This is a genomic window from Shewanella sp. MR-4 (assembly GCF_000014685.1).
In the GTDB taxonomy this organism is placed as follows: domain Bacteria; phylum Pseudomonadota; class Gammaproteobacteria; order Enterobacterales; family Shewanellaceae; genus Shewanella.
In genome coordinates, this window is sequence record NC_008321.1 from 2,141,030 (window position 1) to 2,256,372 (window position 115,343).

General features: G+C 48.7%; 91 protein-coding genes and 1 riboswitch (2 of these 92 running past the window's edge). Of the genes, 52 read left to right on the plus strand and 39 right to left on the minus strand.

The window, feature by feature from the left end:
• A protein-coding gene (locus tag SHEWMR4_RS09520; RefSeq protein ID WP_011622576.1) for an ATP-dependent DNA helicase crosses the window boundary here: on the plus strand, window positions 1-1,252 show its 3' portion. 728 nt of this gene lie to the left of the window's left edge; only the last 1,252 of its 1,980 coding nucleotides appear in the window; its start codon lies off the left edge, out of view; it ends in the stop codon at window positions 1,250-1,252.
• 74 nt (window positions 1,253-1,326) lie between these two features.
• On the opposite strand, the gene SHEWMR4_RS09525 is transcribed toward SHEWMR4_RS09520, so the two are convergent.
• Window positions 1,327-3,276, minus strand: coding sequence for a TonB-dependent receptor domain-containing protein (locus SHEWMR4_RS09525; protein WP_011622577.1), 1,950 nt, complete (start codon window positions 3,274-3,276; stop codon window positions 1,327-1,329).
• A 357-nt stretch (window positions 3,277-3,633) separates the two neighbouring features.
• Window positions 3,634-5,151 carry a methyl-accepting chemotaxis protein gene (locus SHEWMR4_RS09535; protein ID WP_011622578.1) on the minus strand — a complete coding sequence of 506 codons (1,518 nt, stop codon included), beginning with the start codon at window positions 5,149-5,151 and terminating at the stop codon, window positions 3,634-3,636.
• A 470-nt stretch (window positions 5,152-5,621) separates the two neighbouring features.
• Between SHEWMR4_RS09535 and pheS the strand changes: the two genes are divergently transcribed.
• The 4 genes from pheS to lpxM all read left to right on the plus strand — a co-directional run bounded on the left by pheS (window position 5,622) and on the right by lpxM (window position 10,342).
• Window positions 5,622-6,605 (plus strand): phenylalanine--tRNA ligase subunit alpha, encoded by a 984-nt coding sequence (pheS, locus tag SHEWMR4_RS09540; RefSeq protein ID WP_011626306.1) that lies wholly within the window; start codon window positions 5,622-5,624, stop codon window positions 6,603-6,605.
• Between the two features lie 14 nt (window positions 6,606-6,619).
• Window positions 6,620-9,007, plus strand: a complete 2,388-nt coding sequence (gene pheT / locus SHEWMR4_RS09545; protein WP_011622580.1) for a phenylalanine--tRNA ligase subunit beta — start codon at window positions 6,620-6,622, stop codon at window positions 9,005-9,007.
• A gap of 3 nt (window positions 9,008-9,010) precedes the next feature.
• Complete coding sequence (gene ihfA, locus SHEWMR4_RS09550) at window positions 9,011-9,307, plus strand: integration host factor subunit alpha (protein WP_011622581.1); 297 nt, start codon at window positions 9,011-9,013, stop codon at window positions 9,305-9,307.
• A gap of 96 nt (window positions 9,308-9,403) precedes the next feature.
• A complete protein-coding gene (gene lpxM, locus SHEWMR4_RS09555) occupies window positions 9,404-10,342 on the plus strand; it encodes a lauroyl-Kdo(2)-lipid IV(A) myristoyltransferase (protein WP_011622582.1) in 939 nt (312 codons plus the stop codon).
• A gap of 113 nt (window positions 10,343-10,455) precedes the next feature.
• Here lpxM and hypA read toward each other — a convergent pair whose 3' ends face one another.
• From hypA to hyaA, 11 genes are all read right to left on the minus strand, one after another.
• The gene (gene hypA, locus SHEWMR4_RS09560; RefSeq protein WP_011622583.1) at window positions 10,456-10,812 is read right to left on the minus strand and encodes a hydrogenase/urease nickel incorporation protein HypA; all 357 of its coding nucleotides are present in this window, start codon (window positions 10,810-10,812) and stop codon (window positions 10,456-10,458) included.
• On the minus strand, window positions 10,812-11,831 hold the full coding sequence (hypE, locus tag SHEWMR4_RS09565) for a hydrogenase expression/formation protein HypE (protein ID WP_011622584.1): 1,020 nt from the start codon (window positions 11,829-11,831) through the stop codon (window positions 10,812-10,814). The genes hypA and hypE overlap by 1 nt, the downstream gene beginning before the upstream one ends.
• Window positions 11,824-12,963: a hydrogenase formation protein HypD gene (gene hypD, locus SHEWMR4_RS09570; protein WP_011622585.1), complete on the minus strand. Its 1,140-nt coding sequence runs from the start codon at window positions 12,961-12,963 to the stop codon at window positions 11,824-11,826. The genes hypE and hypD overlap by 8 nt, the downstream gene beginning before the upstream one ends.
• Before the next feature lie 59 nt (window positions 12,964-13,022).
• Window positions 13,023-13,268: a HypC/HybG/HupF family hydrogenase formation chaperone gene (locus tag SHEWMR4_RS09575; protein WP_011622586.1), complete on the minus strand. Its 246-nt coding sequence runs from the start codon at window positions 13,266-13,268 to the stop codon at window positions 13,023-13,025.
• Window positions 13,268-14,029, minus strand: a complete 762-nt coding sequence (gene hypB, locus SHEWMR4_RS09580; RefSeq protein ID WP_011622587.1) for a hydrogenase nickel incorporation protein HypB — start codon at window positions 14,027-14,029, stop codon at window positions 13,268-13,270. Before hypB ends, SHEWMR4_RS09575 begins: the two co-directional genes overlap by 1 nt.
• 237 nt (window positions 14,030-14,266) lie before the next feature.
• Complete coding sequence (gene hypF, locus SHEWMR4_RS09585; protein ID WP_011622588.1) at window positions 14,267-16,777, minus strand: carbamoyltransferase HypF; 2,511 nt, start codon at window positions 16,775-16,777, stop codon at window positions 14,267-14,269.
• A 71-nt stretch (window positions 16,778-16,848) separates the two neighbouring features.
• On the minus strand, window positions 16,849-18,699 hold the full coding sequence (locus SHEWMR4_RS09590) for a hypothetical protein (RefSeq protein ID WP_011622589.1): 1,851 nt from the start codon (window positions 18,697-18,699) through the stop codon (window positions 16,849-16,851).
• A complete protein-coding gene (locus SHEWMR4_RS09595; protein WP_011622590.1) occupies window positions 18,680-19,258 on the minus strand; it encodes a HyaD/HybD family hydrogenase maturation endopeptidase in 579 nt (192 codons plus the stop codon). The genes SHEWMR4_RS09590 and SHEWMR4_RS09595 overlap by 20 nt, the downstream gene beginning before the upstream one ends.
• 7 nt (window positions 19,259-19,265) lie before the next feature.
• Window positions 19,266-19,940, minus strand: coding sequence for a Ni/Fe-hydrogenase, b-type cytochrome subunit (gene cybH, locus SHEWMR4_RS09600; RefSeq protein WP_011622591.1), 675 nt, complete (start codon window positions 19,938-19,940; stop codon window positions 19,266-19,268).
• A 21-nt stretch (window positions 19,941-19,961) separates the two neighbouring features.
• Window positions 19,962-21,665, minus strand: coding sequence for a nickel-dependent hydrogenase large subunit (gene hyaB, locus SHEWMR4_RS09605; protein ID WP_011622592.1), 1,704 nt, complete (start codon window positions 21,663-21,665; stop codon window positions 19,962-19,964).
• A gap of 3 nt (window positions 21,666-21,668) precedes the next feature.
• Window positions 21,669-22,805: a nickel-dependent hydrogenase small subunit gene (hyaA, locus tag SHEWMR4_RS09610; RefSeq protein WP_011622593.1), complete on the minus strand. Its 1,137-nt coding sequence runs from the start codon at window positions 22,803-22,805 to the stop codon at window positions 21,669-21,671.
• A gap of 350 nt (window positions 22,806-23,155) precedes the next feature.
• Here hyaA and SHEWMR4_RS09615 point away from each other — a divergent pair, with 350 nt between their 5' ends.
• From SHEWMR4_RS09615 to SHEWMR4_RS09660, 10 genes are all read left to right on the plus strand, one after another.
• Complete coding sequence (locus SHEWMR4_RS09615; protein WP_011622594.1) at window positions 23,156-23,623, plus strand: TlpA disulfide reductase family protein; 468 nt, start codon at window positions 23,156-23,158, stop codon at window positions 23,621-23,623.
• Between the two features lie 3 nt (window positions 23,624-23,626).
• Window positions 23,627-23,848 (plus strand): DUF4266 domain-containing protein, encoded by a 222-nt coding sequence (locus tag SHEWMR4_RS09620; protein WP_011622595.1) that lies wholly within the window; start codon window positions 23,627-23,629, stop codon window positions 23,846-23,848.
• Between the two features lie 92 nt (window positions 23,849-23,940).
• On the plus strand, window positions 23,941-25,287 hold the full coding sequence (locus SHEWMR4_RS09625) for a DUF3570 domain-containing protein (RefSeq protein ID WP_011622596.1): 1,347 nt from the start codon (window positions 23,941-23,943) through the stop codon (window positions 25,285-25,287).
• A 102-nt stretch (window positions 25,288-25,389) separates the two neighbouring features.
• Window positions 25,390-26,292, plus strand: a complete 903-nt coding sequence (locus SHEWMR4_RS09630) for an FAD:protein FMN transferase (protein WP_011622597.1) — start codon at window positions 25,390-25,392, stop codon at window positions 26,290-26,292.
• A 10-nt stretch (window positions 26,293-26,302) separates the two neighbouring features.
• Window positions 26,303-26,962, plus strand: a complete 660-nt coding sequence (locus SHEWMR4_RS09635; protein WP_011622598.1) for a response regulator transcription factor — start codon at window positions 26,303-26,305, stop codon at window positions 26,960-26,962.
• 113 nt (window positions 26,963-27,075) lie between these two features.
• The gene (locus SHEWMR4_RS09640; protein WP_011622599.1) at window positions 27,076-28,476 is read left to right on the plus strand and encodes an ATP-binding protein; all 1,401 of its coding nucleotides are present in this window, start codon (window positions 27,076-27,078) and stop codon (window positions 28,474-28,476) included.
• A 426-nt stretch (window positions 28,477-28,902) separates the two neighbouring features.
• Window positions 28,903-30,540, plus strand: a complete 1,638-nt coding sequence (locus tag SHEWMR4_RS09645; RefSeq protein ID WP_011622600.1) for a glucan biosynthesis protein G — start codon at window positions 28,903-28,905, stop codon at window positions 30,538-30,540.
• 23 nt (window positions 30,541-30,563) lie between these two features.
• Window positions 30,564-32,747, plus strand: coding sequence for a glucans biosynthesis glucosyltransferase MdoH (gene mdoH, locus SHEWMR4_RS09650; RefSeq protein WP_011622601.1), 2,184 nt, complete (start codon window positions 30,564-30,566; stop codon window positions 32,745-32,747).
• A 230-nt stretch (window positions 32,748-32,977) separates the two neighbouring features.
• Complete coding sequence (locus SHEWMR4_RS09655) at window positions 32,978-34,606, plus strand: L,D-transpeptidase family protein (protein WP_011622602.1); 1,629 nt, start codon at window positions 32,978-32,980, stop codon at window positions 34,604-34,606.
• A 123-nt stretch (window positions 34,607-34,729) separates the two neighbouring features.
• On the plus strand, window positions 34,730-35,278 hold the full coding sequence (locus SHEWMR4_RS09660; protein WP_011622603.1) for a DUF882 domain-containing protein: 549 nt from the start codon (window positions 34,730-34,732) through the stop codon (window positions 35,276-35,278).
• Here SHEWMR4_RS09660 and SHEWMR4_RS09665 read toward each other — a convergent pair.
• Complete coding sequence (locus SHEWMR4_RS09665) at window positions 35,229-35,663, minus strand: hypothetical protein (RefSeq protein WP_011622604.1); 435 nt, start codon at window positions 35,661-35,663, stop codon at window positions 35,229-35,231. The genes SHEWMR4_RS09660 and SHEWMR4_RS09665 overlap by 50 nt on opposite strands.
• A 312-nt stretch (window positions 35,664-35,975) precedes the next feature.
• On the opposite strand from SHEWMR4_RS09665, the gene rplY reads away from it, so the two are divergent.
• Window positions 35,976-36,263 carry a 50S ribosomal protein L25 gene (rplY, locus tag SHEWMR4_RS09670; RefSeq protein WP_011622605.1) on the plus strand — a complete coding sequence of 96 codons (288 nt, stop codon included), beginning with the start codon at window positions 35,976-35,978 and terminating at the stop codon, window positions 36,261-36,263.
• 107 nt (window positions 36,264-36,370) lie between these two features.
• On the opposite strand, the gene SHEWMR4_RS09675 is transcribed toward rplY, so the two are convergent.
• On the minus strand, window positions 36,371-40,579 hold the full coding sequence (locus tag SHEWMR4_RS09675; RefSeq protein ID WP_011622606.1) for a translocation/assembly module TamB domain-containing protein: 4,209 nt from the start codon (window positions 40,577-40,579) through the stop codon (window positions 36,371-36,373).
• A complete protein-coding gene (locus SHEWMR4_RS09680) occupies window positions 40,576-42,432 on the minus strand; it encodes an autotransporter assembly complex protein TamA (RefSeq protein ID WP_041408765.1) in 1,857 nt (618 codons plus the stop codon). The genes SHEWMR4_RS09675 and SHEWMR4_RS09680 overlap by 4 nt, the downstream gene beginning before the upstream one ends.
• Before the next feature lie 120 nt (window positions 42,433-42,552).
• Here SHEWMR4_RS09680 and SHEWMR4_RS09685 point away from each other — a divergent pair, with 120 nt between their 5' ends.
• The 13 genes from SHEWMR4_RS09685 (at window position 42,553) to SHEWMR4_RS09745 (ending at window position 57,804) form a co-directional block, all read left to right on the plus strand.
• Window positions 42,553-43,584, plus strand: coding sequence for an isoaspartyl peptidase/L-asparaginase family protein (locus SHEWMR4_RS09685; protein WP_011622608.1), 1,032 nt, complete (start codon window positions 42,553-42,555; stop codon window positions 43,582-43,584).
• Window positions 43,585-43,835: 251 nt separating this feature from the next.
• Complete coding sequence (locus SHEWMR4_RS09690) at window positions 43,836-44,252, plus strand: CBS domain-containing protein (protein ID WP_011622609.1); 417 nt, start codon at window positions 43,836-43,838, stop codon at window positions 44,250-44,252.
• Between the two features lie 128 nt (window positions 44,253-44,380).
• Window positions 44,381-48,262 (plus strand): ATP-dependent RNA helicase HrpA, encoded by a 3,882-nt coding sequence (gene hrpA / locus SHEWMR4_RS09695; protein WP_011622610.1) that lies wholly within the window; start codon window positions 44,381-44,383, stop codon window positions 48,260-48,262.
• A 725-nt stretch (window positions 48,263-48,987) separates the two neighbouring features.
• Window positions 48,988-49,146, plus strand: a complete 159-nt coding sequence (locus tag SHEWMR4_RS09700) for a periplasmic nitrate reductase, NapE protein (protein WP_011622611.1) — start codon at window positions 48,988-48,990, stop codon at window positions 49,144-49,146.
• A 41-nt stretch (window positions 49,147-49,187) separates the two neighbouring features.
• Complete coding sequence (locus SHEWMR4_RS09705) at window positions 49,188-49,445, plus strand: chaperone NapD (RefSeq protein ID WP_011622612.1); 258 nt, start codon at window positions 49,188-49,190, stop codon at window positions 49,443-49,445.
• 2 nt (window positions 49,446-49,447) lie between these two features.
• Window positions 49,448-51,937 (plus strand): nitrate reductase catalytic subunit NapA, encoded by a 2,490-nt coding sequence (gene napA, locus SHEWMR4_RS09710; protein WP_011622613.1) that lies wholly within the window; start codon window positions 49,448-49,450, stop codon window positions 51,935-51,937.
• Between the two features lie 10 nt (window positions 51,938-51,947).
• Window positions 51,948-52,433, plus strand: coding sequence for a nitrate reductase cytochrome c-type subunit (locus SHEWMR4_RS09715; RefSeq protein WP_011622614.1), 486 nt, complete (start codon window positions 51,948-51,950; stop codon window positions 52,431-52,433).
• A gap of 8 nt (window positions 52,434-52,441) precedes the next feature.
• A complete protein-coding gene (locus SHEWMR4_RS09720) occupies window positions 52,442-53,029 on the plus strand; it encodes a cytochrome c3 family protein (protein ID WP_011622615.1) in 588 nt (195 codons plus the stop codon).
• Window positions 53,030-53,579: 550 nt separating this feature from the next.
• Window positions 53,580-54,065, plus strand: coding sequence for a hypothetical protein (locus SHEWMR4_RS09725; RefSeq protein WP_011622616.1), 486 nt, complete (start codon window positions 53,580-53,582; stop codon window positions 54,063-54,065).
• Window positions 54,066-54,156: 91 nt separating this feature from the next.
• The gene (locus SHEWMR4_RS20600) at window positions 54,157-55,926 is read left to right on the plus strand and encodes an AAA family ATPase (protein WP_011622617.1); all 1,770 of its coding nucleotides are present in this window, start codon (window positions 54,157-54,159) and stop codon (window positions 55,924-55,926) included.
• 82 nt (window positions 55,927-56,008) lie between these two features.
• Window positions 56,009-56,542, plus strand: coding sequence for a cysteine hydrolase family protein (locus SHEWMR4_RS09735; RefSeq protein ID WP_011622618.1), 534 nt, complete (start codon window positions 56,009-56,011; stop codon window positions 56,540-56,542).
• 116 nt (window positions 56,543-56,658) lie between these two features.
• Window positions 56,659-57,276 (plus strand): DUF2185 domain-containing protein, encoded by a 618-nt coding sequence (locus SHEWMR4_RS09740; RefSeq protein WP_198134664.1) that lies wholly within the window; start codon window positions 56,659-56,661, stop codon window positions 57,274-57,276.
• Between the two features lie 105 nt (window positions 57,277-57,381).
• Complete coding sequence (locus tag SHEWMR4_RS09745) at window positions 57,382-57,804, plus strand: GNAT family N-acetyltransferase (RefSeq protein WP_011622620.1); 423 nt, start codon at window positions 57,382-57,384, stop codon at window positions 57,802-57,804.
• Between the two features lie 371 nt (window positions 57,805-58,175).
• Here SHEWMR4_RS09745 and SHEWMR4_RS09750 read toward each other — a convergent pair whose 3' ends face one another.
• From SHEWMR4_RS09750 to SHEWMR4_RS09790, 9 genes are all read right to left on the minus strand, one after another.
• Window positions 58,176-58,412 (minus strand): DUF2897 family protein, encoded by a 237-nt coding sequence (locus SHEWMR4_RS09750; RefSeq protein WP_011622621.1) that lies wholly within the window; start codon window positions 58,410-58,412, stop codon window positions 58,176-58,178.
• 28 nt (window positions 58,413-58,440) lie between these two features.
• Window positions 58,441-59,178, minus strand: a complete 738-nt coding sequence (kdsB, locus tag SHEWMR4_RS09755; RefSeq protein WP_011622622.1) for an 8-amino-3,8-dideoxy-manno-octulosonate cytidylyltransferase KdsB — start codon at window positions 59,176-59,178, stop codon at window positions 58,441-58,443.
• A gap of 82 nt (window positions 59,179-59,260) precedes the next feature.
• Window positions 59,261-60,331: a 3-deoxy-alpha-D-manno-octulosonate 8-oxidase KdnB gene (kdnB, locus tag SHEWMR4_RS09760; RefSeq protein ID WP_011622623.1), complete on the minus strand. Its 1,071-nt coding sequence runs from the start codon at window positions 60,329-60,331 to the stop codon at window positions 59,261-59,263.
• Window positions 60,332-60,350: 19 nt separating this feature from the next.
• The gene (gene kdnA, locus SHEWMR4_RS09765; protein ID WP_011622624.1) at window positions 60,351-61,538 is read right to left on the minus strand and encodes an 8-amino-3,8-dideoxy-alpha-D-manno-octulosonate transaminase KdnA; all 1,188 of its coding nucleotides are present in this window, start codon (window positions 61,536-61,538) and stop codon (window positions 60,351-60,353) included.
• A 389-nt stretch (window positions 61,539-61,927) separates the two neighbouring features.
• The gene (can, locus tag SHEWMR4_RS09770) at window positions 61,928-62,533 is read right to left on the minus strand and encodes a carbonate dehydratase (RefSeq protein WP_011622625.1); all 606 of its coding nucleotides are present in this window, start codon (window positions 62,531-62,533) and stop codon (window positions 61,928-61,930) included.
• Window positions 62,534-62,686: 153 nt separating this feature from the next.
• Window positions 62,687-63,517: an alpha/beta fold hydrolase gene (locus tag SHEWMR4_RS09775; RefSeq protein ID WP_011622626.1), complete on the minus strand. Its 831-nt coding sequence runs from the start codon at window positions 63,515-63,517 to the stop codon at window positions 62,687-62,689.
• A gap of 65 nt (window positions 63,518-63,582) precedes the next feature.
• Window positions 63,583-64,395, minus strand: a complete 813-nt coding sequence (locus SHEWMR4_RS09780; RefSeq protein ID WP_011622627.1) for a M15 family metallopeptidase — start codon at window positions 64,393-64,395, stop codon at window positions 63,583-63,585.
• On the minus strand, window positions 64,389-65,534 hold the full coding sequence (dapE, locus tag SHEWMR4_RS09785) for a succinyl-diaminopimelate desuccinylase (RefSeq protein WP_011622628.1): 1,146 nt from the start codon (window positions 65,532-65,534) through the stop codon (window positions 64,389-64,391). Before dapE ends, SHEWMR4_RS09780 begins: the two co-directional genes overlap by 7 nt.
• Window positions 65,531-65,935, minus strand: coding sequence for an ArsC family reductase (locus tag SHEWMR4_RS09790; RefSeq protein WP_011622629.1), 405 nt, complete (start codon window positions 65,933-65,935; stop codon window positions 65,531-65,533). The genes dapE and SHEWMR4_RS09790 overlap by 4 nt, the downstream gene beginning before the upstream one ends.
• 171 nt (window positions 65,936-66,106) lie before the next feature.
• Here SHEWMR4_RS09790 and SHEWMR4_RS20990 point away from each other — a divergent pair, with 171 nt between their 5' ends.
• Window positions 66,107-66,283: a hypothetical protein gene (locus SHEWMR4_RS20990; RefSeq protein ID WP_198134665.1), complete on the plus strand. Its 177-nt coding sequence runs from the start codon at window positions 66,107-66,109 to the stop codon at window positions 66,281-66,283.
• An 85-nt stretch (window positions 66,284-66,368) separates the two neighbouring features.
• On the opposite strand, the gene SHEWMR4_RS09795 is transcribed toward SHEWMR4_RS20990, so the two are convergent.
• Entirely contained in the window at window positions 66,369-69,041 is a 2,673-nt protein-coding gene (locus SHEWMR4_RS09795; protein ID WP_011622630.1) for a TonB-dependent receptor plug domain-containing protein, read from the minus strand.
• A gap of 800 nt (window positions 69,042-69,841) precedes the next feature.
• Here SHEWMR4_RS09795 and SHEWMR4_RS09800 point away from each other — a divergent pair.
• The 7 genes from SHEWMR4_RS09800 (at window position 69,842) to SHEWMR4_RS09830 (ending at window position 80,200) form a co-directional block, all read left to right on the plus strand.
• A complete protein-coding gene (locus SHEWMR4_RS09800; protein ID WP_011622631.1) occupies window positions 69,842-70,747 on the plus strand; it encodes a LysR family transcriptional regulator in 906 nt (301 codons plus the stop codon).
• Window positions 70,748-70,835: 88 nt separating this feature from the next.
• Complete coding sequence (locus SHEWMR4_RS09805) at window positions 70,836-71,945, plus strand: efflux RND transporter periplasmic adaptor subunit (RefSeq protein WP_227499239.1); 1,110 nt, start codon at window positions 70,836-70,838, stop codon at window positions 71,943-71,945.
• Window positions 71,942-75,049: an efflux RND transporter permease subunit gene (locus tag SHEWMR4_RS09810; RefSeq protein WP_011622633.1), complete on the plus strand. Its 3,108-nt coding sequence runs from the start codon at window positions 71,942-71,944 to the stop codon at window positions 75,047-75,049. Before SHEWMR4_RS09805 ends, SHEWMR4_RS09810 begins: the two co-directional genes overlap by 4 nt.
• Before the next feature lie 2 nt (window positions 75,050-75,051).
• Window positions 75,052-76,521: an efflux transporter outer membrane subunit gene (locus SHEWMR4_RS09815; RefSeq protein WP_011622634.1), complete on the plus strand. Its 1,470-nt coding sequence runs from the start codon at window positions 75,052-75,054 to the stop codon at window positions 76,519-76,521.
• Between the two features lie 122 nt (window positions 76,522-76,643).
• The gene (locus SHEWMR4_RS09820) at window positions 76,644-77,924 is read left to right on the plus strand and encodes a paraquat-inducible protein A (protein ID WP_011622635.1); all 1,281 of its coding nucleotides are present in this window, start codon (window positions 76,644-76,646) and stop codon (window positions 77,922-77,924) included.
• A gap of 28 nt (window positions 77,925-77,952) precedes the next feature.
• Complete coding sequence (pqiB, locus tag SHEWMR4_RS09825) at window positions 77,953-79,605, plus strand: intermembrane transport protein PqiB (RefSeq protein ID WP_041408767.1); 1,653 nt, start codon at window positions 77,953-77,955, stop codon at window positions 79,603-79,605.
• Between the two features lies 1 nt (window position 79,606).
• Window positions 79,607-80,200, plus strand: coding sequence for a membrane integrity-associated transporter subunit PqiC (locus tag SHEWMR4_RS09830; protein ID WP_011622637.1), 594 nt, complete (start codon window positions 79,607-79,609; stop codon window positions 80,198-80,200).
• A 156-nt stretch (window positions 80,201-80,356) separates the two neighbouring features.
• On the opposite strand, the gene SHEWMR4_RS09835 is transcribed toward SHEWMR4_RS09830, so the two are convergent.
• Complete coding sequence (locus SHEWMR4_RS09835; RefSeq protein ID WP_011622638.1) at window positions 80,357-81,745, minus strand: SLC13 family permease; 1,389 nt, start codon at window positions 81,743-81,745, stop codon at window positions 80,357-80,359.
• A 79-nt stretch (window positions 81,746-81,824) separates the two neighbouring features.
• Between SHEWMR4_RS09835 and SHEWMR4_RS09840 the strand changes: the two genes are divergently transcribed.
• Window positions 81,825-82,637, plus strand: coding sequence for an AraC family transcriptional regulator (locus SHEWMR4_RS09840; protein ID WP_011622639.1), 813 nt, complete (start codon window positions 81,825-81,827; stop codon window positions 82,635-82,637).
• Between the two features lie 192 nt (window positions 82,638-82,829).
• Here SHEWMR4_RS09840 and SHEWMR4_RS09845 read toward each other — a convergent pair whose 3' ends face one another.
• Together SHEWMR4_RS09845 and SHEWMR4_RS09850 are read right to left on the minus strand one after the other, a co-directional pair.
• On the minus strand, window positions 82,830-85,346 hold the full coding sequence (locus SHEWMR4_RS09845; protein ID WP_011622640.1) for a glucan 1,4-alpha-glucosidase: 2,517 nt from the start codon (window positions 85,344-85,346) through the stop codon (window positions 82,830-82,832).
• A 137-nt stretch (window positions 85,347-85,483) separates the two neighbouring features.
• Window positions 85,484-87,079 carry an MFS transporter gene (locus tag SHEWMR4_RS09850; RefSeq protein ID WP_011622641.1) on the minus strand — a complete coding sequence of 532 codons (1,596 nt, stop codon included), beginning with the start codon at window positions 87,077-87,079 and terminating at the stop codon, window positions 85,484-85,486.
• 744 nt (window positions 87,080-87,823) lie between these two features.
• On the opposite strand from SHEWMR4_RS09850, the gene SHEWMR4_RS09855 reads away from it, so the two are divergent.
• The 3 genes from SHEWMR4_RS09855 (at window position 87,824) to SHEWMR4_RS09865 (ending at window position 90,325) form a co-directional block, all read left to right on the plus strand.
• Window positions 87,824-88,117 carry a YciI family protein gene (locus tag SHEWMR4_RS09855; protein WP_011622642.1) on the plus strand — a complete coding sequence of 98 codons (294 nt, stop codon included), beginning with the start codon at window positions 87,824-87,826 and terminating at the stop codon, window positions 88,115-88,117.
• A gap of 134 nt (window positions 88,118-88,251) precedes the next feature.
• On the plus strand, window positions 88,252-89,130 hold the full coding sequence (locus SHEWMR4_RS09860) for an alpha/beta fold hydrolase (protein WP_011622643.1): 879 nt from the start codon (window positions 88,252-88,254) through the stop codon (window positions 89,128-89,130).
• Between the two features lie 187 nt (window positions 89,131-89,317).
• A complete protein-coding gene (locus SHEWMR4_RS09865; protein ID WP_011622644.1) occupies window positions 89,318-90,325 on the plus strand; it encodes a class I SAM-dependent rRNA methyltransferase in 1,008 nt (335 codons plus the stop codon).
• A gap of 85 nt (window positions 90,326-90,410) precedes the next feature.
• On the opposite strand, the gene SHEWMR4_RS09870 is transcribed toward SHEWMR4_RS09865, so the two are convergent.
• From SHEWMR4_RS09870 to SHEWMR4_RS09880, 3 genes are all read right to left on the minus strand, one after another.
• Entirely contained in the window at window positions 90,411-90,860 is a 450-nt protein-coding gene (locus tag SHEWMR4_RS09870) for a carboxymuconolactone decarboxylase family protein (RefSeq protein WP_011622645.1), read from the minus strand.
• A gap of 36 nt (window positions 90,861-90,896) precedes the next feature.
• Window positions 90,897-91,781, minus strand: coding sequence for a helix-turn-helix domain-containing protein (locus tag SHEWMR4_RS09875; protein WP_011622646.1), 885 nt, complete (start codon window positions 91,779-91,781; stop codon window positions 90,897-90,899).
• Window positions 91,782-92,096: 315 nt separating this feature from the next.
• Entirely contained in the window at window positions 92,097-94,163 is a 2,067-nt protein-coding gene (locus SHEWMR4_RS09880; protein WP_086022269.1) for a glycoside hydrolase family 97 protein, read from the minus strand.
• 315 nt (window positions 94,164-94,478) lie between these two features.
• On the opposite strand from SHEWMR4_RS09880, the gene SHEWMR4_RS09885 reads away from it, so the two are divergent.
• Complete coding sequence (locus SHEWMR4_RS09885; protein ID WP_011622648.1) at window positions 94,479-95,321, plus strand: tRNA (adenine(22)-N(1))-methyltransferase; 843 nt, start codon at window positions 94,479-94,481, stop codon at window positions 95,319-95,321.
• 113 nt (window positions 95,322-95,434) lie between these two features.
• Complete coding sequence (locus SHEWMR4_RS09890) at window positions 95,435-95,965, plus strand: NUDIX hydrolase (protein ID WP_011622649.1); 531 nt, start codon at window positions 95,435-95,437, stop codon at window positions 95,963-95,965.
• 91 nt (window positions 95,966-96,056) lie between these two features.
• Here SHEWMR4_RS09890 and trhA read toward each other — a convergent pair whose 3' ends face one another.
• Window positions 96,057-96,740 (minus strand): PAQR family membrane homeostasis protein TrhA, encoded by a 684-nt coding sequence (trhA, locus tag SHEWMR4_RS09895; protein WP_011622650.1) that lies wholly within the window; start codon window positions 96,738-96,740, stop codon window positions 96,057-96,059.
• A 276-nt stretch (window positions 96,741-97,016) separates the two neighbouring features.
• On the opposite strand from trhA, the gene SHEWMR4_RS09900 reads away from it, so the two are divergent.
• The 9 genes from SHEWMR4_RS09900 to SHEWMR4_RS09940 all read left to right on the plus strand — a co-directional run bounded on the left by SHEWMR4_RS09900 (window position 97,017) and on the right by SHEWMR4_RS09940 (window position 108,068).
• Window positions 97,017-98,135 carry a hypothetical protein gene (locus SHEWMR4_RS09900; RefSeq protein ID WP_011622651.1) on the plus strand — a complete coding sequence of 373 codons (1,119 nt, stop codon included), beginning with the start codon at window positions 97,017-97,019 and terminating at the stop codon, window positions 98,133-98,135.
• 175 nt (window positions 98,136-98,310) lie between these two features.
• A riboswitch (TPP riboswitch) is annotated at window positions 98,311-98,409 on the plus strand.
• A gap of 158 nt (window positions 98,410-98,567) precedes the next feature.
• Window positions 98,568-100,730 (plus strand): phosphomethylpyrimidine synthase ThiC, encoded by a 2,163-nt coding sequence (gene thiC / locus SHEWMR4_RS09905; protein ID WP_011622652.1) that lies wholly within the window; start codon window positions 98,568-98,570, stop codon window positions 100,728-100,730.
• A 2-nt stretch (window positions 100,731-100,732) separates the two neighbouring features.
• Window positions 100,733-102,430 carry a thiamine phosphate synthase gene (gene thiE, locus SHEWMR4_RS09910; RefSeq protein ID WP_011622653.1) on the plus strand — a complete coding sequence of 566 codons (1,698 nt, stop codon included), beginning with the start codon at window positions 100,733-100,735 and terminating at the stop codon, window positions 102,428-102,430.
• A complete protein-coding gene (locus SHEWMR4_RS09915; RefSeq protein ID WP_011622654.1) occupies window positions 102,427-103,446 on the plus strand; it encodes a HesA/MoeB/ThiF family protein in 1,020 nt (339 codons plus the stop codon). The genes thiE and SHEWMR4_RS09915 overlap by 4 nt, the downstream gene beginning before the upstream one ends.
• The gene (gene thiS, locus SHEWMR4_RS09920; protein ID WP_011622655.1) at window positions 103,443-103,646 is read left to right on the plus strand and encodes a sulfur carrier protein ThiS; all 204 of its coding nucleotides are present in this window, start codon (window positions 103,443-103,445) and stop codon (window positions 103,644-103,646) included. The genes SHEWMR4_RS09915 and thiS overlap by 4 nt, the downstream gene beginning before the upstream one ends.
• 1 nt (window position 103,647) lies before the next feature.
• Window positions 103,648-104,412 carry a thiazole synthase gene (locus SHEWMR4_RS09925; RefSeq protein WP_011622656.1) on the plus strand — a complete coding sequence of 255 codons (765 nt, stop codon included), beginning with the start codon at window positions 103,648-103,650 and terminating at the stop codon, window positions 104,410-104,412.
• Window positions 104,409-105,524 carry a 2-iminoacetate synthase ThiH gene (gene thiH, locus SHEWMR4_RS09930; protein ID WP_011622657.1) on the plus strand — a complete coding sequence of 372 codons (1,116 nt, stop codon included), beginning with the start codon at window positions 104,409-104,411 and terminating at the stop codon, window positions 105,522-105,524. The genes SHEWMR4_RS09925 and thiH overlap by 4 nt, the downstream gene beginning before the upstream one ends.
• Before the next feature lie 124 nt (window positions 105,525-105,648).
• Window positions 105,649-105,912: a hypothetical protein gene (locus SHEWMR4_RS09935; RefSeq protein ID WP_011622658.1), complete on the plus strand. Its 264-nt coding sequence runs from the start codon at window positions 105,649-105,651 to the stop codon at window positions 105,910-105,912.
• Window positions 105,913-105,914: 2 nt separating this feature from the next.
• Window positions 105,915-108,068, plus strand: coding sequence for a putative metalloprotease CJM1_0395 family protein (locus tag SHEWMR4_RS09940; protein ID WP_011622659.1), 2,154 nt, complete (start codon window positions 105,915-105,917; stop codon window positions 108,066-108,068).
• 177 nt (window positions 108,069-108,245) lie between these two features.
• Here the strand turns inward: SHEWMR4_RS09940 and SHEWMR4_RS09945 are convergent, their stop codons facing one another.
• The 6 genes from SHEWMR4_RS09945 to SHEWMR4_RS09970 all read right to left on the minus strand — a co-directional run.
• Entirely contained in the window at window positions 108,246-109,148 is a 903-nt protein-coding gene (locus SHEWMR4_RS09945) for a LysR family transcriptional regulator (RefSeq protein WP_011622660.1), read from the minus strand.
• 174 nt (window positions 109,149-109,322) lie between these two features.
• Window positions 109,323-110,522, minus strand: a complete 1,200-nt coding sequence (locus SHEWMR4_RS09950; RefSeq protein ID WP_011622661.1) for a DUF3541 domain-containing protein — start codon at window positions 110,520-110,522, stop codon at window positions 109,323-109,325.
• Window positions 110,449-112,356 carry a M3 family metallopeptidase gene (locus SHEWMR4_RS09955; protein WP_011622662.1) on the minus strand — a complete coding sequence of 636 codons (1,908 nt, stop codon included), beginning with the start codon at window positions 112,354-112,356 and terminating at the stop codon, window positions 110,449-110,451. Before SHEWMR4_RS09955 ends, SHEWMR4_RS09950 begins: the two co-directional genes overlap by 74 nt.
• Entirely contained in the window at window positions 112,331-113,275 is a 945-nt protein-coding gene (locus SHEWMR4_RS09960; RefSeq protein WP_011622663.1) for an alpha-L-glutamate ligase-like protein, read from the minus strand. Before SHEWMR4_RS09960 ends, SHEWMR4_RS09955 begins: the two co-directional genes overlap by 26 nt.
• Complete coding sequence (locus tag SHEWMR4_RS09965) at window positions 113,275-114,783, minus strand: UUP1 family membrane protein (RefSeq protein WP_011622664.1); 1,509 nt, start codon at window positions 114,781-114,783, stop codon at window positions 113,275-113,277. The genes SHEWMR4_RS09960 and SHEWMR4_RS09965 overlap by 1 nt, the downstream gene beginning before the upstream one ends.
• Before the next feature lie 150 nt (window positions 114,784-114,933).
• On the minus strand, window positions 114,934-115,343 hold the 3' end of the coding sequence (locus SHEWMR4_RS09970; protein ID WP_011622665.1) for an ATP-dependent zinc protease. Its footprint extends 415 nt past the window's final position; 410 of the gene's 825 nt are visible here — the last part of the coding sequence; its start codon lies beyond the right edge, outside the window; its stop codon occupies window positions 114,934-114,936.

Consider the following 115,343-nt stretch of genomic DNA (forward strand, 5'->3'; position numbering starts at 1 on the left):
CGATCCCGATGTCGTGATCTTCGATGAGGCGCATTTGTTGCCAGACATCTGCGTCAGTTACTTTGGGCAGCAATCGTCGAGTCGCACCATCGATGATTATCTGCAAAAGTTATTGCAGATTTATCAAACTGAGCTCAGCGATACGGGGCAGATTGCTCAATTCTGTCAGCGCTGTTTAACCAAGTTAAGTGATTGGCATAATGCGTTATTTTCGAGTGGTGAGTCGGACTGGCGGATGCAACTTGGTAATAAATCCATCGCCTTAGCCTCTTGGGATTTATTGGCTGAATTAACCGCACTGCAAAAGCTGCTACTTGTGCACGTGGGACGCAGTGAATTATTGGATGATATTGCAGTAAAGCTGACTGAGCTTAATCATAAACTGAATCAATTTTTTAATTGTGATAACCCGCAGGCGGCGTACAGCGTTGAGTTTGGTAGTCGATTTGTCATGCTGCGAATGTCACCCATCAATATTGCCCGCGAGTGCCAGCAGTTATTTGTGGCCAGTACTAGCTGGATTTTTACCTCGGCGACCTTGCAAGTGAACCGCAGCCTAGGGCATTTTGCACAGGAGCTTGGGATAAGCGATGCCAAGGCACATATCTTAGACAGTCCCTTCGATTATCCGCGTCAGGCGTTATTTTGTGTGCCGAGGCAACTGGGGAATGTGGCGAATCAGCAGCAAGCGCTTAAGCAGTTAGTCGATGTGTGTGTCAAAGCGATTGAGGCGGCGCAGGGGCGAACCTTTATTCTGTTTACCAGCCATAAAATGCTCGAGCAAACCGCGCTGGCATTGCGCACACGAACTCAATATCCGCTATTGGTGCAAGGGCAGGCGGGCAAGCAGAGTCTGCTGACCAAGTTTCGCCAACTAGGGAATGCGGTGTTACTGGGCACGAGCAGTTTTTGGGAAGGGGTGGACGTGCGCGGCAAGTTATTAAGCTGCGTAATTATCGATAAGCTGCCCTTTGTGTCACCCGATGAACCGCTTTACCGTGCCCGCGCCGACAATATCAGCCGTCAGGGCGGCGATCCTTTTACTCAAGTATCATTACCTCAGGCGATTATTGCACTCAAGCAAGGGGTTGGACGTTTGATCCGTGACGAAAAGGACTGCGGCGTACTCATTCTTTGTGATAATCGAATTGTGAATCGCGCCTACGGACAGGCCTTTTTAAACTCCCTGCCGCCGATGTCGCGCACCCGAGATTTAGACCAAGTCCTGCAATTTTTAAGGAAAATCCCTTAATCGCCTATTGATCTAATACGTCACGCTGGCCGAACAACGGATGAAAAAGGCCTGCGGTTGCAGGCCGTTAAGGATTAAAAGCTTGCCGTTACCCCAGCATAGACACTGCGGCTCTTTTGAATGTAATCCAAATCGGTGGCAATTTGATCGCGCTCGGCGTCCGTCAGGTTAGTCACCCCTAGTTTGACTCTAAACATTGGGTTTATTTGATAATTAACACCGATATCTAATGAGCCATAACCATCAGATTTTACTTTAGCTCGCAGATATTGTTCACCCGTGTAGTGGTAGGCGATAAAGGTGGATAATCCCTCCAGCGCTTGCCATTGCAGTTTGAGGTTATAGCTATCTTCGGGTGTTAGGGTAAAAGGCGCACCATTTTGCTTATCCTTGGCATCGGTTTTACTGTAGTTGCCACTCAGGCTTAAGCTGTCGGTTAAGTCGTACCATGCCTGCAATTCCCACCCGGTAATCTTAGCTTCACTAACGTTTTGATAAGTGAGTACCGCGCCAGGGGTTCTGTCCCAGGTTTCGGTGATGATTTTGTTTTCCACATCATTGTGGAAATAGGTGACTGAACCGCCAAAATCGTCCGCTTGATATTGGGTCGATAGCTCGTAGTTCACCGAGGTTTCGGGTTGTAAATCGCCATTACCGGCCACAGAGCAGGCGCCGCGACAGGCTGGGATAATATAATCGGCTTGAGACTGCGACATATTCGGAGCTTTAAAGGCTTTACCCCCACCACCTTTGACTACCCATTCGGAACTGAGCGGATAAACCAGATACAGACGAGGGCTAAATTCGGTGCCATACACATCGTGGTGATCGACACGCCCGCCGAGGGTGAGGCTAAGCTCCCCTAAACTGAACTCGTCCTGCAGATACAGCGCCGCTTGGCTATCGTCTAGCGTGCCATCGCCTAAAATATTGCGGCTGTTCTCAAGTTTGGTCCAACGGTATTCGGCGCCGCCAGTGAGCATATGTTCGCCGAGTAACACTGTGGTTTGCCCATCAAGATTGTGGTTTGTTTGAGTAATATGGCCAATTTGTGCGATCAGCGCCGAATTATCGGTCACTTCGACATTTTCATAATAATAGCGTAAGCGCGTATCGCCCCAATCCCAGCGGCCATTATGGGTAAGGCCTGAACTGATCCGTTCTGCCTGCTGGTTGTTGGTCAGGATAGTGCCGTAGTTATTCCAATCGGATTCACGCTCATCGTTGGCGTAACTGATATCAAATTGCAGATCCTGCTGCGTGTCGATTAACCATTGTAGATTGGCTAAGGCGCTGATTTCATCCCTATCTTCAAGCGCATCTATGGCCGGTTTTAAGTCAGAACGCCATGCATCACGTTTATTGCTATCTACAATCAAGTTCGCCAGCAGTTTGTCTTTAATGAGCGCACCGCTGCTGTAGAAGTTGTATTTAGTGCTATCTCCACCTTCACCACTGGTTGGCGTGTCGTATTGCACGCCAATACTGGTTTGCCAGCTTTCGGTCGGTTGACGTAGGATGACGTTGACTACACCGCCCAAAGCTTCGGAGCCATAGAGGGACGACATGGGGCCACGGACAAGTTCAATACGCTCGATGGCTGACATGGGGATAGACGATAGGTCAAAGTCATTACCGTAGTTGGAGGTTAGCGCCTGACGGGAATTGACGCGGCGACCATTGATTAAGATTAAGGTGTAGTCGGAATCTAGGCCGCGAAGGCTGATTTCGTTACGGCCATAGGGCGTACCTTCACTGATATTCACTCCCTGTAAATAGCGAACGGCGCTGGCGAGATCGTCGATCACTAAAGCTTCAAGCTCACTACGATTGATCACCGAAACCGATGCTGGCGCCGAGAGCTCAGAGTGTTGTGTTTGAGTGGCAGTGATGACCATGCGCTCCATATCGGGCTCATCTTCTGCTTGAGCGAGTGTCGCGGCCGCGCTCAGAGTTAAGACGATGGCGCAGGTGAGGGCGTTACGGGAAAATCGCGGCAGGCGGATATCAGGTTGTGCAGGCATTTCATTCTTCCTTGTAAAATTTTGGCGAATGATAATTATTCTTAAATGTGCCAGCAAGTTGCTCTCGTCGAGAAACGTGTAAAGCTAGTGTAAATATTTATATTAATAACAATAAGATATGGTATCTGATGCGGTTATCTTTTGGGGCGTGATAACAGAAGGACTAGCCAATCACCTATACAAACGACTGGCGCTCCAACCCATGAATTTGTTTGGTATCCAGCGCAATAAGATGGTGTTAGAGAAACTTAAAAAATCAAATACGCAAGCGAGGGAAGAAAGGGGAAAGGACGTTACAGAAGAAATAAAGAAGGGATAAAACTATCCCTTCTTAGCTTAACTCAGACTTTTTAAGGATTAGACTTTTAATCCAACCATCAGTTGGTCAAGTTGTCCTGCTGTTGCCTGCAGTTCATCACAACCCGACACAGATTGGTTCGCCGATTGCTCGACATCGTGGGATTGATTGCGAATTTCCATCAGATTGGTCGCGATTTCGTTAGCCACTGCCGATTGTTCTTCGGCTGATGTTGCGATTAGCACACTCATTTCGAACACGCGGCTGCTGTGATGGGCAATTGACTCGAGATCTTTACCCGTTTGCAGCACATGTTGCTTGCCTTCACTCGCTTGGCTAACGGTGCGCGACATGACTTGCGTCAGGTTGCGGCTACCTTGTTGCAATGACTCGATCATCGATTTGATTTCAACCGTTGCCGCCTGTGTGCGACCGGCAAGGGTTCTCACCTCATCGGCAACCACGGCAAAACCTCGGCCCTGTTCGCCAGCACGTGCCGCTTCAATCGCGGCGTTGAGGGCGAGTAGGTTAGTCTGCTGCGAAATGGCATTAATGGTCGATACCACTTCATCAATTTTACTGGCGTTTTCGTTGAGGATATTCACCGCATCTGAGGCCGCAGAAATCTCATCAGACAGTACATCAATCGCGCTAACTGTGGTTTCAATATCCTTAGAGCCTGCATTCACCTGCTGATTCGCCTCTTGGGTTTCGGCTGAAGATTGCTCGGCGTTACGCGCCACTTCTTTAACCGCGGCGGTCATTTCTTCCATCGCTGTGGCTAAGGAGTCGAGATGCTGACGTTGATTGACCGCAAGGGCTTGTCCTTGCTGCGCCGTGCTTCTAAAAGATGAAACCACTTCACGAATTTTGCTGGTGGATTCAGCGATTTGCTTCACTAGGGTATGTTGACGTTCAACGAGAGTGTCGATGCTGATCGCAAGAATGCTGAACTCATCTTTCACTTCGAAGAAGTTTAATCGGCCAGTCAAATCCCCCGAAGCGGCACGTTTGAGTGCCATGACTGTGGTATAGAGTGCGCCGCCCACAAAGGTGGAAATGTAATAGCTAAAGAGAAAGAGCACGAATAACAGCACCGCCATCACGCTATAAACCAAGAGATTATCGGCAGATAGCAGGGCATCGAGTTGACGCTCGTCGACGGGAATAATGGTTAGCATATTGTGCTCGTTCACCGAGCTTATGGCTCTATTAGGTGAACTGCTGGTATCGATACCGCCACCACTGCGTGCAATGGTTTGCGCGCGGCTGTCGGCCTCTGAAACCGTGACAATCTGTATATTCTGCGAGCCTTGGCTCAACATATTCGGTAGATTTTGGCGTTCTTGCTCGGGTAGTTTGTTATAGATCTGCGCCGCGAGTTGATTGATTTTCTGTGACGAGTCCTGAATGCCGTTCAAATGGCTTTCGAGCAGGGTGTCCCTAAACTGAGTATTTAAAAAGACCGCTAATCCCACAATCATAATCATGGGAACTAGGGCGAGAATTGCAAATTTGGTTTTTAAGGTCATGTGGATAAGATATTGATCTATCCAGCGAAATTTAACTTCTTTCATTAGCGCCTCGATAAATTGGGCTGTGACCAAATGGATATCGGTCGGTTTGCCATAGACTTTATGCTTTTCTGCTTCGTAAGCTGTTGCTTGTATTATTGTTGTCCAATTGCGGCATTTTTGTTTGTTTTGCTGCAATTTTGGCAAGGTACAAACATAAGTTTACAGTTTAGTTACATCGGTCGCTAGTAGTTAGTGTTTGATGAAGCGACTGCTGTAAAAATCAGCAAATGTTTTTCCAAGGCGTCAAACTCAACGGATTTGTTGGGGTAACACATGAATTTGCATGATAAAAACCCCGAATAAACCCTAGTAATATGCTGCTCGCTCGCGTAAAATTTCTCTCCTTTTATTTCGTTATAGCTAGCTAAGCGTCTGGCATTAACGCCCGATAACCTGAGCACCCAAATAGCCTGAAAGTTTGGCGCCCATAGCACTTGTTTATCAAGCGCGACTATGCAGTGGAAGAGAAAATGCAGCAGTTAACTGAGATCGTAGAACAAGCCTTAGTCATTATTGACCAGGCCAGTGATCTAAAAGCACTGGATGATATCCGTGTCGATTACCTGGGTAAGAAGGGTAAGATCACCGACATGATGAAAATGATGGGCAGCTTAAGTCCTGAAGAAAAACCCGCTTTTGGTCAGGCGGTCAATGATGCGAAACAGGCCATTCAACAGAAATTAACTGAACGTATCGACGGCCTGAAAAGTGCCGAGCTGGAGGCCAAATTAATCGCCGAAAAGATTGATGTGACGCTACCAGGCCGCACTATCGATATCGGTGGTTTACACCCAGTGACGCGCACCATTGAACGTATCGAAACCTTTTTTGGGGAATTAGGGTTTTCGGTAAAACAAGGGCCAGAAATCGAAGATGACTTCCATAACTTTGACGCCTTGAATATCTCTGAGCACCACCCAGCGCGTGCCGACCACGATACGTTCTATTTTAATCCTAAGCTGATGCTGCGTACCCAAACCTCGGGCGTGCAGATCCGTACCATGGAAACTGAAAAGCCGCCATTGCGGATTATTTCACCGGGTCGTGTGTATCGTAACGACTACGACCAAACTCACACGCCAATGTTCCACCAAGTGGAAGGTTTGCTGGTGGATGAAAACGTTAACTTCGCCGAATTAAAAGGTGTGTTACACGACTTCCTGCGTAACTTCTTCGAGGAAGATTTGCAGGTGCGTTTCCGTCCTTCTTATTTCCCATTTACTGAACCTTCAGCCGAAGTAGACGTGATGGGTAAAAACGGCAAATGGTTAGAAGTGTTAGGCTGCGGTATGGTGCACCCAAATGTGCTACGTAGCGTGGGCATCGATCCAGAAAAATACTCTGGTTTTGCTTTTGGTATGGGCGTTGAGCGTTTAACTATGCTGCGTTACGGCGTAAACGATCTACGTGCGTTTTTCGAAAACGACCTGCGTTTCCTGAAGCAATTTAAATAACGGAGCTGTATAGCATGAAATTTAGCGAATCTTGGCTTCGTGAGTGGGTCAATCCTGCCGTTAGCCGTGAAGCATTATCCCACCAGATCACTATGGCTGGCCTCGAAGTCGATGGCGTTGATGCCGTGGCTGCCGAGTTCAACGGCGTTGTGATTGGTGAAGTGGTCGAATGTGGCCAGCATCCAGATGCAGATAAACTGCGCGTGACTAAAGTCAGTGTCGGCAGTGGTGAACTTATCGATATCGTCTGCGGCGCACCAAACTGCCGTCAAGGCCTGCGCGTTGCTGTTGCCATGGTTGGGGCTGTACTGCCAGGCGATTTTAAAATTAAAAAGGCTAAGCTGCGTGGTATGCCATCAGAAGGCATGCTGTGTTCTTACAGCGAGCTGGGCATCGACATCGACAGCGATGGCATTATCGAACTGCCATTAGATGCGCCATTAGGCACGGATTTACGTGAGTATCTCCAGCTTGATGATGCTGTGATTGAAGTGGATTTAACCGCTAACCGTGCCGACTGTTTAGGCATGGTGGGTCTGGCCCGTGAAGTCGGCGTGTTAAACCGTGCAGCTGTGACTGAGCCACAATGGCAAGCCGTTACGCCAACGATTGATGCCAAAGTGGCTATCAATGTTAAGGAAACCGCAGCTTGCCCACGCTACTTAGGTCGTGTGGTGAAGAATGTGAACGTGAAAGCGGCTACGCCATTATGGATGCAGGAAAAACTGCGCCGCAGCGGTATCCGTTCTATCGATCCTATCGTCGATATCACTAACTTCGTGTTAGTTGAATTCGGTCAACCTATGCATGCGTTCGATCTTGCCAAACTTACTGGTGACATCCAAGTGCGTTTAGGCAATGGCGAAGAGAAAGTCACCCTGCTCGATGGCAGCGAAGTCACCATTCCAAGCGACACTTTAGTGATTGCCGACGATGCTCGCCCATTAGCGCTTGCTGGCGTATTTGGTGGCGAATATTCGGGTGTGAGTGACAGCACGCAAGACATTCTGCTGGAATGTGCCTTCTTCGCACCGTTAGCGATTATGGGTAAATCACGCCGTTTAGGTCTGCATACTGATTCATCACACCGTTTCGAGCGTGGTGTTGACCCTGAGATGCAGCATAAGGTTATGGACCGTGCGACTCGCTTAGTGCTGGATATTTGCGGCGGGGAAGCGGGCCCTGTGGTTGAAGCCAAATCTGACGCTGACTTACCAAAGCCTGCGCAAATCTTATTGCGTCGCAGCAAGTTAGATAAAATTCTGGGTCACCATGTTCCCGATAGCGACGTGGTTGAAATCCTCGAGCGTTTAGGTTTCGGCGTCGTTGCAGGCGAAGGTAGCTGGCAGGTCACCACCGCCACTTACCGCTTCGATATGGCGATTGAAGAAGACTTAATCGAAGAAGTCGCCCGTATCTACGGTTACAACAACATTCCAAACGTTGCGCCTGTGGCGTCACTGCGGATGTCAGATCATAAAGAAACCGACTTAAGCCTCAAGCGTGTACGTTCGCTGTTAGTGGCCCGTGGTTTCCAAGAAGCTGTGACTTACAGTTTCGTCGATCCTAAGCTGCAAAATCTGGTTCACCCAGGTGAGCAAGCAATGGTGTTACCGAACCCAATTTCCAGCGAAATGTCGGCCATGCGTTTGTCGATGTTCACAGGATTATTGACTGCGGTTGGCTACAACCAAAGTCGTCAACAGGGCCGTGTGAGACTTTTTGAAACTGGCCTTCGCTTTGTTCCTGATATTAATGCAGAATCGGGTGTAAGACAGCAAGCTATGCTCGGTTGCGTCATAACTGGCCTCCAAAATGACGAACATTGGGCTATGGAATCGAAAACTGTTGATTTTTTCGACCTTAAAGGCGATTTAGAAGCAATTATCGGCTTGACAGTTTCCGCATCAGAATTTAGCTTTAGAGTAGCGACGCATTCTGCTCTTCATCCAGGGCAATGTGCTGAAATATTGAGAAATGATCGAGTGATCGGTCATATAGGTGCTATCCATCCTAGTTTGGAGAAGCCTTTTGGACTCAATGGTAAAACCATCGTTTTTGAGTTGGAATTGGATGCTTTATTGCATACCAGTTTACCGCTAGCCCAAGCTGTATCTAAGTTCCCGGCTAATCGTCGTGACATCGCAGTAGTCGTAGATGAAAGTGTATCTGCAGGCGATGTAATGAAATTGATAAGAAAAGTTGGCGAAAATCAGTTGGTTGGCATAAACTTGTTCGATGTATACTTAGGTAAAGGTGTTGAGCCCGGCAAGAAGAGCTTGGCGATAGCACTTACATTACAAGACACTACTCGTACACTTGAGGAAAAAGAGATCGCTGAGACAGTTGAATCAGTTGTTTCTGCCCTGAAGACCGAGTTCAACGCATCGTTGAGGGATTAAAGTATGGCACTTACCAAAGCCGAAATGGCAGAACATCTTTTTGAAACACTAGGTATTAACAAGCGTGTCGCCAAAGAGATGGTTGAGTCGTTCTTTGAAGAAATTCGAGGCGCACTTGAAAGTGGTGAGCAGGTCAAGTTATCTGGCTTTGGCAACTTTGACCTTAGGGATAAGAATCAAAGACCGGGAAGGAACCCAAAAACAGGCGAGGATATCCCGATTTCCGCTCGCCGTGTCGTGACCTTCCGTCCCGGCCAGAAACTGAAAACTCGCGTAGAAGCATCTAACGCGGGCAAGTAATTTCTTTAAGTTTGATAGGAAAGCCACTCCATCGCGAGTGGCTTTCCTATTTTCTTCCTATGCTAATTCAGTCTTTTACTGTCTGAGGTGATTTCTTTGTCAAGACAGCCCAAACATTTTGACCGACGTTTTAAACTGGCGTTATTGCACCCTAAATATTGGGTTACTTGGTTGGCGATCGGCCTATTAGTGATTTTTGGGATCATGCCCGCGTGGCTGCGTGATCCTATCGCCAGAACCTTGGCCAAACTGGTGGCGCCTATTGCGAAAAAGCCGATAGGTATTGCTAGGGCGAACTTAAGGGCGTGTTTCCCTGAAAAATCCGCCGCAGAGATAGAAGCCTTAATTGATGAGAACGTGCAGAACTTCGTCTTAGTGCTGTTATCTCAAGGTGAGCTGTTGGTACGATCTAAGGCGCATTTACGTCACCGCGTGAATCTCATGGGCTTTGAGCATGTACAAGCGGCGCAGGCGTTAGGTCAACCAGTGATTTTCATTATGCCCCATGTGTGGCCCATCGATTATGCAGGGCTGAGGTTAAACCTCGAGCTACCTATGGTTACTATGGCTAAGGCCCATAAAAACGCGTTATTTAACTGGTTTAATAATCGGGTACGTAGCAGCTGCGGTGGTCATGTTTATATGCGAGAGGCGGGAATACGCGCCTTGTTGGCCGAATTGAAGCAGAACAATAGCTTTTTCTACCTGCCCGATGAAGATTTAGGCCCAGAACAGAGCGTGTTTACCCCGTTTTTAGGCACAGTTAAAGCGACATTACCCGTGGTTGGCCGCTTGGCTCAGGCGGGAAATGCCCAAGTGCTGCCGGTGAAAATTGGTTATAACCAAGCTTCACGCCAGTTTGATTTAACTGTGATGCCCGCCATTGCCGCCGAAGACATGGTCGGTAAAGAAAACGAAGCGTTGGCACTGAATAAAGCGGTTGAGCAAGTGATCCTCGCATACCCTGAGCAATATATGTGGTTCTTAAGATTGCTTAAGACCCGCCCCGAAGGGCAAGCTTCGATTTATCAATAGCGACTTTTTGCGAGGAGTCGCGGCTCGCAGACCAATAAAATGGGCTTTAAGTGGAATACTTAAAGCCCATTTTTTATCAAGCGCGAATAATTAAGTAAGAGGCTTACAGCCACTCAACTCTCGTCCTCTTGCTCCATTTCGAGCTGCATCAGCAGCATATCTTCGCCATCTAAAACCCGCGTATGGTAGCTGTGACAAGCAGGACAAACGATAGAGCGCTCAGCAAGCTCAGACTCTTGGTGGCAATCCAAACAGGCAATCACTAAGGGTTGCAGTGTCATCCGCAGTTCAGCATCACGGCAGATCCCATCGAGTTTAAAGGTCTCAAAGGCGGTCTCAAGCAAGGCGGGTTCGACTCCGCTCATCACCCCGAGTTTGATATCGACGCGGGTGATTTTATTGGCACGATTGGCCTTAGCGTGTTGCTCGCATTGCTCAATCAAGGCGCTAACGATGGAATATTCGTGCATTAACAAATCCTTGGCAGCAGTTCACCCTGGGGCAGGTCTAAGTAACGTTTGGTATTCCATGGCGTTCTTAAGATCACTTTTCCTGGAAGTTCGTCGCTGACGGTGCCGATGATGGCCGCCTGCTCGCAATGACCAAAGCGCTGCATGATTTCTAAGGCGCCTAGGGCGATATCGTTAGGGACCGCCAAGATAAAGGTGCCTTCATTGGCTAAATCCATGGCCTCAAAGCCATAGAGTTCGCACAAGCCTTTGACTTCATCGCAAACCGGAATACTGGCTTCATTGACCGTTATCCCGACATTGGCGGCCGCCGCCCATTCGTTTAACACGGCTGAAAGCCCGCCACGGGTCGCATCACGCATCGCATGAATAGGAATATTCGCCGCAATAAGCTGCTCAACCACGGGCCAAAGAGTGGCACAATCGCTTTGCAAAGCTGATTCGAGGGTCAGACCTTCGCGCGCCATCAGAATCGCGGCGCCATGGCAGCCCACATCGCGGGAGACAATGATTGCATCCCCCGGTGCGACATTCGCCGCCGAGATATTCGGACGTAAAATGCGCCCAACGCCTGAGGTATTGATAAACAAGCCATCGGCGCAGCCCTTAGGCACGACTTTGGTATCGCCACAGACGATTCTGGCGCCGCTCTGTTTAAGCTCCTTCGCCATGCTGCGCACAATAGTGGTTAACTGATTGAGCGAAAAGCCTTCTTCGATGATCACGCTGCAACTTAAATACTGTGGCTCGGCGCCCATCATGGCGAGATCATTCACAGTGCCGGCGATCGCCAATTTGCCTATGTCTCCGCCAGCAAAAAACAGTGGTGATACGGTAAAGGAATCTGTGGTAAAGGCGGTCGCGCCCTGCAATTCAAGCTTGGCCGCGTCTTCTTCGCTACGCAGGATCGGGTTATCGAACTCGGCAAAAAACAGTTCACGAATGAGTTTATTCATCTCTTTGCCGCCACCACCGTGGCTGAGTTGAATCGCTTTATCTTTGGTTTGGAAATCAGCCATGATGTGGCTCCTTGCTATCTATGCCTTGATAGCGGTAATACGCATTACACGCGCCTTCGGAGCTAACCATACAGCTACCGAGAGGGGTTTCGGGATTGCAGCCGCGGCCAAAGACTTTACAGTCCTTAGGTTTGGCGAGCCCGCGAAGAATATCGCCGCATTGGCAAGCCTTATGATCGTCTATCTCTTTGACGGGTAATCTGTCCTTAAAGTACTTCTCGGCGTCCCTGTGGGCGTATTCGGGTCTTAACTCTAGTGCCGAGTTGGGTATGGGCCCAAGCCCGCGCCAACGAAATTGCGGCCGAGTCTGGAAAAACTGATCCACCTTGGCCTGAGCGGCAAGATTGCCTTCCTCGGACACAGCCCGGCTGTATTGGATATCTAATAGCGCCGTTCCCGCCACCTTTTGCCGCACGATGCGCAGGATGGATTCCATCACATCGACGGGTTCGAACCCGGATACCACCACAGGCGTACCGTATTGCTCGACCGCGGGGCGATAGATTTTGGCGCCACTGATCACACTGACATGCGCAGGCCCAATAAAGGCATTGACCCTAGCTTTAGGGTCGTGCATCACGGCATCTATCGCGGGTGGAACTAAGACGTGGTTGATATGAAACAACAAATTCGCCAGCTTTTCCTGCTCGGCCAGTTGCAGCAGCACCGCGGTCATTGGGGTCGAGGTTTCAAAGCCAATGGCGAAAAACACCACGGTTTTATCGGGATTGTCGCGGGCGATTTTGAGCGTGTCTAAAGGGTCATAGATAGGGCGAATATCACAGCCCTTGGCCCTGAAACTGGCAAGTGACCCTTGGGAGCCGGGGACGCGGATCATATCCCCTAGGGTCACTAAAATCACATTCTCTTGTTGGGCGAGCACTGCGGCTTGGTCAATTCGTTCCTTGGGCATGACGCACACTGGGCAGCCGGGACCGTGGATAAATTCAATATTTTCCGGCAATAAATCCAGTAAGCCGTATTTCATGATGGTGTGGGTATGGCCGCCACAGACCTCCATGATATTGATAGGCTCTTTGAGTGTGCGGGCGCATTTAGCGATATCCTCCGCAAACGAGGCTATGGTATCGGGGTCGCGAAAGCCTTGATAAAGTTGTTTTAGGTCAAGCATCTTCAGTCCTTGCGCAGTTTTTGGCTGTTATTTGTTATCACTTTTACTGCGGTGATTACTTAATGCGTGGTCTCAGCTTCAAGTTTTGAAACTATCTCTTTATATAATTCAAGGCTTTGTAGTGCATCATTGCGATCAATTTTATTCATCACAAAACCAATATGAATAAGCACATAGTCACCAATGGCTAAAGGCTCAGTCATTAAATGACTGCTCACATCGCGCCTGACACCTAGCGTATCGACGGTGACCGATTGACGCTCGTTATCGATGGCCACCACTTGGGAGGGAATAGACAGGCACATTATTGTGGCTCTCCCGAAGCGTGGTGAAGGTTGTTGTTCAGCCATGCAATGACGGCTCGCATGGAATCGCCATCCTTAATCGAGACTTCCAAAATCTGTGTGTCGGGGTTGAGCTTCTTAAGTTGGGCTTTGGCCTCGTCAACACTGAAATCGAAGTAGGGCAAGAGATCACACTTGGTGATGAGCACCAGATCGGCGCGGCGGAACATGACGGGATATTTCTCAATCTTATCATCGCCTTCGGGAACCGAAAGCAGCACGATATTTTTATGGGTGCCGACATCGTAGCTAGCGGGGCAGACGAGGTTTCCCACGTTTTCGACAAAACAAATATCTAAGCCTTCGAGTGGCAAATGATGTAAAGCGCCGTGCACCATAAAGGCGTCGAGGTGGCAGGCACTGCCAGTTTGAATTTGATGGGCCTGAATGCCTTTGGCAATTAAGCGGTCGGCATCGCGGGAGGTCTCTAAATCCCCTTCAATGACGGCGTAGTTGAGGGCGGTGTACTCTTTTAAGTGTTCGAGCAAGGTGGTTTTGCCACTGCCTGGGCTACTCATTAGATTGAAGGCGGTGATATTGTGCGCCTCAAAATGCGCGCGGTTATGGGCGGCTTCAACATCGTTTTTATCGAGAATTTTATGGATCACCGACAAGGTTTTTTTATCGTTAAGCTGAGGATTGGTGTGCAATTCCTGATGGTGATGCAGATGGCCGTGATCATGGGAATGGCGGGGTAAGGAGCAGCCGCAGTCTTTACACATCTTATATTTCTCCTTGTCCTAGGCAAAATGCCTCTTTGGGCGGTATTAGCCTGACAATATGCTGATGCTATTAAATAGGGTTAATTTGATTACGCTAATGTTAAGTGTGATACAAATCGGCTGTGGATTCTTTGATGTTCGTCAGGTTATTAGGACGTATTGTCCTTAAGGGATGAGATTTTGTTTATTTCGCCAATGGCTAAAGTCGGCTCAAGTCTGATGTGCCATTAATGTGATTTATTCGCACTCAATATTGGCCTTTTGATGTATTCCATACCAAAGCTGCCCGAGGGCGATACCGCCATCGTTGACGGGAATATGTTTGTTGGGCAGCACGGTATTGCCCTGTTGGTGCAGTTTACTGAGGCAATATTCGAGCAAATATTGGTTTTGAAACACGCCGCCGCACAGCACTACGGGCAGAGTTGGGTAGCGCGCGGCATAACAACAAACGGCATCCCCCACACTATGCAAAAAGGCGCGGGCTAACTGCGCTTGCCGAACGCCAGTGAGCGGCGCTTCGGTAATCAGCGTGATTATCTGTTTAAAGAGTTGGCTACTGCGCCAGATATGCGGTTCGTGCATCGAGCTATCACTGGGCTTATCCGAGATTTCCACGGGCAAGTCGAGCATCAGCGTCGGCAGTTGTTTGGCATCGGCCCGTCTTGCTGCCGCTTCAATTAACATACCCGCTTGGCCTTCAAATTGGGTGATGTCGATAAAGCCTAAGGCGTAGGCGAGGGCATCGAACAAGCGTCCCACCGAGGAGCTGTTAATCCCATGGCCGTTTTGCCAGATCCGATGCAGATTGCCTAAGGTGATGGGGCTTAAGGTGGTCAGAATCGGCAACTTAAGGGTTTGCACTTCCTCGAGACTCATCTGCTGAAACAGCAGTGCCAGCAGCAAACGCACTGGCTGCTTAATTGCCTGTTCTCCACCGAGCAAGGGAATAGCCTCGAAATGGGCAAGCCGCTCTGCGCCGTTAAGGGTGGTGAGTAAGACTTCACCGCCCCAGAGGCTGCCATCGTTTCCAAGCCCTGTGCCATCGAAACTAAAGCCTAATACTGGCTCTTGATATTGATTGATGGCCATCACGCTTAATACGTGGGCATGGTGATGCTGCACACTTAAGGTTTGGATTGGGTGCGTGTCTTGGCTTTGTGTATCAAGGCTGTGCTGTTGCTGCGTCTCTGCCCAGCGCGATGGTGCGTAGTCTGGGTGCTTATCGTGGACAATCAGCTCGGGGTTGAAATGATACAGACGGGCGAAGGTCGCCAAAGTGCGCTCGAAGTACTGCTCGGCGCTGACACTAAAGAGATCGCCAATATGCGGGCTTAAAAACACATTCGAGCCAAAACCTAACGCAATGGCATTTTTTTGTTGGGCGCCCACGGCCAGTATGGGGGGCGTTAGCGGGGTGGTTAACGGGAAGCTTAAGGGTGCATATCCCCGCGCTAAACGCAGCACTTGTACCTGTGGCGCACAGCCATTTGGCGGTTGGATAAGTTGCACCACACTGTCATCACAGCCGTTGAGGATGGGCCGGTTGTGATCGACTATGGCATCCACCACATGGCCTAGTTGACTGATAAGCTCATCACAATCGGTGATAATTGGCTCGCCAGAGACATTCGCACTGGTCGCGACCAGTGGGCCGTTAAATTGCCCGAGCAGTAAATGATGCAGCGGTGTGTAGGGCAAAAATATCCCGAGTTTTGGGATATTAGGCGCAATCTCATGGCTCAGATTGTGTTTATCCAGCGCCTGCATCAGCACTATGGGCCGCTCCTGCGAACTTAAGGTTTGCCACTCTACCTGTGTGCCCGTTACATAGCGTTTTGCCACTTCGATGCTCGGCATCATCACCGCCAGTGGCTTAGCTTTTCGTTGCTTGCGTTGCCTTAATTGATTGACGGCTAGGGTGTTGGTTGCATCGCACATTAAGTGGAAGCCACCTAAACCCTTTATCGCAAGAATCTGCCCTTGGGCCAGTTTCTCGGCCGCCGCCGACAATACTGCAAGGCTGTTGCCGTGCGAATGAGGCAAGGCGTCAAGAGCAATAACATCACCTGCAGGCGTTTTTAAACTAAGCTCGGGGCCACACTTAGGGCAACTCACAGGCTGGGCGTGGTATCTACGATTAAGGGGGTCTTGATAAGCCTTGGCGCAGTCGGGGCACATGGCGAAATTTGCCATAGCCGTATGATGGCGATCGTAGGGTAAGGCATTGATAATAGTGTATCTTGGGCCGCAGTTGGTGCAATTGGTAAAGGCATAGCCAAAGTGGCGATCCTGCGGATTATGCATATCGCTTAAGCAATCCTGACAGGTACTCTTGTCGGCCGATACGGCAACCAGGGCGGCTAAATGATGCTCGCCTGAGTCATCACTTTGGCTATCACTTTGAATAATATCGAAGCTAGTCTCTTCAAGGTTTACCGCTAACGGACTCTGGGTAATCTGATCGATACGCGCCAGCGGCGGCGGATTGGTGGTTAACTCACGCACAAAGCTATCTAAGTGTGCGGTGGGGCCTTGCAGCTCAATCATCACGCCATTGGCATTATTTAGCACTGTGCCGGTTAATTTAAGCTCACTCGCCCAGCGGTAAACAAAGGGGCGAAAGCCCACACCTTGCACTATGCCGGTGATATGCAATTGGCGGCGCTCGAGTTGCTCGGTTTGATTGGCGGGTGAGGTGGCTTTTTTCAATCTCGGTATTCTTCGCTTATCTGGCTGCATCTGCATGGAAGATAAAACATTTTATCCTCCATGCGTTAGCGCTATCTGAATATAAGGTTAGCAGTGAGCGGGTGTTGTTAAAGGCTATTTAACTGCCGCTGCTTCACATAGAGCGCGCCTACGGCCAGGTTGTCGCCCTCTAAATCCAGACTGCGATTGACCAATAGCGGGAAGTTTTTCCCGAGCCGCAGGCTAATACGCTTACAGAGGGTTTCGTTGGCTAACTCATTGCCCGCTAACGCAATGTTGTGTACACCGATATTTAAGTCAATGTGTTCAAGCCAATTTGCGAGGTAGTCGGCGAGGGAGTCCTGCATTGCAAAGGCCAGTTGACTCGGATCGCTGTGCCCTGCAACGCGAAAACTCAGCAGAGTGCCTAGGGTTTTACACCAATTCAGGCTGCGGTGGGCCTCGCCTTTGGTGAGGGGATAATCGATGCGCGGCGCATTCGCACCATGGTAACGCATGGCGGCGGCGAGCAGTGCATCACTCAAATAAGCTTGCGATTGGGTTTCTTCCTGCGGATTTAGGCCAATCAATACTGCGGCAATCGCCCACAGACTCTGAAGATTATCGCGTCTGCCGTTAAGTTTTAGGCTCAGCAGCTTTAAGTAATCTTCTGGAAACAAACTCTTAAATTTTTGCGCAACGGCTTTTTGTGGACTGCTGTCGAGGCAATGGAAAATCTCGTAACCATTGTCGGGCAGTTCGGGCAGGGCGAAAAACAGTGAGGTGTCTCCCTTATTGTCGCAGGTAACGATTTGCCCAGTGTGGTGATGGCTTAAGTAAATCACCGCCGCATTTTTAGCCTGCTTATGGGTCGTGAATTTGCCATTGAGCAGGGCTGCAAAAAGGGCGGTATCAGCGATGGTATGGTCTTCCTCATTCGCTGCATATTCAGGTGTATCGGCCTCATTTGGTATGGCCTGCACAGTCAATAAACCTTGGTGTGAACGGGTTTTCTTATGGGCTTGCCATTTGGCCTTAAAGCCTAAAAAGTAGATGTCTTCCCGCAGAGGCTCCGGCGCACTGAATTGCTTAATGGTTTGCGGCGCTGTGCTTTCGGTTGTGTGGCTGCCTAACTGAGCCCAGGCGCCATCGACCCAGGCGAGCGCCGGCCTCTGGTGCGCTCCCTCAAGATACACCCAATCGATACCTTTTTGCCGCAGGATTTCACTCAGCACTAACACCACTCGGCTGTAACCAAAGCAGATATCGTAGAGTGGTGCGGGCAGCTTTTGATTATCTTGGGTAGGTCTGACACACATCAGCGGTTTTTCGATACTGGATAGGGCGAGGACTTGATTATCCTTCAGGCAAAAATGTGCGTTGAGGGTATTGGGATTACAAATAAGCAGTTGCGGTCTGGTCGCTGTTGTATGGGCAAAGGGTGTTAGGCTTAATTGCACGCCTTCGCTGGCTAAATCGAGTGAGCCTTGGCTGATAAGCTGCGCGGCCATCGCCTTGAGATCGGACAGCGTTAACGCCTTTTGGGCGCTGGTTAAGCGCTTTTCTCCGTGGCAGCAAGTGCAGGCTAAATCGATCTGACCAAATTGCGCCGCCTGATTATCACCAAATCGGGGATAACACTGCTGGCAAAAAGCCGCGACCGATTGCACGTTAAGCGCACCCTCAGTGGATGGGACGGTCAATAATGTCCGCTGGCCCTGCGGCGCCTCAATCGCATGAATGCCTGAGTCGACCAGCCAGACTGAAATTAAAAAGTCGGCGGCGATTGCCTCGGCTAATTGTTCTAGCTGCGCTTGTTCGCCTTGGGCCTCAATAAAATAAGTGTGCGAACCAAAATCCTGCTGACTGTCGCAGCCAATGCTGATATTGAGCGCATCGTAATTTAGGTATTGATTACATAAATGCGCATACAAAGGCACCTGACGCGAGCAGGTAAACTCAAATCTGATGTGTTTCATCTTCTATATTTTCACCAGTAGTGACGCCACGTTTGTAAGAATTGGGGATCAGCGAATCGATACTATGTTCGGCAATGCGTGTCGCGGTGAACCCGAGGGAGGCTAAGTGGGTTAACAGGGTTTGTTCCATCAAGGGGACGGCGGCGGCCACCTTAGTGGTCAGTCCCAGTGTCATCGGTTCTAACACGGTAGGGGTGACGCCTAACACAAAGGTTTTGGGTCTGTCGCCCACCATTTCCATCATATTGAGGGTTTGCAGCATTTCGACTTCATGGGCGCTGCCTTGCCAGTCGATTTCCTGCGGGGCTTTATCAAAATCAAAGAAATACACTTCGCCAGCCTCGACACCGTTGGCATTGACGGTATCGACTACGATCAAATAATCGTATTGGCAAATAATCGGAATGAGTCCCTGGGCTAAGGTGCCGCCATCGAGCATCTCTAGCTGGTGGGACTCGTGTGTGAACTGATAATTCTCAGCGATGTAATTGACAAAATGTACGCCGATGCCTTCATCGGCGTACAGGACATTGCCAATACCCAGTAGCAATATCTTCATTGGACTCCTAGTGGTGTGAGTCTGGTTTCGGGTAGTCGTAACCAGAGACAATTGAGTCGACAGAGTTATGTTTGAAGCGTATCCCTGACCAAACCGCCATATAGACGTGGATAACCACAAAGATAACGAAAGCCCAAGTGAAGTAATGGTGCCAAATTCTCACCTGTGCCAGTCCACCCATTTGCGCCGTGATCCAAGCTGCGCTGCTCCAAAGCATGCCACCTAAACCTTCATGGTAGACGTTGGCATACAGCACGAGTCCAGTAATACATATCACAAGTGCCACGAAGGAGATTGCTACGTAGGTCACAAATTGCAGCGGTCCGTAAACACCGGCTTTATGCAAGTGTCCCATCCAAATGTAGGATTTCAGTTGGGTGATCCAGCTCTTAACGCTCATCACATCACGGAATGAGCGTCGCTCGATATCGCTTCGACTGAAAAAATACAGGTAGAAGCGAACCAAGGTGACTGCGGTCAACACAAAACCGCAGATCAGATGGGCAAATCGCACCCAACCTTGTACCAATACATCCGTGCTGTCGGGCGCCACAAGAAACGGCCAAGCGATATAGAATCCGGTGATCACCAGCACTAAAATCGACAGTGCCCGTAGCCAGTGGAAAATCCGTATCGCGGGACTAAAAACCAGTGTCCGAATGCGGGTTTCAGAATGGTTCATGTTGCGTTCCCTCCCTCGTTGTTATTGACCATTGGGGCTGACACGGAACTCGCTCAGTGCTTGACCTTTGAAATCCATCACGTGTACTGAACACGCCATGCAAGGGTCGAATGAGTGAATAATACGTATCACCTCAAGGGGCTTAGTGGGATCTTCCAGTTTCAAACCAATGAGTGAGGCTTCGTAGGGGCCAATCTTGCCATTAGCATCCACAGGGCCTGCGTTCCAGGTGGTGGGCACCACGGCTTGATAGTTCTCAATGACACCGTTTTTGATGCGGATCCAGTGGCTTAACATGCCGCGTGGCGCTTCAATCATGGCGTGACCCACATATTCACGACTTGGGTCGATATGGGGTTTCACATAGGTGGTTTCATCGGATTGAATATTGGTTAACAGGGCATCGAAGGTTTTCAGACCTTCCTGCGCCACGATAACCGTTTGCAGCATCCGCGCCGCGGTGCGGCCTAAAGTGGTGAACAGGGCTTCAACCGGTAGACCCGTGCGAGCCAGCAGCGCATTGACGGCATCGACCACCACTTTGTTGCCACGGGCATAGCTCACCAGCAGGCAGGACAATGGACCCACTTCGACGGGTTCGCCTTGATAGCGGGGCGATTTTACCCAAGAGTATTTGCCATCGCCATCTAAGGTGGGCAGTTTGCCGTAAACTGTATCGCGCTCAACAAAGCCTGTGTAGTTGGGGATAGTTGTGCCATCGTAGGGATGCTGCGGCGCATCGGCGCTATACCAAGCATGGCTGACGTCTTCGGCGATAAGCTCTGGGTTAATATCGCTCACGCCCGCTAAGTCGCCCTTCATGATCACGCCTTGGTCGAACAGATATTCGCCATTGGCAAGCACAAAGTCATTGGTCGCCATGAAGTTTTTAACGTTCACGCCGCCAAGTACGCTGGCTTCACCACCAAAGGCTTCTGCCGCCATGACGATATCCGCTTGATAGGCACGCAGAATAAAGTCGGCCACAATCGCGTGTTTTTGTTTCCACTCCTGCAGGCGCGCAGGGCTTAACATATCGCGCACTGAGGTGACACCGCCGACAACCAATGATTGTGGATGCGGCTGTTTACCCCCGAAAATCGCCAGCATTTCGGCGGCAACTCTTTGTACTTCAAGGGCTTTGAGGTAGTGCGACAGGGCAATCAGGTTTTGCTCTGGGGTAAATTTATAGGTGCCATTGCCCCAGTAAGCGTTAGCGAAGGGGCCGAGTTTGCCGGTTTCGACAAAGCCTTTAACCCGCTCTTGCACCGCTCTTAATTCGCCTTCGCCCGCGGCAATCGGCTTGTCGGTATATTTAAGGGCAACTTGTGCAGCCTTGGCGGGATCGGCGCTTAAGGCAGACACGACATCCACCCAGTCTAAACCGTGTAGATGATAGAAGTGCACTATATGGTCATGCATATAGAGCGAGGTTTGCATCAAGGAGCGCAGGTATTTCGCGTTTAACGGGATTTGAATGCCTAAGGCATTTTCCACCGCTTCAGTACCACAGCGATAGTGGGAATAGGTACAAACACCGCAGATCCGCTGCACGATCAGCCCCACGTCCATTGGTGTGCGGCCCTTGAGGATGACTTCAATACCACGCCACAGGGTAGAGGATGACCATGCTTTGTTGATGACATTATTCTCATCAACTTCGACTTCGATACGTAAATGACCCTCAATACGGGTGATAGGGTCGATAACAACGCGCTTGCTCATGGCTTATTCCTCCAGCGGCTTGGCAAAAATACTGGCAACGGCGTGGGCTCCAATGCCGACGACGGTTGCGCTTAAAATCACCGCACCGACTGTGTCTGCGGTCGCATCCAATCCATGGAGTAGTTGACGGCCAAGGGGTTTTTCAAAGTCGGCCATATCATCCCAGAAGTTAGGTTCTGAGCAGCCCATACAACCGTGGCCCGCTAACACTGGCCAGCTGGTATGGTGGTTAAAGCGCTCTGTGGGGCAGTTGTTATAGGTATAAGGTCCTTTACAACCCACTTTGTAGAGGCAGTAACCTTCCTTCGCACCGTGATCGCCAAACTCTTCAACGAACTCACCGGCATCGAAACGGCCGCGGCGTTCACAGTTATCGTGTACCCGTGCGCCATAAGCCCATTTCGGCCGGTTGAACATATCCAGCGCAGGTAATTTGCCGAACATGATGAAATACATCAGGGTGCCGACGATGTTTTTCTCACTCGGTGGACAGCCACCTAAGTTGATCACAGGCTTGCTCACAACTTCGTGTACCCCTTTTGCCCCAGTCGGGTTGGGGTAGGCGGCTTGCACACCACCGAAGGAAGCGCAGGTGCCGACAGAAATAATCGCCGCAGCACCTTCGGCGGCATGTTTGATAATTTCTAAGCCAGTATGGCCTTTACAGCCAACGGTTAAGAAGCTGCCGTTATTGGCGGTCGGTATCGCGCCTTCAACGGCGAGCAGGTAACGACCCTTGTAGGTCTCTAGGGCGTGCTCGAGATTTTCCTCTGCTTGCCAGCCAGCAGCGGCCATGAGGGTTTCGTGATATTCCAACGAGATATGATCGAAGATCAGCGAATCGAGATTGGGCGTATCGGCGCGCACTAAGGATTCGGAGCAGCCAGTACATTCGGCCATGTGTAACCAGATTAAGGGTACACGGTCGGCGAGTTCGGCAGCTTCGGCGACTAAGTTACTAAAGGGCAGCGGTAGGGCGAGCATACCCGTCACCATGGCGCTCCACTTCATAAAGTCACGGCGGGTAATGCCGTGTTGTTGCAATTTTTCGGTTAATGTTTGCTGTTGACGGGGAGCGAATTGGCGCAGTGCATCTAAGCGCGCCTTTCCCTGTTCATAGAGGGCTGCATGTGTGTCCATGGGTCAACCTTTTTGTTATTTGAATGTAAATTGGTAAGGGTTTACATACTTGACATAACCAGTTTAGGCCTTAGGGGATAGAGAATTCTTGATGCATATCAAGAATTTTCAAGAGATGTGATGAAACTGATTTTGACATTTAATTAACATGATGCAGATCTAATTTCGGTTTTACTAATGGGACAAAATGTCGCACTTTTAACTATTTTTCTATTACAGCTCACTTTGTAATCAATTGATGCGGAAGAGGATAACTACACAGCCTAGCTTAAATTTATTCTTCTACAGTTTAAGAAAACCTTAAGATTCAGTTAATAGATTCAAACGCACTTGTGATGGATGGACCTTGTATGAAAAAACTCTTGTTGTTACTCAGTTTGTTAAGCGCTGGCGCCTATGCTGCACCGTCGCTCGATCACCAAGTCTTCGATGCACAAAATCAAAGCGTTTCCTTGACCGAGTTTAAGGGCAAAGTGGTCTATGTCGATTTTTGGGCGTCCTGGTGTGGGCCGTGCCGTAAGTCTTTCCCGTGGATGAATGCGATGGCACAAAAGTATCGAGAGCAAGGTCTAGCCGTGGTGGCGATTAACCTCGATACCGATAAGGCGCTCGCCGATGAATTTTTAAAGCAGCTTCCTGCCCAGTTTTCGGTACGTTTTAATCCCGAAGGCGATGTGGCTCGAAGCTTCGATTTATTGGGGATGCCCAGCAGTTTTATGTTTAACCGCCAAGGTGAGTTAGTCAAAAGCCATGTGGGCTTTTATCAAGACAAAGCTGCCGACTATGAACAAGAACTCGTGAGTCTGTTGAAGGAGTAAGCTATGGGTAAAATCACGTTAGTCGCCGTGTCGTTGGTGATGTTGGGTGTGAGTGGTTGTTCAAGCCTTGGGGTGGAGCCATGGGAGAAAGGGCAACTCGCGCGAGCGGATATGGCCCTTGACAGTGAAAAGTTAGATCAGGCGTTAGACGATCATATCTACTTCAGTAAGGAAGGTAGCAGCGGCGGTCGCGCGTTTGCGGGCGGCGGTTGTGGTTGTAACTAAACATTGCCAGTTCAACAAGTTGTACCTGAGGTTTTAGCCTAAATTGGTTTTTAGGCTAAAAAGGCTTTACTGACATAAAGGTGTTGTCTGCCATGACAAATAATAACAATAAGTTAGACCCAATAGTCCCGCAAACGCAGCAAACTAAAGCACAGACAAAACAGATCGCCAGCGCGTTAGCTTTAGCCAGTTGTGGTTTGTTCGTGTCCAATGGACACGCAACCGAGCTTGCGAAAAATGTCGATGACTGGAAAGTCGATGCCGCACTCATGTATTACGGTGAGCAGGACAGAGTACAAGCGATAGAAGCTATTGGTACGGCGCAGAAAAACTTTGGCGACGACAGTGTGCTGGATTTAAAGCTGGTGGTCGACAGCTTAACCGGCGCCTCGGCCTCCGGTGCGGTCGCCCAAGGCGACAGCCAAACCTTCACCCGTCCTTCCGGTAATGGCCAATATAAGGTAGCGGCCGGTGAAACCCCTCTCGATGATACCTTCCACGATACCCGAGTGCAGGGCAGTGCCAACTGGTCACAGGCGCTCAATTCCGATTGGAAAGTCAATGGCGGCGTCTATGGTTCTAAAGAATTTGACTATATGTCGATGGGTATTAATGCGGGAGTTGAGCGAGGTTTTAACAAGGACAACACTACACTGTTTTTAGGCACGGCCTACAGTTTCGATGTGGTTGACCCCGTTGGTGGCAGACCCGTGGCCTTATCTTCCATGGCCATCCGCGATAATTTTACCAGCGATGAGACTTATCGCAGTGCATTCGATGCCACCCGTCAAAGTGGTAGTGACGATAAACAAACCGTCGACTTGATGCTGGGCATCACTCAAGTATTGAACCAACGCTGGTTATTGCAGGCGAACTATGGCTTATCCAGTGTCAGCGGTTATTTAACCGATCCCTACAAAGTCTTGAGTGTGGTCAATGACAATGGTTTGACTCAAGATACTGTCTATGAAAACCGCCCCGATTCGCGCCTAAAGCACAGTTTTTATGTGATGACTAAAGGGGCACTCGATTCGGGGGTAGTGGATTTCTCTTACCGCTATAACACAGACGATTGGGACTTAACCTCGCACACTTTAGAAACCCATTATCGTTACTACTTTAGCGGCAGTTTCTATGGGCAATTGCATTTACGTTATTACCAACAGTCGGCGGTGAACTTCTATCAGCCGTTCTTGCTTGCTGATACGCCTCTGCCTGAGTTTGCTAGTGCTGATTATCGGATTGGTGACATGAGTGCCTATACGATTGGGGTCAAGTTTGGTCACCGTCTCTCGGGTGGTCATGAAATGACTTATCGCTTGGAATATTACCAACAGGATCCGAAAAACAACGGCACAACAATTCCAGGAGAGCTGCAAAACTACGACTTATTCCCGACACAAAAGGCAATAACGGCGCAGTTTAGTTATTCATTTTAAAGGTAAACTGTGCTACTTAGTACAAACTATCAGCGCAAACAATATGGGTAGCCTTGCTGCCCATATTGAGTTTTGGCTAAGCCATAGCATAAGGATTTTAAGATGCCAGCAGTTTCCCCTAATGCGCCTTATCGACTCCAACGCCGAGATTGGGGTTATTTAGGTGAATTTAGGGCCATGGCGAGCCCCTGTGAGTTATTAATCGCAAGCCACGACGAAAGCATTGCCTACGATATGCTCGATATGGCAGCCCGTGAGGCGCAAAGAATCGAGCAAAAATATAGCCGCTTTATTGAGGGCAATTCTCTGTGGCGGCTTAATCACGCCCAGGGTGAGCGCGTCGGCATTGATGAGGAAACTTGGCAGTTGCTAGCTTTTGCCAAGCAATGCTTTGAGTTAAGTGAAGGGCTATTTGATGTATCTGCTTGCCCTCTAATGCAAGTATGGCGTTTTACGGCCGATGCCAAGATGCCCTCAAAGGCGGATATCGAAGCCGCGCGAGCCTTGGTCGGCTTTGAGCGCATCGAATTTAATTCCCATGAGTTGTTGATGCCCAAAGGCATGCAGCTCGATTTTGGCGGTATCGCCAAAGAATATGCGGTCGATAGGGTCGCCTATGAGCTTGCCGAGTCCTATGCGGGGATTTCGGTACTGGTCAATTTTGGCGGTGATATAGCTTGTCCAGTGGCAAATGTCGTGCCTTGGCAGGTGGGTATTGAAGATCCGCATCAGCTCGACCATGCCGCGAAAGTGCTTGCCATGACCCAAGGCGCTTTAGCGACCAGTGGTGATACACGGCGGTTTATTGAAGTCGAGGGTAAACGCTATGGACATATCGTCGACCCGCGCACTGGCTATCCTGTAAGTGAGGCGCCGCGCTCGGTGACGGTACTTGGGCCAAACTGCGTCACCGCGGGAATGTTAGCCACCATGGCCATGTTACAGGGTGAACAGGCCGAAACTTTTTTAGCCGAGCAATCGGTGCAATTCAGTATTTTTCGATAGGGCATTATCAATGCGTATCATGTTAGTGGAAGACAACGAATTATTAGCCCAAGGGATCTGCCTGAGCCTTGCCAAACTGGGGATGCAGGTCGATCACCTAAGTAGCTATCAGCAAGCATTAGTGGGCATTAAGAATGAAACCTTTAGCGCCATAGTGCTCGATTTAGGTCTACCGGATGGTAATGGTAAAGAGTTGTTAAAAGCCTGGCGTGCAGAGGGTGTCTCGATTCCGACGATAGTGCTGACGGCAAACACAGATTTCGATACAAAACTCGAGTGCCTCGATATTGGCGCCGATGATTATTTAGGTAAACCCTTCGATGTGCGTGAGTTAGCCGCACGGATCCGAGCTATCGTCCGCCGTCAATATGGTCTGGATAATAACAGTTTGAATATCGGTGCATTAAGTATTGATCTCAACACCCGCGAGGTGACGTTTCGCGATCAAAATGTGCCCCTCTCTCGCCGGGAATTTCAACTTCTGCTCGAACTGGCCCAATCCGCTGGCCGAGTGTTAACCCGCAGTCAGTTAGAACAGCTAACCTATGGTTGGGATGAAGTCGGCAGCAACTCGATAGAAGTGCATATCCATCACTTACGTAAAAAAATGGCCAATGAATTGATTAAGACGGTGCGCGGCATTGGCTATACCTTAACCGAAGTCAATTAACCCAAAAATGGGATAACTGATCAGGATTTAAGTGACAAACCCGACGTTTATCGGTATTTAGTAACTGCCTTATAGGCAAGTCTGCTCTTACCATAAACAACGGGGACTACGGGGTGAATCGACTCAAGGTGCTGGATGTGTACTCATTACGTTTGTTATTAACCTTGCTGATGCTTTCGGGGATCTCTGTGTCCGTAGGCATTTCCAGCTGGTTTAGCACCCGAGATTCTAAACATCAAATCGAAGAATTATTCGATGCGCAGATGTTGCAATCTGCGAAAATGCTTGAGCTTTTCTATCACGATGAAGCGGAATTTAAAGCGCCGCAAGAGATACCACAAATTCTCCATGTTCCCGATAGTCAGATCAGTAGTTTTGCTGATAAAGCCGATGCGCTTAAGTTGGCCTATGAGCATAAACTCGCATTCCAGATCTGGAGCGAAGCAGGGCAGGCACTGGTCTTTTCAGACAATATTGGTCGTCAACCCATTACTAAATTTGTTCAGGGTTACAGTAAGAAAGTGTTCGAAGGCGAGCTGTGGCATGTGTTCAGCTTTTTTTCGGTCAAACACAAAGTGTGGATCGTCACCGCCCAGCAGGACGAAGTGCGTCAGGAGCTGGTTTCGCAAATTATGCACAATGCAGTGATAGTGCCACTGATCGTCGTACCCTTAACTTTACTGATTGTGAGTTTACTGTTTTACATTCTTTTTCGGCCGTTAAAGTCCTTCGAGCGTGAGTTAATGACACGTTCGCCTAACGATCTCACGCCGCTGACAATGTCACTGCCTAAGGAACTCGTGCCCGTGCGCCGCGCGCTAAACCAATATATCAGCAGCATTGCACACTTTATTGCTAGGGAGCGCCGCTTCAGTGCCGATGCGGCCCATGAGTTAAAAACCCCGTTATCCGTGATTAAATTACATCAACAGGGTTTAGAAGGTTTAGTGGGCGAGGGTGATGCGGAGCGCATTCACCTTGCGGCCATCGATGCGGGGGTGAAGCATATGAGTCACACCGTTGAGCAGCTTTTATTGCTTGCGCGGGTCGATTCGATCGCCGAATTGAATGTGCAGCCTCATCCGTTACTGTCAATGGTGGAAGATGCGCTGAATCAGCTAATGCCACTGATCACCGACTATGAATGGAATATTGATGTTGACGCAAGTTTAACGCTGAACTGTGACCGTTTTTACCTACTGATAGTGCTGAAAAATATTATCGAAAATGCTTGCAAATATAGCCCAGTTGAAACCAAAATTAGCATCAGTGCGGCCCGAACTGACACTGGAATTGAGATAAAAATAGCCGACCGTGGCCAAGGTATGACTCCCGAGCAAATCGCCAGTGCGACGGAACGTTTTTACCGAGTCAATGAAAACGAAGGCATAGGCGCGGGGTTAGGCTTATCCATCTGTTACCACATTATTGATTTGCACCTAGGCCAATTGACGATAGCGCCCCGTGAAAACGGTGGCTTAGTCGTCACACTCACTTTGCCAGAATCACGATAACTTTAGGTGTAATGCCGGAATGATTAAGGCAGTTAGTATAATTATTTAAGCTAACTGGTTAGCGTATTGGCAGCGATCACCTAAGATTAGTGACTAAGATTAATGAGAGTCGCTAAATTTGCAAAACAGACTGATTTTGTTTCTATTATGCGCACTTAGCAGCACTTTATTAACGCTTGTTACTTTTAAAGATCAAATCGGTATGTTAATTCGAATTTGATATTCTTTATTGGTATAAGTATATTGCTAAATAGTATCGTGCAAAGGGAGTTAACTGCATCTTTATTTATGAGTTTTTTACTCCTTCTGATATCTTTCGCGATATGTAACAGCCTGTGTTTTTTTACCATCAAACAGCGGTAAAAAAATTTCACTGTGCACACAAAAAACGTTGATTTCTTAGTTTATTTTTAGGTTACCTATCCTATGGTTAGCTTGTTGCGTTGCCAATCGTTTAAACCTTCATCTTCACTCATTTGCTCACTGGCGCTTAGCGCAGCATTTGCGCTGTCGAGTTCGGCATTTGCTGAAGAGACAAAGCCTGCTGAAAACAAACCCGCCACACCTGTGGTGAGTCCACCTAAGGCGACGGCCCAGCCGGCGAACAAAAATCAAGTGAGATTTACTAAAACGGGCACCTTTGATGGCGACTCTGTAGTGAAGTTAGCCCGCAAGTTGGCTTCTAAACCCTATGTGGTGTTAAAGGATCCGCTGCCAGCTGGCCTCGCTAAGTTAAGTTACGATGAATACCGCGACATTCGCTTCAATCCTGTTTCGTCCATTTGGCGCGATCAAGGTTTACCGTTCCAAATGCAAATGTTTCACCGTGGTTTCTATTTCCAAGACTTAATCGAAATTGCCATCGTTGAAGCTAACCAAGCGACTCACTTAGCCTACGAGCCTAAGTATTTCACAGCGGGTGAGGTTATCACTCAAGCGTTGCCAAACGACGACATTGGCTATTCAGGTTTTCGCATTCATAACCAGTTAAACACCAATGGTGTTTACGACGAATTGATGGTGTTCCAAGGCGCGAGTTATTTCCGTGCCTTAGGTAAAGGTAACTCCTATGGTTTATCGGCCCGTGGTTTGGCCTTGAAAACCGCCGATCCTGAAGGTGAAGAGTTCCCGATTTTCCGCGCGTTTTGGGTTGAACGTCCATCCTACGACAGTAACCTGATCGTGGTTCACGCACTGCTGGATAGCCCAAGTGTGGCGGGCGCGTACCGATTCTCTGTGCGTCCTGGTGACAACACCCAAATTGACGTCGAAGCGACCTTATTCCCTCGCGTCGAACTCAGCAAAGTGGGTCTGGCGCCAAGCACTAGCATGTTCTTACATTCACTCAATGGCCGCCACGATACCGACGACTTTAGACCCGAAGTCCACGATTCAGATGGTTTGTTGATGTTTAACGGCCGCGGTGAGCACCTATGGCGCCCACTGGCTAACCCGCGTCAATTACAGGTGAGTGCGTTTTCTGACAACTCGCCACAGGGTTTTGGTTTAATTCAACGTGAACGCAATTATGCCTCTTATCAAGATCTCGAAGCCCACTACGAGCGTCGTCCAAGTCTGTGGATTGAACCTGTGGGTAACTGGGGACAAGGCGCGGTCGTTCTGACAGAAATTCCAACAGAATCAGAAATTCATGATAATATCGTGAGCTTCTGGAAGCCGCGTCAGCCGATCCCTGCGGGCAGTGAATATCACTTTGCTTACCGTATGAGCTGGGGCGATGAACCAGTAGCGAAAACCAATTCCGTCGTGGTGAGTCGTACTGCCAGTGGTCGTGCCGACATCGCAAAAGCGACCCCAAGACGTTTGTTTGTCGTGGATTATCATCTGAACGGCGCTATGCCCGATGAATTACCGCTCGCGAAGGTTGAGTCTTCCGGTGGGGTGATTGCAAATGTGGTTATCGCGCGTAATGCGGCTAACAATGGTTATCGCCTCGCGTTTGAGTTGGAGCCAGAAGATAAGGAACTTATCGAATTACGTGCCGAACTCAAGTTCTCAACACCGCGTCAGGTTGAAACCTGGCTCTATCGCTGGACGCTTTAAGGTCCATGACGGAGCAACATAATATGACTGTATCCGAGAATTCGGTTCTTGAGACTGAAGTGCTCGTGGGTGGTAGCGCCATGCCTAATGAAAGGCCTGGCGCAATGGAACCCCAAAGCTTAAGCCAAATGCCTGAAGGATTTCCGCGTCGTAGCACCGTGGCCAATGGTGTGCGCTCGAAAGTATCCCGTCGATTTTTTGTCGTGGGCGGCGCGCTCTTGCTGTCGGCCTTTGCTATCTATGAAATGGGCGCTGTATTCAGCATCGGAGGGATCACCCCCCTCGAATACTTGATGCTAGTGCTGTTTGCGATTAACTTCTGCTGGATTGCATTGGCGTTTTGTAGCGGTATTGCAGGCTTCTTCATGTTGCTGAAAAAGCCTAAACCAAACGAGCTTGAGCAGACTGAGCTACATACCCGCACCGCGATTTTGATGCCAACCTATAACGAGTCGCCTGATCGGGTGTTCTCTGCGGTATCTGTGATGGCGGAAGCCTTGTCCCAAACGGGGCATGGTCATGCGTTCGATTGGTTCATCTTAAGTGATACCACAGATCCTGAAATCGCCCTGTTAGAAGAACAGGCGTTTTTAGTGCTGCGCCAAGAAACCCATAAACATTCTCGCGTGTATTACCGCCGCCGCCGTAAGAATGTGGCGCGTAAAGCGGGTAACGTGGCGGACTTCTGCCGCCGTTGGGGCTCTCGTTACGATCACTTATTGGTGCTCGACGCCGACAGTTTGATGGAGTCATCGACCATCACTGGCTTAGCACAACGTATGCAGGCCGATCCTGACGCCGGACTTATCCAAACCATTCCATCGCTGATCAATGGCACCACCTTAATGGCGCGTCTGCAGCAGTTTGCGGCGCGTATTTATGGTCCTGTGATTGGTACTGGGCTAGGTTGGTGGGTACAAAAAGAAGGTAACTTCTGGGGCCATAACGCCATTATTCGTACCGAAGCCTTTATGGGCGCAGCAGGTCTGCCCAACCTTAAGGGTAAACCACCATTTGGTGGCCATATCCTAAGCCATGACTTCGTCGAAGCGGCGCTGATCCGCCGTGCGGGCTGGAGTGTGGTGATTGCCTATGACTTACCTGGCTCTTATGAAGAATGTCCGCCATCTATTGTCGATTTAGCCGTGCGCGATCGCCGTTGGTGTCAAGGTAACTTACAGCATTCCCGTATCCTGCCAACCAAAGGTTTGCACTGGGTCAGCCGTTTGCACTTAATGACGGGCATTATGGCGTATCTGTCATCGCCATTCTGGTTGTTATTGATTTTGACCGGTTTGATGCTCGCGTTGCAGGCACACTTTATTCGTCCTGAGTATTTTACCGACCAATTCTCGCTGTTCCCGACATGGCCAATCATGGACTCGGATAGGGCATTAAGATTGTTCTATATCACCATGGGCGTGTTGTTTGGACCTAAGATTTTCGGCGTATTATTGCTGCTAAAAGATGGCAATTTTGCCCGCAGTGTCGGTGGTCGCATCAAGGCGATTTTAAGCGTGATATTTGAGGTGATCCTCTCTGCACTAATCGCACCTATCATGATGTTCATCCACTGCGGTGCGGTGATGTCGATTCTGATGGGACGTGACAGTGGTTGGTCTCCACAGCGTCGTGACGATGGCAGCATGCCTTGGTTAACCCTGATCTATCGCCACCGCTGGCATATGCTGGCGGGCGTGATGTTAGGTTATGCGGCGATTTTGGACTCCTTAACATTGCTTGCGTGGATGAGCCCCGCCTTGATTGGTCTGTGGTTAGCCGTGCCGATTTCGGCGTGGACGGGGTCAATCAAAATTGGTGAGTTCTTCAAGCGCATTGGCATTTTGGCCACGCCAGAGGAGCGTAATCCTGCGCCTATCTGTATTCGTGCTCAAGAGGCGCGTGCTGCTTATCAGGCACATATCGAGCAGCCTTGGACATTAGCGCAAGTGTTAAAAGATCCAGCGTTAATGGAACTGCACTTGGCTATGGTTGATAAGCAGCCACTGCGTGCGGCGGGTACACCCATTGAACCGGTTGAAGCCATTGTGCATGTTAAAGTGCATGAGGCGCAGTGCCAACAGAGTGCCTTGGCATTATTTAACCGTCAGGAAATGGCGCTGGTGCTGGCCAATCCGCTGATGCTGCGAAGCTTGCAAAAGCTGCCAGAGCAGTTTGTGCCTGAAGACTTGGTCTCTTTCTGCTAGGTAACACGTTTTTAGGATAACAATTCACCCCGCTTAATGGGCTTAATTGTTGTCAAATAATTGAAATGCCACTGACGTCTGTCAGTGGCATTTTTGTTTTATCCCTTTGCTCGCCTGCATTTCGTCAACGGCTTCAGCTATAGTGAACACAGATTACTGGTGAATTGAGTGTCGATGTTTGCACTTGCGGTAATTTTACGGTCAAGAATCTGCTGTGACAGGGGACGTTTATGATGCCTGTGAGTCGATTAACGCTAAATCCTAATACATCCAACCGCAGCTTTAGTTCACTTAAGCGCTGGCCACTCGGTGCATTGTTGATGGGACTTTCGCTTGCAGTCATAGAATCCTATGCCGCCGAGCCACTGGTAACAGCACCTCTAAGCGTTGAACCACAAACGGTTGAGCTGCCCGCTCCTCCGCCTTCCGCTGAAGTCGCTGACCCAGACACTGCAGTTGAGCTAATTCTAGGGCAAACCTTACTCTTGAGTCTTGCCGATGTTAGCCCTGTTTTTAGCGCCAATTATCAACAGTTGAGCCAGTGGCAGCATAGAGTACTGGATAGCGAAGAGCGGACGAAGCTTCGCCAAATGCAGCTGCAACTGGATAACTATTGGCGGTATCTCGATACCCAAGCTGAATGCATCACGCCGTGCAGATCGGCTGCATTGATGCCAACAGATGCGTATTTTCGCGCTGTGGTTCTCAAGCTGAAGCAATTGATGGCGTTAGCGGAATCCTCTTCGTGGGAGACGCTCATCCTCGAAGATAAATTAAGCCCGGGGCAAGAGAGTCCTCTCATCGCATTAATTGTGCAGCGTCTTTTTCTATTAGGCTTTCTGGCAGATAAGCCAAGTCCAGTTTCCGAGACAGCAGCTGATCCAGAAGCGCTTTCGCCAGACGTAACGACTCACCCTGAATCAAAGGCGTATCCAGCCCAAGGTTCTGCTGACAAGAATCCCATGCTTTATAACGATGAACTCGTTGCCGCAATTAAAGTCTTTCAAACTCAACATGGCTTACAAGCAGATGGGGTGATAGGTAAGCAGACCCTGTATTGGCTTAATCAATCTCCCTATGCTCGGGCGCAGTTACTGGCGAAAAACACCCTTAGGCAGCAGATTTTTACTCGCACCTTACCTGCAAGCTATCTGGTGATAAATGTCCCGGCATTTGAGTTGCAATTCGTCGAAGCGGGGAAGGTTATCCTCAATTCAAAAGTAATAGTGGGCAAAGCATCGCGGCCAACACCGCTGCTAAGTAGTCATATCTCCAGCGTGGTGGTCAATCCACAGTGGCGCGTGCCACGCACCATAGTGCGGCGCGATATCTTGCCCCATATACGCCAAGATGGTCATTACCTGCAGGACCGCGGGTTCGATGTTTACGACTATGACGGCGCGCGAGTCGAACATTCGCCACAGGAGTGGCAAGAGTTGGCGTCCAGCCATTTTCCCTATCGTTTAGTGCAACGCCCCGGGGCGAAAAACGCCTTAGGTCGGTATAAATTTCATTTCGACAACAGTTTTAGTGTGTATTTGCACGGAACTTCTGAGCCAAGTCTCTTTAAAAAGACCGATAGGGCCTTATCATCGGGTTGCATTCGGGTTGAAAAGGTCGAGGAGCTGGCCCGCTGGTTTCAGACTCACTTAGTTAAAGATACGCGCCTTTGGGACAAATTAACGCCTAATACCACTCAATCCCAATGGTTTGCGTTATCAGATACCATGCCTGTCTACACGGTTTATTGGACAGCATGGCTTGATGATGCTGGGCAAATTCAATATCGCAATGATATTTATCACTTAGAAGCTGAGTTTACCCAGGCGGTGCCTGCATCAATTTTTTACATTCTATAACGACCTGAACTTTTAAGAGATTTTGAAATCTGAAATCTTGTGAGCCAGTCAAGGCTTGATCTGAATGGCGATTCAGTATAATTTGCGGTTTTAGTGTCCAAAAAACGAACAAAAGGTGATGATGTGACGTTACTTTGTCCTGCCCGTAGGCAGTTGTTGTTAGGCCTCAGTGGTGTGGCATTGTGTTCTTTAATTCCTTCTAAAGCGTTTGCGAGTCGGTCGACTAAAGGGGTTCGCGATCTCAGCCTCTATAATCGCCACACGGGCGAGCATAACAATGGCAGTTATTGGATTGACGGCCATTACCAGAGCGAAGTGTTGAATGATTTTAGTCATTTACTGCGGGATCATCGCCAGAATGTGGCGGCGCCCATGGATAAACGCTTATTCGATCTGCTTTACACCCTCAAGAGCACCCTCAATACGGAGAATGAGATCCATGTGATTTCAGGCTATCGTTCGCCTAAGACCAACGCCATGTTGGCGGGTAAGAGCAGTGGGGTGGCAAAGAAAAGTTATCACATGCAAGGCATGGCAATGGATATCGCTATCCCAGGAGTGAATCTTAAGACTCTTAGAGATGCGGCGTTATCACTCAAATTGGGTGGTGTGGGTTATTACCCTAAGTCGGGCTTTGTACATGTTGACTGTGGTCCAGTACGCCACTGGTAGTCTTATCGCTTTGCTGCGTGAGCTGCTGATAAAACTGCAGCTCCAACGCTTGAATATCTCGCAAATAATGCTTCAACAATGGCAAAAACTGTTGCCCTAGCTTGTTCATTTCTCTGTGTTGTTGCCAGTCATTCACATGCTGATTGAGGCACTGTGAAAACTTAAATTGTCTCAGTCGTTGGCCTTCAACGACGGATGATTCACAAAGTTGCATTAGCATTAGCAAACTACGGTTTTTTTGTTGAGTGCAGGCGAGCAACTCTAGTAGTTTCAGCTCTATTGTGGTCTGCTGATAGGGGACCGTTTCGATAAGTGAGACGAGTTCACGGGCTAATTGGCATGAAAGGCGATTATCTTGTTGCAATAAATACAGCTCGTGACGCATGTTTGACAAGACTGAAGTGACAAAATTTGCCCGAGCTTAGCAGGCATCGGCTGGTGTAAGTGTGATCAAGATCGCGTGTTTTTTGATTCAGATCAAAGACTTTTCGCATATGTAACAGGTCACAAACAAGTTTTCCAATTCAATAAATACTCTTTGTGATTTATAACGATAGCCTTTGTGTACCATTGAAGTTCGAGAGCTTGGCTGTTCTTGTGCCTGCTGAGTAACTGTGTTAGTATGCGCGCGCTTTATATGAGTCACCATTGGTCGAAAATGGTGACGGTTTTTACTCTAAATTTAAGTGAGAAACACATGTCTTACACTATCCAAGCACAAACCCGCACTGAAATAGGGAAAGGTTCGAGCCGCCGCCTACGTCATGCAGGTAAAGTTCCTGCTGTTATTTATGGCGCAGGCAAAGAGCCAGTTTCTATTGTTTTTGATCACAAAGACATCATCAACATTCAAACTAACGAAGACTTCTACACTTCTGTTGTCACTATCGTTTTAGATGGCAAAGAAGTAGGTGTTCGTGCACAAGCTATGCAACGTCACGCGTTCAAGCCAATGATCGAGCACGTTGACTTCGTTTACGCTTAATCGCGTAATTGAAGCAAAAAAGCGCCTATAGGGCGCTTTTTTTGTGGCTGTTTTTTAGCTTTAAACGCTAAGTCATCCCGCGCAACATGGTTACGCGGGATCCATCATTACTTGATATTGAAGTTGTAGTAGATATCGAGGGATTGGCCTAGGGTGCCGGATACCGTTTCAAGATAGAGTTGCGATAACAGATAGTATCTGACTGTCATCTCATAGCCTGGGTTAAATACCCCGACGCCATATTTCACCATCAGGTTATCACCGATAAAGCCACTGATCGCCACGCGGCCCTCATCGTTAGTATCCAGTTGTACGTTTGAGAAACCGAACTCTTCGATAATCCCAGCGGCTGTGCTGCCAATATTATTGATGGCGCCACCGCCACCAACCTGTGAGCCCAAACCTAGTGCTGCGCCCATCATAAGGGAATTATTCTGTTCGTTATTGCTGCTGTTAAAGCCGCTGCCTTTAATAATGTAAGACAGGATCTCTGCTTGCTCCTTGGCAGGGTTTGAGAATAGGGTGACAACGGGGCGGGCAGGTGTGCCTGTGACACGGACACCCGCGACCAGATCTTCACTCTTAATTTCACGAATAGCTTCGATATTTAAGTTAGGGACGGAAGTTGGTCCTACAAACTGCACTTCACCGGTACGGATTTTCAGGGTTTGTCCCATAAACTTATAGCTGCCTTGTTTGACCTTGATATCACCAAACAACAGTGGCGGACGGAACGCCTGTTGCTGCAGTTTTAAGGTCCCTTGCAGTTTACCTTTAAGGCCCATGCCATCGACTTTTAAGTCGTTACCGACATTAATATTCAGATCCGCGACGATTGCATAGGGGTTAGCCTTGGGCTGAGCCGCCGCGATTGAATCATCGAATACCACATCTTCCGACAGGGCAACGCCGCCTTCGGCGAGCTGGACAATTTTGATATTGCCCGAAGGCACATTGACAACCCCTTTGACTTCAAGCTGTTGGCTGCTAAAGGCGATGGTGAGATCGGGCGAGACATCAAGTAGCGCCAGTGGCGGTTGGATCACGGCTAATTTGTCGCCTTTCACCGCAAGCTCACCACTAAATTGGCCCTGAGGCCAGCGCATATCGCCCGTGACTCGGCCTAAACCATTGCCCATCATCCAACGACCTTTGAGGGAGGCCTGTTGTCCGCCAAGCTCCATCGACATATCAATTTTATTGATGAGGGTCGGGTTTGCAGTCAGTGCAAGTGCGCCTTGGGTCAAGGACACATTGCCTGACACCTCTGGTGTATCCAAAGTGCCGGCAAAGTTTAGTCTGCTGGTCAGCAAGCCTTCGAGTGTGTTGAGCTGTGGGAAAAACTCACCTAAGGGTTGCAGGTTAATTTGTTTGATATTGGCATAACCGGACAAGGCCCGATCAGGCGTCACATTAATAGTGACCTCACTCTGCCAACTGGCGACATCTTCCGATTCAAAGCTAATCGACGAGAGGAGTCGTTTAGCATCTAAGTTAGCTTTAAAATCAAGCTGTTGATAATTAATGGTGACTTCACGGTTTTTAGCTCGTTTAAGCTTGATACTACCGGGATTAAAATTGAAGTCGACATTGGCCGTGGGTTTACGCCCCGCCGCCCAAGCAAAGTTTGCCAACAGTGAAGAACTGCCATCCCATTGCATATTGCTCGGCAACACAGGTACTAACAGTTTACCCAGATTGCCCGCATAACTGAGCTGGGCCTCGCCAGTTTTACCAATGGTTACTTGATTATCGAGGCAAACCTTACTGTTGGGATTCACTAGACAGAAAGGGCTGATATTGCCTTTGAACTTGTTTTGATCCCAGGCGACTAGAATATCCTTATCTATTTCCCAGCGTCCGACAGGGGTTGCCAAGTTGATTTTATTCACCTGTGCCTGCAGCTGGGATTTTTTCATATCGTATTGGCTACTGACGCCAAGTTCTAAGCCCAAGTCCCCAGTGGCACTTAGGGTGAGTTTTTGGTTTTGAATATCGCCCTTACTGCCCAAGGTGACTGTATCTAAACTCTGTGAGCCGAGTTGCAGCGCCTTGGACTTAAGTGACAGGGCAAACTCATGGGCATCCAAAGGTTTGTAATAGGCTTTGAGGGTTGACTCCCTAAGCTTAATATTTTGGTGCACCAGATCGACCAGTTGCGCGGTTAACTCCAGTTGCGGATGTTTTTCATCCCCAGTGACATTAATATCGGCCTGTAATTGGCCACTGGCTTGAGGCAGCCATAAACCGAAATCGGGGACTTGCAGTTTGCCTACAAGGTTCCAAGTTTTGTTGGTTTCGCCTGCTAGGGTTAAGGTAGAGCCGAGTACTTTGGCATTGACCCCTTTTGCACTGATATACAGTTTATCGTTGATGCTGGCATCGGCAGTAATATCAAATGGATACCCCTGCATCGTGCCCGATAATTGGGTGTCCGTTAGGGCCACTTGCCACTGTTTATCTAACAGGCGCCCCGTGGTCTGCAATTGGCCTGAGATTGAGCTGTTTGGCAAGCTGCTCGTTGCACTTGCACTTGCACTTGTAGTTGCTTTTGCATTTGTAGTTGCAGCAGCAGTTGTAGTCGCAGGAGCTGGAGCATTTGCTGTGGTAGGCGCTGGCTTATCGGTATTTGTGCTCGGCGCTGTAGAGTCCTGTGTAGGTGTTGATTCTGGAGTCTGTGCAGTTTCCGGCAGGGTGATTTCCTGTAATTTCAGGTTATCGAGCAAGACCTTGGCTTTCCAGGTGATAGCCTTGGTGTAATCCAATTCACCAGTGACATCAATCGCGCCTAACTCGCCCTTGGCATTAAACTGCTTGATATCCAGTTTCGCATCTTGATGTTGTAGCTCACTGCTAATCGCCAACACTTTATGGAAAGGTGTGGTGAGATTTCCGTTGAGCGTTGCGGCTTGTTTATTGAGCGAACCTTGGCTATCGAGACTAAGATCGCTGACGACGTATTCGGCGTTTTTTAGCGGCCATTGTGCGCGGGCTTTCTCCAGTTTGATTTTGTAGGGCAGGGTGGGATCTTTGAGGGTCAATTGTCCATTGAGACTAAAATCGACATCCCCTTTGGCAAGGGCATGGATCCCGAGCTGTCCGACGCTTTGGCTAAGCTTGAGGCTTAATTGTTGATGGGTCAGTTCAGGCAGTTCTGCAACTTGAGTCATATTGGCCTGAACCTCGAGCGCGAGGGGATAATCTTGCTTGAGGGCGAGTTGGCCCACCACTGAAAGCTCACCATAACTATGGGCGAGCATTAATTTCTCAAGGGTCAGTTGATACTTGGCAAATTGACCTTGGAGCTCAATATGGCTAAACAGATCTTCACGCGGGCCAATCTGTAAACGGCTGTTGTCTAAACTGAGATGCTTTACATCCACCGGGAAAGGCATAAAAACCTGTGGTAAATGGGCAAGTGCCCATTCTTCAGTGGATGCTTGCTTTTCCGCGTTTGAATCCGTTTGTTTATCAGCTTGAGTATTAGCTGGCGTTTGCGCCGTAGATCCCTTATCTGCAATGGGCTTACCAGTTGTCGTTTTAGCGCTTGCTGTCACCGCTACGGTGGTCGTGGTTTCTGCCGTAGTCGTCGTGTCCGCAACCTTAGACTCTGTAGCCGTTGGGCTATCGTCGATAGGAATTAACACAGCCAAGCCTTCACTGCTAAGCTGCTCGACCGTCAGTCCTTCGGCGAACCAAGTGGCGGCGGTCTGAATATGATTTGCCGAAAAGCGCATCTTATCGACCGCGATATTGATGTTATTCAGTTCGGCGCTGTCGAGCTTTATACCAAAGGGCAGAACCAGTTCACTTGGCTCATCATTTTCGGGGGCGACATCGACTTCAGTGGCACCTGAGCTTAAGGCCTCTGTATCGATATTGACATCGATTTGGCTCGCCGTTAAGGCATTCACGCACAGCTGTTTTTGTAGCAGGCAAGTGGGTTGCCACGCCAAATGCAAATCCTTGAGCTCGACCTTAATCCCATCCATCGACCAGCTGGCGTGGGCTAAGGTGAGATCTTTATTTAAGGAGCCCGAGGTGTAGCTGAGCGCCAGATCGGGCACAAACTTATCGGCTAAACCCAAACTTATCCGCGAGCCAATTTCAGTCCCGAGCAGTAATGCAGTTAACACCAAAAGACTCAAGGGGACGTAAACAATAATCCGCGTGCAGAGTTTAAATATTTGCCATAGGCGCAGCTTAAGGGTTTTAGGCTGCACACACGTTGGGTTTTGTTCCAAAGAGGATTGCTCAGGCGTTTGCTTCTCTTGTTGAGCAGGTGCACTAGGCTCATGAATAGGGGACTTGCTCATAGCTCTGTCCCCATGGTTAAGTGAATGCGCCATGAGCGGTCGATGGTGTCTGTCTCTTTCAAACCTACCCCTAAATCTAACTTAATTGGGCCAATCGGCGAGATCCAATGGATACCACCACCCACTGAGACTACAGGCTCAAACTGATTGTTATCAAAGGCGTTACCCGCATCCACAAAGGTGGCAACACGCCAAGTGGGGGTAACGTAATATTGATATTCCAAACTACCGACCATCAAATAACGGCCACCGATAACCTCGCGATTGACTTTGCCATCGGCATCGATGTAATCGAGATAAGGGCCTAGTTCTTGATAGCCATAGCCACGGATGGTTTGATCGCCACCGGCAAAATAGCGCAGCGACGGCGGAATAAAAGCCAGCTCATTTTCATTGGCAAGGTTGGCCGCTAAATCCATACGCGCCACGATTCTGTGGTTATCAAAAAAGGTGTCAATCCACTTAAACTTGGCCTGTAAGCGGGCAAGACGCGTCTCTGAGCCAAGATAGGGATCGGCATAATCTAGACTGTATATTTGCCTAAAACCGGACTTAGGATCGAGGGAGTTATCTCCGCGGGTAGTTTTAGAGAAGTTAATCCCCGCCAGATAGAAAGTGGGGCTGTAATCAATGTCAGACTGGGTATATTCCTCGCGAATTGCATCGAGAGAATAACTCATTAACCATTGATTATCTAAACGTTGTTGCCTGAGTAGCCCGAGTAAATACTTGGTCGATTCCAGTTGGCCCGTATTACGAAAATCACGGTTCTCGGGCTCGTAAATTTGAGTGACCCCATATTTATCCCGCAGCAAGCCTAAACGAACTTTTAGTTGATCGTCTAAGGGATGAGTCAGCGGGATCGTATAAGTCGTTAAAAACTTTGGTCTGTCAGGCGACCATTCCAAACTGGTCTCTTGGGAGTGGCCGTATTTATTAATCTGTGGTGTACGCCAAGTGACGCGCACCCGAGGATCGAAGGTTTTATCGGCGCTTTGACCTATGTCGCCACCGAGGCCTAACTCAATCGAGTGGCTGGCCTTATTGGTTAGCTCCACTTTGACGGGGAGTTGATTATCCTTTGCCTGATCGATCTGCGGTATGACCTTGATATTGGCGAAATAACCGGTATCCAATAACTGGCGGTTAAGGGCACTGACTCGACGGGTCGAGTAGGCCGCATCTTCCTTGAAAGGAATAAGCTTAGTGAGAATATCTGGCTCTAAGGTATGGCCTTCAAAATTGACTTGGCCAAAGTGGTAACGGGCACCTGAATTAAAATGCAGGCTAATTTGCGCCGTGTTTAAATCGCGGTTGATTTTGATTTGCGACTCGGTGAATTCACCATCGAAATACCCCCTCGCCAAGGCAAGCGTCACCAGTTGGGATTTCACATCGGAATACACCCCATGGTTAAGCGCATCCCCAGGCTTGATATTCACCTGTGCAAGCCACTTATCGAAGGCGCGATCGTCAAGCATCTCGCCGGAAAAATTAATATCGACCCATTGGATCTTAACCGGTTCGCCCGCTTTGACCGTGAGCTTTAATTCCCACGGGCCTTTTTCTTTTTCGACTAACTGTTCTTCCACTTCGCCATGGTAATAGCCCATGGACTCGAGGGCGGTGGAGACATTGTCTTCCACGTTAAATAAGAAGGCTCGGCGCTGCACTTCGGAGTCTGGCATAGCACCTAAGTGGGCGAGAATATTACGCTTTAGGGCTTCGTCGACCCCGTTCACTGAAAGCGTTAACAAGTTATCGGCGGCCATCGCCCCCGATGTCACTAAACTCAGGCCAAGTAGCAAATGAAGACGAAAAGATAATGACGTTATTTGCAAGAATCGCTGCACTTTATAATCCCTGTGATGTGCATTCATTGTCGCCAGAATAGTGGTAACAGGCAAGGAGATGATTGAAATTAGTCGTTGAAATGGTTACAAAGGACGTTACTGTTTAAGGGGATGTAAATAATGAAAATAAAATTAGCCACCTTTAGTTTAATTCTCTCGAGTGCACTTTTTATGTCACAAAATACCCAAGCGAATGAAAAACCTTTTGCCATTGCGATCCACGGTGGCGCTGGCACCATTTCTAAGGCCAACCTCACGCCAGAGCTGCGTCAGGCCTATAAAGACAAGCTCAAAGAGGCGATTGATAAAGGTTCAAAAGTGCTCGAGCAGGGCGGTGATAGCTTAGTCGCGGTGCAAACTGCTATCAATGTATTAGAAAACAGCCCGCTGTTTAACGCCGGTGTCGGTTCGGTTTACACCTATGATGGCGGCCATGAATTAGATGCCTCGATTATGGATGGTAAAACCATGAATGCGGGCGCCGTAGCGGGCGTGCGCCATATCGCCAACCCCATCGATTTGGCCTTAGCCGTGATGAATAAGTCTGAGCATGTGATGCTGTCGGGCGCTGGCGCCGAGGAGTTTGCCTTAACCCAAGGTTTTAAACTGGTACCTAATAGCCATTTCGATAGCGATGCCCGTTATCAACAATTACTCGATGCCAGACAAAAACTGCAGGCGGCTGAAAAATCAGATCAAATTGCGGGTATTGAGATGAAAGATCTCGATTATAAATTTGGTACCGTTGGTGCTGTCGCCTTAGATAAAAACGGCAACTTAGCGGCGGGCACTTCCACTGGTGGTATGACGGCCAAGCGTTTTGGTCGCATTGGTGACTCGCCCGTGATTGGGGCGGGCACCTATGCCGAAAACGGCGTTTGCGCTGTGTCGGCCACGGGCCACGGTGAGTTTTTTATTCGCTACCAAGTGGCGGGCGATATCTGCGCTAAGGTCAAGTACCAGCAAAAATCCATTATTCAAGCGGCAGATGAAGTGATTAATCAACGCCTTATTACCGCTGGCGGCTCTGGTGGTGTGATAGCAGTCGACCACAGGGGCAATATTGCCACGCCATTTAATACCGAAGGCATGTACCGCGCTACCCGTAGTAATGGCGAGCCTGCCCAAGTAATGATTTGGCAGGATCAATAAGGATACAGTCTATTGCCTTAGCGCGTGCTTAACATGCGCTAAGGTAATATCTCTAAGCCATCCCGTTCAAAATGGCGTTTGTAGGCCCAGTGTTACCCCTCTAAATCACCGTTTTTATCCGCCCAATTTCCTTCCCGCTAAGTAAATAGATAAGTCCAATCGATATTAATCGCTTACCACTTGCGAGATTTTGACTAGACTCAAAGCGTAAGCCGAGTTGAGTTGGTAAAGGAAAGATTGGGGAGATTGCTATGGATTCAATAAAAATACGCGACCATATGGACCGTCAGCCCGTGCTGCTACGCGCGAATATGTCGCTGGCCACTGCGGTCGAAAAACTGTTAGACAATAACAAGATGGGTGCTGCTGTCGTGGATGATAACGGCAATTTGGTCGGCTTTTTATCCCAGCAGGATTGCTTAGCTGTGATGCTAAAGAGCAGTTATCACTGTGATATGACCTCAGTGGTAAAAGACTGTATGCGCACCGAAGTGCTCTATGTCGGTCCCGACGACAGTATTTTGCAATTAGCAGAGCAAATGCTTGGACCTAAACCTAAGATTTATCCCGTGGTCGAGCAGGGCAAAGTTGTCGGCACCATTAACCGCACGAACGTGCTGCGCGCCATGAATGTGTATATGCAGCAATGTTACTTAGCACCCGCCTAAGCTCTAAGCGCTAAGCCCTTCAAAAGGTGATTAATTTGCCTGTTTTTCATCCTTTTGAGGCCAAATTAGTCGTACCAATACGTCCCGTTCCTTGCTAGGATCGCTGTTTTCGATGCTAGCAATGGAATTTGGTTTTGAACTCTGACAAACATCCGCTATCGAGCGACTTTCTCAAGCAGTGCTTTCAAAGTGATGCCTCGCGGATCCGCCGCCGTTTATTTAAGCTCAATAAAGAAGCCGATTCTGATAAGAAAACCCAAGAGTTAGCCAAACTTGCCGAGCAGGCGCAAGCAGCGTTCGAAAAGGTCGAGCAGCGCCTTAAGGCGCGCCCTAAAATCCAATACCCAGATAATCTGCCCGTTAGCGGCATGCGCGAAGAGATAGCTAAAGCTATCAGTGAAAACCAAGTGGTGATCATCGCGGGTGAAACCGGTTCAGGTAAAACCACTCAGCTCCCGAAAATCTGTTTAGAACTGGGCCTTGGTAGTCGCGGCTTTATTGGTCATACCCAACCGCGGCGTTTAGCGGCGCGCAGCGTGGCGACACGTGTTGCTGAAGAATTACAAAGTCCGCTCGGCGAAGTGGTGGGCTTTAAGGTGCGTTTTGCCGATGCCTTAAAGAGTGAATCCTATATCAAGCTGATGACTGACGGGATTTTACTGGCGGAGCTCACCTCGGACCGCTATTTAGATCAATACGATACAATCATTATCGACGAGGCGCACGAGCGCAGCCTCAACATCGATTTTATCTTGGGTTACCTCAAGCAAATTTTAAAAAAACGCCCCGATCTTAAGATCATTATCACCTCGGCGACTATCGATGTTGAGCGTTTTTCTAAGCATTTCAATAATGCACCTATTATCGAAGTCTCTGGCCGGACTTATCCGGTGGAAACCCGTTATCGCCCGTTGGTGCAAGATACCGAAGCGGATCTCGACCAAATCGAAGGGATTTTTGCGGCCGTTGACGAATTAGTCGCCGAAGGCTTGGGCGATATTCTGATCTTTATGAACGGCGAGCGCGAAATTCGTGATACCGCCGAGCAGCTTAATCGTCGCAATTACCGCGATACCGAGATTTTGCCGCTGTATGCGCGCCTCTCCTACGGCGAGCAGTCCAAGGTATTCAGCAGCCATACTGGGCGTCGCATCGTGCTTGCCACGAACGTGGCGGAAACGTCGCTGACAGTCCCTGGTATTCGTTATGTCATTGACCCAGGGACTGCGCGGATCAGCCGTTACAGTTATCGCACTAAGGTGCAGCGCCTGCCCATCGAGCCCATTTCACAGGCCAGTGCCAATCAGCGTCAAGGTCGCTGCGGTCGTGTTGGCCCGGGTATTTGTATTCGCTTATACGATGAGGCGGATTTTAACAGTCGTCCCGCGTTTACCGATCCCGAAATCCTACGCACAAACTTAGCCTCGGTGATTTTGCAGATGCTCGCCATCGGCCTTGGCGATATTGCGGCGTTCCCCTTTATTGAGCCGCCCGATCCGCGCCATATTCGCGATGGCTTCTTACTGCTTGAGGAATTACAAGCCGTTAAGCAGCAGAAGGGCAATATTGTGTTAACGCCGCTTGGGCGTCAGCTATCACAGATCCCGGTGGATCCGCGTTTAGCGCGTATGGTGGTGGAGAGTCATCAGCAGGGGTGCTTGCAGGAAGTGTTAGTGATTGCCGCGGGTCTGTCGATTCAAGATCCCCGCGAGCGTCCCATGGATAAAAAGCAGGCGTCCGATGAGGCCCATCGCCGTTTTGCCGATCCCCATTCAGATTTTGTCAGTTGGGTGAACCTATGGCAGCACTTAAAAGAGCAGCAAAAGGAATTATCCGCCAGCCAGTTCCGTAAAAAATGCCGCGACGAGTACTTAGCCTACCTGCGTGTGCGTGAATGGCAGGATTTATATACTCAGCTAAAACAAGCGGTTCACGATTTAAAGTGGCGCTTAAACGAGACACCAGCCAACTACGATGCGCTGCACCGTGCGTTGTTATCGGGCCTGCTGAGTCATATCGGCTTTAAGGACAATAACAACGAATACTTAGGCGCGCGCAATCGTAAGTTTTTTGTGTTCCCAGGTTCACCGCTGGCGAAAAAAGGCCCGAAATGGATCATGGCGGCGGAGCTCACCGAAACCTCTAAGCTGTTTGCTCGCTGCTGCGCCAAAATTGAGCCAGAGTGGCTCGAGCCGTTAGCGACGCATCTGATTAAGAAGAATCACCTCGAGCCGCATTTTGAGGCAAAACAGGGCAGTGTGATTGCCTTTGAAAACCAAGTGCTCTACGGTTTGACCGTAGTACATCGCCGCCGCGTGCAATACGGGCCGATTAATCCTGTTGAAGCGCGGGAAATCTTTATCCGTAGCGCGCTTGCCGAAGGGCAATTACAGACCAAAGAAGCCTTCTTTATCGCTAACCAAAAGCTATTAGAGGATGTCGAAGCGCTCGAGCACAAGTCCCGCCGCCGCGATATTTTGGTCGATGAACAAGTGTTGATGGACTTTTACGAGCCGCGCATTCCCGAAGGCATCTATAACGCGCCTAAGTTCTTTAGCTGGTGGAAGGAAGCACGCCGTACTCAACCCGATTTACTCGATTTTAATAAGTCACTATTGATGCAGCGCAGCGCCGATCATATCTCGGCTCTCGATTTCCCCGATACTTGGCACAAGGGCAATATTCGTTTGCAACTGAGTTATCACTTTGATCCTGCGGCGAGTGATGATGGTGTCTCTGTGCATATTCCTGTGGCGCTACTCAATCAAATCGATGATACGGATTTCGATTGGCTGGTGGCAGGGATGCGTGAGGAGAAATGCGTCGCCCTGATTAAGTCTTTGCCTAAGGGACTAAGGCGTAACTTTGTGCCTGCGCCCGATTATGCCCGAGCCTGCGTACAGGCGATGCAGCCCTTTAGCGCCAGTTTACTCGACGCCATGTGCAAACAGCTTTTGCGAATGAGTGGTACGCGCGTCAATCCCGAAGATTTTGATGTCACGCAGATGCCAGCGCATTTGCAGATGAACTTTAAGATTGAGGACGACAAGGGCAAATTAGTGGCACAGGGGCGGGTACTCGATACCTTAAAGGCCGAGTTACAGGGCGTGGTCGCTAAGGCGATTCGTCAAGTGGCGGATAAGGGCATTGAAAAGGAAGCGCTCACCGAGTGGTCCTTTGGCGACTTACCGAAACAATTTGAACAGCGTAAGGGCAACTACCAAGTGCGGGCGTTCCCTGCACTGATTGACAATAAAGACTCGGTTGCCATCAAATTATTTGATGATGAATTTGAGGCGCAGGCAGCGCATCGTCAAGGTCTACGTCGTCTGCTGTTACTCAACATTCCATCGCCGGTAAAACACCTGCAACAGGCGCTGCCCAACAAGGCAAAACTGGCGATGTATTTCAATCCATTTGGCCAAGTGCAAATTCTGATTGATGACATCATTGCCGCAGCGGTGCAGCAATTGCTCGATGAAAAGGCGCTGGATGTGCGCGATGCCGCTCAATTCGAGCAGGCCAAGGATTGGGTGCGCCAAGAGCTGAATCCAACGGCTGAGCAAATCGCCCTAAAAGTGGAGCAGATTTTGACGCTCTATCAAGGCATTAAAAAGCGGACTAAGGGTAAAATTAGCTTAGATATAGCTTTTGCGATGAGTGATATTCAAAGCCAATTAGACCAATTAGTATTCAAGGGATTCGTCGAAGCTTGTGGTTGGAATCGCTTAGCGGATGTGGCGCGTTACTTAAAGGCGATAGAAACCCGTATCGACAAGTTGCCCGTGGATCCGACCCGTGACCGTTTGCATATGCAGAGTATCACTAAAGTGCAGGAGGCTTTAGCGGCGCAGCTTGCCAAGGTGCCACGTTCACAACCCGTGCCTGCGGCACTGATTGAAGCCCGTTGGATGATTGAAGAATACCGGGTGTCTTGCTTTGCACAGGCGCTGGGAACGGCTTATCCGATCTCGGAGAAGCGTATCTTAAACCATATTCTGCTGAGTTAAGCCTGCTGGTGTGGCACTGATTGAATCGATTCAGTGAGTTATGCGTTATATCTCATCAGTAAAATTAAATGCCGAGCCTTATGGTTCGGCATTTTTATTGCGCGGTTTTGCCAAATGACAATTTAGTAGCCGCTTTTAGCCGCGACGCACATGCCCCTACGATGTGTGTCGTGGCAAGAGTTATCACTGGTCACTTACCCTAAAGGAGCAAAGCAGGTGGCGAATAAATTGGCTCTAATGGCTGTGTTAATAACCTCAAATTTCATTGGTTACTTGGCAAATACGGTAGGGGATTTGGCTGTCTCTTGAGTGAGTTAATGCTTTTACGAATATTTTAAGCCGATTTCGCCGAGGATAATCGGTTATCTGCGCCTTCTTTTACTATCCCCTAATACTCCTTAAGGAATATTTTGTTTAAATCTTGTGCTGTTTCCTTGCTTAGCGCCTATCTCTTTTCCATGCTTTAGTAATTGGTTAATAAAAAAACATAACCAATCAATCGTTTTACAATCTAAAAAAACGCTTAAAAACCATGATCTAACTAAATCTATCGCCAAATTGATGATCTGGATCAAGCATCCAAGGGTTTACCGATTTGGAGGTATACAGTTTGTTAACACCTTAACGCTATGATCATTTTGTCGATAAAAGATGCAATAGAAATACCTATAAATCCTGCTTTGGTCCGAGTCATACATTGCAGGAACGAACCTCTTGGAGGACGCATGAGTGCTAACAGCGCAGAAGAAAAATCCTTAGAACTGAAGATCTTTATCTTTTTAACCGTATTTCTCGCCCCCCTCTTATCCGTGTTGTTGGTAAGCGGGTTGGGATTCGCCATATGGTTTAGTCAAATTTTCACCGGCCCACCGGGGGCTGGTTGAGTCAATACAGAATAATAACAACAGAACAAACGGAGTGTCGGATGAGCAAAGAGCTTCATATCACCAGTCTGGTGGTGCAAGTCATGCCACACAAAATGGCAGATGTAAGGCAACACATTATGACGATTGAAAATGCCGAACTCTCTGTCAATAACGAAGTGAAACTCGTCGTCGTACTTGAAGGTGACTCCCAACGTGCCTTGATGGACGGTATCGAACAGATTAATGCCATTCCTGGCGTCTTGTCCGCCACTATGGTTTACCACCAGAGTGAAGAGCTCGAAGAGGGTGAAGAATGAACATGAATAGACGTGACTTTATCAAAGCCAATGCGGTGATTGCAGCAGCGGGCGCCGCAGGGTTAGCACTGCCGGCATCGGCGAGCAACTTAATCACCAGCTCAGAACAAACCAAATTAGAGTGGAACAAAGCGCCTTGCCGTTTCTGTGGTACGGGTTGCTCTGTGATTGTCGCGACCCGTGATGGCAAAGTGGTTGCTACCCATGGCGATGCAAACAGCGAAGTGAACCGCGGCCTCAACTGCATTAAGGGTTACTTCCTGTCGAAAATTATGTACGGCAGCGATCGTTTGACCACGCCAATGCTCAGAATGACCGACGGCAAATACGACAAACACGGTGAGTTTACCCCTATTAGCTGGGACAGCGCCTTCGATATCATGGCGCAGAAATGGAAAGAAACCCTAAAAGCCAAAGGCCCCACTGCAGTTGGGATGTTTGGCTCGGGTCAGTGGACCGTTTGGGAAGGCTATGCCGCCGTTAAATTGATGAAGGCGGGCTTTGGCTCTAACAACATCGACCCGAATGCGCGTCACTGTATGGCGTCTGCCGTTGTGGGCTTTATGCGTACCTTCGGTATCGATGAGCCTATGGGCTGTTACGATGATATGGAAGCGGCCGATGCCTTTGTGCTTTGGGGCTCCAACATGGCCGAAATGCACCCGATCTTATGGACTCGAGTGACTGACCGTCGTTTAAGCGCATCCCATGTGAAGGTGGCTGTACTGTCGACCTTCGAGCATCGCTCCTTCGACCTCGCGGATTTACCGATTGTATTTACGCCACAAACCGACTTAGCCATCCTAAACTTTATCGCCAACTACATTATTCAAAACGATAAAGTGAACTGGGACTTTGTGAAGAAGCACGTTAACTTCCGCCAAGGTACCACGGATATCGGCTATGGTTTACGTCCAACCCATCCGCTGGAGCAGAAAGCCAAAAACGTGAAAACGGCAGGGGATTCGACTCCGATTGATTTCGATACCTTCAAGGCCTTTGTAGCCGAATATACGGTGGAGAAGGTCAGCAAGATGTCGGGTGTGCCTGAGGCTAAATTGATTGAATTGGCCAAACTCTATGCCGATCCTAATACCAAGGTCACCTCGTTCTGGACCATGGGCTTTAACCAACATACCCGCGGCGTGTGGTGTAATAACCTGATTTATAACATCCACTTACTGACAGGTAAGATTTCGACCCCTGGTAACAGCCCGTTCTCGTTAACCGGTCAGCCTTCTGCCTGTGGTACGGCTCGTGAAGTGGGGACTTTCTCCCACCGTTTACCGGCCGATATGGTGGTGACTAACCCAGAGCATAGAAAACACGCCGAAGAAATTTGGAAGATCCCTAGTGGCATTATTCCGCCAAAACCCGGTTATCACGCCGTAGAGCAAAACCGCCGCTTAAAAGATGGCGACTTGAACTGCTATTGGGTGCAAGTGAACAACAATATGCAGGCAGGGCCGAACATCAATGAGGAAGGTTTACCTGGCTATCGTAATCCCGCCAACTTTATTGTGGTGTCTGATGCGTATCCCACTGTCACGACTCAGGCTGCGGACTTAATTTTGCCAACCGCCATGTGGGTTGAGAAAGAGGGCGCCTATGGTAATGCTGAGCGTCGTACTCAATTTTGGCATCAAATGGTGCAAGCGCCTGGCGAATCCCACTCGGATCTGTGGCAGTTGATGGAGTTCTCTAAGCGCTTTACGACCGACGAGGTCTGGTCGAAGGAAGTCTTAGCGGCGAATCCACAATTTAAGGGCAAAACCTTATTTGAAGTGCTGTACCAAAACGGCAATGTCGATAAGTTCCCACTGGCCGATACCGATCCTAAGTATTTGAACAACGAGGCGAAACATTTTGGCTTCTATGTCCAAAAAGGCCTGTTCGAAGAATATGCGACCTTTGGCCGTGGTCATGGCCACGATTTAGCGCCTTTCGAGGCCTACCATGAAGCTCATGGTCTTCGCTGGCCCGTGGTCGATGGTAAAGAAACCAAGTGGCGTTTCCGTGAGGGCAGCGATCCCTACGTCAAGGCTGGCACTGGCTTCGAATTCTACGGTAAACCCGATGGCCGCGCGGTGATTTTCGCCTTGCCTTTCGAGCCACCCGCAGAATCACCAGATGATGAATACGATATGTGGTTATCAACTGGACGTGTGCTTGAGCATTGGCACTCAGGTTCGATGACTCAACGCGTGCCAGAGCTTTATCGTGCCTTCCCCGATGCTGTGTGTTTTATGCACCCAGAGGACGCCAAAAAACGCGGTTTACGCCGTGGGGATGAAGTGCGGGTTATGTCTCGCCGCGGTGAAATCAAAACCCGTGTCGAAACCCGTGGCCGTAACAAGCCGCCTGTGGGCCTAGTATTTGTACCTTGGTTCGATGCCAGTCAGCTCATTAATAAAGTCACCTTGGATGCGACAGATCCGCTGTCGAAACAAACCGACTTTAAGAAATGCGCCGTGAAAATCGTCAAGGTATAAGGAGTACAGGATGAAAACATTCAAATTAGTTTCAGCATTTAGTGCGCTTGCCTTTTCAGCCTTGATGATGACCAGCGTGACTGCGGCGAACATTCCTGAGGATAAGGTTGATACCTTACGTCTGGCGCCAATCAACGTTGAGCCAACTCCACCTGCGATGCAGGCGGTGCTGAACAAAGATATCAAAGAGATGCGTAACTACCCGATGCAACCACCGGTGATCCCGCACAAGATCGATGGCTATCAGCTCGATCTTAAGGTCAATAAGTGTATGTCATGCCATGCCAGACACCGCACCGGGGACTCTCAGGCGCCTATGGTCAGTGTGACTCACTATATGGATAGGGATAACAACTTCTTAGCCGAGCTTTCGCCAAGACGTTACTTCTGCACTCAGTGCCATGTGCCGCAACTGGATGCCAAATTACTGGTCGAGAACGACTTTGTGGATATGGATCATCTGATTAAAGCCAACACAGAGCAGAAAACACACTAGGAGTCAGCATGTTAGAGAAACTTAAAAAGATCTGGAAAGTTCTCAATCGTCCGAGTGTGCACTACAGTTTAGGGTTTTTAACCTTAGGTGGTTTTGTGGCGGGGGTGATCTTCTGGGGGGGCTTTAACACTGCGCTTGAAGCCACCAACAAAGAAGCCTTCTGTATCGGTTGCCACGAAATGGAAAATAACGTCTATCAAGAGTTACAGTCGACTATCCATTTCACAAACCGCAGTGGTGTGCGTGCGACTTGTCCTGACTGCCACGTGCCGCACAACTGGACCGATAAGATTGCCCGTAAGATGCAGGCATCGAAAGAAGTGTGGGGTAAAGTGTTTGGTACCATCAATACCCGCGAAAAGTTTGAAAACAAACGTCGTGAGTTGGCCGAACATGAATGGGAACGGTTAAAGGCAAACGACTCGCTTGAGTGCCGTAACTGCCATAACTTTACCTATATGGACTTTACCAGACAGTCGCCACGCGCCGCCCAAATGCACTCGACATCTTTGGCCAGTGGTGAGAAAACCTGTATCGATTGCCATAAAGGGATTGCTCACCATCTTCCCGATATGGCAGGGGTTGAAGGCTTCTAGACTCGACTCACATTCATCTCCAGCCAAAGGCCAAGTGCTCTCCTCACTTGGCCTTTTTTATGGCGAAGATAAATCCGTATGTGGCATAGGCGGGATTTAGTTCGCTATCGCCTTTTCTGGCTCGTTTCAGCCCCAAAATGAGTTAACAAGTTGTCTGTGGTGCATTCAAAAGCAGATTTTCTAGCCTAAAAATTTTGATGGTTATAACTCAAATGTTGCAACTCTCTGCAATGCCTAAAAGTTGGACAGGTGTTCAGTCATATTGAAATCATAACGATTTGTATCTTAACGCTGTACGCGTTCTTACATTTGACTACAAATAAATGCTATTGAAATCATGCACATATAAAAATTGATTAGATAATAGGTTTGGAAAACGAAAATGTGCGTTTTTCCTGATGGTATATTTAACAGAATGCTGATAAGTTCTTTACATACAGATAGTTAACAGTGCGCGTTTTTACTGGCCCAACGAGATAAACGCGCATGCGCACTAATAGAATGTTAGGCTAATTCGACATATGGCTCAACAAATCAAAGAAATTGAAATATGAATTTTCCCCAAGAGCTACTCGGTACTGTTTGGCATACTACGAGTATTGAGCGTTACAAAATGATTGTTCGCGACGGGTGCATAAAAGCCAACCCAAGTCTTCCTGATAGTGAACGTTGGGGTACGAAATTAGGCGAGGAGCACTTTCCGTTTGTACGTTCACTTGGTGGTGTGAGCGTGTTTGATTTTCGAAATTTTGATGTTAATTCTTACAGTAAAAAGTTTGGGGCAGCTAACTGGGCAACGTTTGTGCCATGCCGAAGCGACTGGCGGAGTGCTGTTTGGGTAGAGATAGATTTTTCAAGTCTTGGTGGCAACTTTATATCAGGGCAGTCCATTCGAGAAATGTGGTACAAAATGGACTCTACGCGTAAGTTTATTACCCAAATTGAAGGCGCTGTTATAGGTGTAATACCAACATCGGCATTCAAGCAGGTATTGTTCTACGACACTCGGAAGTCATCTTTTAGCAGGTTAGCCTAACAAGGCCATTAAACATTGCCCCCTCCAGGGGGCTGGACTCGCAAAACACGCTCGCCGTTTATGGCAGGCGTTAGGCCACAAGGACTATATCGTGAAAATTGAAAGTATATGGATTAAAAACTGGCGTTCCGTAAAAGAAGAAAAACTCAGAGCCCAAGATCTGATGGTTATTATTGGCCAAAATAACCACGGAAAATCGAACCTTTTGTCTTCCGTCTTGTTCTTCTTTGGCGAGGTTAAGCAACAAGATCTAGATTTCTATCATGGCTCCACTGAACTATTTGTGGAAATTGAGTTTGGTGACCTTGATGAATCAGACAAAACTACTTTCAAGAAATATTTAACCTCCGAAGGAAAAATAGTTGTAAGAAAAACCGCCTTTTTAGGCGGCAGTTTTGAATACCGAGGATACATAGAAAATCCATCAGAGGACTGGCTTCAAGAAGCTAATGCTTCTGCTTACACAAATAGAGAGCTTGCTTCCAGCCTTCCATTTCACCCCTATATCCCGGATTCTGGCCGTATTACCAAACAAAATATAATCGATGCCCAAAATGAATATATCCAGACCAACATGGGAAATATTCAATTCTCTTTTGAACTTGAGACAACAAATTTTCTTGGGTTGAAAAGTGTCGCAAAGGGGATATTTGGTGAGGTTTACTTTATACCTGCGGTAAAAGAAGCTTCGGATGATTTTTCTTCTAAAGATTCTAGTGTTTTCGGGAAAATGTATGCCGATGTTGTCGCTTTGATGTCCGAGCATAACAATGAATGGAAGGAAACAAAAGAAAAACTTGGTAAATTATTTTCCACTCTTAACAAAAAAGATCGTGAAGGCAATGAGAATAATGATAGACCCAAGCAATTAACTGACTTTGAAAAAGAGTTAACTGATGAGCTTATTGCGTGGGGTGCAAAAGTAGATATTGAAGTAAGCAACCCTGATATTGAAAGTGTATTTAAAGCAAACACTCAGGTTTGGGTTGATGACGGTGTTAGAACAGATATAAAACGAAAGGGGCACGGTTTACAGCGAGCTCTGACCGTTGCGTTAATACAAGTAGTTGCTAAGAAGGCTTTTGCAGAGGCTGAGTTGGCAGAAGAACAAGGTAATAGAAAAGCATCAAATTCTAGGTATTTTATATTTGAAGAGCCTGAGCTTTATCTGCATCCTCAAGCACAAAGGTCATTATTCGATTCATTCGTTGCTTTGTCTGAGTCAGGGAGTCAAGTTATCCTCTGTACTCACTCAAGCGGTTTAATTGATGTTGAGCGTTATAAGTCTATTTACATAGCAACTAAAAACGATGAGTTAAACGGAACAAAAGTTAAGCAATGCACTGAAGATTTATTTGAAGGAGATTCAAAAAAAGATTTCAATCTTTCCTACTGGATTAATCCTGACCGTGGCGAGTTATTTTTTGCCAGTAAAGTTGTTTTGCTAGAAGGGGCTACTGAAAAAACTGTATTTCCTCTATTGGCTAAGGAACTCGGTGTTTTTAAGTACGAATATACGTTAATCGATTGCGGCTCAAAAGATAATATCCCTCTTTACGTTAAGCTTATGAATAAATTTTCTATCCCATATGTAGCTGTTTATGATCGAGATCATCAAGCCCACAAAGGGGTAGACGCAATTGCATCAGCAGATCGATCAACACAAAAAATTGTCGATGAGATTGATGTCAATATAGGTTCATCGGTGGTGTTAGAGAACGATATAGAAGAAGAACTTGGCTTGCCGAATGGTGGTAGTAGCAAACCTTATGTAGCACTAAGTCACATTACCGCAGAAGGTTTTACAGTCACTCCACAAATGGAACAAAAAATCAGAAAAATTTATGACGCAGAGGCCTAACAAGTTGCTGCACTCGGAAAAATTACTCGCTACGCTCCTAATTTTCCGGTGAGCAAGGCGTTAGCCCTATCAGAGGAAAATAATGAAATCTGCGGTATTAGTTATTGATGTTCAGTCGATTCTGTTCGACCCGGAACCTCAACCATTTGAATCACAAATCGTACTCGCCAAAATTAATGAGGTTACGAAATTGGCGCGTGCTAAGTCTGTCCCAGTTATCTTTATCCAGCACGAGCAGCCTAAATCTGTTATTGAATACGAAAGCGCTGGTTGGGCATTGCAATCGAGCTTAGTTATACAAACTGGTGACTATTTCGTTCGCAAGACAACACCAGACTCGTTCTTGAATACTAATCTTCAAAGTGTTTTGAATGAACTCGATGTAGATAGCTTAATTGTGTGTGGCTACGCCTCTGAGTTTTGCGTTGATACCACCATTCGCAGAGCAGCAGGTTTAGGCTATCCCGTAACTTTGGTTTCGGATGCTCACACAACTCATGATAAGGAGCACGCCAGTGGGGCTCAAATTCGAGAGCACCACAATGCCACGTTACCTAATATTTCGAGTTTTGGTGTCAAAATCGAAGCGGTAGAGGTACGCACCCTTTGGGCATAGGGCTAACAAACAATTTAAGAGTGATTCGCCACGCGTGGCATTTTTACTATGCGTCGGTTTAAGTGATTAGGGTGGTATGCGTGCCTCACACCTTAATTGGGCGTTATGGAGATATCGTGAGTAAAACTTGGTCATTGGAAGATGTTACTATTATCGGTAAGGGGGCTCCATACACTTTTTATTTACCTTCAAGTTCGGTGATCAAGCAACTGAAAGAAGGAAATATTGTAAAGCTAATGTTTAACTGTGGCGTTGAAAATGAGCATGGTTGGACGGCTGAAAGGATGTGGGTAATTATTACTGAAGCTAACAATGGTTGCTATAAAGGTACCTTGGACAATGACCCAAGTTACATACCAGATATTAAATATCAGGATCTAGTTGAGTTTGAAGCTAAGCACATAATGCAAACCGACATAGAAGAAACTGAAGAAGATATTGTCGAAAAGTACCTACCCAGATGTTATGTAACTTCGCAAGTATTAAAAGATGGGTTACCCGTTGGTCAATTGTATCGCGAGCACCCATCAGAAGAGGAAGAGAATTATAGTGGCTGGACTTTATTTTCTGGTTTAGAAACTGAAGAGTACCTAAAAAATGGTGAAAATTGGAATTACGTATCTCTAGGTGCAGTTTTAAACCAATGTGATAGGTTTATTTCATTACTAGATATAGAAGACTATGAGCATGAGTATTCATGGGATAACTCCATATCTGCGTTTATCAAAATATAACAAGCCAAGTTAACGGGACAATTTTAAGCTGGCTCCCGTCGTTTCGCTCCTAACTTTAGCCAGTTTAAAATTTGCCCCTGCTTGGGGCGTTAGGAGACTAGATCGGTGGTTACATTTAGACCTATTAAGGATTTAGCAAAAGCAGCACATTATACTCTGTCGAATATGCAGCCATATTATGCACAATACTCTGTAGATTGGGATGAAGCTCAGATTGAGCAAATGACACAAGAGCTTGTGAACTTTGATATTTTATTTGAAGAAAAGCTTGTTGGTGTCGTTAGATTATCTTTTGACACTGAAGTGTGCTGGTTACGAGATTTGCAAGTGGATCAGAGTTACCAGAATCGTGGGATTGGCTCAATCGCTATTGCTGAGGCAGAACGTCTGGCTAAAGAGCATCGCTCTCACATTTTGAAGCTTAAAGTGTTTAAAAATAGCCCTGCCGTTCATTTGTATAAGAGACAAGGGTTTGGTTTAACAAGTGAAGATGATCGGTTTTACTACATGAGCCGTGCCGTCTCCTAACCATCAAATTTTATCGCCAGCCAAAAGCGCTGGCGGTGACGTCAACCCGCAGGGCGGCTTTCCTCGCTAAATTGGGGCGTTAACCCATAGATATTTTTACCCGAAATTCACTTGATACAGCTGACGTCCTGACACGCTTTGTCCCTTTCCACGCGCTCTTGCTTCGGCTTGTATAAAAGTTCAATACATAAGGCTGTTCTTTTCCTGACGCATTTTAGTGGCGAGTATTATTCTTGATAATTCAATGCTTCATCTTTGCTGTGAAAGATTGGGCGTATACGCCAAGCTAGGTCGAAACGTTATTTCTCTCCCACAAAAAAGGCGCTAATGCGCCTTTTTGATGGATAAGTCAGAGGAGTAAAGCTACTCGCTTAGGGTTTATCTTGCTCAACTTGGGTTGATTTATCGCGATTTTCAATCTCCGTATCCGCAGACTTATCGGCATCGGGTGAGGAATTCGCGCGATTATCGGTCTTTAACTGCTTTTCTTTATCGTGCTGACCAAACTGTGGCAGTTTGAATTTGGCACTGTATTTCAGTGCGGCAAGATTGCTGGCAATCACACCCACCACCAAAATAATAATGATCCACACTTCTAAGCTCGACATGACAACTCCTTATTGAGCAACGCCCTGATTAATCAACGGCTAAACGCTGCTCACACTTACGAATATCTTCTGGCGTGTCAACTTCGATTGAGTCGAAGGCGCTGATGGCGACTTTGATCTTATGGCCATGTTCTAGGGCGCGTAGCTGCTCTAATTTTTCCAGATCTTCGAGACGACCTAAGGGGAGGGCGGCGAAGGCTTGCACGAATCTGCGGGTGTAAGCATACACGCCTAAGTGCTTGTAAACTGGATAATCTTTGGTATCGCGGCCGAAGGGAATACGTGCGCGGGAGAAATACAGCGCGTAGTAGTCGTTATCGAATACCATCTTCACATGCATAGGATCGTCGAGCTCGGCTTTGTTGACAATTTCATAGCCGAGGGTCGCCATTTCAAACTCGCCTGGATGGCGTTCGAAGAGGCTGATCACTTGCTCGATGGAAGTCGGGTCGATTAGGGGTTGGTCGCCTTGAAGGTTGATGACCAGATCGTCATCCTTCAAACCTAATTGGTTAATCGCATCATTGATACGGTCTGTGCCCGATGCCGCATCAGGGCTGGTCATAACTACTTTGCCACCGAAGCCTTCTACGGCGCTTTTGATACGCTCATCATCGGTTGCAACATAAATATTGGTGAGGCCTTTGGCTAACGACGCGCGTTCGTACACGTGTTGGATCATCGGCTTGCCGTTAATCGGGGCTAAGGGCTTGCCCGGGAAGCGGCTTGAACCGTAACGCGCCGGGATTAACAGAGTCACATTCATTAAATTATCCTAATTTATCAAAGATATGCAGTGTAGATAGACAAAAGGGCTCACAACGAGCCCTTGTCATCTGCTTGAGAGCTTAAATGCGACGGAACAGCGCAGTCAACATTTCGTCAGTGACTTTTTCTTCCCATGTTGGGCCGTACACGTTTGCCCATAATGGACCCATGCTCTTAGTCACGGCAACCATTTTCGCGATGGTTTCATCTGGCAGATCTTTACAGATGTTCTTCGGCAGAGTGATGTTGTGCTTCTTCATCATCAGACGGAATTCAGCCACACCTTCTGGATAGAATTCTTCTAACACGTCGAAGGCGATACAGTTACCGATACCATGGTGGTAGCCGAGGATGTAAGACAGACCATAAGATACCGCGTGGCATGCACCCACTTGGCTGTAAGCGATACTCATACCGCCCATAAATGACGCCATCATCAGCTTGTCGTCTTTTTCTGGGTGATCTTCTAAGTACACTTGGCGGCAAAGCTCCATGGCTTTTTCGGCGTATGACTTAGAGAATTCGTTTAAGAAGGTACCCTCTAATGATTCAACGCAGTGGATATAGCAATCCATACCTGTGTAGAACCATTGGTCAGTTTCAACGCCATCGATTAACTCAGAGTCCATGATGATTTGGTCGAACACTGTGTAATCTGAGTTAAGACCCAGTTTACGCACTGGACCACATAATACTGCGGTGCGTGACGCTTCAGCACCCGTACCTGAAATAGTTGGAATACCAATGTGGTGAACCGCTGGGTTTTTGATTAAATCCCAACCTTGATACATGGCAGAGCCGCCTGGGTTGGTCAGCATCAGCGATACCGCTTTTGCGACGTCCATGGTTGAACCGCCACCTAAACCCACAACACTGACTGGCAATTTGCTATTAAAAGCTTGAACCTGCTCAGTTAAGGTGTCGATTTGAATTGTGCTTGGCTCTTCATCAACGTTAACCCAAATCAGTAAGTCTTGGGCTTTTACAGGGATGCGTGCTTCGAGTGGTTTGCCTTGGTGAACGTCATCGACTAAAAATACCACGAAGTCATCGTCGGCCTTACGCTGTGCAGCTAATACTTCGTCCAATTGTGCGAAGGAGCCACGACCGAAGATCATCTTTTCAACTACTTTAAAATTTTTAAAACTCATTGCAAAAACTCCCGTTTAATTATTGGGCAAATGCTTTCTTAATGTTTTCAATACGCTCGGCAATCTGAGCATCGGTCCAAGACAATTTAATGAGCATGGAAATAGTGCGGCTCATAATGGCATCAGATTTCGGCACAGAAATTTGAGTATAGTCAGGTCTGTCGGCGATTAATGTGATTGGCAACGCAGCAGGGGTCTTAAGCTCCTGAATGTGTTTCCAGTTTTTCAGATAATGCCAGTTGTTCACGTACCAGTAGAAGCAACCATCAACGCCATTCTCAGCCAGTTTTTTGCTGATCTCTTGGGTACGTGCTTCTGTTGGTAACATAAAGCTTAAGAAGCCAGCTGAATCACCCTCTGGATCGGGGATTTCGCGGAAGCTGACTTCAGGAATGCTCGCCATGGCTTCTTTAATGACTTTTTTGTTTTTACGTTGAATGTCGATAATGGTATCGAGTTTACGTAACTGGGCTAAACCTAAGGCCGCATTCATTTCAGAGATACGGAAGTTCAGACCCATAATCGGGTGTGACTCGGCGCCACGGTCTTTACCAATATGGTCATGGCCGTGATCGGAGAACATGTGGGCGTGATCGTAGATTTCAGTGTTATTGGTGATCACCGCGCCGCCTTCACCACAGGTGATGGTTTTAACAGAATCGAAAGAGTAACAACCTACATCACCGATAGTACCTAGGGCTTGGCCCTTGTAGCTGCCGCCAATGGCTTGGCAAGCATCTTCTAACAATACGATGTTGTGCTTAGCGCAAACGGCTTTGATTTCGTCCATCTTGGCCATAGAGCCACACATGTGTACTAAGTTCACCGCTTTAGTACGTGGGGTGATCGCCGCTTCAATGCCTTCTGGTGATAGACACAGTGTCTCGTCGATTTCGGCAAAAATTGGCACAGCACCGGCCATGAAAATCGCTTCTACAGAAGCAACAAAGGTAAAAGGTGGCACGATAACTTCGTCGCCAGCACCAATGCCTGCCGCCATTAAGGCTGTTTGCAGCGCAGCAGTACCGCTAGATAAGAGGTGAGCATGCTTAACATTCATTTTCTCGCAGAGCAGTTGCTCCATATCGCGAGTCTTCCAGCGATCATTACGCATATGGTCGAAGTTATAACGGAAGGTAAAGCCGTGCTCCATCACATCGGCGACTTCTTGCTTTTCTTCTGGACCAAATAATTCAAAACCGGGCATGGAAGGTATCTCCTTAGAATTTGTGGCGCATGGTCGCGCTGCAATTAACTGGCGGATTATAACTGGGCTAAAGATCCCTTGCGATGTTTTCTTGATGAAAATAAGCTCATGTTGACGTTTCGAGCTTAGATTTTGCTCACTTAACACTCTGTTTACGCTGTAGGTGTCGGCAAAGGACCGATTTAATCGCATAGGGCAGTTATGGCTGAGTCATCCTGCGGAAATGGTCAGGACTTGAGTTGAGGCAATTATTTTTAACTGGCAAATTCACTCGCGAATTTCGTTTGCTCTAGTCATAGATAGGACAAAGCTGCAAAACAAAAAACCTGCACTAGGCAGGTTTTTGGCGGTTAAACGTAGCGCTTATGGCGCGTTTCACTCAAACTGATTTAAATCTTTTGCGCGCGATCGACAGTCACATCAAGATCGGTTAACAGACCATTATCAATACCGTAAATCCAGCCGTGGATTGCCAGTTCTTGGCCGCGAGCCCAAGCTTCTTGCACGATAGTGCTGCTGGTGACGTTGGCCACTTGCTCAATTACGTTGAGTTCACACAGGCGGTCGAAACGTTTGGCTTCATCCATTTGCATTAATTCATCTTGATGCAGACGGTAAACATCACGTAAATGACCGAGCCAGTTGTCGATAAGCCCTAAGCGTTGATTCCCCATGGCCGCACGTACACCGCCACAGCCGTAGTGGCCTACTACCATAATGTGCTTCACCTTAAGCACATCGATGGCGTATTGCAGTACTGACAGGCAGTTAAGATCGGTGTGGATCACCATGTTGGCAATATTGCGATGAACGAAGACTTCGCCCGGCATTAAATCGATGATTTGGTTAGAAGGTACTCGGCTGTCAGAACAACCAATCCAAAGATATTCAGGGTTCTGCTGTTTCGCCAGTTGCTCAAAAAAGTCAGGGTGCTCTTGGCGAATGCGTCCGGCCCAGCGGCGGTTGTTATCGAATAAGGGTTTAAGTAGTTTCATTTTAACCTATTGTTTTATTGACATATTAAAATGTCTTTATTGCCCTAAGTGATGCAAGCAGCACATTTTTAGCAAGAGTATACCAGTAAATTTACGCTTGCTGGTCTATCCAATGTGCCACGGTTTACTGGCACCTTGTTGATACGTGCGCCGTTACAATACCTTCGCTAAAAACCGAGTTAAATGCTCAGTGACAAACTCGGCTTGCTCTAGGCTGGAAATATGCCCAGCGTTAGGAATATGCACTAATTGACTGCCGTCGATGGCATCGCTCATCAGGTAACTCTCAAGTACGCTACGGGCCTTGTCTTCGACTCCGACCATGACTAAACAGGGCAGAGTCAATTGCTCGGCAAATTCCATGGTATCGCGGCGGCCGAAAATCATCCGGCCAAGTTTTACTATGCTCGGGATAGTCTCTGGCGTTTGCGCGGCCAAGTAGGCTTCAAAACGCTGCACTAATTCGGGATTATTCGCTTTGGCATTGACGGCGAAAAACAGCGGTGAAATGGCGCTGATAAGGGGCGCAGGTATGCTGCCTGCGGCTTCGATCATATCCAACATGCCATAATATTTAGCGCGGGTGATCTCGGGTTCAAACCCAATAAAACTGTCGAGCATCACCATTGCATTGACGCGCGCGGGGGCTTTAAGCACGAGCTCGGCGCCCCACATGGCACCCACGGATAAACCGATAACCGCAAATTGCTCGATATTGAGGCTATCCATCAGAATCAGCATATGCTCGCTGATGTCTAAGAGGCTGTTGCAGCTTTCTGGGACGGCGCCCGATTGGCCGTGCCCCCAGAGCTCAGGCACGATGCAGCGATACTGTTGACTTAAGCTGGTAATTTGCGGCGCCCACATGGCGCTATCCCAGAGGTAACTGTGGCCAAACAACAGCGCAGGGCCTGAACCTATATCGAGGTAACTGAGTCGGCTACCGGCGATGTTGAGTTGTTTTCTGTGTGTAGAAAAATCCATAAAACCTACTTTTTAAGATAAGCGCCGAGTGTAAGGCGCCACCAAGTTGTGTGAACTGCGAAACCTTAAGGCTTTGCAATTCGATGTACATATTCCGCCACAAGCACAGGTAAGCGGGCTAGCACCGCTTCTTTAAGCAACATATCGCTATGCTGGATAACCTGCGCTAAGGCCTGCACCTCAAATTGGGGTAACAGGGTTTGAGACACGGGGAAATAGCTAATATGCCAAGGCTCGGCGCTGACGGCGCTTTTACCGCGCTGAAAAGGAAAATAAAACCCAAAATCCTTGGCGTGCTGGAGTAGCCACTGGTGCAAGTGGGCGCAGGGACCGCCATCAGTGTATTCGGCTTCCACTAAACGCAGGGATTTTACCTCGATTTGCTTGGCATCAAACACATCGATGTCCGTGCCCCAGTGATGACGTGACGCGCCGGGCAGTGCCGACCAGAGCAAAATTAAATCGACTAATTCATCATCGTTCAGTGAACTGATATCCACTGGCTGCTCGTTGATATCCAGCACAACACGTTTACCGCTGGCCTTGGCGTTCCAAATGGCGAGTTGCCTGCCAAAAGGACGATAGGCTGAGCAAATCGCTAGGGCTATTCCATCTGTGGCGGCGCTGTCCGCCATCGCCTTAAAGGCGAGGGCGGTTTGAGCCTCCAGCATGAAGCGTGTTTCGCTCGGGTGATGGGGACTCAGCAATTCGACAAATTGCAGTCTCTGCGCTGACTCTTGGGTTACAGCAGCGGATAAGTCGGTATGTAAGCCTGTGTCTAAACCGCTTGTGACCCCACTCTCTATTCCGCTCTCTATTCCACTTTCTATTCCATAGAGCTGGGCAGTATTGGCTAAGCGTGGCGTGGCGTTTAACACAGTAACTGTTCCAAAATCACTTCGTAGCACAGGGCTAACTGCTCGAGATCGTCGATTTTCACGCACTCGTTCACTTTATGGATAGTGGCGTTCACTGGACCGAGTTCCAACACTTTGGCGCCCGTTGGTGCAATAAAGCGTCCATCAGAGGTGCCGCCCGTGGTTTGCGGATCGGTATCATAGCCAGTGATCTGACGTATAGCATGTCGAGTCGCGTCTAACAGTGGGCCTTCGCCGGTTAAAAATGGCAGGCCGTTGAAGGTCCAGCTGATGTCATAATCCAGTTCGTGGGCGGTTAATAGGGCTTCCACACGCTCGATTAATATCTCGGCGGTCACTTCGGTCGAATAACGGAAGTTAAACATCACCTCTAGGGTGCCTGGGATCACGTTCGATGCGCCCGTGCCGCCATTAATATTGGCGATTTGCATGCTGGTGGGCGGGAAGAATTCGTTGCCATTATCCCAATGGGTTTGGCTTAACTCGGCTAAAAACGGCGCGGCTTTGTGGATTGGGTTATCCGCAAGGTGCGGATAGGCTACATGGCCCTGAATGCCCTTCACGGTTAGGTTGGCGGTCAGGCTGCCACGGCGCCCATTTTTGACCACATCACCGAGTTTTAGGGTCGATGAGGGTTCGCCCACCAGCGCCCAAGTGATTTTTTCATTACGGGCTTCTAGGGTATCGATAACCCGTGTGGTGCCATTGATAAATGGGCCTTCTTCATCGCTAGTGATTAAAAACGCAATCGAGCCGGGATGATTTGGGTGCTTAGCCACAAAACGTTCGGTCGCGACGATCATCGCCGCCAGCGAGCCTTTCATGTCTGCCGCGCCGCGGCCATAGAGGTAACCGTCGATAATGGTTGGCTCAAAAGGCGGGGTATGCCAGCGGCTTAAATCGCCCGCGGGCACTACATCGGTATGGCCGGCAAAACAAAATACTGGGCCTTCATTACCGCGACGCGCCCACATATTGGTGGTGTCTTCAAAGACCATGGGCTCAATATTAAAGCCAATGGCGGCAAGACGTTCGGCCATCAGGGTTTGGCAGCCTTCATCCAGTGGGGTGACCGAAGGACGGGCAATTAATTCTTTAGTCAGTTCGGTAACTGGGTGGCTGTTCGAAGCGTGCGTCATAGGGAAAAGACCTTCTTATATTCGGCTTCGTTAAAGCCCACCAGCACTTGTTCACCCACAACCAGCACAGGGCGCTTGATCAGCGTCGGGTGAGTGAGCATCAGTTGAATGGCTTTGGCTTGGTCGATATTGGCCTTATCTGCATCACTCAAGGCGCGAAAACTGGTACTGCGTTTGTTAAAGACGGTTTCCCATCCTGCAATTTGACACCAATGCTGAAGATCCTTTTCTGCTAATCCATCTTCCCTAAAGTCATGGAAGTTGACCGAAAGTTGATGGGTTTGAATCCATTTACGTGCTTTACGCACTGTATCGCAATTTTTAATACCAAAAAGGGTCAAGATGATGCTCCTATCGAGGGGCGCCGTTGGCACGCATTGATTTTGCTCGCATTGTGGCATTGTGCGTTAGATGCCACAAGGGGGTTATCGTATTGTGTGGTTATCAATTGCAGTCGATACAGCCAATGGCAAAGGATTTTTCAGCGCAAGTGCTTAAGCGTTACTTAAGTATTGGCTTTTAGCCTAAGTATTGAACCTGAGCATTGAGCCTAAATCGACAAGGGGATCGCTATGAATATCAGTGCAAGCAGCCCAATGTTAGCGCATAGCTATGCTGCCAACCGTTCGTCTTCACCCACAGCGTTACCCGCTCAGCCTGCGCCAGCCAAGGTGGAAGAGGTGAGCGAGTCCGCCAAGGAGCGCGCCCGTGAGGCGAGTCAAGGCGAATCGATTGATACCTATGCGTAACTGAGTGTGAAGCCGATAGATAAAAGCCGAGCGACTGCTCGGCTTTGTGTTTTAGGAAGCAATGCTAATCAAAACATGAGGTTGATTAGAAGTTCATCTCTACGGCTAAATAATATTCACGCCCAATAACGTTGTAGTAAGAACGTGGGTAATGTGGCCAAGAGTTTTGGGTTTCATCAATCTCAGGGCCTGCATCGAAGATATTATTAATCCCGCCGGAGAACTTAATCGCATCGGTTAACATATAGCTGGCGGCCCAGTTCACTTCGACATGGCTGTCGATAGTGACGGCATATTTATCCGCTAACCCATTGTTAATGAATGCCTCTTTACGCTGGCCATTCATGCTGTCGGTGTACTTGATCAGCAGGTTGGTAGCGAAGTCATCGTAGTTCCAACCCAGATTTAAGTTACCACGGATTTGCGGGGCAGAGTCGTCACCATCGATCAGATCTAATGGCTCAGAATCTGGGGTTAATTGCTCCTCCCATTTCAGCAAATAGGTGCCTTCCAAGCGGGCGGTGACATCGCCGTAGCCTGAAGTCTCATAGCGATAGCCCACCGAGAAGTCGATACCCGAAGTTTCTTGGGATGACATGTTGATGGCTTGAGTATTCACTTGAATTAACTTGCCGCTTGCATCACGGAAAATCTTATCGGCGAAGGCGTCAGAGTGATCCAAGATATACTGGGCGCTAGGGCTATTGACTAGGTTATCGATTTCAACAATCCAGTAGTCCAAGGTTAAATTGAGATCGTTATAATCCCACACCATGCCGAGGTTATAGTTTTTACCGGTTTCCGCTTCAAGTTCTGGGTTTGCACCGATAGTAATTGGCAGTGAGTCAATCTTCTCACAGGCTGGACCCGTGCCACCCGCGGCCTCACAGGTTGGAGTGTCGATCACTGTGCTATAGGCTGCCGTTGGCTCACCAAATAAGCGCTGCATGTCTGGTGCACGGAAGGTTTCGGCATACAGACCGCGTAACAACAGATTATCAATCGGGCGATACTCGACTGCGACTTGTGGACTGAATTGACCGCCGACATCGGATAAATCGTCATAGTAGTCGTAACGGCCCGCAAGGGTGACGGTGAGGTTTTCGATCACAGGCACGGCGACTTCGGCATAACCTGCGTATTGCTCACGTTCACCTTGAGCGCTACTGCCGCCTTTACCAATCACGCCACCATTGCTGGTGAAGCTATCGGACTTATCGTAGAACCATTCTTTACCGTATTCGACGCCCACGGCATAAGCTACTGTTCCTGCTGGTAATTCAAAGGCTTCGCCACTGATCCCCGCGTTAAAGCTCGATAGGGTGGATTGCCCCTTTTTGCCACCTTGGAAATCCAGCATTGCGGCATCGTCCGGTGAAATCACATCCAGTAGCGAATTGCCGTTTGTGCCTGCGGTGAGGTAATTCCACATGCTTTGGTAAGTGGGCGAACCTGCGGTGGTGGAATCTACCGTTTGGCGCGCAATCGACCATGAGGTGTCGTACTCGATAGTATCCGTGAGGTAACCTTTGCTGCCTAATAAGAAGGAGAAGTTATTGGTCTCAAAATCAGAGGTGCGTGGACCTAACTCTGACATACGGCGAGTGTAGTAATAGTCCCCATCAGCAGCGCCGGCAAAATCTCCGCCGAAGGCGGTATTTTTATCGAACACTTGGGATAAGCCATTGAGCTCATCGACGATAGTGACGTTATCGCCAGACACGTTAAACATAAAATCGTAGCCCACAGTGGCCGATTCAATTTCTGTGTAGGTCGAAGCATGGGTGTAATCGAGGCGCGAATACAGCTGATGATTGTCGTTTAAGTCTTTGGTGAGGTTTATCATGGTGGAGTAGCGCTTTTGCTCAGGCGAAAAGTCGCGCTGTGCGGAGCGATCGAAACCACATTTGCCATTGGACATCATCACATAGCCGCGCGCATCACATTCGGCGGCGCTTAAGCTCTTGAGTAGTTTGCCATTGCTATCCACAAGGTTGGCGCCATAGGAGCTGTAACCAGCATAATAGTTACCCGGGATAATATCTGTGCCCCATTCTGGGCGGTCTGAGGCTTTTAATGCTTGGCGATCTTCATATTCGGCGAAGAAAGTCAGATTCGCTTTATCGCTGCTGACGCCCGTCATAAAGGAGAACTGGTTGTTCTGCAGGCCGCCATCGAAGGTATCTGAGTGGCGATATTTGAAGGTGCTTTGTTCAACGTCTTTTTTCAAGATGATGTTGATTACGCCGCCCATCGCATCGGAACCGTAAATGGCCGAAGCGCCCGTGGTTAAAATTTCAATACGCTCAATCGCCCCTAACGGAATGTTGGCGGTATCGACAAAGCTATCGGTGCCGCCAGCGCCAAAGGGATATTTAGGCACACGTTTACCGTTGATCAGCGTCAGCACACGTCCGGCGCCCACACCACGTAGGTTGACGGCCGATGCCGCAGGGGTAAAGCCGTGCACTTCCTGTTGAGTCATCGACCCACCGGAGTTTTGCGACAGGTTGCCTAACACGTCTTGTACTGAGTTAAAGCCACCTTTTTCGATATCTGCGGCGCTCACCACCACGATAGGGGAGGCATTTTCAAGATCGGTACGTTTAATACGTGAACCCGTGACCTCAATACGCTCCACTTTATCATCGATAACGGCCGCTTCATCGGCGGCAAATACTTGCGGTGTCACCGAGGCGGAGACTAAAGCGAGTAAACTAAAACGAACCGCACGCGCCACGGTTGTTTGCGTAGTCATATTTTCATTCCCTTAACAATGCCATGACGATCAGGAAGGGTTTCATCACGGCTTATCTTTATTTGCAACTGCCCTCCATAGCCGGAAAATTATCATTAACAACTTTAATATCAATAGCTTATTTGTTGCTCGCTTGAGTGTTAAATGTTGCGTTTGTAATCCTTAATTGGCTAATTAAGTGTGAGGGGAAATAAAGGATGGCGGCACGGCATGCGTTATGGCTGAGTTGTATCCGAATGTAGCGAAACAATCTCTTTACAATGTCGGTTTTATGGGTAAACGTTTGAAGTGGAACAAAGTTAAAAAATGTGAACCATATCAATTTAAGATTGAAGTGGTAAATTGAAGATATCTTCTTAAGTGTTTAAAAACACATCATTATTTTTGCTTAAAAAACGTATTTAACATCCCATTTTTAAACGTTGGGCTCATATTTTAACGTTTCAGAATTCTCAGTTCCAAAATAGTGAATATTTAGCAGGATGCGATACGTAGTGCGACAAGTGAATATGAATTGTTCTAAGGCTTGTTGTTGGGATGTTTATATCTTTTGGTGAAGAGTTAACTTGGTATGAACTTGATATGAAATAGGCAATAGATAACCACAGTTATATGCGGTTACGAAATGAGTCTGGGTATTTTTTCGACAAAAAGCATCCGGTTGTGGCTAGACAAAATGTCGATAAATCAATTTGCTATCAGGTATAGTGACCACTAATGACGATGATAATAAACCCATACTGCCACATTGTTGCGAGAGGTCATCGCTGAAGTTACAGGCAGATAATACGAGGTTAAATGTGAGAATTAATGATCTTAGGCTTTTTTTGTTGGTCGTTGAATTAGGCAGTTTTGCCTCCGCGGCCAGTTCGATTGGGATCCCGAGAGCTTCGGTCAGCCGGCGTATCGGTGAGTTAGAGGCGGATCTCGGTACTAAACTGTTTACGCGTACGACACGTCAGTTGTCACTGACCCCCACAGGGGAAAATTACCATCAGCAGTTAATGGAAATTATTCCAAGACTCGAGTCACTCAATGAATGTGTCAAAAATCAACGCAATATGCCAACGGGAACCGTTAAGTTGGGATTAGTGGGTGAAGCCGATGTTTTAACACATAATTTACTGCAGGATTTTTTGAAAAATTATCCCTTAATTACGATAGAAACCCATGTCAGTAATCTGGGGTATCACGATATTTTAAATTATGGTCTGGATGCCTGTATTCATATTGGCAGTATCAAAGACAATTCATTTATCGCCCGGCCTTTAATGCGGGTATCTCGAAAGTTATACGCAAGTCCTGATTATATCGCGACCTATGGTATGCCAACTTCGTTGGAGGATCTTAATCAACATGCACTCATGATCTATCGTAAGCAAAATGGTGAGTTAGAAGACAGTTGGAAATTCAACTTAGGTGAATATCGCGTGAAGAGTCGAGTTATTTCTAACAGCAGTCATTACGTTCGCCATGCCATTTTAAATGGAGCAGGGATCAGTTTATTAGCCGAATTAAGTGTAGTTGAGCACTTGCGATTGGGTAATTTGGTCGAAGTTTTGCCCGAATATGAAGTTTATGTTGATGATGCTTGGTTGGTCTATCCGAGCCGCAAAGGCATGACCCACGCGGCTCGGCTGCTGATCGATAGTTTGATCCAAGAGGCGACCAAGACGCCAAATGTCACATTGTCACAAAATTCGTGACATTGATGTATCTATTTTGATTATTGTTCAAGATATCCAGCTACTTTACTCTTTGCCGCCTTAGTTATCCTCGTAACAGGAAATTGTGGTGAATAGAGTAAAACCAATCAACATTGGAATGGGTTTGTGTTGCGCAAGCATTGCATTAGTGCTCGCTGGCTGTGGCAGCAATGAAGACCAAGCCCTAACAATCTCAAAGCGTCCGTTAGTGCAAGTGATGGAATTACCATCTCCTGTGACAGATAAAAATTACAAGTTTAGCGGCGTCTTGGAGTCGGAAAATCGTGCCGATTTGTCTTTTCGAGTCCAAGGCGTGCTCGCAGAATTACTGGCCGAGGAAGGGACTGAGGTTACCAAGGGACAAGTGATTGCAAGGCTCGATCCCCATGATTTCCAAGTCAGTGTATTGGAGTTAACCGCCAAGCTCGATGAGGCGAAAACAAACCACCAATTGGCGAAAATTGAACTGCAAAGGGTCAAGAGTGCGATTAATGATCGTGCCATTGCCAGTGTGAAATTAGACCGTGCAGTTGCCGCTGAAGCACGTGCTAAAGCAGGGGTTGAGTTAGTCAGTCAGTCGCTTAAAAAAGCGCAGGATGCCCTAGGTTACACCGAGCTGACTGCACCCTATAGCGGCGTGATAGGTAAAACCTATGTTGACCAACACGAACAAGTCAACGTGGGGACAAAAATCCTCACCATTCATCGCCCCGAATTACTCAACGCAGTTGTAGACGTGCCCGAGAGTCAGATCTGGAATCTTAATCTTGGTTCAGTAGGTCAAGTCACCTGGTTTAAGGGAACAGAAGCCGTGCCCGCTGTGGTGGCGAAAATTGCGTCTGTGCCCGATCGTTTTAAGCGCACCTATGAGGTGACATTTAACCTACAACATTCTCCAAAACAGTTAGTCGCGGGTAAGGCGGTGAGTGTGGACCTCGCTCTGCCTTATGCCAGCGATAAGCCGATTTATTGCATTCCAGCAATGGCGGTTGCGAGCCAAGAGACTCAGCTCTATGTGAACCGTGTAACTGCCGAACATGTTAAGGCGGTTCCGGTCGAATCCGTGAGCCAGACAGATGACTCCCTATGTGTGACAGGCAATCTCGCCCCCGGAGAGCAGATAGTGATCGCTGGAGGTGCTTTTGTTGAAGAAGGCCAAGCCGTAACCATTTTGCATGGGGCGTCGGTTAAATCATGAGTCTTTCTACCTTTGCACTGAGGCAAAAAACCTTTGTTATCTTTTTTACTGTGCTGTCGATCATCGCGGGAATTTATTCCTACTTTGATTTGGGCAAGTTGGAAGATCCGTCTTTTACCGTAAAAAGTGCGGTGATTGTGACCCTCTATCCTGGCGCCAATGCTAAGGAGGTGGAGCAGTTAGTGACGGATAAGATTGAAACTAAGCTAGAGGAAATGGAATCCCTCTGGAAGCTAAGGTCGTTATCCCGTCCGGGCAGTTCGATGATCTTTGTCGATCTCAAGGAAAAAGTGAACTCTGAGGCCTTGCCACAGCAGTGGGATTTGATGCGTCGTAAAGTGGAAGACGTCAAATTAGAGCTGCCAGTACAAGCACAGATCAGCATAGTCCAAGATGAATTCTCGGAAGTCTACGGCATGTTGTTCGCCGTCTATGGCGACAATATGGAAATGGCGGAGCTAAAGGATCATGCGCGGGAATTACAACGTCGCATTAAAGCTGTCGATGGGGTGAAAAAAGTCCAGCTGCACGGTATCAATGAGCAGGTGGTGAATATCCGTATTTCAGAGGAGCGTCTGGCGGAGGCAAACCTCACCATGTTGCAGTTGGTTGAGCAATTGCATAGCCAGAATATGCCTATCGTGGCTGGGGATTTCGACCTCGGCATCGAAAACCTGCGTGTGGAACAGGGCGATACCTTTAAAAGCATTGACGATATTCGCAATCTTAGTATTCAAACGGGCTTAAATGGGCTGCAGTCGGCGGTGATCCGTTTAGGGGACATTGCCGATGTATCGATGGAGTATCAAGATCCCGCTACCACGCTTAGTCGCTATAACGGCCAGCAAGCCATCACCTTAGCCGTGAGTCCGGTGAATGGCATTAATGTGGTGAGCATTGGTGATACCTTAAAGAGTGTATTGACCGATTATCAAACCAAACTGCCTGATGGTGCAGGCATTGGGGTGATCGCCTATCAGCCAGAAGAAGTCGAAAAATCAGTCAGTAACTTTATCGTTAACTTGATTGAGAGTGTGGTCATTGTGGTTGTGGTGTTGCTGATCTTTATGGGTTGGCGTAGCGCGGCGATTGTGGGCGTCAGCTTGCTGATAACCATTTTATTCACTCTGGTGTATATGAAACTGACCAGTGTGGATTTGCAACGGGTCTCCCTCGGCTCCTTCGTGTTAGCACTAGGCATGCTGGTGGATAACGCCATTGTGATTGTCGACTTATTCCAAGCCAAGATTAAGCAGGGCATTGAACGTACCCAAGCGGTTATCGACAGCATTAAAGAGATGGCCATGCCACTCCTTGGCGCCACAGTGATCGCTGCCATGGGTACGGCGCCCGTGTTGCTGTCTCAAACGGATTCGGCCGAGTTTTCACTCTCGATAGTGCAAGTGCTTTGTAGTTCGCTGTTGCTCTCATGGATTATTGCCATGGTGATAACACCGCTGATGTGTTGGTACTTCTTAGGCGATTCCAGCAATGCCGAAACTGAAAATGCTAAGCCACCTTCACGTTATGGGCTGATGTATCAGCGAGCGGTGGAGTGGGTCGTGGAAAATCCCAAGAAGACCATACTCTTCACCGTGCCTTTACTGCTGTGCACTTTACTGGTCACGCCATTGTTGAAAGTGAGCTTTATGCCATCGTCCGATCGCCCCATTTTGTTCCTCGATTATTGGCTACCCAATGGTGGGCGCATCGAGCAGACATCGGCGGATATGCGAAAAGTGGAGCGTTGGTTATTAGCACAACCCGAGGTGACGAGTATTTCCAGCTATGTGGGGGAAAGCGCACCGCGGTTCTCGGTCACCGTCGAGCCAGAGCCATTGGATTCGAGCTATGGCCAAATCCTGATCAATATGCGCAATTTTGACGATATCGAAACCTTAATCCAACAGGGCGATGCCTGGCTAGCTAAGGAGTTTCCCTATGCTGAACCTCGATTTAGGGAGCTAAAGCTAGCGACTAAGGATAAATATTCGATTGAAGCGCGCTTTATCGGCCCCGATCCGCAGGTGCTACATGGCTTAGCCGATCAGGCCAAGGACATCATGCGTCAACATCCGAACTTAAAATACGTTCGTGATGACTGGCGTCAAGAGAGCAAAGTCATGACACCGCAGGTGGATATGCACGCCGCCCGTTTAGCCGGTGTGACACGTACCGATATTGCCAATGCCATCAATCGGGTAACCGAAGGCACCAATATTGGCACTATGCGACATGGTGACGACTTGATCCCGATTAAGCTGCGTAGCGCCGATGCTTCATTAGCGCATTTTGAGAATATTCCCGTGCGTTCGTTACTCGGCACACACAGCGTGCCTATGGGGCAGGTGGTGGAGAGTATCGAGATCCAAGGTGAAGAAAGCATGGTGTGGCGTCGTAATCGTTTGCCAGCGATCACCGCTCAAGCGGGTGTGAGTGGCGATACGGCTTCGAATGTGCGCCAGAGTATTGCGGCCGATATCGAGGCCATCCCACTGCCCGAAGGTTATCGACTGGAGTGGGGCGGCGAATATTACGATGAGCAGCGCTCGATTGATGACTTAATGCAACAAAACCCTAAGGCCACGTTGTTGATGGTGGTGATTTTGGTGGCGATGTTTAACGCATTCCGACAACCACTCATCATTATGATTACTCTGCCATTGGCGGCGATAGGTATCGTCTGGAGTTTAGTGTTACTGGACAAACCCTTCGGCTTTATGGCGATTGTCGGCATGATCTGTTTGTCGGGAATGATCATCAAAAATGGCATTGTGTTAATGGATCAGATTGAACTCGAACGACGTAATGGTCGCAGAATCGCCGAGGCTATTAAGGCGGCGACGCTCAACCGCACCATGGCGATTTCGATGGCGGCCCTGACAACGGCTCTCGGGATGATCCCTTTGTTGACCGACAGACTGTTTGACCAAATGGCCGCGACCATTATTGGCGGTTTGACCGCAGCGTCCGTGCTGTCCTTATTTGTGATGCCTGCCTTGTATCGACTCTTTTATCGTCGGGATGAGCGCGAGGAAGAGGCGTTACTCGACGCACAAACGGACAACACACATTCGGTTATTCGCAGCGCCAAAGAGGTCTGATCATGAACAAACATATAGTAGTGGCCTTGACGGCAATGAGTTTGCTGGGGGGATGCAGTATGTCTCCAGATTATGCACCGCCAAAGGTGAAAGTCAGTGAACTGTATTTAAATGCGCCGACCGAGGGCGTGAGCACAGAAGGAGTGGGCTACCAAGCCTGGTGGCACAAGTTTAATGACCCTCAACTCAATGCGCTGGTGGCGAAGGCGCAGCAACAAAATATTAGTCTGCAGATCGCCAGCGAGCGGGTCCGTGCTGCACGGGCCTATCAAGCCGCAGTGTCATCATTAAAAGTGCCAACCATTTCAGTGGGCGCGGGATACCTCGATATGCGTATCAGTGAAAATGATCCGCTGATGGGCGGTGCGGTTGGGGGCATAGGTCTGCCCGATAGTTTGGGCGGTGGCAAGCTTAAGCTAATGAATCGCGATCCTAACAGCACCACAGTGGGCGCAACCATTGCTTGGGAGGCGGATTTATTTGGCCGAATAGCGAGTTTAAGTCAGGCCGCTGAAATCCGCGCCGAACAGGCACAATTGTATCGTGCCAATCTGGCCACCCTAATGACTGCGGAAGTGATAGACAACTATTTACAATACCGTGGCACGCAGGAGCGTATGACAATCGCAAGGCAAAACATCGCGGAGCAAGCTGAAGTGTTGGCCTTGGTGGAATCATTGGAACGTAATGGCTATGGCTCACCACTGGATGTCGCCAATGCTAGGGCTGCGCTTGCCGCCAGTGAGGCCATGTTACCCATGCTAAGTTCGGCCGAGCAGGCACACTTACATCGATTAGCGATTTTATTGGGGGAAAATCTGACCGAGACTTCAGGGCGTTTAAGCGCAGCAGCCTTGCCCGCGATGAAGCAATTCATCCCAACGGGCGTTCCTTCCGAGTTGCTGACACGCCGCTTAGATATTGCGATTGCTGAGCGTGAGATGGCCGCAAAAAATCAAGAACTGGGCGCGGCGATTGCGGCTAAGTATCCGAGCTTTTTCTTGACGGGGGCGCCGGGATTATCGGCCGATCATATCGACGATCTTTTCTCATCGGATTCCCTTACCTGGGCTCTAGGTGCGGGAGTGAGTTGGAATGTGTTCGATGGTGGTCGCACTCAAGCCATGGTGGAGATACAGGAAGCGGGTTTTAAAACCGCAGCGCTTAGCTATCAGCAGGCGGTGAACAATGCCATTAATGAAGTTGAAACAGTGCTAAAGCATTACGGTAATAACCAGCAATATCATCGCTTTATTGCTAAAGCTGAGGCGCAGTCTGAGATTGCTGTGCAAAAAGCAACATCGCTTTATCGTGCTGGGTTAGAAAACCACTTGAGCGTGTTAAATGCGCAGAATGTGAAAAACAATATGCAGGATGCGGAAGTGTTAGCTCGCCTACAAACGGCCTCGAGTGTGGTGTCACTCTACAAGGCCTTGGGTGGCGATTGGACACTGGCAAATGCCATGGATTAAAGGATGAATGAGAAGGCTCTTGCCGTGGGGAGTTCTCCCCACGGCAAGAGCGCTTTATCTGCTTCTCAGTTATGAGTCGCTGAAAATGATCTTTAATCTGAGCCAGTGTTTAAGGAGTTATCGTGTCACAGTGTGGTTCTTCACCCCAGCATGAGGGGATTTTACAGGCCTGTGAGGAATGTGGTTTAGTCACGCCTTACATTGAGCCCAAGCCAGGTTATCGTGCCCATTGTCCAAGATGTCAGCATAGTTTGCAGGCCGCATTAGCCACACCCTTTCAGCCGATTTGGGCCTATGGGATCGCGACCTTAATGATGTTGGGATTGAGTCTGGGGTTCCCTTTCTTATCCTTCAGTGTGCAGGGCTTATCACAACAAGCCAGCTTATGGTCTGCATTGATCAGTATGCATTATGCCAGTAATAATTTGTTGGCCATGCTCATCTTGTTGTGTGTGGTGATTTTGCCGTTGATTTATATCAGTTTTTCAATGTTCATTTATAGGCAAGCCTACTTAGTACAGCAAGGAAAAACCATTGAGCTTAGCTGGCTTAAACGTTGGAGCAAGCGGGTATTTAAATTTGAGTCTTGGCTGATGGCAGATGTGTTCCTCGTCGGGATCTTAGTTGCTATGGTGAAAATCCTGTCACTGGCTGAGGTCGGCTTTGGCCCTTCGTTCTGGGCATTTTGTGTTTATACCTTGTTATTAGTGAAGTTTGTTAGCCTAGTCGATAGCTCTTGGGTATGGGATAAATTAACTCCCAGAGTCGTGACACCCTATGTGAGGGCGGGTGAGTCGCACTTGCAACATAATCATGCAGTGTGTGCTATCTGTGGCCAGTTAAATGCCATCGATACATCTGAATGTGGCCGTTGCTCTGGGCCATTACATAAATACTTACCCGTATCCAGTATGCAGGCCGCATGGGCATTTTTGCTTGCGGCGGTCGTGTTTTATATTCCAGCAAACTTTTATCCCATCATGTACACCACCAGCGTGGGGCAAACGGAGGCATCAACCATTATCAGTGGTGTAGTGCTGTTATGGCATATGGGATCCTATCCTGTGGCTTCGATTATCTTCTTTGCCAGCATAGTGATCCCCACGGCAAAAATCGCCTCTTTGGCTTACTTATTCCACCAAGCAGGCAACCCCCATTCACCTGAGCAAACCATTAAAAATCAACAACTTTACCGAGTGACTGAATTCATTGGTCGTTGGTCTATGATTGATATTTTTGTGGTGGCTTTATTGACTGCATTGGTGCAACTCAATGAATTAATGGCGATTAAACCCGGCCCCGCGGCATTGTCTTTTGCCATGGTCGTGATCTTAACCATGCTGTCAGCCATGAGCTTTGATTCTCGAGTTCTGTGGCGGCAAACCTTCAGCACAAATCGATAGAAGCTACCCATTTAAAATGAGTAATAACATGATAAATAATGAAGATATCCGAGCTAAAGAGTCAAAAGTTCGGCAACTTTCCCCCGTATGGTTTATCCCTCTCATCGCGGCCATGATTGGCTGCTGGATGTTATATAGCTATTTCAGCCAGTTGGGGACAGAAATCCAACTGCATTTAAAGACCGCTGAGGGCATTGAAGTTGGTAAAACCTTTTTAAAATCTCGCAATGTGAATGTGGGAGTGATCGAAACCATTAAATTAAGCGATGACTACAGCGCCATTGTGGCGACCGCACGGATTTCAAATGATGCCAAACGCATGTTAAAGCAAGATGCGCGTTTTTGGGTGGTTAAACCACGGATTGGCATGGGCGGCGTTTCGGGGCTAGATACTCTGCTCTCGGGCGCGTATATCGAACTGGAGCCGGGTAAATCTGACACGCCCCAGTATGAGTTTACCGTGCTGGATAATCCCCCCGTCGCCTCGGTCGATGAGCAGGGAATACGGATCATGCTTAATAGCCCTCAAGCCGGCAAACTCAGTGTGGGCGATCCTGTGCTTTACGAAGGTTTTCGGGTTGGCCGAGTGGAAAACACGGGGTTTAATACCGAGCGTCGTGAGGCGTTTTACCAATTGTTTATTAATAAACCCTACGATGAGTTAGTGCGCGATAACAGCCAGTTCTGGCTGACTTCGGGCATTAATATGCAACTCTCGGCAAAAGGATTAAATCTGCAAGTGGGTTCACTCGAAACCTTGCTTACTGGTGGCGTCAGTTTTGGTTTTCCCGAAGGTCGACTCGCAGGGGCAAAAATTACAGAGGATGGGAGTGAGTTTAGATTGTATGACTCCCAAGAGCTTGCTAGCGAGAGTATGTACGATAAGTATTTAGAGTTTGTGATGTTGTTCGATGAGTCTATTCGCGGATTGCACGACGGGGCGAGTGTGGAGTTCCGTGGTATCACTATCGGCGAGGTGCTGAAATCGCCACTCACGCTACAGCAACTCGATCCCCATTTTGGCCGTTTTAGCCATGGCACCATTCCTGTGCTGGTCAAAATTGATCTGGCACGTGTCTTCGAGCACGCAGAACAGGTTGGGCTGGATAATCTACGCACTGAAATCGAGCGTGAGTTGCAATCGGGCCTGCGGGCGAGTCTGAAAACGGGCAATTTATTGACAGGGGCCTTATTTATCGATTTGGATTTATATTCAGACGCTAAGCCCTATCAAAATGCCAACTTTATGGGATATCCCATTTTTCCGACAAAACGTGCTGGAGTGGCCGAGATCCAAAAACAAGTAGGGCAACTTATCACTAAACTCAATAACTTACCGTTAGAAAAAACCTTTACTGAGGTGAATGCCACATTACAGAATACCGCCAGCGCCCTGTCACAATGGAGCAAGGTTGGTGCCAGCTTGGACCAAGTGCTGCAACAGCAGGAGGTGTTATCGCTGCCCGCCGACATGCAACAAACCTTGCAAACCGTGAGTTCAGTAGCGAAGGGATATGGACCTGAGTCGAGCGTTTATGTCGAACTTCAGACCAGTCTGCAGCAACTGCAAACCTTGATGAAAGAATTAGCGCCCTTGTCGCGCCAGCTGAATCAAAAGCCTAACGCACTTATTTTAGGGGCAGATCTGCCTGCTGACCCAATCCCAGTTAAAGGTAACTAATATGCGTATTTTAGTGTTATTTATTGTATTTTTGATGGCGGGCTGTAGCAGTCAGCCCGCACCTAAAACCTATTTTATTGCCCTGCAACATACAACAGATCCCGGTCTTATAAGTCCTGATATGGGTTCTGGCGGCCTGTGCTCGCTAGCTGTTAATCGGGTGAACTTAGCTGACTACCTCAATACCAATGGTTTGCTCTATCAAACCTCACCACAGGAGTTAGTCGTAGCGAGGCAGCATTTATGGGCGGGCTCTCTGGCCGAGCAAATCCAATTTAGGTTAAACAATTTGCTAAGCCAGCCATGCAGTGTGCCCGCTACCTGGACCTTATCAACAGATGAGCCGACTAAATTAGGCCAACTCGACCTCACAGTGACTGAATTTTATGGCAGCTATACGGGTGAGGCTGTTGTGGGTGGACAGTGGCGCCTGATGGATAAGATGCAGCAAGTGCTGCTTGAACAGCCATTCCAATATCGGATTGCTTTGCCTGAAGAAGGCTATACCGCTCTTGTCAGCAGCATGGATAAAGGCTTGATACAGCTTGCTGATGATATTCGCTTAATGGCGGCGCAGCATACGCCTGCTCAGTAAGCGAAATATTGTGTTGACAGTACTTAGGTGAAGTCACTTCTAAAGGCGACATTAAGCTGAACTTTGGCATGAGCGGCCTAAGTTTGAATTGCTTAACGTCGCCTTCTACTTAACGTCTGTCGTAGGAAAAAACGCTTAGTGCTTCTGAGAGGACACTTAGCTTATCCAGCCTAATAACTGCCACCAGAGGTAATCCAGCGGCATCAGCACTAGTAAGGTGATCAGCGCTAAGGGTAAGGTGACTTTCAGCAGATGGGCGAGGGACTCCTGAGACAGTTGCATCGCCAAAATCAGCGGCGGCGCTTGATAGGGAAAAATCACTGTCGAAAAGCCGATCACTTGGGTCATCAATACCGCAGGGAGATAAAACCCTGTTGCATTCGCCAGGTCGGCAGCCATTGGGGTTAATACCGTAGGTACGCCAGGCACGGTTGCCACTAATCCAGTTAAGGTCGATATCAGGGATAAGGACATAAAGTTGAGGAAAGAGCCACCTTGTGACAGGGGAAGGTATTGACTGAATACTTGGCCGAGTTCGCTGCCAAGCCCCGATTGATTGACTAAAACGCCTAGCCCGAGTGCGGCGGCAACAAAGATAACCGTTGAAAAATCAACCGATTGATTAAAACGCTTTGGCTCAATAATGCCCCATTTCGGCAGCAAAAGGATGATGGCGGTCGTTAGCCCCACCCATGCAGGATTGATCCCATGCCATGAGTCAGTTATCCAAAATAACAGGGTGATGACGAGTAACACCCCGAGCTTAACTTGCTTGACTACATCATACGCTTCGATATCCGTCGCTGCCGCCATCTGGGTTTTATCTATCTTGGCCGGAAACAAATACACCACGAGCGCCACTATGATGGCCGATTTGAGCAGACCTAAAATCGGAAAATGCAGAAACAGATATTCTGCATAGCCAAAATGCACGTTAAACAGATTTTCGCTCGCACCGGCCAAAATCATATTGGGAATATTGGCGGGCAGTACCGCAAGGCTTGGCATATTACAGGCGAGTGCCAGTGCGGTAGCTATGCCTATTCTGCCATTGCTGCCACGGCTAAACCCAAGCTGCTCTGCTAAGGCCATGCCGATGGGCAGCATCACAACCGCGCGCCCCACGGAGGATGGCATCACAAATCCCAGTAACATCGCGCTGATGACGAGTCCCGCAATCATGCGCTGATAACTCATGGTTAACGCGGGGGCGATAAGGGCGGCGAGGCGACGACTCAATCCCGACTCTGAAATGGCGCCGCCAATCACAAAGCCGGAGATAATTAACCACACCGCCGCCGAACCGAATCCCGAGAACAGCGCACTGGGATCGATCAGCTTAAAAATGGTGGCCAAGGCAAAAAAGATCAGCCCCGCCATAAAGGGCGGAATAAAACCTGTGCTCCAAAACAGCAGGGTGATGAGTACGACCGATGCGCTGTAGGAAAAAAGGGCCGGGTGCTGCTTGAGTGGAAACATAGCCAACAAAACGGCGACGAGCATGGCGCTAAAGATCAACCATTTTTTAATACTTAACTTACCCATAGGGGATCACCTTAATATTGCGGGCATTGATATTGCGGCCTAAGATAGCCCAGTTGGTATGGCGTTTTAAGGTGGTAATGTGTCAGATGTTATTTCTAAAGCGACAATGTTGGCACCCAGCCAATTTGCGTTCACGTTAGATGCAAATCGTCCCGTATTGAGTAATGCGCGCAATCTCGAGGCCGAAATGGGCGTTGAACCCCATTCTCACCCTCGGGGGCAGTTACTTTGGGCGGCAAAAGGGATTTTACGGGTACAGAGCGACAATGCGGTTTGGGTGGTGCCATCGACCCATGCCGTGTGGCTCCCCAGTGGTTGCCGACATCAAATTAACTGCGAAACCCATGCTCATCTTCGCAACTTGTATATCGATCCCAGTTATCGCGTTAGAGTGCAGGACACGCAGGTGGTGATGGTTACTATGACGCCGCTAATGCGCGAAATGGTGCTGAAGCTATGTCAAAACACCTCGATGGAGCCCGCAAAGTATTTCCGCTTGGGTTTAAGTGCCATTGACGAGCTAGATACACTCGACAGTGTGAATACCTATCTGAATGCGGGCTCGGATCCGCGTCTTGGCCGAGTGATCCAACTGTTGATCAAAAAACCGCAGGCAGAATATACCTTGGCCGAATTAGCCCAAGGCGCGGGGGCGAGTATCAGAACCATTGAACGACTCTTTAAAGCCGAAACCGGACAGACCTATAGACAATGGCGCCAAAGGTATCGATTACTCAACTCCCTTGAGCGGTTAACCCAAGGGGAGAGCACGACGGGCGTGGCCCATAGTCTGGGGTATTTGAGTGTCAGTAGCTTTAGCGCAGCATTTAAAGCCTTATTTGGTTGCACGCCTCAGGAATACGCCCAAAAAAGCGTGCAAGCCACGCGGTAGCATTACCATCTTAAATCAAATAGCGACAAAGAAAGCTGCCTTGGATAGCGGCAAAGCTAGCTCGTAGAGATTGTTTTTAGAAATAGTTCTTAGAAATAGCCCTAAGAGATAACCCCTTAAGATCGTTCCCAAACAAAGTCCCTCAGTGCTAATCAGCGGCTAAGGGACACATGAGATTGTATTGCGTAGGATTTATTTCAACGCTTCTGGGACGATTGGATAGTTATCCCAGACTCGACCGTCGCTCATTGAACGTACCAGCTTGATATATTCAGCGTGGGTCCAAGCGAGTGGGGTGGCGGAGTTAGTGCCTTGGCCGAGTTGATATTGGTAACGTGTGGCGTTACCCACACCGTCCCACGCTTGCTCGGGGAGCATCAGACCCGCGTTGGCGAAGGTTTCCATCCCTTGCACATAGGTATTGATAAGCTGCTGTTTGGTTTGCTGCGCGTGAGTACCCGTTAGCTCTCCCTTGGCGCTAGCGAGGGCCAATTCAAAATGACCACGCTCGCCGGTGAAGAAGGGCCAGACGCGGCCGCGTTGGTTGTCGCTATTACTGCCTGATTCGGCGTAGTTTGCGCCAGTGAGGGTATCTTCACCGTAGCCATCGTTACCGTAACGCCTAAAGCCGGGAACGTTGCTGCCATCTTTGGCAGTAAAGTTGTATTTGAGGCGTAAATTTTCCTCAAGCTCAGTGTTATCCACCAGCGCTAGGCTTTGATTAATCAGCTTATCGGTTGCGCCACGCACGCCGTAGCGCACCAGTTCTAAAAAGCCGCCATCGAGGATCTGACGTTGATCTAATCCCGCACGACCATTATTCGCGGCGAGTGTCTCGGCGGTGTTTGGCTCACCGTTGGGGCTTAATCGCAGATAATAAGGCGCCTTAATGCCTTGGCTATCGGTAAGCAAACCTTGGGTCGTCACTAAGTGTTTTTCAAGTTGTTGATTAAGCGTTTTAGCGGTTGCGAGATAACGCTGACTGGTATCGCTGTCGTTTACTGCCTTAGCAATATCACTCGCAGCCACTAAACCTGCGATAACTGCGGCCGTGGTGGAGGGCGAATAACCAGCTTGTTCTTCCCAACGTTCTTGCTGGGTTTTCGGTGGCGTAATTTGCGTGTGATTCCAGTCAAGATTCACCTCGCCGCCGCTGACTAAAAAGTCCGCCGCAGCTTTTAGCATCTCTTGATACCAATGGCTCAGTTCCGCTTGGCTGAGTACGCCTGCCTGCCAGAGTTTCCAGCCGAGCATGATCGGCATCGCCGTTTGGTCGAGCTGTACGCCAACCCATTCGATTTGGCCATCCACATGAGTCTTTTGTAAAAACCAACCGGGCGTGCCGCTAAAGCCTGGAGTTTTGTCACTCACTTGCACCTTTTTAAGGTACTCAAAGGCGACTTTAGGCGTTTGCGTATCGCCCATGGCGAGAAATGCCATGGCGCACTGGTAAAAGTCACGGGGCCAAACGGCCTTGTAGCCCGTGCTGGGTGTGACAGCAGGTACGGTATCGCCCCAAGGATTAGAAAGCGACGCGATAAGGGCGCCAGCGTAGGTTTTATCTTCCTGCGCCTTAAGTACCATGGCACTGGTATACAGCAGCTTGCCATTATCTGTGGTGCTTTGCGCCATATCAGGCATCGCGGGTAGCGAGTGTAAATAACTGTGCCAACCAGCGTTGTATTGGCTCAGCACTTTGTCATACCCCGCCGTTAAGCTGGCGTTGGCATTGGCTAAACTGCTCGTTTCATCATGGCCAAAACCAATCGCCAAATTCACATTAAGAGCTTGATTCGCTTGGAGTACGGGATAACTGGCGGTAAAGGCAATGTTGCCTTGAGTAGGATTTTCGGCGTTGCTGGTGGCCTGATACAGCGTATCAAGCTTGCCGTTATCGCCTAAATCGGCCAAACCGTCGGATACACCGACAAAGCCCGTAGTCGCCTGCGTAAAATCGATATCCGATTTAACTGTCATTACGCTGCTGTGGGGATCGGCGGTGCGAGCGATAAGGGCTTGATGATCGATTCTGCCAATATCATTCGCGCCCGCATTATCGATATGGGGGTTAACGTATAAATGCGGTGTGATGCCTGCTTCAAAGGCGGTAAACGTCACGCGCATCATCAGCGTATCGCGGTCGGGATCGGTAAAGATATGTTTTTCTATCTGATACTTACCTTCAACATCGCGATTGATAATCTTATAGGCCAAGGATTGTGGGCGGCCATTGGCATCGGTATCTAAGTATTCAATGCTGCTGATAGTGTTGTCTTTTTCGGTATCGACAAAGCCATTGCCTGTGATCACAAATTGCAACTCTTTGAGCTGAGCGTTGTGAATAAGGCCGTACATGGTCTCGGTTAAAATCCCCTGTGCGACGGAGAACCACACTCGGCTAATGGGATTTTGGATGCTGTCTTGGTATTGCCCTTGAGTATAAGGCTCATAGGAGGTACCGATACCGGTTTTGCCGGAGAACGCCCAGGTTGGGGCTTTGCCGGGGGCGCCGGGGGCAATCTGTGCGTCTGTGGCTTTTGTGACGGTTGGTGTTGATGTGTCTGCATTGGGGGCCGAGGGTGAGCAGCCCGTTAAGCTGGCAACGCCGATTATGCTTGCGGCAATTGCGAGCGCAATCGGCTTACGAGTTAAGTTGCGGCGGTGAGTTAAGCTGCGAGCCTGCTGCGAAGGTACTGTTGTCAATGCCATATTCTTCAAAATCTCCCCAATCAATAGATGGTGCTAATTGCGATTTATTCTTGTTGTAAGCTATGTGGCCATGCGTCTTGGCGTTTAGTTGCCCAAACGCTCAAACGCCAAGGGTGCCGAGTTGTAGGATCTGCGATTTACGCTTGAGTGTGCTGAGTATTCGGTTGCTCAACAAAGAGCACGGCAATCCCGGCGCAGAGCATCAGGACGCCGCCAGTGATAAGGGCATAGATGGGCTGACCATCAAATAATCCATTAAGAATTAAGCCTAAAACACTGGCTGCGAGCAGCTGTGGGATCACGATAAAGAAGTTAAAAATCCCCATATACACGCCCATCTTTTTCGGCGGTAAGGCGCCAGATAACATGGCGTAGGGCACGGAGAGAATCGAGGCCCAGGCGATACCCACGCCAATCATGGGTAGCCATAACAGACTGGGATCTTTGATAAAATAGAAACTGATCAACCCAAAACCGCCGCAGAACATATTAAAGGTGTGGGTCAGTTTGATGCCGATACGTTTAGCAAGCAGTGGGATAAACAGAGCCGCAATGGCCGAAAATCCATTGTAGGAGGCGAACAGTACGCCCACCCAATCGGCGCCATCGTTATAGGCCTTAGATAACACATCGCTGCTGCCAAAATGGTAGGACGTGACCGCTGAAGTGGTGTAAATCCACATCGCAAAGAGCGCGAACCAAGAGAAAAACTGCACTATGGCTAACTGATGCATGGCCTTAGGCATATGGAATAAATCATCGACCACATTAAAGACAATGCCCAGTTGCGCGCGCTGTGAGGGCGAAGATTTGCCTAAACGCAGGGCGCAGTAAAGTTGCAATGGGCCAAAGGCAAAAATCCCTAAGGTTAAAATATACAGCTGCTTATCTAAATCCTGTGTCCACACCGCAAGCGTCAGCAGTGCGCCTACAGCCATCCAAACGATAGCGGCAGATTGATAATTCTTATGGGTGCGTGTGCGGTTTTGTTGCTCATCTATGCCTGCGTCAGCATTGCCATGGAAGGCGGCGAGTTCATCGGGGGAATATTCTTTGGTGGACACAACAGTCCAAGCCACGCTAAGAAACAGCACTGCGCCACCAAAATAGAAGGCATAACGCACCGAATCGGCTATTTCGCCCGCGGGTGCGGTATTGGCGACAGCAAAGAAGTTGCTGAGAATATAGGGTAGGGCCGAGGCCACAACCGCGCCGATGCCGATAAAAAAGCTTTGCATCGCATAGCCTTGGGTGCGCTGCTTAGGAGGTAAATTATCCCCCACAAAGGCACGGAAGGGTTCCATGGCGATATTGATTGAAGCATCCATAATCCACAGCATGCCCGCGGCAATCCACAACGTAGGGGAATGCGGCATCACAAAAATGGCGAGAGTCGTACAAATGGCGCCGATTAAAAAATACGGCCGGCGGCGACCTAAACGCCCCCAAGTGTTATCGCTCAGATAACCAATAATAGGTTGAACCAGCAGACCCGTTAACGGCGCGGCAATCCACAGGATCGGAATATCATCGATAGAGGCGCCAAGGGTTTGGAAAATGCGGCTGACGTTGGCATTTTGCAGCGCAAAGCCGAATTGGATCCCCAAAAAGCCAAAGCACATATTAAAGATTTGCCAGAAATTCAGCTCGGGTTGCACCCTATGCACGGCGCGCTGCGCCACCTTGGGCGAGAAATTCTCTAATGGGGTAACCGTTTGTTGATCCGCGGACATGCAACTTCCCTTCAGTAGCGGGCAGCGGGGCTGCCTTGAGTCATTTATCGTTATAATGTGTGGCCTGTTCAATGGCCTTTGCTCAGTTTTACGCGTGTTGTGCTAGCTTCCCCTATGTGCATCACCGCTTGGCAATGTGGGTGAAAAAATGGCGAATATACCTCTCCCTCAGAAGCATATTCGCCAATAAATTCATTTTCATACTCAATGATGCAAATGCTCAATAGCAGAAAAGAACCTAAGCCTGACAGCTATCCTCAAAGGCAACCACCAGAAACGACCTCACAGTGTTCAACCCCACAAGCAGAGGGTGAAACTAGCGAATTTATAGTAGCCGCAGCGCCAATTGACGCACAACCGCTTACATACGTATTCATCATTCCTTGATAACCCTAGCGAAACAGCCCTGTAACTAATAGTGTGTGGATTTTACGTGAGGCGTGGATGGGTTTAAACCCTCGATTTATCCTGTACTCACATCGATGGGATGAGTTCAGAACCTTGCTCCACGGATAACTCGCGCTGTGATGGGGGGCTATGTATTCAATCGACTCAGAACGGTGGCTAAGTTCATGGCTCATCTTTCAGCTTAATCAACACGCCCTAGGCTATTGATAGCGAAAGCATAATGCATCACTATGTCGCCAGACTTTACTGACTATTGGCGACTTGCCGCCATTGAAGTGTGTGGCAAGAGCAATCGAGTATTCATTCTGGTTTGTTATTACGCCTTTAAGGAACGCTATGTTTGTTATTACTTTAACCTACAAAAAAACGCTGGCCGATGTGGAACTGCATTTAGCGGCCCATATTGCCTATCTCGATGAATATTATGCCAAGGGCACCTTTATCGCCTCTGGCCGTAAGGTTCCCCGCACGGGCGGAGTGATCCTTGCCAAAGCGGATAATCGCGCCGAGCTTGAAGCCATTGTCAAACTCGACCCCTTCTATATCGAAGAGGTGGCCGAATTTGAGGTGGTAGAATTTGTCCCCACTCGAGCCGCTGCTGGTTTAGAGCAGTTGATTGAAGTGATCTAATGGCCTTTAAGTCTGTTATAGAGGCTGATATCGGCAGGCTAGATTTCGTCGCTTTAGCGAAAGGTGCCAAATGCTGAGATTGGGTAATTTCATGCCGCTTAACTAGCACAGCGGGACGCAATAAGTAGGATTTGATGGATCAAATTTGGAAAGAATTACAACAGGTAAAGGTTTATAAGACCTTTTATGGCACTGGCGAAGGTGCGCATTTTTACCATGCTAATGGGTTTCCATTGGGTGTTTATGCGCCCTTATTAGCCAAGTTGCAGCCAGCATTCAGCCTGAGTGCACTCGAGTTAAGACCGACATGGCCCGATATTGGTTTGCCGCCTAAGCGCCGAGATTGGCAGTTATATGCCAATGATTTGATCTCGCACATTGAACGACATTGCAGTGCGCCAATTGTGGGAATAGGCCATTCGATGGGAGCAACCAGTACTATTCTTGCCGCCAGCAAAAGACCCGATTTGTTTAAGGCATTGGTCCTTATTGAACCCGCAATGGTATCGCGCTCTATCGCTTGGTTTGCCAAGTTAATGCCTAAATCACTAATGAATTTTACTGCGCCCGCAAAAAATACCTTAAAAAAGCGCGATATGTGGGAAAGCCGTGAGCATTTTCTTGAATATTGCAAAATGAGTAAGCTATACAAACGCTTTGATGATGAGGCGTTTGCTGCCTTAGCCCAATTCGGGGTTTATCAAAACACTGATGGGCAGTTCGCGTTGAAGTTTCCTAAACAGTGGGAAGCGCATAATTACACTCAACCTCCGAATGTATTATCGATATTGCAGCAGCTAAAGCTTCCCTGCGTCGCCATCCGAGGGAAACCGTCAGTTTTCTTTTCTGAAGCGACTTGGCAGCGCTGGCAACAGCTCGCGCCAGACACAGTGTTTTTAGAAGATAAGCGCTATGGACATCTGCTGCCATTAGAAGATCCCTCAGCCTGCTTAAGCCTTATCCAAAGTGGACTCGCTGAATTGCATCGAAACGGAAGGTATAAATTAGTCTGAGCATGCATTTAGCGGTAACGACTAAAGCTAAAAAGCGAACTAACAATCGCGGCGAGCCAAGAGGCTAAAGGCCATTTTTTCGCACAGGCAGGGTGAATTTATCCGATATTCTGCGGCCTAGTTTGGTATTATGCCGTTTTGCCCTCGAAACCTTACGCAGGTTTCCGCTGTATGAGTCCCGCTTTTTATGTCTATTCAAACGCTGTTATCGACGGCTCTGGCCAAGCGCCATGATTTTTTACTGCAAGCAGAACAAGACCATACCGATTGTTTTCGGGTGTTCCATGGCACAGTCGAAGGCGTCAGTGGCTTGAATGTCGATCGCTACGGCGATAATTGGTTAGTGCAGAGTTTTCACCAAACCTTAACCGCTGCGGAATTAGCTGAAATTGTGGAAGTGCTCACCCAAGAAGTGGCTCTGCCTGTGGTGTATAACGATCGCTCCGCTGGTCATTCCCGCGTGCTCAATACATTAAGCCCTGAGCTGGATGATATTGCCTGTGCGGAGTTGGTGATGCAGGAAAATGGGATCAAATTCACCACTAAGCTGCGCCACGAAGGACAGGATCCGCTGTTATTTCTTGATATGCGTATTGGTCGTGAATATGTGCGGGCACACAGCCAAGATAAAACCGTGCTGAATTTGTTTTCTTATACCTGTGGTATTGGAACCGCAGCAGCCATGGGCGGTGCAGAACGGGTTGTGAATGTTGACTTTTCCTCCTTTGCACTCGCCGCTGGGCGAACCAATGCCGAGTTAAACCAAGTGTCAGAGGTATGTGAATTTGTGCAGAGCGATGCGTTTCCGGCCCTGCGCCAATTAGCAGGTTTAAATGTGGGCGGACGTCGTAATCAAAAATTGCCGAGTTACCCCAAATTGCCGCAAACCCAATTTGATCTGGTGTTCCTCGATCCTCCTCGTTATGCCAAAAGTGCCTTCGGAATTGTCGATTTAGTTAATGATTACCAAGGGTTATTTAAACCCGCGTTATTATCAACCAAGGCCGGTGGCACAATCGTGTGTTGCAATAATGTCGCCAAAGTAGACCGACAAGATTGGTTTGATAGCCTAGTACGCTGCGTTGAAAAACAAGGCCGAGGTGTGACTGAGCACACTTGGCTCGATCCCCATGAGGATTTCCCGTCATTCGATGATAATCATCCACTTAAAATTGTCGCATTGACCTTAAACTAACGACATAGCGATACGAACGACTCAGTGATATCAACAAGCAGGGCACCCGATTCGGAGCCCTGTTTATTTGTCGATTTATCTGCCGCTAAATGGGTTGTAAATGGAAGGCGATCGCGACGCGGTTCCAACCATTAATGGCGATGATTAGGCAGGTGAGATCGACAATTTCTTTCTCAGAATAATGCTCGGTGAGTGCAGCATATTCACTGTCGTGCACCGGCGATTGGGCGACGCGGGTTAAGGTTTCGGTCCAGCGCAGCGCCGCTTGCTCCCGTGCATCAAAGAGACCATCGACTTCGTGCCAAGCGGCCAGTAAATCTAAACGCCGCTGGGTTTCACCATCGTGGCGCGCTTCCTCAGCGTGCATTCGCTGACAAAACGCGCAGCCATTGAGTTGCGATGCCCTCAGTTTGACTAAATGTACCAATAATGGTGAAAACGCCGAGTCAGCGGTCGCTTTATCTAGGCTAATAAGTGCTTTGGCGAGTTCGGGTTGGAGTTGGTAAATCTGTTGGCGTGGAATTCGTTCTGACATAAAGCCTCCTGTAAGTTGAGGCTTCAATCTAAGGGCTTAATCGGGCGTTTTATTGGAGATTTGCGACATCTTGCGTTTTTTATATTGCCCCGGTGTTTGCTGCATTACCCGCAAAAAATGCTGATGTAGATGGGCTTGATCGTAAAATCCACAATCGAAGGCCACCTGCGCTAGGCTAAGGGATGGCGATTGGGTCAATAAGTTGCGGGCGATTTTGACTCGATTCAGCTGCAATAATTGCGCGGGCGATAAACCCGTTTCCTGCTTAAATTTACGTTCAAATTGGCGCCGACTTATGGGGAGTTGCCCGTAAAACGTGTCTAAATTGGCTTGGGTGTGGATGAGTCGAGGCAAGGTTGCGGGAACTAGGCTCATTCGCGTCGATAAGCTTAAGTCTAATTGCTTCGCTCGTTGCAATAGCCAGCATTCCACGAGGGCGATACGCTCGCTAGGCTGTGGTGTGTCGACGAGTTGGTATAAGAGCGCCGTTAAACCAACGATGGGCCACTGGGTCACATCGATAACGTTTGCTGTCGTATCGACGCGAATAGCGGCAAGCTCAAGACCCAATAAATGGAATGCGCCACCGGGCTGAAAACGCACCGTAATTTGTTCGGTACCCGGTGCGAAGCTGTGATAATGCCGCTGCTGTCCCGAGTAAAAATACGCTAAAGGCCTATCGCCAGTGCTGGGTGATGGTAAATAGAAATGCAGGCTTGTGCCGCCGTCAGGATAGAAGCATTGTTCGATTGGCTGTGGTAAATCTTCCGCGACATGCAAGTGAAAATAACGCTGCACCCAAGGGCGCAGTCGGGCAATGGCTTGAAAATGATTAAAGCCTAAGTGGGCAAATTGGGTCTCGAAACGCTTAAAACTGCGCATTTCGAGTTCATTAGCCGTGTATCGCAAGGTCGTCACCATTAAGCATTGGGGGAGTTTAGCTTAAGCTAACTTAATTCAATTTGCATCCGTGTTGAGTGTGACTCAGTAGTGGAGGGCGTGCTCCTGCTCACATGAAATCCGCCAACGGTTGTTAGGCGCTGTAACTAAAACTAAGCAACTCAAGCAAGTAACTTAAACATGTAACGAAGTGGCTCAATAAAAAAATAGTCACCAAGAAGGGCTTCTCGGTGACTATTGTAATGACAACTGTCGCTAGGATTGTGGTTGCAATAGTCACTGTCGTAATAGTGACTATTGCTCGGTTTTTTTAAGCGTTCATGTTAGCGCTTGTCGTTACAGCGCTTTAAAGCGGATTGCTGTGCCGCCACTGCTGGCTAGCTGTAATGTCAGACTATCCTTGGCGCTAACTTCTTTAGTTTCAATTACATAATCATAGGGATTGGTTTTCCAATCGGCTTTAGCACCATCACGGTAGATCTGTGCTTGATAGCGTTTATTTGGGTCGAGGAAATCCAGTTTGACCTTAACCTGACGGGCATTTTCATCGGTCAGCGCGCCTAAGTACCAATCCTGTTGATCCTTGGCCTGACGGGCAAACACCACATAATCACCCACTTCGCCAGCCAGTGCGATACTTTGATACCAGTCTGTTGGTACATCGCGGATAAACTGGAAAGCATCTAGATGTTTTTGGTAATTGCGCGGCAAATCTGCGGCCATTTGGATTGGGCTATAGAGCACCACATACAGGGCGAGCTGCTTCATCAAGGTGGTTTGCACGCGGTTTTCGGCATCTAAGCCCTTGGGGGCTAAGTCAAAAATCCCTGGGGTAAAGTCCATTGGCCCTGCCAGCATGCGGGTAAAGGGCAGCATGGCAGTGTGTTCTGGGTTATTTGGTGGGCTACCCCAGGCATTGTATTCCTGTCCACGTGCGCCTTCGCGGGCAAGCCAGTTCGGATAGGTGCGGCGAAGTCCGGTATCTTTAATCGGCTCATGGCTGTTGATGCTGATATGGTGCTTTGCGGCTTCGGTGACACTATGCAGATATTCACCGACCATAAACTGACCATCGTGCCATTCGTGACGGGTGATGCCATTTTCATCGATGCGTTTGATTTGTCCACCGTCTGCCACGTAACCGGTTTTGACTTGGGTCACGCCATGTTTTTCATACAGGTCGAAGGCATCATCCATTTGATTACGGTAATGGGTCACTGAGCCTGCGGTCTCATGGTGACCAATCAGGCGCACACCTTTTTTCGCGCCGTAGGCGGTAATGGCGGGTAAATCGAAATCATCGTAGGCCTTGGTAAAACTGAATTGATCGCCATTATGGAACCAATCGCCATCCCAACCTTGGTTCCAACCTTCGACCAAGACCCCATCAAACTGGTACTTGGCGGCGAAATCCATATAGCGCTCTGTTTCGCTGGTGGTTGCGCCGTGTGTTGGGCCCGAGCCCCAAGTGTTTTCATTGAGGTGCATTCCCCACCAAATACCGACATATTTGCCCGGTTTAACCCAAGAGACATCCCCCAGTTTATTGGGCTCATTCAGGTTGAGGATAAGGTGAGAATTAAGCAGTCCCGTGGCTTTATCGGCGATTTGAATCGTGCGCCATGGGGTATAAAAGCCCGCTTGGGTTTTAACCCGAATACCATCTGACCAAGGAGTCAGATCGGCCTTGAGCTTGCCATCACGCTGTTGATCGAGGGTCATCGAGGCAAAATCAACTAACGCCGCCTCGTGAATGCTCAAATGGGTGCCATCGACCAGTTTAAAGGTAAAAGGGGTGTGGGCTCGGTCGACCTGATTGAGCGCGCTGGTGCGATACAGATATTCGTAGCGGTTCCATCCCCGAGAAGGGATCCACCAGGCGGTGGCCTTATCACTCTGGCCAATATTAAATTCGGTAAGTTCATCGGTAATGGCAAGCGGCGTATTGGTCGGCAGGGCGTGTTGGGCCGCTAAGTGATAACGAAAGCCGATGCCATCGTCAAAGGCTTTAAACTCGAGGTTTAAGTCGATTTTACCGTCGGTTAATACCACGCTCAGTTGATTGTGTTGATCCTTTATCCACTCTTGTTCACCCCAAGGTTGCTGCCATTTTTCATTGGCACTGGCGGTGTGGCTCGATTTGATGCGAAGACCTTGGCCTAATTCGCCCAATGAGGCAAAGACTAACCCTAAGCGGCTCGGTTCGATAATCGATTTGCCATGAAAATGGACTTGGTATTCGGGACGGCCCGTATCATCACTCAGACTCAAGACGATTTGCTTATCGGGGGAGCTCAGGTTGAGGGTCTGTGCTGCGGCACTGGTGCAGAGCAGGCTGCCAATGCTGAGTGCTAGCAAGCTGGGCGTGAATAGGCTGGCGGCCCAATGGCGGCTATTTCGCATTGGCGAGTTGATGTGGCGTGCGTGGGTAAGAGGATTGCTGAACATTCCCTGATCCTTGTTTTTATAGTGAATATGGGTCAATGCATACTAGTGGCGATGGGTTTTTGCTCGCAATGCTTTGCATACGTATTCACCATAGTGAGCGGGTAGGCGGCTGGCCGAACGCAAGGCGTAAAGAGTAAAGATATGGGTTTTAACTGTTGACTCGGGTAGAATGCGCGGCTTTCTTGGCTTTCTTATTTTGTTTAAGGCGCTTAAGGCGCTTAAGGCGTAAGCCGATATGAGCAGCGATATCAACGCGTTTGGGAGTGAGCGGTGAAAATCAGTCAGCGATTACAGCAGATCAATCAGATGGTGGGGCCGGGGTACGATCATATCTGGGACTGCTGCTGCGATCATGGCTTACTCGGCATGCTGTTACTGCAAAGAAATGCCGCACCTAAGGTGCATTTTGTCGATTGTGTCGCGCCCTTGATGCAGCAACTCAGTCTTGAGTTAGCAAGGTTTTTCCCTCCGTTACCAATCTCAAACGTTCAAAATGCAACTGAGCAAACCACAACTGAGCAAACCACCCATGCCCAGAGTGAATGGCAAGTGCATTGCCTCGATGTGGCGGCCTTGCCACTGGCGCAATACGGCAAGCAAGCCAAACACTTAGTAATTATTGCGGGTGTCGGTGGTGAGTTATTGGTTAAATTGGTGCGCAGTATTGTGGCGAATCAGCAAAGTCAAAGTGATGCTCACAGTGGAAATGATTCGAGTAATCATGACCTTAGTCAAGGCGCCCGCCAGCTCGAATTTATTTTGTGTCCCGTGCATCATCATTACCATGTGCGCAGCGCGTTGGCGGAATTGGGCTTATCCCTTAAAGATGAATATTTACTCGAAGAAAACCAACGTTTCTACGAGATACTGCATTTAACTCAGGCAAATGCCAGCTCAAAGACGAATACCTGCTCAAAAATAACTGAAGCTGTGCCCTTAAGTGCGACGGGCTCAATCATGTGGCAAGGGTTAGATGCGGATAAAACCCGTCAGGCCAAGCGTTATCTTGACCAAACCATAGGTCATTATCAGCGTATTCCTGAGCATCGTATGCCCAACAAACCCCAAATTGTGGCGGCCTATCAGCACATTTTGCAGCAACTGAATTGTTAACCCTATAGGTCAAATGCGCCCATTGAGCGCTACATCCTGGCGTTAAAACGGTTTTGCTCTGTAAATCCATCGAGTTGGTTTATGCTAATAGGCCGTTAATCTTGAGTTTTATTATGCGTTTATTGAAGTCCACCCAAGCTGCCAATCTCAATCTTAAACAGGCGAAGATTTTTTATCGTCAAGCCGCCCGCGCCATAGTGCTGTCGGGGGAAGATATTTTGCTGCTCTATACCCAGAAATATCGGGATTATGGTTTGCCTGGCGGTGGGGTGGATAAGGGCGAGAGCCTCGAAGTTGGACTTATCCGCGAATTGCAAGAAGAAACCGGCGCCATTGCCGCCAGAGTGTTAGCACCCTTTGGCCGTTATGAGGAATATCGTTCCTGGTTTCGTGAGGGGGCAAACGTGATGCATATGGACTCTTACTGCTATCTTTGCGAAATCGATATGAGCCTTGGCGAACGTGGTTTGGGTGAGCCAAGACTCGAAGCCCATGAGATAAAAAACGGGATGCGACCAGAGTGGATCAATATCCATCAAGCGATTGCCCATAATGAAGCGATCCTACGGACGTTTGCCAATAAAGGGCAATCCATCGATAGGGAAACCTTTCTGCTCAAACGAATCGTTGAAGAATTACTGTAGAGAGCCATGCTCGATGGTCTTATTGGCTCAAAAAGCGCAGACATAAAAAAGCCATCTAAGGATGGCTTGTGAAGAAAGGCAGTCTTAGCGGCTAGATCACGGTTAAATAAATACAAAAGAAATGGCTCATCGCTCCCGCCAACACAAATAAATGCCAAATTGCATGGTTGTACGGAATGCGTTTACCGACATAGAAGATCACCCCTAAGGTGTAAAACAACCCACCCAATAGCAGAAGCTTAAATCCTAGCGGTGACATCGCCGCCGTCAAATCGCCAATCACAGTTACACACAGCCATCCCATCGCCAGATAGAGCACGAGACTGAGCTTTTTAAAGCGATGAATAAATAAGGTTTTAAATAGAATGCCACCAATGGCCAAAGACCAAATCGCCGTGAGGATAATGGTCGATAGCTCTCCCTGCAGACTGATTAACATTAGTGGCGTATAAGTGCCCGCAATTAAGCAGTAGATGGCACAATGGTCAGCAATCTTGAGTTTATGTTTCCAGCCTACGTGTGTCACGCTGTGATACAAGGTAGAACTTAAAAACAACAGGATGAGGCTTGCACCATAAATAATAACACCTGTGAGCTGAATGTTGGTGAGGTGGTCGGCGCCTTTAAGGATCATAAACACTAAGCCTACTACGCCCGCGATCACCCCTAGGCCATGACTTATGCTATTGGCTATCTCTTCACTAAGGCTATACCCACTGATATTCAATGGTTTTTCATGACTCATTTGCGGCTCTATCAAACTCTGGCTTGGCATGCTGTTGATCCACTCGATGGCGATAATGACTGAGTCTATCAGTTGGTCAATTGGAAAGCCATAATTAGCTTACACGTGTAAGCTAATTTATTTTAGGGTTTACACTATCAACTGAGACTTAGGCGAACTCTTATCTAGTTGTACAACATTATGGTGCCTGTTTACGACTGATTAATGTCAACGCCTTGGAACTTTGTGCGGTGCGCTTTCTCTAATCCCCCGTAGTAATCATGGATTTGTTAAGTACTTTGTCCATAAAGTACTAAGGGATGGATTTTGCCTGTTCGTTCGACTATTACCCCAGAAGATGATCTCAGTTTTGTTGCGCACAGCCGTGTGACAAACGATGAGACTGTCGCATTTTGTGCTACCTCTTTTAGCGCCCATGCAGAGCCTTTGGGGAGTGCAATAAACCTCAATTTGAATGAGGCTAACCAAAGAGAGAGCGATAGTGCATTCCAACCCCATTCAGGCTTAAGTTGGCGAGAGTGGTCGCATTATTTCAATCTTAAGCTATTACTTTGGGTCATCCTGGGCCATGGCTTACTGCTGTTATTATTAATTTTTTTATGGCGAACCCAGTCGGAGCAGTTAGGGCTGTCGTTTAGCGAATCTTCAGCCAATGCACGAACTGCAACCAAAGCATTAAAGGCATATTTTATTTATGCGCCGCCAACGCAAACCGCTCCTGCTGGTTCGGCTAAAGATCCTTCTGTGGAAGAGCCTGCGGTTTCTAGCGAGCCGATAACTTCACCGCCTAATACGGTAAAGCCGATGCCAAAACCCACTGAGCAGATTACAAAACCTCCTGAAGTCAGTGCCCAATTATCAAAAGTAAAAGCATCAAAAGCACCAGTATCAAGCACATCAGCGCCTAACGCCTCAACTCAGGGCCAAACCCAGCAGAGTGCAAAAGAGGCTGTTAAGCCTCAAAAGGTAGAAACCCAATCAAGCTCGGCACAAGCGGTAAGTACAGAGCCGTCAGCGGCAATTGGGCAAAGCGGCGGGGCGGCTGGTAGCGTGGGATTATTTACTCAGCGCTATTTTGAACGCCAGCGTGAGCAAGCCTTGGATGATTTAGTGTTAGAACAAGCAAATCATTACAGCAAACGGTCGAATTTGTCTGAAATGAGCCCTGAGATGGAGGTACTGATTGTGCCCAATGCAGACGATTTTAGCGGCCCCACCAGTTTGGATTTAGAACTGGATCCCAATCGAATTGTCCGTAAAGGAGATACCTGCTATAGGGTCGTTAAGGTGGGCACCCAAATTAATCCCTATGCCGAGAATTTAGGTTTCCCCTTTGATTGCAGTGGCAAGAAAATGAACCAAGAAATTGATGATGCCATTAAGGCGCAGCTCGATAAAATGATGGTAAAGCGGCCAAAAGGTTAAAAAATAGTGATGATAAATTTTCACTGAAAATAATTGAAAACATGAAAAGCAAAAGGTGTTGAAGTTTAACTTATTTAAATACAAATGGTTATGCATTCTTTGTTTTTGATTGATAATTTATTTTTTATTCTGAAATTACGCTTGTTTGTTCACTGCGCTTCTGCCTATACTTTTGCCCATCTTGTCGGAGTGCCTCTTGGCTGAGACCGTTTATTCGGGATCCGTTGAACCTGATCAGGTTAAAACCTGCGAAGGAAACAAGCATAATAACATCCATTAAATCGTATCAGCGGCCACCTTTTGCCCTGTATTAACCCATCGATTTAGTCGTTATTGAGTCCGTAAACCCGCTTAGGGTTTGCAAGGCTCGGCTTCAACACTCAAGTCTCCAGACAAGCAACCCCATTTTTATTTGTTAAAGTGAGATTGCTTATGTCCAGTTTAGAATCGTCCTCAGAATCGATTGCCGTTAATGCCCAAGGGCAAACGAGCCGCCGTGCGGCGCGCGCCCAGGCGCAAGCCTTTATCGATACCCTTAAACCATTACAACACCCTAATTCGCAAAAGTTATATTTGCAGGGAAGCCGTGAGGATCTCCGTGTAGGGATGCGGCAAATTCTGCAAACCGATACACGGATTGGCGGCACTGCGACCGCGCCCATAGTCGAGAAAAACCCTCCCATTCCTGTGTATGACTGCGCCGGTCCTTATTCCGATCCGGCTGCGCAAATTAACGTGCGCCAAGGCTTAGCCAAACTCAGATTACCTTGGATTATCGAGCGCCAAGATACCGAAGTGCTTGATTGTGCAACCTCAGATTTTACCCAGCAACGCCTCAAGGATGATGGGCTCGATCATCTGCGTTTCGAAGCCGGCTCAAGTGCGATTGTTCGTCCTCGCCGTGCCTTACCGGGTAAACGCGTGAGCCAATTACACTATGCCCGCCAAGGGATTATTACCCCTGAAATGGAATATGTTGCGATTCGAGAAAATATGGCGCTCGCCGAGGTGCAAGATGAAATCTTAAACCGCCGTGGCCAAGGTGAATCCTTCGGCGCTGTGATTGGTAAACCGATTACCCCAGAGTTTGTCCGCGATGAAATTGCCCGTGGCCGCGCGATTATTCCGTTAAATATCAATCATCCAGAAGCCGAGCCTATGATTATTGGTCGTAACTTCTTAGTGAAAGTGAATGCCAATATCGGTAACTCGGCGGTCACGTCCTCCATCGAGGAGGAAGTCGAAAAGCTAGTCTGGTCAACCCGTTGGGGCGCAGACACTGTGATGGACTTGTCCACTGGGCGCTATATCCATGAAACCCGCGAATGGATCATCCGCAACTCGCCAGTGCCTATTGGCACAGTGCCGATTTATCAAGCACTTGAAAAAGTGAATGGGGTTGCAGAACACCTGACCTGGGAAGTATTTCGCGATACCTTGATTGAGCAAGCGGAGCAGGGCGTCGATTACTTCACCATCCACGCGGGCGTGTTATTGCGCTATGTACCCATGACCGCCAAACGGGTGACTGGAATTGTGTCCCGCGGCGGCTCGATTATGGCTAAATGGTGCTTGAGCCACCATCAAGAAAACTTCCTCTATACCCATTTTCGTGAGATTTGCGAGCTGTGCGTGGCCTACGATGTGTCGCTGTCATTAGGCGATGGTATGCGTCCAGGCTCGATTGCCGATGCCAATGATGAGGCGCAGTTTGCCGAGCTTGAGACCTTAGGCGAGTTGGTCAAAATCGCTTGGGAATACGATGTGCAGACCATTATCGAAGGGCCTGGACATATCCCGATGCAACTTATCAAAGAGAATATGGATAAGCAGCTTATTCACTGTGCCGAGGCGCCGTTTTATACTCTAGGTCCACAAATTACTGATATTGCGCCGGGTTACGATCACTTCACCTCTGGGATAGGTGCGGCGATGATCGCATGGTATGGCTGCGCCATGCTCTGCTATGTGACGCCGAAAGAACACTTAGGTTTGCCCAATAAGCAGGACGTCAAACAAGGGCTGATTGCCTACAAGATTGCCGCCCATGCCGCCGATATTGCTAAGGGCCACCCAGGCGCGCAGATCCGCGACAATGCATTATCCAAGGCGCGTTTTGAATTCCGTTGGGAAGACCAATATAACCTGGGACTCGACCCTGATACCGCCCGAGCCTATCACGATGAATCTCTGCCACAGGAGTCGGCCAAGGTTGCGCACTTTTGCTCTATGTGTGGCCCAAAGTTCTGCTCGATGAAGATCACCCAAGATGTGCGCGACTATGCGGCAAGTTTAGCGGCGGGTACGTTGTCAGTGGCTTCGTCAAGCCAAAATGTTGAGAGCGCTGAAGCGCTTGCATCGATAAACCCTGCTCAACAAGGGCAATCAAACACTGAGGCACTCCAGCAAATCAGAGTCAAAACCCAAGATGAATTAGCGGCGGCCATGGCGCAAAAATCGGCCGAGTTTGCGGCTTCCGGCGCCAAACTGTATCTGCCGCTGGGCGATGCTAATACAGCAAATACAGCCAACGAATCGGCCAAGCAGCAGGATGGGACAGAGCTCAGACCGACAGCACAGGTTGCGGAGGTTTGATCATGACCCCTGCTAAAGATATTAGCCAGGTGGCGCCTAAACCTATCGTCTGGACCATTGCGGGTTCAGACAGCGGTGGCGGCGCGGGGATCCAAGCCGACTTAGCCACCATCAAGGATTTGGGCGGCCATGGATGCAGCGTGATCACCACGTTAACGGCCCAAAGTTCGGTGGCGGTGGAGTTAGTTGAGCCTGTGAGTGAGGCAATGTTACTCACACAGCTCTCGACCCTGTTAGCCGATCTACCGCCTCAGGCGATTAAGATTGGTTTACTCGCAAATCAGCAGCAACTGCACTTAGTTGCCGACTGGTTGGCTGGTTTTAAAACCCAATTTCCACTCGTCCCCGTTATTCTCGACCCTGTGATGGTTGCAAGCTGTGGTGATGAGTTAGGTGATAAGAGCACTGCAAGTAAACCTCTGGATTTTACTCCCTTTAAGGGCTTGATTAGCCTGATAACGCCGAATGTGCAGGAGTTGGCAAGGCTAACTGCCGCCACAGACAAACAAGCGTCAGCAATACACACAAAAGCAGAATTCGCCGCTGCGGCAATGCAACTCTCAGCGCAATTAGCGTGCAGCGTATTAGCCAAGGGCGGCGATATTGATTTTGCGGCTCAAGCAAGTGATGGCATTAACACCAGTGATCTCTTAAGCGATCACAAAAGCGATATCACAAGTCATCATATCGCCACAGATAATCAGCGTTTGGCGGAAGATTTGTTGATTTGTCATCAGGTTACTGGCTGTTCACCGCTTGACGCTAATGGCGGTTTTTGGCTGAGCAGTGTGCGGATAAACACGCGCCATAACCACGGCAGTGGTTGTACTCTGTCTTCGGCCATCGCCTCGGTGTTGGCCTCTGGCTTTGTATTGCAGGATGCGGTTGTGGTAGCAAAAGCCTATGTCAATCAAGGCTTAACTTATGCAGAGGGGATTGGCCAAGGCCCAGGGCCACTGGCGCGTACCGCTTGGCCGCACAATTTAACGGCGTATCCTCACGTCACTGCTTATTCTCAAAACAGCTTGAGTGAATCCAGTGATTTGCAATGCGGCGCGTTTAATCGCCTTGATCCTGACTTAGGGATTTATCCAGTTGTTGATAACTTACTGTTACTCGACCAGTTATTGGCGGCAGGCGTGAAGACGGTACAGCTCAGGATAAAGTCTAATGCGCTAAAGTCTAATGTGCTGGCGTCGGACGAACTTGAGGCACAAATCCAAACCGCGATTGCCTTAGGTAAGCATTATGATGCGCAGCTTTTTATCAATGATCATTGGCAGTTAGCGATAAAGCATGGCGCATTTGGGATCCATCTCGGCCAAGAAGATCTGGCGGTAACGGATCTTAACGCCATTCATGCAGCAGGACTGGCGCTTGGCATCTCGAGCCACGGTTATTTCGAGTTGCTGCGTGCCCATCAACATGCGCCATCGTACATCGCCCTTGGGCATATCTTCCCGACGACCACCAAGCAAATGCCATCGGCGCCGCAGGGATTATGTAAACTCACTCATTATGTTGAGCTGTTAAATGCGCACTATCCCTTAGTGGCAATTGGCGGCATAGGACCTTCGAATCTTGACCAAGTCAAAGCGACTGGGGTGAGCAATATTGCCGTGGTGCGGGCGATTACCGAAGCAAATGATCCAGTAATGGCCTATGCCGAATTGACTCGGGCTTGGGAGTCAAGCCTATGAGCATCATACAAGATCAGGCGCAATCCCTTGCCGATAAAGACTTTATTCGTTATTCGCGGCAAATATTTTTACCTGAAGTCGGCGAGGCTGGCCAGTTGCAGCTTAAACAGGCTCATGTCCTTATCGTAGGCCTCGGCGGCCTTGGGCAATTGGCGGCGCAGTATTTGGCTTGTGCCGGTGTTGGGCGCTTAACGCTTGTCGATGGCGATAGGGTGGAATTATCCAATCTGCCAAGGCAATTACTCTTTAGTGACGACGATATTGGCCATCACAAAGCCCTCATTGCTAAACAAAAATTGGCCGTGTTGGCGCAAGGTTGTGAGATTGATGCCTTTGCCGAGCGGTTGACTCTTGAGTCTGCGAGCGCGGTATTTGCTCGTCTGTTAGCCCATGGCGATGAGACGAGGTTAGTGCTTGATTGTACCGATAATCTTGCGGCGCGCCATTGTATCAATCGACTGTGTATTGAGTATGCCTTGCCTCTGGTGAGCGCCTCTATTGCCACTTTCAACGGCCAACTGTTTGCGGTTGATCAACAGCGTTTCCCAATGGGCGGTTGTTATCACTGTATTTTCCCCTCGAAGACTCGCGCGCCACAAAATTGTAGCAGCCAAGGTGTGCTCGGCCCCAGTGTCGGCGTGATGGCATCGATGCAGGCGCTGCTAGCGATGCAATTGTTATTATTAGCCACGCCGCCAACCTCTGCTACAAAGCAAACAGGTAATAATCAGAGTTTCGAAGAGGCAAGCCCTTCCATCGCCTCCACGAGAGCGCTACTTGGGCGATTCTGGCGCTTCGATGCCAAGTTGCTACAATGGCATTCGGCCGCATTAACCCGTGATCCCGAGTGCGAAGTGTGCGGATTAAAACCGAGTTCATTAAAGCCTAATTCATTAAAGCCGAGTGAATTCATGCAATGCCAATCAAGCGAGCGCGTAGAAAAGGCGAATGCTAACACCCAGCATTCGACCGCAACCGTTTCATTCAAATCTGTCCATAATCGAGGTTTGTTATGATTTTAATTCATCTCAATAATGTGCCCCAAACACTGCAACAACCGCTGAGTTTACAAGCCTTGTTAGAAGCACAAAATATTTGCCAACACTCGGTTGCCTTAGTGCTTAATGAGGCCGTTGTGCCAAAACACCGATGGTCATCTATCCAGTGCCAAAACGAGGATAAGATTGATGTATTTGCCGTTGTCGCGGGAGGTTAAGATGTTAACGATTGCGGGCGTGGAATTTGAGTCACGATTATTTACGGGCACGGGAAAATTCAGCTCAAGTCAGCTGATGATGGAGTCAATTAAGGCGTCTCAGTCGCAGTTGGTTACGGTTGCGATGAAAAGAATTGATTTAAAAACAGGGGCCGATGATTTGTTATCGCCACTTAGGCAAGCGGGCGTGCGACTCTTGCCTAATACCTCGGGGGCGCGTAATGCTAAAGAAGCGATATTCGCCGCCGAATTAGCGCGGGAAATGCTGGGAACACAATGGGTTAAACTTGAAATTCATCCCGATCCTAAATACCTGATGCCCGATGCAGTCGAGACGTTAGCGGCGGCCAAAACCTTGTGTGAACGCGGGTTTATCGTGATGCCCTACGTGCATGCCGATCCTGTGCTGTGTCGCCGCTTAGAAGAGGTCGGCTGCGCTGCCGTGATGCCATTGGCAAGCCCAATTGGCACCAATCAGGGGTTGGTGACTGAGCCTTTTATTAAGATGATTATTGAGCAGGCAAAAGTGCCTGTGGTGATTGACGCGGGGATCGGCGCGCCATCCCATGCGGCGCACGCGATGGAATTGGGAGCGGATGCCGTGCTGGTTAATACCGCCATTGCGAGCAGTGCTTCTCCCATTGACATGGCGCTGTGCTTTAAGGATGCAGTAGATTGCGGGCGACGCGCCTTTGAAGCGGGGCTTGGCCGAGTGCAAACCCAGGCTGTCCATACCAGTCCATTAACGGGATTCTTGCAGCAATGAGTTTTGTCGACCAATTTGCCCGCATTGAACGGGATAAGTTATTGCTGGCGTTATATTCCTGCACGGCAGCGGAGGTTGAGCGCGCCCTGATGCAACCCGAGGGTAATCTAGAGAGTTTACTCGCCTTGTTGTCTCCAGCAGCAGAGCCCTATATCGAAGAGATGGCGCAGCGCTCGGCGGCGCTCACTCGGCAACGCTTTGGGGCCAATATTGGACTCTATTTGCCGTTATATCTGTCAAATCTGTGTGCCAACGAGTGCGACTATTGCGGCTTTAGCATGAGCAATAAGTTAAAGCGTAAAGTGCTCAATGAGCAGGAAATTGCGGCCGAAATGGCGATTATTAAATCCCGTGGTTTTGACTCCATCTTACTGGTGTCGGGTGAGCATGAAACCAAAGTGGGGATAGATTACTTTAAGCGCGTGTTACCCATTGTAAAACAGCAGTTTAGTTATTTGGCTATGGAGGTTCAGCCGCTTGAAGAGATTGATTATCGCCAGCTTGTCGAGCTAGGGCTTGATGCTGTGATGGTGTATCAGGAAACCTATCAAGCGGCGACCTATGCTAAGCATCACACCCGAGGCAATAAGCAGGACTTTGCGTATCGGCTCGCAACGCCCGACCGCGTTGCCAGCGCAGGTGTCGATAAGATTGGCCTAGGCGTGTTATTGGGTTTGGATGACTGGCGACTCGATGCCTTACTGATGGGGCATCATTTGGACTATTTAGAACGGCATTATTGGCGGACTCGCTTTAGTATTTCGTTACCTCGTTTGCGGCCTTGTACCGGCGGCATAACACCAAAAGTGCATTTAACCGATCTTGGACTGGTACAATTGATCTGTGCCTTCAGGCTTTTTAATCAGCAACTTGATATCAGTTTATCGACACGCGAGGCGCCATCACTTCGGGATAATTTGCTGCCACTTGGGATAACACAAATGAGTGCGGGGAGTTCAACGCAACCTGGTGGTTATCAGGCGCCAGAGAGCCAATTAGATCAGTTTGAGATAAGCGATGAACGTACCGTTGAGCAAGTCATGACTCAGATGCGCCTTCGGGGATTTAATCCGGTTTTTAAGGATTGGGAATCGGCTTGGATTGCGGGTTAGATTGCGTGCGAATTTCCTGCAGAAATGCGCTCGAAAATGCCGCTAGAAGGGGCGATAAATCTGTACTTCGCACTCGAGTTGGTTAATAATTAATCCAATCATCACCAGATGCAGGAATACTCCTATGCAAATCCAATCTGCTTATGCTTCCGGTCTGCAAGGCTTGCAAACGGCTCAATCAGGGTTAACGCAGGCAACGATTGATGTGGCCAAACCCAGCCCATCACAAAGTGCTGCGCCGACAGAAACCGCTAAGGCGGTAGATGAACCCGATAAAACTTCGGCGTTACTGGCGGCGAATGAATCATTGCGACAAGGTGAGGCATCGACTGAGGTACTCGAGCGAGAGTCGGAAACCATAGGTTCGATAATTAACATCAAGGTATAGTTATGTCGGTTATGGCGCTGTCAGCACAAATTGGCGCGCCATCCACTTCGTTTTTGGGCGCGGATAAGTCTATTGAGCCAGCAAAAGGCGTTAAACCTCAAGGCGGACAGACTTATCAAGGGGGAAATGGTCAGGCGGTTGCAACGCTCTTTGCTTCAACCACTAACCTAAATGCGCCAAAACTCGAAGCGAGTGGGGCACTTGCACCATCACTAAGCAGCCTCGGGGCTGTGATGGACCAAGCTATGCCAATCAGTACGACACCGCCCGCTTCATTGACTGATGTCAAACCTGCTAGTCCTCCGATTTCATCTCATGTTGATACTGGAGCTGTTCAGAAGGCTTTCACCGCTCTCGGTGGAAATGCCAAGGCACAACTCCATTCTAACGAGACTGTTTCGACTCCGTTAGATACAAGCCTTCATGCTTCAACTAGCTTTAGCTTACTCACAGGCCCTCGCTCGATTGGCGGAATGAGGGAAGGGCAAATTGCTGTCATAGCCACACTGCCATCAGTGTCAACCTTAGGGGCATCGGATGTAGGTTTTAGCGCCCCAAGTGGTGCTGTTACGCCTTTTTCTCCTCCGGCCCCAAGCCTTGCGGCCACAATTGCCACGACTGGCAGCAGTGTTGACTCCGCGAGTGCGGGGTTAGCCAATATTTTCTCTACATCTACGGCGGTCGCTACGAATATTGGCTCAACCGGGTCAAATAGCGTTCATCCAAATGCCTCAAGTGCAGTGGTGACTCCTTTTGCGACTGAATTTGCAGCTGCAGATGCGACAGGCGATGCGTCACATTCCAGCGCTTCAGCTTTTGCCAATTCAAATGCGCTTCCTGATAGCAATCAATCCAGTGGTGTAAGCGAGCAGTTGAGCCGTGTTTTTAGTGAACCCTCGGGTGAGCGCGGCCAAGTCGGTGCTGGAATAACCCCAAATGCTCAAACGCAACAACAGCAAACTCAAACAGAACAAATTCAAGCTCAAGTTGCGCGAGATGAACAAGCGAAGCAGGCAAGGGCGCAGGCGGTACAAGAGCAGGAGCAAAAGCAGCAAGCGTTAGCCGAGGTTTTTGCCAAAGCAGAGCAAACTAAACAAGCTCAGCAGACACAGGATGAGCAAACTCGTCAGCAAGACGTAGCGAAGGAGCAAGTTAAACAGGCGCAAGAAAAGGCAATTGAGCAGCAAAAAGCCCAAGTGGACGCATTAAAATCAAGGGACACAGAAGTCAAAGCCCATGAGCATGCTCACGCCAGTGTGGGCGGTCAATATGCCCAAAGCCCCAGTTTCAAGTATGAAAAAGGTGCCGATGGTCAACGCTATGCGACTGACGGTGAGGTGCAAATCGATGTGTCGATAGTGCCTGGCGATCCTCTGGCGACCATCAATAAGATGAAGCAAGTCTATGCAGCGGCGATGGCACCCGTGGAGCCTTCTTCGGCGGATATTCGTGTTGCCGCAGAAGCGCTGCAGAAAATGAATGAGGCCAAGGCGAAACTTGCAGAGGAACGTCAGCAGCAGATTGTTGATCAACCGACAACGGAAACGCTGATTGGCGCCGAGGCACAGATTGAAGGTTTACCACCGCTTAAGGAGCGGCAAATTCAAGTCACAGGCAAGATTGATGCTAATGGCAATATCACTGCGCCCCAAGAGGAACCATCGGCGCCTGTAACAGACGTGATTGATAAGATTAAACAAGCCATTGCGGCGCAGGTTGCATCGAGTAAAACCTCAGATGCAGCAAGTACCTCTGAAGTTGATAAGACAGAGTCCATCGAGCCGCCAACGGCGACCTTAGCGTTCGGCGCTGTATCGAATAAGGATGAAGCGCCAGAGGTTGCTATGCAGCGGTTGGCGTCGTCTCGCGACAACAAGGGTACATCGAGTCACACAACAAACGGCAGTAATGCGGTGCGTTTTTATGGCTCGGTCGCCGTGGCAACGCTGGCAAGTAAGGGAAACACTGAAGTTAATCAATCAGGTTCGGATGATGTTTCACTTGAGCGGATAAGTGATTCGTCTAGCTACGAGCCAGACAGTGTTATGTCCAATGGATTGGCGCTTGAGTCCTCAAACGGTCAAAATACACGCGGCCTGTTCAATCCTCAAACCTTAGCACTGCACCGTCCACGCTTCTTAGATGTGAATGTCTAGCCTCTCATTCTCGATATGCTCGCAAATCTTTACTAACTAGCGTTTACCCATTAAGGCCAATCGCTTAAGCCTGCTCTGCATGACAAGTTCAGTCGCCATTAAAAGGATAAACCCTCAATGATTCCCTGCTAGCCAAGTGCTCGTTTTGCCGCACACGGTGGAAGAAGCTGAGCGTGGTTATTCGCTTGTACTCACACCATGATGTTTGAGGAGATAAGAGGCTAGCAGTTTTGAAGCGGGGCCCTGTTGGTCACGATTCGGGATCACTAGGCTTAGCATAATCCGCCGTTTCTGACTGCCTTGGAGGTGTAAGCGCACTAGTTTACCTGCGGCTAATTCCTCTTGGATAAGAAAGGACGGGATCCAGCAGAAACCAATGCCCTGATTTAAAATGACTTTCGCCTCATGGAAGTTCGATACTGTCCAGCGCTGCTCGGCCTTCAACCAACCGATATCAACATTGGGTTGCAGGCCCGTGTCTTTGATCACCAGTTGTAGGTGCTGCGCCAGTAGCTTGTCATCGTCTAAGGTGCCCATTTCTGCCAAGGGGTGGCTCGGGTGGCAAACCAGATGCAGCTCCTGTTCACACAGGGGCTCGGATAAATAGCCCTTCGGTGGAATTCCGGCGCAAATTGCAATATCGACCTTATTTTGAAGGATTAATTCTTGAGTACCTGTGATGACTGAGTCCAACATAATGATCCGAGTGCCGCGGCTATGGGGCAAAAAGTCACTTAGTGCGCACACTAGACTTTCCATCGGATAGACGATTTCGCGGGCAATGGTGAGTGTGGGCTCCCAACCTTGCTCAAGGTTGCTAGCGAGTTGTTCTAACTCATTGACCGCTTGGGTCACATGGCGCGATCGGCGCAATAATACTTCGCCCTGTGGTGTCAGGTAAGCTTTGCGGCCTCGAACTTCGAGTAGCTCTATACCGAGCTGGTGTTGTAACTTAGCCACCGCATGATTGAGTGAGGATTGGCTCTTATTGAGCTTTTCTGCCGCCTGCGCGTAGCCGCCATAGTCGACGACAGCCTGTAAAATACGCCATTGCTCAAGGGTGGATTTCGCGCGAGTCATGGTTGTCCTCATGTCGAAAACGACAGGTTTCTAAAAAAGCGATAGATTGAGGCTTATAGTGGCGAGCTATGATCGTTTTTTCAATACTATTATCCAGTTAATTGAAAAAGAGGTTATCGCGTTGCAATGTTGCGGCGTGACAACCTCTTATCAGTACAAACTATGGGTAATGGGTTAATCGATAACCTTAGGCGTGACGCCCATAGGTAAATACTTTTTCGTCGCGTTAAGTTCGTTCAGATAGGGGCCGGGATAGAGGGTTTGTGGCCAATTAAGTAACATTATCGCTAGCACATTACGATGCTCGCCAAGGGCTAAGTCAGGATTGCCCTTGGGTGAGGGGATAATTTGACTATTTGGGTCGAACGAGTTGGCAATATACGCCCGAGTTTGAGCCACGACAGGGTGGTCTGTCTTGCCCGCTAGCAGAAAACTAATGCCGACTTCTGCAATAATATCGTCGGTCGCATCCTGTAAAATTCGCTCAATGTTGGCGTCAAAGTAATCCAAAATCCATGCAAACTCAGCGGCATCCACTCGATGCTGATAATATTCACTGGCGGCAAAGATAAAATGCGTCATGCCGTAGAGCTTATTGCGAAATTGTGCTTTGCTGAGTGTGACATCCTGCGCGTCGGGGTAAACCCGAGTAAACGCCACTTTATAGTCCTCGAGATAATCTCCCACGCCTAATTGTTTGGCCCAATACACATAGTTAATCAGCTGCGCCGCCCAGGCTTTAATCATCGCGGGATCGGTCAAACCTTGACGTAGGTCGGCCTTTTTGAGGGCTTGGGTCATTTGACTATGGCAAGGACCTGTAAAGCCTAACTCATCGATTCGACTGGCAAATCGCAGTAGCACATCGGAGTAAAATAAAAACTCGGGAAAGGGCGCGAGGGCTTTTTTACGGGCCTTGGCTCTGGGACCATTGCCCAGTTCGGCGATGGCGTTTTGTGAGGCTTGGCGTACAAACTCAGGGTTATCCATTTGGCAGGCATAAAACGCTTGGGCTTCGGTTACCGCATAAAGATCGACTAACGCCGCGTTGGCATATTGCTCATCGCCCGTCAGGCGATAGAGGCGGATCCCATAATGGCCTTGCACCCGAGGCGGGAGTGTATAGAGATGGGTTTCAAGGTTCTGTTGAATAAGCTGCGCAACGTCGCTTTGGCTTAATTCGGTTTTATCCGCGGCGTTTGGCTTGAGTACGTTTTGTGAGTACTCAAGCCCTGCGTGGCTTAGGGGTGAGCTTTGCGTGTTGGCGAAAGCACTCTGGGCGGTAAATAAGGCTAAACCGCTAAAAAGCGCAATGGGTAGTGTGAGTTTGTGTTTCGGTTGTGGTGTATGGGTGATTTTCAGATCCTGAGACATGGATAATCCTTTGGATAAGCGCAGCGGCATCCACGGGTTCGCCAAGTATGGCGCGCAGTTGCTCGCTCAAGGTGAGTGCGGTCTCATTGACCACGAGGAGATTAAAAAGCCCAAGCTTATCTTGGCAGTCTTGGGTGGATTGATGGACAAGCGTTGCGAGTTTGGCTTGCCACAGGGATTGATAATAACGTGGGCCTTCGTTGGCGATTGCATTGAAACTGTATGGGTAATCAATCGCTTGTGTCCAGTTCGCCCCAAAGCTTTTGCTAAACTCAGCAGGCAGATCCGGATAGCTTTGCTGGTTTAAGGACTGGTAAAAGTTAAGTGCTACCTTAGCGCGAAAGACTTTAAGCTGCGTTGCATAGGTGCTTGCGAGCGTTTCCCTCGGCTGAATATATAGGGTATCAAATTGGGGGAATAGCGTTTGGCGTAATACCTTAGCGAGCCAAAGACTCGGTAATTGATTGGTATCGAGCGTCGGGCCTAAGGTGTTGTTAAGGTAAAAATGACTGCCGCGCGCCAGTGAAGTCATTGCATCGGCGAGGGTTTGGGTAAAGCGTTCGATATCTTTGAAATTATTAAGTGTCGCGGGGAGCTCAAGCGCCTGTTGACCAAATTGCTGTCCAATCACATTTTGTCTGAGGGTGTGTTGACTGGCATTCCTAGATTTATTCACTTTATCTTGAGCGCCGATAGCCAGATATACTTCTCCCAATAATCTATCCATATGGTAAACACGGAGGATCTGTTGCTGCGCTTGTGCGAGTGCCGTTTGAGAAAGTGCCGTTTGAGTGGCTGCCGAGTCTAGATGCTCGCTAATCACCTCAAAACGTAAACCAAACTCGCTTAAGCTTGTTAAGGCCTTGTCGAGCAGCTCACGGGTATTGAGTGCGGTGGTTTGCGCACTGGGTAATTGCGATAAGGTACGGCCAAGATCCCAAGGTGCAACCTGAATCGCTTCGGTTTGGCTATCGAGAAACGCTTTAACTAATTCCGGGGTATTGAGTAGCTGATCGCTTAGGCTGTAACTGGCGTAATCGCTAAAACCTGCGTCATTGGCAATGCGTTGGCGTAGCTCGGCAATGCGGTGTAAGGCGACTTGATTATGTTCTCTGGCTCGACCTTGATAGGCTTGCCACAGGGTTTGCCGACATTCGGCATTAGATTGCTTTAACAGGTAATTGGCGATAGTCCCTGAAAAAGTGCCTGAATTTGCCGTTTCTTCATCGTTATTGGCTGTATTAACCTCGGCTCCTTCATCCGTGAGCTGGCAGTTAGCCGCTTGAATATCCAGTTGAAATTGCTGGTTACCTAAACCTTGGCGAATGCTGGCCTGCGCCGTGTGCAGCTTGGCTTTATCCATAATGGATAAATGTTGGCGCAATAAAGCCGTTAATTGCTCGCCGAGCAAGGCCTGTTCCTGACTTGCTGCAGCATGATTTATCGATGCTGCTTGCGTCAGCTCAAACGCCAGTTGGCTAAATTCCGCCTGATTTAGTAAGTCGCTCAAAGTGTCGGCCAAGCGCAACTGACACTGCAGTAAACCTTGGCGCTCATCCCCCGACAGTGGCAAACCTCGGTAGTAGGTGAGTCTGTCGTTGACATTATTCAGCCCTATGGTTTGCTGCTCTAACACTAGGGCCTTATCTGCCAGTGTTAAGCTTTGGAGCTGGTGGGTGCTGACGTAACTGGCGAAGGCGCCAGCCAAATCGATATTGGGTTGGCGCAAACACTGCTCAACCAGCAGCGGCACAGGACTTGGCGCAGCATAGGCTGCACCGAGGGAGGATAAACACCAGCCAAACAGGCTAGCCGTTAAAATGGATTTTTGCATAGGCTACACGTTCTGCAACTGTCATTGAATGGGATGACATGGCTTCGACATGCTTAAGTCTAGGCAAAATGCCTTTTCCATTTGCAATCTGGATCGCCAGTCCCGGGCGTGCATTGAGTTCCAATAACAGCGGGCCTTTAGTCTGATCAAGCACCATATCTGTGCCTAAATAACCCATCTCACACATTTCATATGCGCTCGATGCGGTATGCAGCAAGCTGTCCCAATGGGGGACGACGATATCGGTGAGTTTTTTGCCTGTGTCTGGATGAAACTCAATTGGAGCATCAAATTGCACAGCATGTAACCCTTTTCCCGTGGCAATGTCAACGCCCACACCTACGGCGCCTTGGTGCAAATTGGCCTTACCATCGGAGGCTGCGGTGGAGAGCCTGAGCATTCCCATCACCGGAAAACCTTTAAAGACAATCAAGCGGATATCGGGCACGCCTTCATGGCTGTAACCATCAAACACAGGATCGAATTCAATCAGTCCCTCGACAATCGCCACATCGGGTTTGCCGCCAAGGGAGAATAAACCGCTGAGGATATTGGACACGTGTCTATCCAATTCCGATGGGCTGACTTCATGCCCGCTGGGTTTATAGTAACGTCCCTGTTCGATATGGGTGATCACTAAAATGCCTTTACCACCAGAGCCCTTGGCAGGTTTGATCACAAACCCTGTGCGGTCCTTAACGCGCTCGGGAATATGCACGATTTCGTGCTGCTCACGCACAACGGCGATTAAATCGGGCACGGCAATATCATTGGCCAGTGCTAACTGTTTAGTCAGCAGTTTATCGTCCACTCGTTTATAAAATTTACGCGGATTATAGCGACCAATGTAATCGATATTGCGCTTATTCATATTGAGCACGCCGCGCGCGCGAAGCTCCCATGGCCAAGCAATATTCATTAGGCATCCCCCGCGAGTGGTTTAAAGCGTTTGAGTTCCAGTAGGCGATAACCTGTGTATTGGCCCATTAATAGCACTAAGGCCAAGATCACTAAGTGGAGCCCAAGGAAGTTAAATACCCAGTGTTGTACCCAACTGGCGCTCATGGCTAAGTAGGCGAGGGTGGCGACCATTAGGCTGCCACCGCCTTGCACTATCACTTCTTTCGGGCCTTCTTCTTCCCACAGAATAGACATACGTTCGATGGTCCACGCCAAAATAATCATCGGGAAGAAGGTAATCGTCAGTCCTTCGCTTAAACCGAACTTATAGGAGAGCAAGGTAAAGACACCGATAATGCCGATAACGACGATGATCACCGCCGATATTCGCGAGATCAGCAACAGATTTAATTGGGATAAATAAGAACGGATCATTAGGCCGCAGGCCACGATCAGTAAGAAGCCGACTAAGCCCGTGACTAAACTGGTTTGAATAAAGGCGAGGGCGATAAGGACTGGCATAAAGGTGCCCGAGGTTTTCACCCCAATGATCACCCGTAAAAACACCACCATCAGCACCCCGATAGGGATCAATAAAATGCCCTTGAATAGACTCTGTTCTTCTAGCGGTAATTGGTAGAGTGAAAAATCCAAGGCATTGTTATTCATCATCATATCGATGGATGTCGCTAATGCCGAGCGGGTGTCTTGCAACATCGAGAAATGCACCTGCGAGTTCACGCCGCCCATCACATCGAGCACGGAATGGCCCGAACGTTCCCACAGCAGTAAGTTCTCTGGTCGGCCTTGCTTGCCTTTAACTAAATCGAACAAGACCCACCCGCCGTTATGGAACACTTCCACAAAGGGCGAGAGGGATTGGCGGCGGCGCTGATCTTCAAGGTAGAGTCCGCTGACTTCACGGGCGGGAATGCCCTTAGTTTGCAGCATATGCAAAAACACTTGCGTCGCGGTTTGGCTCGATAACAACAGCTCCATATTCTGGCTACGCTTAGTGGCCGTGATTGCATTCATTAATTGCTGGGCGAAGGACAAGTTCGATGCGCTGCGCGCCCAGGTTTCGTTAATTACTTGCTCTGCAGCGGTCTTCTCGGTCGCGGGCCAGAGGTAAGGTTCCGGCTGACTTGGGATATCGTCGCTGTGGATTTGGGTCACACCCGTCGGCACTAGGGTCACTTTATAATAGAGATCTTGGCTGCCATAGGCCTCACGAATAGACCAAATTGCGCGGCGCGCGTCTTTATCATCACTCAGTGACAGCCCAAAGCCTGGGGAGCTGGCGTTCTCGACCAAGACTTCATAGGCGGGATCCTGTGGTAAAGAGAAGGACACTTCGGCCGCATCCCCTGTGCCATCGAAGCTTATCTTGGCGTCAACCGCCCAGCTTTGAACTTGCTCGCCGGGGAGAAAAGGCACCTGATGCTTAACGCCGCGGTAGATACTGGCGCTTAAACCGACAATAAAAAGTAATGCCACCAAAATGTAAAAAGGTTTACGTGAATGCATACGTGTTTCCCATGTTGCGCCAATAGCCGAAAAGCGTGGGATTACCCAGGCATTGGCGGTTCGAACTCGTCGTCACGCGTTAGATTACGCGTGGCGGGTATTAGCTGCGTCAGGCTGCGTCAGATTGAGCTGCTTTGGCTCAAGCGGTTATTATTTTTTGCCGCTGGAGACGATAGCTGACTCTGCTTTAGGTTGTTCAGGATCGGGTTGTTTTGTGGCTTTGGGCTGTTTGGCTTTACCGTGTATATAACGCTGGCCGACATCGACTACGGCGATATCTTTAATAAATTTGCGGCCGAGCAATAAGGGGTAGTCGAGGTGACTACGGTCGGTGAGGTTAAGATCAGTCTCTGCTGAATATTGGCCAATCTTAAGGTGCGCGTGGATCACGGGGCGGCGATCGTCCTTTTCATTCGCGTCCTGCTTGATCCGTACAAAACGTACGACCTTAGATTCGAAATTTGTCGCTGGCTGTTTTTCCCCTTGGGTATACACATCGAAGCGCACCCATTGGGCGCCATCGCGTTCAAACAGCGTGATATTACGGGCATCGATGGAGG

Bases quoted from the DNA above. Each gene is read 5' to 3' on its own strand.
- SHEWMR4_RS09830 (WP_011622637.1), top strand. From the start codon at position 79,607: ATGCGTATTTTAGTGTTATTTATTGTATTTTTGATGGCGGGCTGTAGC.
- SHEWMR4_RS09880 (WP_086022269.1), bottom strand. From the start codon at position 94,163: ATGCGAAATAGCCGCCATTGGGCCGCCAGCCTATTCACGCCCAGCTTG.
- kdsB (WP_011622622.1), bottom strand. From the start codon at position 59,178: ATGAATGTGACTCTGTTAATCCCGGCGCGTTACGGTTCAAGCCGCTTC.
- trhA (WP_011622650.1), bottom strand. From the start codon at position 96,740: ATGCCAAGCCAGAGTTTGATAGAGCCGCAAATGAGTCATGAAAAACCA.
- SHEWMR4_RS09700 (WP_011622611.1), top strand. From the start codon at position 48,988: ATGAGTGCTAACAGCGCAGAAGAAAAATCCTTAGAACTGAAGATCTTT.
- SHEWMR4_RS09665 (WP_011622604.1), bottom strand. From the start codon at position 35,663: ATGCGTCACGAGCTGTATTTATTGCAACAAGATAATCGCCTTTCATGC.
- SHEWMR4_RS09835 (WP_011622638.1), bottom strand. From the start codon at position 81,745: ATGGGTAAGTTAAGTATTAAAAAATGGTTGATCTTTAGCGCCATGCTC.
- ihfA (WP_011622581.1), top strand. From the start codon at position 9,011: ATGGCACTTACCAAAGCCGAAATGGCAGAACATCTTTTTGAAACACTA.
- SHEWMR4_RS09645 (WP_011622600.1), top strand. From the start codon at position 28,903: ATGGTTAGCTTGTTGCGTTGCCAATCGTTTAAACCTTCATCTTCACTC.
- SHEWMR4_RS09875 (WP_011622646.1), bottom strand. From the start codon at position 91,781: ATGGTGACGACCTTGCGATACACGGCTAATGAACTCGAAATGCGCAGT.
- SHEWMR4_RS09690 (WP_011622609.1), top strand. From the start codon at position 43,836: ATGGATTCAATAAAAATACGCGACCATATGGACCGTCAGCCCGTGCTG.
- SHEWMR4_RS09795 (WP_011622630.1), bottom strand. From the start codon at position 69,041: ATGACTACGCAAACAACCGTGGCGCGTGCGGTTCGTTTTAGTTTACTC.
- SHEWMR4_RS09535 (WP_011622578.1), bottom strand. From the start codon at position 5,151: ATGAAAGAAGTTAAATTTCGCTGGATAGATCAATATCTTATCCACATG.
- kdnB (WP_011622623.1), bottom strand. From the start codon at position 60,331: ATGAGTTTTAAAAATTTTAAAGTAGTTGAAAAGATGATCTTCGGTCGT.
- cybH (WP_011622591.1), bottom strand. From the start codon at position 19,940: ATGAACCATTCTGAAACCCGCATTCGGACACTGGTTTTTAGTCCCGCG.
- SHEWMR4_RS09865 (WP_011622644.1), top strand. From the start codon at position 89,318: ATGTCTATTCAAACGCTGTTATCGACGGCTCTGGCCAAGCGCCATGAT.
- SHEWMR4_RS09685 (WP_011622608.1), top strand. From the start codon at position 42,553: ATGAAAATAAAATTAGCCACCTTTAGTTTAATTCTCTCGAGTGCACTT.
- SHEWMR4_RS09855 (WP_011622642.1), top strand. From the start codon at position 87,824: ATGTTTGTTATTACTTTAACCTACAAAAAAACGCTGGCCGATGTGGAA.
- SHEWMR4_RS09715 (WP_011622614.1), top strand. From the start codon at position 51,948: ATGAAAACATTCAAATTAGTTTCAGCATTTAGTGCGCTTGCCTTTTCA.
- kdnA (WP_011622624.1), bottom strand. From the start codon at position 61,538: ATGCCCGGTTTTGAATTATTTGGTCCAGAAGAAAAGCAAGAAGTCGCC.
- rplY (WP_011622605.1), top strand. From the start codon at position 35,976: ATGTCTTACACTATCCAAGCACAAACCCGCACTGAAATAGGGAAAGGT.
- mdoH (WP_011622601.1), top strand. From the start codon at position 30,564: ATGACTGTATCCGAGAATTCGGTTCTTGAGACTGAAGTGCTCGTGGGT.
- SHEWMR4_RS09860 (WP_011622643.1), top strand. From the start codon at position 88,252: ATGGATCAAATTTGGAAAGAATTACAACAGGTAAAGGTTTATAAGACC.
- hypF (WP_011622588.1), bottom strand. From the start codon at position 16,777: ATGCAGATGCAGCCAGATAAGCGAAGAATACCGAGATTGAAAAAAGCC.
- thiS (WP_011622655.1), top strand. From the start codon at position 103,443: ATGATTTTAATTCATCTCAATAATGTGCCCCAAACACTGCAACAACCG.
- SHEWMR4_RS09925 (WP_011622656.1), top strand. From the start codon at position 103,648: ATGTTAACGATTGCGGGCGTGGAATTTGAGTCACGATTATTTACGGGC.
- pqiB (WP_041408767.1), top strand. From the start codon at position 77,953: ATGATAAATAATGAAGATATCCGAGCTAAAGAGTCAAAAGTTCGGCAA.
- thiE (WP_011622653.1), top strand. From the start codon at position 100,733: ATGACCCCTGCTAAAGATATTAGCCAGGTGGCGCCTAAACCTATCGTC.
- SHEWMR4_RS09725 (WP_011622616.1), top strand. From the start codon at position 53,580: ATGAATTTTCCCCAAGAGCTACTCGGTACTGTTTGGCATACTACGAGT.
- SHEWMR4_RS09575 (WP_011622586.1), bottom strand. From the start codon at position 13,268: ATGTGCCTGTCTATTCCCTCCCAAGTGGTGGCCATCGATAACGAGCGT.
- hyaB (WP_011622592.1), bottom strand. From the start codon at position 21,665: ATGAGCAAGCGCGTTGTTATCGACCCTATCACCCGTATTGAGGGTCAT.
- SHEWMR4_RS09750 (WP_011622621.1), bottom strand. From the start codon at position 58,412: ATGTCGAGCTTAGAAGTGTGGATCATTATTATTTTGGTGGTGGGTGTG.
- SHEWMR4_RS09810 (WP_011622633.1), top strand. From the start codon at position 71,942: ATGAGTCTTTCTACCTTTGCACTGAGGCAAAAAACCTTTGTTATCTTT.
- SHEWMR4_RS09590 (WP_011622589.1), bottom strand. From the start codon at position 18,699: ATGAAACACATCAGATTTGAGTTTACCTGCTCGCGTCAGGTGCCTTTG.
- SHEWMR4_RS09965 (WP_011622664.1), bottom strand. From the start codon at position 114,783: ATGCATTCACGTAAACCTTTTTACATTTTGGTGGCATTACTTTTTATT.
- pheT (WP_011622580.1), top strand. From the start codon at position 6,620: ATGAAATTTAGCGAATCTTGGCTTCGTGAGTGGGTCAATCCTGCCGTT.
- SHEWMR4_RS09845 (WP_011622640.1), bottom strand. From the start codon at position 85,346: ATGGCATTGACAACAGTACCTTCGCAGCAGGCTCGCAGCTTAACTCAC.
- thiH (WP_011622657.1), top strand. From the start codon at position 104,409: ATGAGTTTTGTCGACCAATTTGCCCGCATTGAACGGGATAAGTTATTG.
- SHEWMR4_RS09625 (WP_011622596.1), top strand. From the start codon at position 23,941: ATGACAAATAATAACAATAAGTTAGACCCAATAGTCCCGCAAACGCAG.
- thiC (WP_011622652.1), top strand. From the start codon at position 98,568: ATGTCCAGTTTAGAATCGTCCTCAGAATCGATTGCCGTTAATGCCCAA.
- SHEWMR4_RS09955 (WP_011622662.1), bottom strand. From the start codon at position 112,356: ATGCAAAAATCCATTTTAACGGCTAGCCTGTTTGGCTGGTGTTTATCC.
- SHEWMR4_RS09850 (WP_011622641.1), bottom strand. From the start codon at position 87,079: ATGTCCGCGGATCAACAAACGGTTACCCCATTAGAGAATTTCTCGCCC.
- SHEWMR4_RS09595 (WP_011622590.1), bottom strand. From the start codon at position 19,258: ATGAAGATATTGCTACTGGGTATTGGCAATGTCCTGTACGCCGATGAA.
- SHEWMR4_RS09620 (WP_011622595.1), top strand. From the start codon at position 23,627: ATGGGTAAAATCACGTTAGTCGCCGTGTCGTTGGTGATGTTGGGTGTG.
- SHEWMR4_RS09675 (WP_011622606.1), bottom strand. From the start codon at position 40,579: ATGAGCAAGTCCCCTATTCATGAGCCTAGTGCACCTGCTCAACAAGAG.
- SHEWMR4_RS09735 (WP_011622618.1), top strand. From the start codon at position 56,009: ATGAAATCTGCGGTATTAGTTATTGATGTTCAGTCGATTCTGTTCGAC.
- hypE (WP_011622584.1), bottom strand. From the start codon at position 11,831: ATGGCTGATTTCCAAACCAAAGATAAAGCGATTCAACTCAGCCACGGT.
- SHEWMR4_RS09635 (WP_011622598.1), top strand. From the start codon at position 26,303: ATGCGTATCATGTTAGTGGAAGACAACGAATTATTAGCCCAAGGGATC.
- SHEWMR4_RS09960 (WP_011622663.1), bottom strand. From the start codon at position 113,275: ATGAATATTGCTTGGCCATGGGAGCTTCGCGCGCGCGGCGTGCTCAAT.
- SHEWMR4_RS09615 (WP_011622594.1), top strand. From the start codon at position 23,156: ATGAAAAAACTCTTGTTGTTACTCAGTTTGTTAAGCGCTGGCGCCTAT.
- SHEWMR4_RS09790 (WP_011622629.1), bottom strand. From the start codon at position 65,935: ATGCCACAATGCGAGCAAAATCAATGCGTGCCAACGGCGCCCCTCGAT.
- SHEWMR4_RS09935 (WP_011622658.1), top strand. From the start codon at position 105,649: ATGCAAATCCAATCTGCTTATGCTTCCGGTCTGCAAGGCTTGCAAACG.
- dapE (WP_011622628.1), bottom strand. From the start codon at position 65,534: ATGACGCACGCTTCGAACAGCCACCCAGTTACCGAACTGACTAAAGAA.
- SHEWMR4_RS20990 (WP_198134665.1), top strand. From the start codon at position 66,107: ATGAATATCAGTGCAAGCAGCCCAATGTTAGCGCATAGCTATGCTGCC.
- SHEWMR4_RS09655 (WP_011622602.1), top strand. From the start codon at position 32,978: ATGATGCCTGTGAGTCGATTAACGCTAAATCCTAATACATCCAACCGC.
- SHEWMR4_RS09775 (WP_011622626.1), bottom strand. From the start codon at position 63,517: ATGGATTTTTCTACACACAGAAAACAACTCAACATCGCCGGTAGCCGA.
- napA (WP_011622613.1), top strand. From the start codon at position 49,448: ATGAATAGACGTGACTTTATCAAAGCCAATGCGGTGATTGCAGCAGCG.
- SHEWMR4_RS09890 (WP_011622649.1), top strand. From the start codon at position 95,435: ATGCGTTTATTGAAGTCCACCCAAGCTGCCAATCTCAATCTTAAACAG.
- hypD (WP_011622585.1), bottom strand. From the start codon at position 12,963: ATGCTTGACCTAAAACAACTTTATCAAGGCTTTCGCGACCCCGATACC.
- SHEWMR4_RS09525 (WP_011622577.1), bottom strand. From the start codon at position 3,276: ATGCCTGCACAACCTGATATCCGCCTGCCGCGATTTTCCCGTAACGCC.
- SHEWMR4_RS09945 (WP_011622660.1), bottom strand. From the start codon at position 109,148: ATGACTCGCGCGAAATCCACCCTTGAGCAATGGCGTATTTTACAGGCT.
- hyaA (WP_011622593.1), bottom strand. From the start codon at position 22,805: ATGGACACACATGCAGCCCTCTATGAACAGGGAAAGGCGCGCTTAGAT.
- SHEWMR4_RS09940 (WP_011622659.1), top strand. From the start codon at position 105,915: ATGTCGGTTATGGCGCTGTCAGCACAAATTGGCGCGCCATCCACTTCG.
- SHEWMR4_RS09630 (WP_011622597.1), top strand. From the start codon at position 25,390: ATGCCAGCAGTTTCCCCTAATGCGCCTTATCGACTCCAACGCCGAGAT.
- hypA (WP_011622583.1), bottom strand. From the start codon at position 10,812: ATGCACGAATATTCCATCGTTAGCGCCTTGATTGAGCAATGCGAGCAA.
- SHEWMR4_RS09870 (WP_011622645.1), bottom strand. From the start codon at position 90,860: ATGTCAGAACGAATTCCACGCCAACAGATTTACCAACTCCAACCCGAA.
- SHEWMR4_RS09915 (WP_011622654.1), top strand. From the start codon at position 102,427: ATGAGCATCATACAAGATCAGGCGCAATCCCTTGCCGATAAAGACTTT.
- SHEWMR4_RS09705 (WP_011622612.1), top strand. From the start codon at position 49,188: ATGAGCAAAGAGCTTCATATCACCAGTCTGGTGGTGCAAGTCATGCCA.
- hypB (WP_011622587.1), bottom strand. From the start codon at position 14,029: ATGTGTAAAGACTGCGGCTGCTCCTTACCCCGCCATTCCCATGATCAC.
- SHEWMR4_RS09950 (WP_011622661.1), bottom strand. From the start codon at position 110,522: ATGTCTCAGGATCTGAAAATCACCCATACACCACAACCGAAACACAAA.
- pheS (WP_011626306.1), top strand. From the start codon at position 5,622: ATGCAGCAGTTAACTGAGATCGTAGAACAAGCCTTAGTCATTATTGAC.
- can (WP_011622625.1), bottom strand. From the start codon at position 62,533: ATGAAACTACTTAAACCCTTATTCGATAACAACCGCCGCTGGGCCGGA.
- SHEWMR4_RS09720 (WP_011622615.1), top strand. From the start codon at position 52,442: ATGTTAGAGAAACTTAAAAAGATCTGGAAAGTTCTCAATCGTCCGAGT.
- SHEWMR4_RS09815 (WP_011622634.1), top strand. From the start codon at position 75,052: ATGAACAAACATATAGTAGTGGCCTTGACGGCAATGAGTTTGCTGGGG.